The organism is Phenylobacterium sp. (genome assembly GCF_037189685.1).
GTDB lineage: Bacteria > Pseudomonadota > Alphaproteobacteria > Caulobacterales > Caulobacteraceae > Phenylobacterium.
Genome location: NZ_JBBCIT010000011.1, coordinates 1 through 110,130, shown reverse-complemented (window position 1 = coordinate 110,130; position 110,130 = coordinate 1). Strand labels below are relative to the sequence as shown.

The following is a 110,130-nucleotide window of genomic DNA, read 5'->3' as shown; positions in this document are numbered from 1 at the left end:
CCGGCGCTGGCGCCCAGGGCCAGCGCGCCCCAGAAGGTGACGCGCGCCGCCGCCCGCCCGGGCTTCGCGCCGCCCAGATGCGCCCCCAGCGCGCCCAGGCCGGCCAGGAACACGACGGCCGCCGCCGAGACGAAGCTGACCATCGCCTCGTGTGGCGCCGTGGCGGCCACGGCCAGCGGCAGGGCGGCACCGGCGGTGAACGACAGGGCCGAGGCCATGGCGGCCTGGATCGGCCGGGCCACGGTCGAGGCCATGATGCCCAACTCGTCACGGGCATGGGCGGCCAGGGCGTCCCGGGCGGTGAGCTGGGCCGCCACCTGTTTCGCCAGGGCGGGGTCGAGCCCGCGGCGCTCGTAGATGGCGGCCAGCTCCTCCAGCTCGTACGCCGGGTCCGACGCCAGCTCGGCCCGCTCGCGGGCCAGGTCGGCGCGCTCGGCGTCGGCCTGGGAGCTGACCGAGACATATTCGCCGGCGGCCATCGAGAACGCGCCGGCCACCAGGCCCGCGACGCCCGCGATCAGCACGTCGCCGCGCCCCTGAGAGGCTGCGGCCACGCCCGTGATCAGGGCGGCGGTGGAGATCAGGCCGTCGTTGGCGCCCAGGATGGCGGCGCGCAGCCACCCCACCCGCTCGGTCCCGTGCCGCTCCACATGCCCCCTGGCCAAGCGCGCCCTCCCCGTCCCGCTCCCGTCCGGGATCAGGCGTAGCCCCGTCGCGGGCGCGCCTCAAGCGGCGGGGGCGCGCCGCAGGCGCGGGAAGATGACCGCTCGCCACGGCGCAGGCCTCATAGTGTCGCGCGACCCAGGAATTTCGACACGAAGGTCGCCAAGGCCACGAAGACCACGAAGAGGCCCGTGAACCGCTGCGGCCGCGATCCGCCCAGACGCCTTCGTGGTCTTCGTGGCCTTGGCGACCTTCGTGTTTGTATCGGCGCTGACGCGCCAGCATGGCTGGGAAGCACCGCCTGCCGCTATGGATTGTATGTCCCTGCTTTGTCGCTTCGGGCTCGCACGCGCGGACGAGCGCCCGCGTCCGGCCGCGCGGGCCGGGAGTCGGGCGCACGTCGCGACGGGGGCGGACCGGACGAGGTCGAACGGGAGGCGGGCGAACCGGAAGGACAGCGGCCGGCACGGTCGCGCGGCTTCACCCGCGGGATTCCCGCCCGGCCAGAGAAAGCTAGCGGCGCGGGGGGCCGGTGGATCGCCGGGGCGGGCCGACGCCGGGCGGCGAGCCTGAAGAGCGGCCTGGGGAGAGACCCGGAAGGCCCGATCCGTCGGGCGGGCGCGACGGCAGGGTGAGGGCCGAGGTCCCGCCCGAGAGGCGGCCCCTTAGCGCGCTTCCGGGAGTCGCCGGCAAAGGCGTCGCCGGGTTGGCCCCTGAATTCGATCTTGGGTTCGATCTCAGATCCGCCGAGGATGTGGGCGACGGCCCCGCCGGACCCGGCCCGGATCGGGCGCCGACCCGGTCGAGCAGCTCGCGCAGGCCGGGAAGCTCGGCGGCCTGTGGCGTCAGCGTCCCGGCGTCGTCGGCCACACGCGCCAGGGTGCGCAGCAGGATGGGCAGGCTGGCGCGTTCGTCCTCCCGGTCCCGGTCGCGCTCGTCATAGGTGGTCCGCTCGGGGGATTCCGGCGGCTCCGGCCGGTCCGGCGCCTCGGGCCGCTCCGCCTCCAGCCGGGCGGCTGCCGCCAGGGCCGATGGGGACGGCGGGGACAGCCGCGCCTCCCGCCGCGCGCGCATCGCCAGGGCGATGGCCAGGCGGACCGACGCGAAACCGCGGTTGAACGCCTCGTACAACCGGAGCTTCCGCTCCAGATTGCCCTCGACCTCCGCCGCCCGCGCGAACCCCATCCCGAGGCCGAACGCGGCCTCGCGCATGACATCGAGCTGGCGGACCTCTTCGTTCATGAGAACAAAGATAGAACACTTATCCTGGAAGGTCAATGCCCACGCCCGGAGTGCGGGAGCCCCTCCTTCCGCTCGGCGCCATGAGCGGCCCCCGGCTGCCGACGGCAAAGGGAGATGTGCCTCAGCAGCCCGGTTCTGGTCGCGAGGCTGAGACTAGGTCAGGCTGCGCCGTATGAGACCTTTCCTCATTCTATCGGCTGCCGTGGCGCTCATGTGGTCGTCGGCGACCGCCGCCCAACAGGCGGAGCTGCTGCATTCCGATCTGCCTCTCTGGCGGCCCGGCGACGCTGGGGTCTCGCCGCGGGCGTTCACGAATCCCGAGACCTTCGGGTGCGCGCACAGGTTGAAGCTGGGAATCTGGCGCTTCGACGCGCGCGGCGAGGATGAGGGCGATCCGATCTGGTACCGCCTCACCAACTATGGGATGATGCACTGCTGGATGAACGTCGCCGAGGGCTCGGATCACGACACGTTCGGATCGAGCCGCCCCGCCTTTCTCGTGGAACTGGGCTCTGCGGGCGGACGCGAACTCTGGGCCCTGCAGCTCGGCGCCCGGCCCGGCAGCGAGTACCTGCTGTTGGCCCGCAGTCCCGCTGAGGGGCCTATCGGTCAGTTCGACGTACTGCAGCGCGACTGCACCCGTCGCCAACTACGCCAGGGCGAGCCTCTCGACATACTCATCACGCGATACTGCGGCATCAACTCAAAGCACGAGCTCGTCGCCATGGCTCGCCGGATGGCGAAGTTGCCACCGTTGGGACGTATGCGGTTTCACGGCCTGCCGCCTGACAGTGACGATGATGAATAGGCACGTTCAATGTGGATCGACGGAAGGCCTTGTTGCGCCAGAAGGAGGCGTTGGGATCAGGTCGGGAAGCGGACCTTGAAGGTCCTCGCCATCAGCGCTTTGGCCAGCACCTCGGCGAGCCAGCTCTCTGATGCTGAGCCCGAATTCATCGACGAAGCCTAACAATAATTTTGTACGTCCCTAGACGCCATGCGATCAGCCAACGTCCAAAGGTGCTGGTAGCTTGAGTACGTGTTTTGCTGAGATCGACGCCACGGGGGCGAAAGGGTGAGATGATCAAGATCGCGTTGTTTAACCACAAAGGTGGCGTCGGCAAGACGACGCTCACGGTCAACATTGCTGACGCACTCGCAGATCTCGAAAAGTCAGTTTTGATTGTCGACGCGGACCCTCAGTGTAACATCACATCCTTCTACATGGATGAGTCGCGCCTAGAAGAGCTTCTTGGCGAGTCGGGGGAAGATGGATCTGACGCCACAGTTTGGTCTGCACTGAAGCCGGTGGTCGAAGGCCGGGGAGACGTAGGATCAATTACCCCGTGGGAGATGCGAAAGGGCATCCACTTGCTTCCCGGTGATGTACTGATGTCAGACTACGAAGAAGAACTTCCTACGGCCTGGACGGAATGCTTCGCTCGTCGGCAGCGCGGATATTCCGTGACAACAGCGCTCTCGCGCCTTGTGAACAACAATGCTGAGAGCTTGGAAGTTGACGTTGTTCTATATGACGTCGGGCCTAACGTCGGTGCCTTGAACCGCGTAGTTATCCTCGATTGCGACCTGTTCATCACCCCTGTTGCAGCCGATCTTTTTTCGCTCAGAGCGCTTTCCACCGTCGGCCGATCCGTGGCCAAGTGGATCGCTGACTGGCAAACGATCAGGAGCTTGGCATCACCAGCCGACCGGGAGAGTATCTTCGAGGGCCTGCCCACGTACGGCGGCTACATCACCTCCGCCTTCAAAGTTCACACTGGTAGATCCGCGGCCAATCCGCATGCCGATTGGGAAAAGAAAATCGCGCCCCGCGTGAGGGATCGGGTCGTGTCGGTATTGGGCGCTGTGAACCCCGACCTCATCCCCAACTTTGGCGGCAACAAGGTAGGCGGTGTGAAGCACTTCCACAGCCTTGCCCCGGAAGCTCAGAAATATGGCTTCGCGATCGGAAAGCTGCGCGGCTACGTCAATCCCGGTCACTACGCGACGGTGGATGACGCTCGAAGTACCTTCGCCGCGCTGGCCCGCGAGATTGTGCGACGGGCGGGCATTTAGGTCAGCGAGGCAGCATGGCAGACCCCTCTGCGGTCCTCAAAGAGTTGCTTGAAAGGCATCCCTCTGCTCCGTTCCTGTTTGTTGGATCAGGTTTCTCACGGCGTTACCTCGGACTAGAGGACTGGGCGGGTCTCTTGGCGCGCTTCTGCGGACCAATCCGGGAGTTCGGCTACTACAGCTCCAAGGCTGATGGTGACCTGCCTCGAGCCGCCAGTTTCATGGCCGAGGACTATAACGAGTGGTGGTGGGGCGCTGCTGATACTGCATCCAGTCGCGCGGCGCATGGCGCACGAGTGAAGTCCAAATCTGATGCGCTCAAGGTAGATATTGCTAGATATATTAGCACCCTCTCCGTGGAGACCGCGCGAAACTCCGAATTCGGCGATGAGATTGGCAGCTTCTCGAAGATTGCCGTAGATGGGATAATTACGACAAACTGGGACTTCTTAATCGAGGAACTATTTCCAGACTTTCGGGTATTTGTTGGGCAACAAGAGTTGTTGTTCTCCAACCCTCAATCAATTGGTGAGATATACAAAATACATGGATCGGTCTCAGATCCCGAAAGTCTCGTGCTAACTGCTGAGGACTACCAAGAATTTTCCTCGAAGAACCCATATCTTGCGGCCAAGCTAGTTACCATATTCGTCGAGCACCCAATAATATTTCTTGGCTATTCGATTACAGACCCTCATATACGGGCGATTATTAGTTCAATCGCCGCATGCCTACCGCAGGAGAAGGTGGCCGCGTTCCAAGAGAACCTAGTCTTCGTTCAGCGTACCGGGACTGATGAGCAGCCTTCCATCGAGCGAACGACGATTCAGTCAGACGCCTTTAGTGTAACTATGATGGTGGCCAAGGTCGCGCATTTCGGCCAAGTCTATGAGGCACTAACGACGACAAAGCGCAAGATTCCGGCGCGCGTCCTCCGCTTCTTTAAGGAGCAACTGTACGAGTTGGTCCATGTACCCAGCGCGAACGCTAATAAGCTTGCAGTGGTGGATTTTGACGAAATCAATTCAGCCGAGAATGTAGAGTTTGTGGTGGGCATCGGCGTCGCGCAGCGCCTCCAAGAGCATGATGAAAAGGCTGATCAGCACGTTCAAGATGCCCTATCCAAGAAGGGCTATGCGGGCGTCACTTCGAATGAGATATTCAGCGACTGCCTTGCGGAGAACTCGCGCTTCAATGCGTCGGACCTTCTGAGCGCGGCATTTCCTAGCCTTGCCCGATCGAATCGAACCTTCATTCCGGTATACCGATATCTTCGCGCTGCAAGAATTGATTCCGAAGATGCCTTAAAGTCGTCAAGTTTTGAGGGCGCGAAGAAGGTCGTCGCCAGGATGGCAGGCGCGGACTACAGCATCGGTCGTACTTACCTAGGTCGATACCGCAACGCTTTTACCGGCCTTTCGACTGAAGAGATTATAGATAAAGCGACCAGTCCTATTGAAGCCGGACTTATGCTCGGCTTTCAGCCATCAGAGGAAGTCGACGTGGAGCGCTTGCGCGCATTCTTGTTAGAGCAAGCCGGCGCTTTCACGATAGCGCCCTACGATACCGCATATCGCAAGCTCATTTGTCGATACGATCGGTTGAAGTTTGGGTTCTGAGCGGCCCGTTTCCTTACCGAGAGCTGTGCGAAAATCTGGGTAGCGGAACTTCCTAAAGCTTCCAATGAGTCAGACCGGTGCCATTGTTGCGGGGGGCTGACCAGGGTGCCGACCAGCGGACCTTCCGAACTTCCCTGTTGCGCCAGAAGCCGCACCCCACCGCGCCGACCGAGCGGTGGCCACCGCTCGCGCCCTCCCGTGCGAATGGGGTGGGCGCGAATGGGGACGCATACAGCGGGGCGGTGGCTCGGCGCGGGGCGCCGGCGCGCCCCGCCCCCTACCCGTAGCTCTGCAGCGGTCGCACTTCCAGCGGGGCTTCGGCGGTCGCCGCGATGGCGCGGGCGGCCGCCACGGCGGCGGGGGCGGTGGTGAAGTAGGGGATCTTGCCCATGAGGGCGGTGCGGCGGATCTCGAAGCTGTCGAGCAGGGACTGCTTGCCCTCGGTGGTGTTGAAGACGAGCTGGACCTCGCCGTTCTTCATGGCGTCGACGATGTGGGGGCGGCCTTCGAGGACCTTCTTCACCACCTCGACCGTCACGCCCTCGCCCTGGAGGTAGGCGGCGGTGCCGGCGGTGGCCAGGATGCGGAAGCCCTGCGCCTGGATGATGCGGGCCGCCTCCAGGATCCAGAGCTTGTCGGCGTCGCGCACCGAGATGAAGGCGCAGCCCTCGGTGGGCAGGGTGGCGCCGCCGCCGAGCTGGCTCTTGGCGAAGGCGCGGGCGAAGGCGGGGCCCGGCGAGGCCTCGCCGGGGCGAATCCAGTCGAGGCCCATGACCTCGCCCGTCGAGCGCATCTCGGGACCCAGCACGGTGTCGACCTTGGGGAACTTGGCGAAGGGGAAGACCGCCTCCTTCACCGCGATGTGGTCATAGGGCCTGTCGGTGAGGCCGAAGTCGGAAAGCGGCTTGCCGGCCATCAGCTTGGCGGCGATGGCGGCCACGGGCCGGCCGATGGTCTTGGCCACGAAGGGCACCGTGCGGCTGGCGCGCGGATTGACCTCGAGCACATAGATGCGCGGGGCCTCGCCGTGCGGCTCCTCGATGGCGAACTGCACGTTCATCAGGCCGCGGACCTCGAGGGCGCGGGCCATGGCCTCAGTCTGGCGCTTCAGCTCGGCGATGGTCGCCGGCGTCAGCGAGAAGGGCGGGAGCGAGCAGGCGCTGTCGCCCGAATGCACGCCCGCCTCCTCGATATGCTCCATGACCCCGGCCACGAAGACCTGGCCATTCGCGTCGCACAGGGCGTCGACGTCCACCTCGGTGGCGCGGCTGAGGTACTGGTCGATCAGGACCGGGCTGTCGCCCGACACCTGGACGGCGGTGGCGATGTAGCGCTCGAGCTGCTCATCGTCGCGGACGATCTCCATCGCCCGGCCGCCCAGCACGTAGGACGGGCGGATCACGACGGGGTAGCCCACCTGGTGCGCGGCGGCGAAGGCCTCGTCGCGGCTGCGGGCCAGGGCGTTGACGGGCTGGGCGATCTTCAGCTTGTGGAGGAGCTGCTGGAAGCGCTCGCGGTCCTCGGCCAGGTCGATGGCGTCGGGGCTGGTGCCCAGGATCGGGACGCCCGCCTCTTCGAGCGGCCCGGCCAGCTTGAGCGGCGTCTGGCCGCCGAACTGGACGATCACGCCCAGCAGCTCGCCGTTCGCGCGCTCGGTCTCGATGAGTTCGAGGACGTCCTCGGCCGTCAGGGGCTCGAAGTAGAGGCGGTCCGAGGTGTCGTAGTCGGTGGAGACGGTCTCGGGGTTGCAGTTGACCATGATCGACTCGACGCCGATCTCGGCCAGCGCGAAGGCGGCGTGGCAGCAGCAGTAGTCGAACTCGATCCCCTGGCCGATCCGGTTGGGGCCGCCGCCCAGGATGATGGCCTTCCTCGCGCCCGACGGTTCGGACTCGCAGTCGGGGACCTGGCCCAGGGCGCCGGTCTCGTAGGTGGAGTACATGTAGGGCGTCTCGGCTCGGAACTCGCCGGCGCAGGTGTCGATGCGCTTGAAGACGGGGCGGACCCCCAGGGCGCGGCGCTGCTCGCGCACCTCCTTCTCGGTGGTGTGGGTGAGCCGGGCCAGCCGGGCGTCGGAGAAGCCCAGGGCCTTCAGCCGGCGGAAGTCGGCGGCGGTGGTGGGCAGGCCGCCCTCGCGGACGGCGGCCTCGGTGGCCACCAGGGCTTCGAGCTGGCGCAGGAACCAGGGCTCGTAGGAACAGGCGGCGTGGACCTCGTCCACCGTCAGGCCGGCGCGGAACGCCTGGGCGATGACGCGCAGCCGGTCGGGGGTGGGGACGGCCAGGGCGCGCAGGACCGCGGCGCGGCCGGTCTCGGGATCGTCGCCGCCCTCGATGGCGATCTCGTCCAGGCCGGACAGGCCCGTCTCCAGGCCGCGCAGCGCCTTCTGGAGGCTCTCGGCGAAGGTGCGGCCGATGGCCATCACCTCGCCCACCGACTTCATCTGGGTGGTGAGATAGGGCTCGGACCCCGGGAACTTCTCGAAGGCGAAGCGCGGGATCTTGGTGACCACGTAGTCGATGCTGGGCTCGAACGAGGCCGGCGTGGCGCCGGTGATGTCGTTCATCAGCTCGTCGAGGGTGTAGCCCACGGCCAGGCGCGCGGCGACCTTGGCGATCGGGAAGCCGGTGGCCTTGGAGGCGAGGGCCGAGCTGCGGCTGACGCGGGGGTTCATCTCGATCACCACCATGCGGCCGTCCGCCGGGTTGATGGCGAACTGGACGTTCGAGCCGCCGGTCTCGACGCCGATCTCGCGCAGCACGTCGATCGAGGCGCGCCGCATCCGCTGGTATTCCTTGTCGGTCAGCGTCAGCGCGGGCGCGACGGTGATGGAGTCGCCCGTGTGGACGCCCATCGGGTCGATGTTCTCGATGGAGCAGATGATGATGCAGTTGTCCGCCTTGTCGCGGACCACCTCCATCTCGTACTCCTTCCAGCCCAGGACGCTCTCTTCGATCAGCACCTCTGTGGTGGGGGAGAGGTCGAGGCCGCGCTCGACGATCTCGCGGAACTCCTCGACGTTGTAGGCGATGCCGCCGCCGGTGCCGGCCAGGGTGAACGACGGGCGGATGATCGCGGGCAGGCCCACGAACTCCAGGCCCTCCAGGGCCTCGTCCATCGAGTGGGCGGCCTTGGACTTGGGGCTTTCCAGCCCGATCTTGTCCATCGCATCGCGGAACTTCTGGCGGTCCTCGGCCTTGTCGATCACGTCGGCGCGGGCGCCGATCATCTCGACGCCGAACTGCTTGAGCACGCCGTTCGCCTCGAGGGCCAGGGCGGTGTTCAGCGCCGTCTGGCCGCCCATGGTGGGGAGCAGGGCGTCGGGCCGCTCCTTCTCGATGATCTTGGCCACCATCTCGGGCGTGATCGGCTCGATGTAGGTGGCGTCGGCAACGTCGGGATCGGTCATGATCGTCGCCGGGTTCGAGTTGACCAGCACGATCCGGTAGCCCTCGGCGCGCAGGGCCTTGCAGGCCTGGACGCCGGAATAGTCGAACTCGCACGCCTGGCCGATGACGATGGGCCCCGCGCCGATGATCAGGATCGAGGAGATGTCGGTGCGTTTGGGCATGGCTCTCGCGCGCAAGGCCGCGCGGGCTTGCGCACCGCACGCCGATAAGGTCGGAACTTCAGGTCAAGGCGCCCCTTTAGAGACCCGGCCGCCCGTGTGCAAGCGCGCCGGCGGCCCTTTGGACGCCCGGGCGCGGGCAAGTCGCGGGACGCGATTTGGTTCCCCGAAATTTCTGTTTCGAATCATGCAACTGGCGGCGGGCCTGGGGCGCTGTTCCTGCAGGGCGCCGCAAAGCGCCACGCCAGCTCCAGGAGGCCGCCATGAGCCTGATCGACCGCATTCCGACGCTCGCCGACGACGAGGTGGCGAGCTTCCTCGCCAACGCACGCCGGCTGGCCGAGTCGGGCGACGACAAGCAGCGTGCGGCGGCGGCCGAGCTGGTCCCCGCCCTGGAGGCCGAGGCCGAGGCGCGCCACGAAGCGCGGCAGGAACGGGCCAAGGCCAAGCGCGCCGCCACCCGCCGCGCCACCCTGCGCAGCCAGGCGGCCTGATCCCCTCGCGCGATCGTCCGCGTCGCCCGATCGGATCGCCGTACGACCGCAACGCCCTCGCCTCTTCGGCGATGTACGACTCAACCGTGACGACTTGCGCAAAGGCGCGGGTGCGGGCAGCTTGGCCTGTGTCAGTTCGCCGCACGGCGACGAAACCGCAGGTGTTCACTTGGCCGCCGCCGTCACGTCCCCGGACGTCCTCGTCCAGCTCATGTCGCGCATCGCCGCCGGGGAACGCGAGGCCCTGCGACAACTTTACGAGGCCACCTCGGCGAAACTCTTTGGCGTCTGCCTCCGTATCCTCTCCGACCGCGAGGAAAGTGAGGACGTGTTGCAGGACGTTTACGTCACCATCTGGCGACGTGCGGATCGGTTCGATTCCGCCCGGGCGAGCGTGATGACATGGGCATCGACCATCGCCCGGAACCGCGCGATCGACCGCCTGCGCGCCCGAGGCCCGATCGCCTACGCCGAACCGGTCGATGAGCTGGAGATCCCCGACGGGGCCGACAGCGCCGAGACGCTGCTCTCGGCCGCCGACGACCGCGCCCGGCTTCACGGCTGCCTGAGCGAGCTGGACGACCGCACGCAGTCGGTCATCCGCACCGCCTTCTTCGAGGGCGTGACCTACGAAGCCCTGGCGCGCCGGATGGACGCGCCGCTGGGCACGGTGAAGAGTTGGATTCGTCGGGGACTGGCGAAGCTGAAGGGGTGCCTCCAGTCATGAGCGAAGCTCCCGACCTCTCCGAAGCCGAAGCCCTCGCCGCCGAACACGCGCTGGGGGTCCTGGACGCCCGCGAGCGGGCCGAGGCCGAACTGCGCATGGCGCGCGAGCCGGCGTTCGCCGCCGACGTCGCGGCCTGGCAGGCGCGGCTGGCGCCGCTGCTGGACCAGATCCCGTCCGTGCCGGCGCCCGCCGGCCTGTGGCCGCGGATCGAACGCCTGCTGCCCGCGAACGATTCCAGGACCAGCGGGGCGGCCAACGACAACGCCGCGCTGCTGGGCCGGCTGAAGTTCTGGCGGAACACGGCAGTGGGCGGCTTCGCCCTCGCCGCCGCCAGCCTGGCCGCCGTGGTGGTGCAGGTGAGCCAGCCGCCGGTGACGATCACCCGCGACGTGCCGGTGGCGCCGCAGGGCCAGCTCCTGAGCGCCAGCGTCGTAAGCCAGGACAGCCGGGTCCAGCCCCTGTTCACCGCCGCCTACGACCCCGATCGCAAGGCCCTGATCGTCACCTCGCTGCTGCCCGAGGGCTCGGAACGCGACAAGGTGCACGAGCTGTGGCTGATCGCCGGGCAGGACAATCCCAAGTCCCTGGGCCTGGTGGAGTCGGGCAAGGCGAAGGTGATCGCGCTGCCGACCGAGCTGATGGCCAAGATGGCGGAAGGCGCGGCCCTGGCCGTGTCGGTCGAGCCGCCGGGCGGATCGCAGAACCCGGACGGCCCGAGCGGCCCGGTCATCGGCGTCGGCAAGCTGTCGCGGCTCTAGTCCGTGGCCGAGCGCCCCGGCGCGCGCTATGCCGGGGCCTCTCGTGTCTCGGGGGCTTTCATGAAACGTGTCCTGGCGGCGGTTGCCGCGAGCCTGGCGATCGCCGCGTTGGCGCCCGCGAACGCCGCCGAGGCGCGGCCGATCCCGGAGGCGGGCCTCTCCATCGAGGACGTCATCGCCTTCCTCAAGGCCGAGGGCTTCGATCCCAAGGTCGAGAAGGGGGACGACGGGACGCGCTACGTCCAGGCCCAGGCCGCCAGCGGCGTGAAGTTCGAGGTCGACCTCTACGACTGCGCCGAGGGCCGCTGCCGGGCGGTGCAGTTCATCTCGAGCTTCGACCTGGAACAGCCGCTGGGGCTGGAGAAGGCGAACGACTGGAACCGGACGAAGCGCTACGTCCGCGTCTACCTCGACAATGCGGGCGACCCGATCTTCGCCTACGACGCCAACGTGTCCCCCGGCGGCACCTTCGAGGCCCTCCGCGACGACCTGGACGTCTTCCTCCAGTTCCTCCCCGAAATGCTCCAGCACATCGGGTGGTGATACACGATCTTTGTTCTTGATTTGTTCGAGTCGCCCGCCCTATGTTTGCCCGATGAGCGACGCCTCGTATGGCCTACATTTCGAGGATGAGGCCTTCCGAATTCGGGGGGCGGCGTTCGAGGTCAGCAACGTCCTGGGCCACGGCTTTCTCGAAGGCGTCTATCAGGAGTGTCTGGCGCTGGAGTTCTCGCGCCAGGGAATCCCCTTTCGGGCCGCACCGCGGTTGCGGCTGAGTTACAAGGGAATTCAACTCCAACAGAGCTATGTACCGGATTTCATTTGTTTTGATGAGATTATCGTCGAACTGAAGGCGCTCAGCATTCTCACGCCAGGGCATCGCTCCCAAGTTCTGAACTATCTGAAGGCTACGGGCCTGAAACTGGGCCTGCTGATAAATTTCGGCGCAGGTCCAAAGACACAGATCGAGCGCTTTGCGCTGTGAGACTCGTCCACGGATGCACACGGAGACACACGGATGGCCCGTGACCCGTCATTTCGATCAGCGAGTGAACCAGGCTGATCCGTGTGTCTCCGTGTGCATCCGTGGATGAATCTTGTCGCGGCTTCGCCGCCGATGGATCGTCGCGTCTACTTCGCCTTGTCCATGAGGGCGGTGAAGCGTTCGAAGATGTAGAGGCTGTCGGTGGGGCCGGGCGAGGCTTCGGGGTGGTGCTGGACCGAGAAGACGGGGCGGTCCTTGAGCGCGATGCCAGCGTTGGTGCCGTCGAACAGCGAGACGTGGGTCTCGACCACAGGCTCGGGCAGGCTGTCGCGGTCCACGGTGAAGCCGTGGTTCATCGAGACGATCTCGACCTTTCCGGTCGTCAGGTCCTTGACCGGATGGTTCGCGCCATGGTGGCCCTGCTCCATCTTCACCGTCTTCGCGCCCAGCGCCAGCGACAGCATCTGGTGGCCCAGGCAGATGCCGAAGACCGGCTTGCCGCTGTCGACCAGCTTGCGGATCTCGGGCACGGCGTATTCCCCCGTCGCCGCCGGGTCGCCGGGACCGTTCGACAGCAGCACGCCGTCGGGGTTGCGCGCCAGGATCTCGTCGGCCGTCGTGCTGGCCGGCACCACCGTCACCCGCGCGCCCACCGAGGTCAGCGCCCGCAGGATGTTGCGCTTCACGCCGTAGTCGACGACGACCACCTCGTAACGCGGCGACCCCGCCTTGGCGTAGCCTCCGTTCCAGTCCCACAGGCCTTCGTCATAGGTGAACGCCTGCAGGCACGTGGCGTCCTTGGCCAGGTCCAGTCCGACCAGCCCCGACCACGCCTTCGCCTGCTCGACCAGGGCGTCCAGGTCGAACCGGCCCTCGGGGCTGTGGGCGATGACGCCGTGGGGCATGCCGCGCTCGCGGATCACGCGGGTCAGGGCGCGGGTGTCCACGCCGGCCAGGCCGATGACGCCGCGGCGCGCCATCCAGGCCTCGAGGTCGCCGTCGGCGCGCCAGTTGGCCGGGCGGGTCGGAACGTCGCGGAAGATCGCCCCGCGCGCCGCCGTCGCCGCCGAGCCCGACATCTGCTCGATGTCCTCGACGTTGGTCCCCACATTGCCCACGTGCGGGAAGGTGAAGGTCACGATCTGGGCCATGTACGAGGGGTCGGTCAGGATCTCCTGGTAGCCGGTCATGGCGGTGTTGAAGCACACCTCGCCCACGGCCTCGCCGACCGCGCCGACCCCGACGCCCTGCAGGACGGTCCCGTCCGCCAGCGCGAGAACGCCGGTGACGCCAGGCAACAGGTCACGGCTCATCGGCGGCTCTCCTTGTAGGCAAACGGCGGGCTAGGTAGTGAGTCCCGCGGGGACGGTCAATGCGACGGGAGTGTCATGACCCATATCGATCCGGATCGCGAGGCCTGGGAGATCTTCAAGGGCCTGCCGCGGGACCAGCCCATCCAGATGCTGAACCTGGTGCGGCTGAAGCCCGAGGCGACGTATCCCGAGGGGCACCCCGATCACGGAAAGGGCCTGAGCGGCCGGGACGCCTACCGCGCCTATGGCCGCACGACCGCGCACATCCTGAAGCGGCTGGGCGGGCGCCAGGTCTGGGCCGGGCGGCCGCAGGTGATGCTGACGGGGCCGCAGGCCGAGGCCTGGGACATCGCCTTCATCGCCGAGTACCCGAGCGCCGACGCCTTCATCGCCATGGTGCGCGACCCCGAGTACCGGGAACTGGTGCTGCACCGGACGGCCGGCGTGGCGGACTCGCGCCTGCTGCGCCTGGAGCCCGTGCGCGAACCGGGCGAGGGCTTCGGGGAATAAAGTGGCGGGAAATGAGGGAAATCCGTCATTTCAGCTATATCAGCTTCAACCTAGGCTGAGGCATGCTGGCCCTCCGTCCCAACTGCGAATGCTGTGACCGCGATCTCGCGCCCGACAGCGCCGAGGCGCGCATCTGCAGCTTCGAATGCACCTTCTGCGCCGGCTGCGCCGACGCACGCTTCGGCGGCCGTTGCCCCAACTGCGGCGGCGGGCTGGTGGCGCGACCCATCCGGCCCGCCGCCCTCCTGGAAAAATTCCCGCCCTCGGCCGAGCGGGTCACCAAGCCTCACACGGCCTGCGCCACCTGAGGCGACAGCGCCGCGTCCAGCGCAGCAAACAGCGTCTCGACCCGGATGGGCTTGGCGATGTGGCCGTCGGCGCCCGCGGCGGCCGAGGCGGCCCGGTCCTCGGGCGAGGTGTTGGCCGACAGGACGATGGTGGGCGTGCGCGCCCGGCCCAGAGAGGCCTCGTCCTTGCGGATGGTGCGGATGGCCGCCAGGCCATCGGTGACCGGCATGCGCAGGTCCATCAGAACCGCGTCGTACCCGCCCGCCCGCCAGGCCTCCACGGCCTCGTACCCGTTCTCCACGGTCGTGACCTGGACGCCCGCCGCCTCCAGCATCAGCTCGATGACCTTGCGGTTGGTGGGGTTGTCGTCGGCGGCCAGCACGCGGAGCGGCCGGTCCGGACCCGCGACGCCCGCCCGCTCGTCGACGGCCAGGTCGGCGTCGCCATAGTCCAGCAGGCCGTTGACGATGCGATTGAGCTGACGCGCCGCCGCGCGGATGTCCGACACCAGGGCGCGCTGGTCCGGGCAGAGGTCGGTGGCGTCCAGCGCCTGTGCCAGGCCCAGGACGCCGTTCAGCGGGGTGCGCAGCTCGTGGCTCATGTCGGCCAGGAACTCGGCCTTGGCCCGATGCGCCGCCTCGGCGTGGACCAGCGCCTCCTCCAGGGCGGCGGCCTGCTGCTTCATCTCGGTGATGTCGACCCTGAGGCCGATGACGCCCCCGTCCGACGTCCGGCGTTCCTCGATCATGAGCCAGCGGCCGTCCGAGACCTGCTGCTCGTGCCGCTCGCCCGTGGCCTGGGCCAGCTTGGCCTCGCGCTCGGCCAGCCAGGCCGCCTCGCAGCCGATGGCGTCGGGATAGTCGCCGCGCGCCACCCCCTCGCGCAGGGTGTCGATCAGCCGGGCGCCCGGCCGGAACAGGTCGGCCGATCGATGGTAGATCTCGGCGTAGCGCCGGTTCCAGAGGATGTAGCGCCCCTCGGCGTCCAGGAAGACCACCCCCTCGGGGATCGCGTCGATCGCGTCACGCAGCCGCGTCTCGGCTAGGTCGGCCTGCGCCTGTGCGTCCGCGACCGCACGGCCGCCCAGCCGCGCGCCGATCCAGCGCCAGATTCCCCCCGTGGCCATCGGCGGCCTCCGAATCAACTCCAGAAAAGCATTGCCGGGCCGGGTTACCAAAACCTCGCAATCCCTTGTTGCATAAGCCGTTGGCGCTCGCTGCACGCGCTTTGGGCGCCCCCTGCCCGGCGATTGCGCAGGATGGCCGCGCGGCCGTATGGATCGCCGCCATGCGCATCACCACGGTCGGCCTCGATGCCGACGACACGCTCTGGCACAACGAGACGATCTTCCGCCTCACCCAGGATCGCCTGCGCGCGATGCTGTCGGACTACGCCAGCCACGAGCTGACCACGGCCCGGCTGGCCGAGGTGGAGAAGCGCAACCTCCGGCTCTACGGCTATGGCGTGAAAGGCTTCACCCTCTCGATGATCGAGACGGCGATGGAATTGACCGAGGGACAGCCACCCGGGCGCCTGATCGCCGACATCCTGGCCGCGGGCCGCGAGATGCTGTCCGAGCCGGTGGAACCGCTGCCGGGCGTCGACAATGCCCTGGCCGAGCTGGCGGAAGCCGGCCTCCGCCTGATCCTGATCACCAAGGGCGACCTGCTGCACCAGGAGCAGAAACTGGCCGCCTCGGGCCTGGGCGACCTGTTCGCCGCGGTCGAGATCGTCAGCGAGAAGGACGCCTCGACCTATGCCCGCGTCTTCGACCGCTACGGCACGGGCGCGGGCGAGGCGGTGATGGTCGGCAACTCCCTGCGCTCCGATATCCTGCCCGCGATCGAGGCCGGCGCCTGGGGCGCCTATATCCCGTACCCCATCACCTGGGCGCACGAGGTCGCCGACCCGCCGGCCGACCATCCCCGCTTCACGGAGCTGGCGAGCATCTCCGAGCTTCCCGGCTGGCTGGGGAGCCTCAGCTAGGTTGAACCACAGAAAACACTGAAAACACAGAATGATGTCAGAGCGCGTAGCGCTCGATCTCCACGCGGGGTGTGGCGCCGAAGTTGACCAGCAACCCCAGCCGCATATCCGCAGCGCGCAAGTAGTTGATCGTTTGCGCCCGATGCTCGGGCGCGATGGCGCGCAGCGCCTTCAGCTCAAGAATGATCTGCCCGAAGCAGACGAAGTCGGCGACGTAGGTCTGTCTAAGGAGCACGCCGTCATAACTGAGGGCAAGAACCTTGGACGCTTCGAAAGGGATTTCGCGCTTCGCAAGCTCGATCGCGAGGCACTCCTGGTACACCGCTTCGAGGAACCCGGCTCCCATCGTGCGATAAACTTGGAACACAGCTCCCCGGATGCGGAACGCCTCGTCCTTGAAGAGGAACTGAGCAGAGTCGAGATCATCCATGCCTGAAAATGGAACAAAATAAGAACCATCTCCAGCCCATTTTGTGTTTTCTGTGTTTTCTGTGGTTCCCAACCTTTCTGCGACCGCCATGTCACACCTCGCCCCATCTCTCCGTCCTGGATGCAGAACCGACGGAGGGCGGCGATGCGCCATTGGGATCGATACCTGGCCGGGGTGACCGGCCTCGTGCTGGGCGCGAACGGGCTCGTGATGCTGCTTGCGCCGCTGGCCTGGTACGACGCCGTGCCGGGCGTGCCGCAGACAGGGCCGTTCAACCCGCATTTCGTGCGCGACATCGGCGCGATCTACGCGACCTGCGCGCTGGCGCTGGCCTGGTTCGCCTGGCGACCGCGGCAGGGGTGGCCGGCGCTGGCCGCGGCCGCCGCCTGGCTCACCCTGCACGCCGCCATCCACGTCTATGACGCGACCTGCGGGGCGACCCCGCTGGCCGACCTGCGCCGCGACGCCGTGGGCGTGTTCCTGCTGGCGGCAATCCCCCTGGCGCTCGCCCTTCTCCGCAAACCCCGCGAGGTCTGACCCGTGCTCAAGTTCTTCCTCTCCCGCCAGCTCGATCGCTTCGAGGCCGCCTTCGGCTATGACGCCAGCTACATGCGCCACGTGCTGCGCCAGAATCCCTGGAGCCTGCTCAGGTTCAGCCTGGGGACCCAGGCCGCCGACCGCCGCGCCGCCCCGCCCGAGGCGCTGGCCGCCGCCGGCCTCGTGGGGACGTTGCAGGAGGACTGCGGCCCCTGCGTCCAGGTGGGCGTGGACATCGCCGTGGCGAACGGCGTGGACCCGGCGATCCTGCGCGCCGTGGTGGCCGGCGACGAGGCGGGCATGGGCGAGACGGCGGCGCTGGCCTACCGCTTCGCCCGCGCCAGCCTGGCCCGCGACATGGAGGCCTGCGATCCCCTGCGCGACGAGATCGTCCGCCGCTGGGGCGAGCCGGCGCTGGTGGCCATCGGCCTCGCCCTGACCGCCGCGCGCATGTACCCGACGCTCAAGTACGCCCTGGGCTACGGCAAGGCCTGTTCGCGCGTGACCGTGGCGGGCGAGGCCGTGACGCCCGGGATCGCCCGGCTGGAGCTGGCGGCGTAGGGTGGCGGCGATGGACGTGGCGCTCACCGACGCCTTCGAGGCCAACCGCCCGCGGCTGAGGCGGCTGGCCTACCGCATGCTGGGCTCGGTCACCGAGGCCGAGGACGCGGTGCAGGACGCCTGGCTGCGCTGGAGCCGGGGCGGCGACGGGGTGGACGATCCCGCCGCCTGGCTGGTGCGGGTCGTCACGCGGCTCTGCATCGACCGGCTGCGCGCCGCCAAGGCCGAACGGGCGGCGTACCGGGGGCCGTGGCTGCCCGAGCCGCTGATCGAGCCCCTGATCGAACCCATGACGGCCGACGACCCGGTCGAGCGCGCCGAGGAGCTCTCGATCGCCTTCCTGCTGGCCCTGGAACGGCTGTCACCGCTGGAGCGGGCGGTCTTCCTGCTGCACGACGTGTTCGATCAGGACTACGCTCAGGTGGCCGAGACCCTGGAGCGCTCGGAGGCCGCCGTGCGCCAGCTCGCCAGCCGAGCCCGCAGCCACGTGCAGGACGCCCGGCCGCGCTTCACCGTGGATCGGGACAAGGCGATGAAGCTGGCCGCCGCCTTCGCCGCCGCCTCGGCGACCGCGGACACCGGGGCGTTGTCGGAGTTGCTGGCGGAAGACGCGATCATGGTCAGCGACGGCGGCGGCAAGCGCATCGCGGCGCTGCGGGTCCTGGTGGGCCGGGAGGACATCATCGGCCTCTTCCAGGGCATCCTCTGGCGCCACGGCGAGATGGGCGTGCAAGGCCTGGAGATGGTGCGTATCAACGGCGGCCCCGGCCTGTTGCTGCGCCTGCACGACGGGCCGGAGACCCTGGCATTCGAGCCGGGCGAGGACGGCCGGATCGCCGCCATCTACGTCATGCGGAATCCGGACAAGCTGCGGCATCTCTAAACCTCGACCCGCGTCGCCTTCGTCGCCGGATGTACGTCCGTTTCTGTCGTGAGAACTATCCACAGTCGCAACGTGAGTGGGGATGATTCGCGGTTTGGACTGGCGTGACGCCAACCGACCGCCGCAGGTGATTCGGATGGTCGGTCGGTTCGACGAGCGGTTCGTGGAGGAGGTGAAGTCGCGGCTGCGGCCCAGCGACGTCATCGGCCGCACGGTCAAGCTGCGCAAGCAGGGGCAGGAGTACGTCGGCCTCTCGCCCTTCAACAAGGAGAAGACGCCCTCGTTCTACGTGAACGACGCCAAGGGGATGTTCTTCGACTTCTCGTCGGGTAAGACGGGCGACCTCATCACCTTCCTGCAGGAGACCGAGCGGCTGACGTTCGCCGAGGCCGTCGAGCGGCTGGCGGGCGAGGCGGGCGTGCCGCTGCCGGCGGTCGACCCGCGCGGCGCCGAGCAGGAGAAGAAGCGCCAGGGCCTGGCCGACTGGCTGGAACTGGCGGCCCAGTGGTTCGAGGCCGAGCTGCGCCGGCCGGCCGGCCGCGAGGCGCGCGCCTATCTGGAACGGCGCGGCCTGCCCGAAGCGGAATGGGCGCGGTTCCGCATCGGGTTCGCGCCGGCCAAGGACGCCCGGGGCGGCCGCACCGCGCTCAAGGACTACCTCGTCGCCAAGGGCGCCCAGCCGGGAGCCCTGGTCGAGACGGGGCTGCTGGTCGCGCCCGAGGACGGCGGCGCGCCCTTCGACCGCTTCCGCGACCGGATCGTCTTCCCGATCCTGGACGCGCGCGGCCGGGTGGTGTCGTTCGGCGGCCGGGCGATGGACCCCCAGGCCCGCGCGAAGTACCTCAACGGCCCCGAGACGGTCGTCTTCCACAAGGGCCACCACCTCTACGGCCTGTCCGAGGCGCGCAAGATCCTCGCGGCGGCGAAAGGCGACGAGAACCCGTCGCTGGCAGTGGTTGAGGGCTACATGGACGTCATCGCCTGCCAGCGGGCCGGCGTGCCGGCGGTGGCGGCCATGGGCACGGCCCTGGGCGAGGACCAGATGGAGCTGCTGTGGCGCCACCATCCCGAACCCACGCTGTGCTTCGACGGCGACCGGGCGGGCCGCCAGGCCGCGGCGCGCGCCATAGACCGGGCCCTGCCGCTGCTGAAGGCCGGGCGCAGCTTCCGGTTCGCCATCGTGGAGGGCGGCAAGGACCCCGACGACGTGCTGCGCGAACAGGGGCCCGCGGCGCTGAAGGCCCAGCTCGCGAGGACCACCCCCTTCGCCGAAGCCCTGTTCCGCCGCGAGCACGACGAAGCCCAGCCGCTGGACACGCCCGAGCGCAGGACGGCGCTCAAGGTGCGCCTGCGCAAGCTGGCGGCGAGCATCCCGGACGGCGACCTCGCGGCCGCCTACAAGGAGGACCTGCTGGGACGGTTCGACCAGCTCTCGCCCCGGGCGGCCAGCGTCTACGAGCCCGGCGCGGCGGGCCGGGCGCTGTCGAACCACGGATGGGCCAAGCGACGCGCCGCGACGGCCGGGGCGACGCCCGAGGCGCGAAGCGCGGCGCAGGCGCTGCAACAGTCGGCGCGGCCGCTGGCGGCGGCGCTGGCCAAGGCCGCCCTCCTCGATCCGGCGATCATCGACGATTCCATCGAACTGGTGGGCTCGCACGGCTTCGGCGACCAGAAGCTGGACCAGATCGCCCACGAGCTGGTTCAGTTGCGCTACGAGGCCGAGGAGGCCGAATTCGAGGTGGTGATGCGGCGCCTCCAGGCCCGGGGCGTGGACGCGGCGATGATCGCGCGGATGGACCGCGACGCCAGCCGGGCCGGCGTCGCCGCGCCGTTCCTCGACCCGACCGCCGCGCGCGAGCGGGCGCGCCTGCTCTGGCGCCAGGCCTTCGATCTCCTCATGCAGCTGGAGGCCCTGGAGCGGGCCGTCGAGGCGGCGGTGCAGGACGTGGCCCGCGACCCCACGGCGCTGGCGACGCTGGCCCCGCTCAAGGCCGAGCGCGACCACCTGCGCCGCCTTATCAACAGCGACTGGGCCAGCGGCGGCGACGGTCCGACGGTGGTGCTGCCGCACTGAAGGCGGCGCGGTGGGCGGGCGCCGGCGCCCCGGAATGAGCCTCGCGCGCCTTGACACCCGGCGTCCCGCGCGCCATCTGCGGGCTGCGGATTTAGCGTGCTTGCGACAGACATCGCCGGGCCGTCGCGATTTCGGACGCGCCCCCTTCACGGATGATGATGTCTCCCTCGAAGCGCGGAAGTCCCCGCGGCGCCCGCGCCTGCGGACGACGCCGAAGGACGCTGCGAGGGGATGATCCCTTGCGGCGCGTTGTCCTTTTGCGCGTCTGCCTGCGACGAAACGCTGCGGATGACCGTATCCATAGGGAACATTTCATCGTGCGCCTGGGTCGTCGTGTCGCGACCCCTTCGTTCCGGGCGTGCGGACCACCATCTGCCGGCCCGCCTCCGCAGCGCCTTCACGGCCCAGGGGCGACGCCGAGTTTGGAGATTTAGATGAGCGCCAACACCGCCGAAGCCGAAGCCCCGGAAACCACGGCGACCGACGGCCCGCTGCTCGACCTCACCGACGCCGCGGTCAAGAAGTTCATCAAGCAGGCCAAGACCCGCGGCTACGTCACGATGGACGAGCTGAACAAGGTCCTGCCCTCCGAGGAAGTCACCTCGGAACAGATCGAAGACACCCTCGCCATGCTGAGCGAGATGGGCGTCAACGTCGTGGAGTCCGAGGACGACGCCGAGGGCGGCGAGGTGGCGGTCCGCGAGGAGACCGCGGTGGTCGAGACCACCAAGGAGCCGGCCTACGACCGCACCGACGATCCGGTGCGGATGTACCTGCGCGAAATGGGCTCGGTGGAGCTGCTCTCGCGCGAGGGCGAAATCGCCATCGCCAAGCGCATCGAGGCCGGCCGCGACACCATGATCCGCGGCCTGTGCGAAAGCGCGCTCACCTTCGAGGCCATCATGGTGTGGCGCGAGGAACTGGAGGGCGGCCGCATCCTGCTGCGCGAGGTGATCGACCTCGAGCAGACCTACGGCGGCCAGGTGGCGGCCGCGGCCGGCGACATGGCGGCCGAGGAGACCGAAGAGGCCGAGGAGAAGCCGGACGGCGAGGGTGAAGGCGACGGCGACAACGACGACGATTTCGACGACGGCGCCGGCCCGACGATCAGCGCGATGGAGGCCGAGCTGCGCGAAGGCGTGATGGCCACCCTGGACGCCATCGCCGGCGAGTTCGAAGGCTTCCGCCTGCTGCAGGAAAAACTCGTGGCCGCCCGGCTGCAGGGCCAGGACCTGGCGGCGGCCGACCGCACGGCCTACGCCGGCGCCACCAGCACGATCGTGCAGCACCTCAAGACGCTGAAGCTCAACAACAACCGCATCGAGGCCCTGGTCGAGCAGCTCTACGCCATCAACAAGCGCCTGATGGTGCTGGAAGGCCGCCTGCTGCGCCTGGCCGACAGCTACGGCATCAGCCGCGCCGAGTTCCTGAAGGCCTACCTGGGCTCGGAGATGCGCCCGGACTGGGGCGCCCAGGTGAAGCCGCTGGGCGTGCGCTGGACCAAGTTCGCCGAGAACGACGCCGGCCAGATCGGCGACATCCGCAGCGAGATCGCGGCCCTGGCCCAGGAAACGGGCGTCCCGATCGACGACTACCGCCGCATCGTCCAGACCGTGCAGAAGGGCGAGCGCGAGGCGCGTCAGGCCAAGAAGGAGATGGTCGAGGCCAACCTGCGCCTCGTGATCTCGATCGCCAAGAAGTACACGAACCGCGGCCTGCAGTTCCTGGACCTGATCCAGGAGGGCAACATCGGCCTGATGAAGGCGGTCGACAAGTTCGAGTACCGCCGCGGCTACAAGTTCTCGACCTACGCCACCTGGTGGATCCGGCAGGCGATCACCCGCTCGATCGCCGACCAGGCGCGGACCATCCGCATCCCGGTGCACATGATCGAGACGATCAACAAGATCGTCCGCACCAGCCGCCAGATGCTGCACGAGATCGGCCGCGAGCCGACCCCGGAAGAGCTGGCCGAAAAGCTGGCCATGCCGCTGGAGAAGGTGCGCAAAGTCCTCAAGATCGCCAAGGAGCCGATCAGCCTCGAGACGCCGATCGGCGACGAGGAGGACAGCCACCTGGGCGACTTCATCGAGGACAAGAACGCCGTCCTGCCGATCGACGCGGCCATCCAGTCGAACCTGCGCGAGACCACCACCCGCGTGCTGGCCAGCCTGACGCCGCGCGAGGAGCGGGTGCTGCGCATGCGCTTCGGCATCGGTATGAACACCGACCACACCCTGGAAGAGGTGGGCCAGCAGTTCTCGGTCACCCGCGAACGTATCCGCCAGATCGAGGCCAAGGCCCTGCGCAAGCTGAAGCACCCCTCGCGCTCGCGGAAGCTGCGGAGCTTCCTGGACAGTTGATACGAAAAGGGGCGGCCCACGGGCCGCCCCTTCTGCTTTGGGCTCGGCTCTACGGATCAGTCGAGAGGCGCAAAGCCGCCGTGGATCATCCGCTTGCCGTCGAACGGCATCTGCAGCTCATGCATCCGCGAATCCTGCATCACCTTCTCCCACCCGGCGTCGCGCGCCGCTTTGTCCGGCCAGGTGATCCAGGCGAAGGCGATGGTCTCGTCGGCGGTGGCCTGCACCGCCTTGCGGAAGTCCGTGACCTTGCCGTCCGGGACGTCGTCGCCCCAGGCGTCGGTGCAGCCGATGGCGCCGTGCTCCTTGAAGATCGCGGCCGTGGCCTTCGCATGCGCCACGTACGCATCCTTGTTGGCCGTGGGGACAGCGGCGACCATTCCGTCGATATAGGGCATCAGTGGGTCTCCCTTGGGGTGCGTCGGGGCGTGGGACGCCCTTGAGAGGGATGCCCGTTGTAGTTATCTTATGCAAGTCAGGAGTTATTAAAAATAACTAAGAAATCGCCACGCAGCTATGACGACGCCTGCGCTACCGCGCACGCACTGGACCTCATCGGGGACCGATGGGCCCTGCTGGTGATGCGCGAACTCATGCTGGGGCCGCGTCGGTTCGGGGATCTACGGGCGAGCTTGCCGGGGGTGTCGGCCAATGTGCTGACCCAGCGGCTCGAAGGCCTGGAGAGCTCGAAGATCGTGCGCCGGCGCAAGCTGCCGCCGCCGGCGTCGGTGCAGGTCTACGAGCTGACCGAATGGGGGCTGGAGGCGCGGCCGATCGTGCTGGAGCTGGGCAAATGGGCGGTGCGCTCGCCGTTCCACGATCCGACCCTGCCGCTGAGCCCGGTCGCCTTGATGCTGTCGTTCCAGGCGAAGTTCGACCCGACGGTCGCTGGCGATCTGGACGTGTCGCTGGGGTTCCGGTTCGAAGACGAGGCGTTCACGGTAAGCGTGCGCGACGGCGTCCTCGTCACTGAGCGTGGAGACCCGGAACGGGCCGATGCACGGGTGATCGGCGCGCCGTCGGCGGTGGCGGGCGTCATGTACGGGAAGGCGCCGCTGGCCGAACTGCAGGCCGCGGGCGCCCTGTCGGTGACCGGAGACGTTGCCGCCTTCATGCGGTTCGCGGACCTCTATGAGATGCCGCCAAAGGCCACTTGAGGGCCACGACTGGCCGTGGCGGGCCAGCTTGGCTAGAATCGGACAAACCTCGGAGTTCTTTCGCCTTGTCCAAAGTCCTGGCCGGCCTGGTCGCCGCCACGCTGTTCGCTTCGTCCGCCCTCGCGCAGACCGTCCCCGCCACGCCCCTGGAGCCGCAGGACTCGGCCCGGCGCATCAAGGCCCACATGACCTTCCTGGCGTCCGACCTGCTGCAGGGCCGCGAAGCCGGTTCGCCCGGCTACGACGTCGCCGCGGCCTATGTGGCGAGCCAGTTCGCCCAGCTCGGCCTCACGCCCGCGGGCGGCGGGGGCTCGTGGTTCCAGGAAACGCCGCTGCTGGCCGTGCGCCAGGCGGACGACGGGCGCTTCGCCCTCGTGGGCCGGGCCGGCGCCGAGACGGTCCTGGTCCCCGGCGAGGACGTGATCACCGGCCGCCCCCTGGGCGCGGCGGAGCTGAAGCTGAACGCGCCGCTGGTCTTCGCCGGCTACGGCGTCGTGGCGCCCGAACGCGGCCGCGACGACTATCGCGGCCTGGACGTGAAGGGAAAGATCGTCGTGGTCTTCCAGGGCGCGCCATCCGGTTTCCAGACCGAGGAGCGGGCCTACTACGGCAGCGTGCGCACCAAGCGCCTCGCCGCCGAGGCGAACGGCGCCGTGGGCCTGGTGCTCGCCTATCGCCCCAGCGACGAGACGAGGCGTCCGTTCGCCCAGATGCGACGGGCGGCCGAGAGCTGGTCGATGACCTGGACGCGGCCCGACGGCACGGCCTTCGACCCCGCGCCGCGCACGCCGATGCTGGCCACGCTGAGCGTGGCCGGCGCGACCAAGCTGTTCGCCGGCGCGCGCCGGCCCTACGCCGACGCCGTGGCGGCGGCCGAGAAGCCCCGGGGCGAGGCCCCGCGCTTCGCCCTGCCCTACCGCCTGGACGCCGCGATCCGCACCGAGACCAAGACCACCCGCAGCGCCAACGTCGCCGCCCTGCTGCCCGGCTCGGACCCCAAGCTGAAGGACGAGGTCATCGTCCTGTCGGCCCACCTGGACCACATCGGCGTCACCGCGCCGGTCGACGGAGACTCGATCAACAACGGCGCGCTGGACAACGCCGGCGGGATCGCCACCACCCTGGAGGTGGCCCGCGCGTTCCGGGACTCGGGCCGCGCGCCCCGGCGGTCGATCCTGTTCCTGGCCGTCACGGCCGAGGAAAAGGGCCTGCTGGGCGCCGAATACTTCGCCCGAAACCCGACGGTGGCCGGGACGATGGTGGCCAACGTCAACCTCGACATGCCCGTTCTGACCTACGACTTCGTGGACGTCGTGGCGTTCGGGTCCGAGCGGTCGGGCATCGCCCAGGCCGTCCAGCGTGCGGCCGCCCGCACGGGGGTCGCCCTGTCGCCCGATCCGATGCCCGAGGAGGGTCTGTTCACCCGCTCCGACCACTTCCGGTTCGTGGAGATCGGCGTGCCGTCCACCTTCCTGATGACCGGATTCCAGAACGGCGGAGAGGCGAAGTTCCGCGGCTTCCTGGCCCAGTGCTACCACAAGCCCTGCGACGACCTGGCCCAGCCGATCGACTACGCCGCCGGCGCCAAGTTCGCCCGGATCAACTACGAGATCACCCGCGAACTGGCCGACGCCGACGCCCGCCCGCTCTGGAACAGGGGCGACTTCTTCGGCTTGAAATTCGGCCCCAGGGGATCGGTGGCGGACTGACCCCCAGGCCCGCCCAGCCCAGCCCAGGCCCGCCCAGCCCCGCCGTCGGCGCCTCTGCGGATGACCGAGGGCGAGACGGGCCCGCCTATCGCCAGCCGTAGTTGAAGCTCACGCTCACCCGCGGCGTCCGGGCGCGGTTGGGGGGCACCTCGTGGCGCAGCCAGCTTTCCCACATGTAGATCGTGCCGGGCTGCGGTTGCAGGTAGACGAAGGCGCGGGCCGCCTCGGGCGCATCGGCGCGGCGCGGCGGCGCCGCCATCATAAGCGGCAGGCGCGGGTCCTCGATCCTGAGCGCGCTCGCGCCCGGCGGCGTGGCCACATAGACCGTGCCGGAGAGGGTGCTGTGGGGATGGATGTGTCCCGAATGCCCCGCCCCCGGCTTCAGGACGTTCACCCACAGGCTGTCGAGCGCCAGCCGGCGGCCGCCCAGGTCGAGGTGAAGCGCCTCGGCGAACGCGCGGGCGTGCCGGTCCAGCCGGCGCTTCAGCTCGGCGAACACGCTCATCCGCTGCGGCAGGTCGTCGAGCGAGGCGTAGGAGGTGTAGCCGCCGTAGCCGTGCGCCCGGCTCCAGGCGCGCCCCGCCGCGTCTTCCGCGGCCAGGGCTTCGCAGGCCTCCAAAATCTCGCCGTTGAAATTTTCGAAGCTGCGGTCTGTTGTAAGGGTCGCCTCGTAGATCGGCGTGGCGAAGAGCGGGCGCAGCGTCATGCGCGCGGCATACCTCAGCCCGGCGGTTTTCGGAACGCCTGCTGCGTCTGGCCGGGCGCGGGCGGGTCGTCTAGGCTCGGCCGGATATCAAGGAAACCCGTCGGCCAAGACGGGAACAGGCAAGACGGGAAGACGGGGGAAGCGGATGATGATCAGGATGCTGGCGGCGCTGGTGGCGGCGAGCCTCCTGGCCGCGCCGGTCGCCGCCGAGGCCCAGCCGAAGGCTCGCGGGGCCGCGACGTACAAGGCGCCACGCCTTCCAGGCACCAGGCAGCCCGACCTGAACGGCGTCTGGCAGGTGATGAACACCGCCGGCTGGGATATCGAGCCCCACGGCGCGCGCGCGGCGCTGCAGCTTCGGCCCGGTCCCTATGTGCCGCTGCCGGCCAAGGACGTGCTGGCGTTGGGGGCGGTGGGCGCCGTGCCGGCGGGCGCGGGGATCGTGGAGGGCGGCGAGATCCCCTACACGGACGAAGCCCGGAAGCTCCGCGACGAGAACCGCGCCCACTATCTGGAACGCGACCCCGAGGTGAAGTGCTACCTGCCCGGCGTGCCGCGGGCGAACTACATGCACCTGCCGTTCCAGATCTTCCAGGCCGGCGACTCGATGATCATCGCCTACGAGTATGCGGGCGCGCTGCGGAACATCCTGTTCAAGGACCCCGGTCCGCCCCCCGTGGACAGCTGGATGGGCCAGTCGGTGGCCCGATGGGAGGGCGACACCCTGGTGGTGAAGGTGTCCGGCATGAACGACCGCACCTGGTTCGACCGGGCGGGCAATCACCATTCGGACCAGATGACGGTCGAGGAGCGCTGGACCCTCACCGGCCCGACCACCCTGCGCTACGAGGCGACGATCACCGACCCCGCCACCTTCACGCGACCCTGGAAGATGAGCTTCAACCTCTACAAGCGCCAGGGCGAGGATGCGCGGCTGGGCCAGTTCAAGTGCGTCGAGTTCGTGGAGGAGCTGATGTACGGCGACCTGCGGAAAGTGCCGCTGAAGTAGGCCCGCCGCCGGCGACCGAATGTGTTTGGCCTTTGGAGGCTAGAGGATGACCAAGAAGACCGTGATCGTCGCCACCGCCGTCGCCGCCGCGCTGGGCGCCGTCGCCGCGGGCGGGGCCGCCTGGGCCCACCACGCCTTCGCCGCCGAGTTCGACGGCAAGGCGCCCGTGCTGTTGCGGGGCAAGGTGACCCGTGTGGAATGGATCAACCCCCACGCCTGGGTCCACATCGCGGCCAACAACCCGGACGGCACCACCACCGCCTGGATGGTCGAGGGCGGCACGCCCAACACCCTCCTGCGCGCCGGGATCGACCGCAACTCGCTGCGGCCGGGCACCGAGATCATCGTCCGCGGCTATCAGTCCAAGGACAAGCTCTGCCGGCCGGCGTGCAAGGCCAACGGGCGCGACGTGACCCTGCCGGACGGCAAGAAGCTGTTCATGGGCTCGTCCGGCACCGGCGCGCCCAAGGACGGCTCGGACCCCACCGATCGCTGACACCGCCGCCCGGCCGCTACCCCTCCTCGTCCGGCTCGGCCTCGTCGGCCTGGTCCAGCACCTTGTAGGCGTCGTGGAAACGCTTCAGCGCGGCGACCGACGCCTGGACGCGCTGTGTGGCCGCCGACGGATCGCCCTGGGCGGCGTTGATGACGGCCAGATTGGTGCTGGCCACGGCGTCGGCCAGCGCCCTGAGGCAATCCTTGAGCGCGACGAAGTCGGCGGCGACGTCGCCCGCCGCGTCGCCGTCGTCGATGTAGTCGTCGAGATCGACCATGAACCTGCTCCCGCGAAATCCCCGCGGGTTTGCCGCCGCGCGACGCGTATGTCCATGACCGGCGGACTCATAGACCCGGGCTATCGGGGTGCCGCCTCCCCCATCGGGCGAAAGCTGGCTAGCCTGCCGGGAAATACGGGAGCGGGAACGTGCCGAAAGCCACCCTGGGCGTGCTCAGCGCCCTGATTGCGGCGACCCTGATCGCGGCGGGACTCATGACGGCGGAACCGGCTCGCGCCCAGTCGCGGATCGAGACGATCGAGCTGACGTCGAAGCAGGTCCCTTCGCCGGTCAAGGTGTCGGTGCTGCTGCCGGCCGGACACACGCCGGCGCAGAGGCTTCCGCTCCTGCTGATGCTGCACGGCGGCGGGGGCGACAACGGCTTCCTGACCCAGATGCGCCCGACGATCGAGGCCGCCTGGGCCGCCGGCGATTTCCCGCCCGCCGCCGTGGCCACGCCCGATGTCGGCCGTTCGCTCTACATGGACTTCAAGGACGGCTCCCAGAGGTGGGAGACCTTCATCGTCACCGAACTGGTCCCCGAGCTTCGCCGCCGCTACGGCCTGGATGCGCGGCGCGAGGCCACCGTGGTGTCCGGTATCTCGATGGGCGGACTGGGCGCCCTGCGCCTGGGCCTGAACCATCCGCAGGTGTTCGGTGGGCTGGCGGCGCTGGAGGCGGGGATCGAGCCCGCGCTCGACTTCGACGCGGTGAAGATGCGCAACCGGTTCCAGCGCGACGACGCGTTCTTCAGGAAGGTCTTCGGAGACCCCGTGGACCCGGCGCTCTGGAAGCGCTCCAACCCCGCAAACATGGTGATCGCCAACCGCCGGGAGATCGTGGATTCGGGCCTGCAGATCTATGTGGAGGCCGGCGACCTGGACATGTTCAACCTGCACGAGGGCGTGGAATTCCTCCATCGCGTGATGTGGGACCACGACGTGCCCCACGAGTACCGGCTGGTGCGCGGCGCCGATCACCTGGGCCGCACGATCCCGCACCGCGTGCGGGACGCCCTGCGCTTCCTGGACCGTCAGGTGCTGCGCCCGCCGCCGCCCGACGACAGTTTCGCCCGACAGGCGGCCGTGATCACGCGGATGCGCCGCGCGGCGGGCGTTCCGGACGACGAGCCGCGGCCCCCGCTCCCCCCGACCTCGCCGCCGAAGGAGGCGCGCTGATGCGCCGGCGCGACCTGATCGCCGCAGCTCCGGCCCTGGCCTTCGCCGGCGCGGCTCACGCCGACGACCTGAGGGTGCGCGGCAGCAAGGCCTATTCCGAATCCGCGATGGTGATGTCGGTGGCGCGCGACGGGTCGTCGGCGCTGACGCTGCGGTTCTGCCGGTTCCCCGTGGAAGGCTTCACCTGGCTCTGGTGCCATCTGCTGCACGAGGGTCGGCTGTACGCCTTCACCCGCCACGACCTGCCCGCAGGCGCCGAACGGCTGGCGGCCGAGCCCCTGGCTCGCTGGCGCGCCCCTGGCGCCGACGCCGAACTGTTGCGCACGCGGCGGCAGGGCGCCCTGCCGGCCGTGCGGCTGGCGGCCAAGCTCGGCTTCCACGACAGCCGCAGCGCCCCCCACGGCGAGGGGCCGGTCCAGGGCCGGATCGACGGAAGGTTCCAGGCGGTCAGCCCGCTTTCGGCGCAGGTGCTGGAGGGGCGCGAGGAGGTCTATGGCCTGTGCCGGGCGCGGGTGGAGATCGGCGGCCGCACCTTCGAGCACGAAGGCCTGGCCAAATTCCATGAGCAGCGCCAGGCGGCGCCGCGCTTCGACGCCCCCTTCAACTACGCCTTCCTGGCGGGCGACGGGCTCAACGCCACCACCCTGCTGCTGGCCCAGGGCGCGACCGGCGGCTGGCAGGTCGACGGCGCCGAAGCGCCCCTGGCCGACATGACCCTGGATCCGCCGGACGCCTCGCGAGCGGTCGCCTGGCGCTTCCGCGACGGCCTCCAGACGCCCGGCCGCCTGGAAGCCCTGGTCCGCTACGAGATCCCCATCTACGGCCGCGCCTGGCAGGGCAGCTTCGTGCGGGGGGATTTCGGCGGCCGTCCGATCGTGGGCGCCGTGAACGACTGGCTGACGCCCACGGACATCTACGCCCTGGCCGCGACCCGCGCGCAGAAATTGCAGCCCGGCGAAGATGGGGCGCCTCCGATTGCACGTTGACCGCCGTTCGGCGAAGGCGCAGACTCGCCGCATCGCCTGACTGAGACAGGCGGCAAGGGCGCGCCCCGGCGGCCCGCATGAGGGGTTCGACAGAGCCCTGCGAACTTCCGGGGGACGCCTCTGGCGTCTGCCGCAGCCTGGCGTGGAGACCAAGAAACTCCACAACGGATTGCGAGGAAGACGTCATGCAAACCGAGTCGCATACGACCCACGCCAAGCCTCACAAGGCCCGGCGCCCCTTCGAGAGGTTCGAAGGCATGATCGGGATGGTCATGGTCGGCGCCATCGTGCTGCTCGCCATCGGCCTGATCTTCGGTATCGTCACCACGGGCGACACCACTCCGAAGTGGATGCAGTAGCCGGGGGATGACCCCGCCGACCTGACGCCTGGGCCATCGGCGACACGAGACCGCCGCCGCGCGCCGCGCGGCGAGACGGGGTGTGCTGCGCCCGAACCCTCCCTCTCCCGACACCAGGTCCGGGCCCTGAGTCCGGGTCTTGACGAGACGGCTAGGCCCCGCGCCGAGGCTGCGCTAGGACGTCAACTGAACAACGATAAGGGAGAGGCGTCATGGCAGGGCGAGTGGCGGGCAAGGTGGCTCTGGTCACCGGGGGCGCAAGCGGAATCGGGCGCGGCTGCGCCGAGAAGCTGGCCGCCGAGGGAGCGACCGTCGTCCTAACCGACATCCAGGACGACCTGGGCCGCGACGTGGCCTCGGGGATCGAGGCGGCCGGAGGCCGCGCCGAATACGCGCGCCAGGACGTCACCGACGAGGACGCGTGGGCCTCGGTGGTCGCGGGGATCAAGGCGCGCCACGGCCGGCTGGACATCCTGGTCAACAACGCCGGCATCGGGATCGGCGGATCGATCCTGGACATGAGCCTCGCCGACTGGCGACGCCAGACGGCCATCAACCTGGACGGCGTGTTCCTGGGCGTGAAGCATTCCATCCCGCTGATGCGAGAGAGCGGCGACGGCGGCAGCATCGTGAACATGTCGTCGGTGGCGGGCCTGAAGGGCTCGCCCAACCTGGCCGGCTACTGCGCCACCAAGGGCGGCGTGCGCCTCTTCACCAAGTCGGTGGCGCTGGAGTGCGCCAACGCGCGCGACGGCATCCGCGTGAACTCGGTTCACCCCGGCCTGATCGAAACGCCCATCTGGATCACGGTGCAGGCGGCGATCACGCCGGGCGCCAACGCCATGCCCGACCTGGACGCCATGTCGGCGATGGCGGTGCCGATGGGAATCAAGGGCGTGCCCGAGGACATCGCCAACGGCGTGCTGTGGCTGTGCTCGGACGAGGCCCGCTACATCACCGGGATGGAGATGGTGATCGACGGCGGGCTCACCCTGCGCTAGCTCGGCGGGCCATGAGCGCCACGTTGCATGTCGTCTTCGGTCCTTCGGGCGCCGGCAAGACCACCTACGCCCACACCTTCGCCCGGCGCGAAGGCGCGGTGGCGTTCATCCTGGACGAGTGGATGGCGCGCCTCTTCGCCCCCGACATGCCCGACCCCATCGAATACGCCTGGATGGTGGAGCGGGTGCAGCGCTGCGAAGCCCAGATCTGGTCGGCCGCCGCCGGCGTGCTGGCGGCCGGAACCTCGGTGATCCTGGACATCGGCCTGATGAGCCGCGCCGACCGGGCCCGGGTGCGCGAGATCGCCGACGGCGCCGAATTGCCGATCCAGTGGCATTTCGTGACCGCCTCGGCCGACGTGCGTCGCGGACGGGTGGCCGAGCGCAATGTGGTGCGCGGGGAGAACTTCGCCATCGAGGTGACGCCCGAGCTCTTCGACTTCATCGAAGGCGTCTACGAACCGCCGCTCCCCGAGGAGCTGGACGGCGCGATCATCAGCGAAAGCGCATGACGAAGACGCCCGCGAACCGACCCATCCAAGGGTCGGACTTGATTTTTGCGCCGCACAATCCTAGCTTTTCTGCCCCCGGGGGCGCATGCGCCATGCCCCCGTGGGCTGGGGATTGAGCAAGGCGAATCTCGAGTCACGATGGAAAAAGTTCCGATGACCGCCGAGGGCTACAAGGCCCTCGACGAAGATCTGAAGCGTCTGAAGACGGTGGAGCGGCCCGCGGTGATCACCGCCATCGCCGAAGCGCGTGCGCACGGCGACCTCTCGGAGAACGCGGAGTACCACGCCGCCAAGGAGCGCCAGGGCTGGATCGAAGGCCAGATCGCCGAGATCGAGGACAAGATGGCCCGCGCCCAGGTCATCGACGTCTCCAAGCTGAGCGGCTCGCAGGTGAAGTTCGGCGCCACGGTCTCGGTCGTCGACGAGGACACCGAGGAAGAGGCCCGCTACCAGATCGTGGGCGAACACGAAGCCGACGTGAAGCGCGGCCGCGTGTCGGTCACCTCGCCGATCGCGCGCGCGATCATCGGCAAGGAGACCGGCGACGTGGTCGAGGTGAACACGCCGGGCGGCGTCAAGGCCTACGAGATCGTCAAGGTGGAGTGGGTCTGACCCACCCCGCCCTGCGCGCGACGCGCCGATGAGCGGCGCGCCCCGTCCCCTGCGCATCTGGGCCGTCTCGGACGGCCGGGCCGGCATCGAGGCCCAGGCCCTGGGCCTGGCCGAAGCGATCGCCCGCCGGCGACCGGCTCTGGTCACGCCGAAACGGATCGCCTGGCGATGGGGCCTGGGACGCCTGCCCTGGCGTCTGATCCCGCCCGCCGCCCGCGCCGGCGACCCGATCGCCCAGCCCTGGCCCGACATCTGGATCGGCGCCGGCCGCGCCACCCTTCCCCTATCGACCCGCATCCTGGCCTGGAGCGGCGGCAAGACGTTCGTGGTCCAGGCCCAGGATCCCAAGGCGCCGCTGGCGCGCTTCGACGTGGTCGTCCCGCCGACGCATGACGGGCTGGACGGCCCGAACGTGGTTCCGATCCTGGGCGCGCCCAACCGGGTCACCGCCGAGACGCTGGCCCTGGCGCAGGCGCGGTTCGCCGAGCGGCTCGACGCCCTGCCCGCGCCACGCATCGCGCTGATCGTCGGCGGCCGGTCCAGGGCCCACGACCTGCCGACCGACCTGGCCCGGCGTATGGCGCGGGACGTGAGGGCCGCGGTGGAGGCCGCCGGCGGCGCCCTGATGGTCTCCTTCACGCGGCGCACGCCGACGGCCGCGCGCGACGCCATGACCGCCGCGTTCGCCGGCCTGCCGGGCTGGGTGTGGGACGGCGCGGGCGACAACCCCTACTTCGCCTTCCTGGCCGCCGCGGACGCGATCCTCGTCACCGAGGACTCCACGAACCTCGCCACCGACGCGGCGGCCACGGGCAAGCCCGTCTTCGTCCTGCCCATGAAGGGGCACAGCGCCAAGCTGGCCCGGTTCCACGCCGACCTCGCCGCCCGCGGAATCGCGGCGCCGTTCGACGGCGCCTTCGCGGCGTCCGCCTATGCGCCGCTGGCCGAAACGGACCGGGCGGCGCAGGAAATCCTGCTCCGCTACGACGGCGAGCCCTGAGCCGGAGCCGCCACGCGACGCATTGTTGTTGCGTTCGCCCCGCGCAGTAACTTTAGCTAAGGAATTGCCGATAGCCTCCCGCACAGGGACGCAAACCGATTCGCATTTGGGGGCCGCACAGTGGCGACGTTCTTCTTCGATGAAATCACGCCGGCGCAGGCGCTCGCCTTCAGCGCCGCGAACGACGTGCTGGTGTTCACCAAGCCGACGCTGACCGCCGCCCAGGTCTCGGTGAGCTTCATACCGTTCACGGTGAACTCGCCCGACCTCATCATCCTGAACGGCGACGGCCGTTCGGTCACCTTCAGCGATCCCGGCGGCTTCCGGGCCACCTCGACGACGGGCGGCTCGGCCGCGATCTTCCCGGACAGCTCGCTGCTGTACGCGGGCACCACCGGCAACGACAACGTCACCGGCACCGCCGGCGCGGACGGCCTCTACGGCGGGCTGGGCAACGACACCCTCAACGGCGGCGCCGGCAACGACGTGCTCCAGGGCAACCAGGGCGACGACGTCCTGAACGGCGGCGACGGCGACGACGTCATCTATGGCGGCCGCGACAACGACGTCATCAACGTGGGACCCGGCAGCAACCCCGGCGTCCTTCAGTTCGCACAGGGCAACCTGGGCGACGACAGCATCACCGGCGGCTCCGGCGGCGACCTGCTGCTGGGCGGCCAGGGCAACGACACCATCGCCGGGTCCGGCGGCAACGACTACATGCTGGGCAACCTGGGCGACGACACCATCGTCGGGGCCGCCGGGAACGACACCATCGGCGGGCAGGAGGGCAACGACAACCTGACGGGCGGCGGCGGCTCGGATTCGCTCGACGGCGGCGCGGGCGCCGACACCATCGTGGCGGGCGCAGGCGCCGACATCATCGATGCGGGCGACGGCAACGACACCGTCAACGCCGGTGACGGCGCCAACACCGTCAACCTCGGCGCGGGCAACGACTCCCTGGTCGCGGGCTCAGGCGCCGACCTCATCGACACGGGCTCCGGCACGAACGTCGTCGACGCGGGCGGCGGGGCCAACACGGTCACGGGCGGCGTCGACAACGACAGCATCACGGCCGGCGCCGGTTCGGACAGCATCTCGGGCGGCGGCGGTGACGACACCATCGCCGCGGGCGCCGGCGACAACACGATCTCGGGCGGCGCGGGAGCCGACACCATCTCGACCGGCGCGGGCTCGGACAGCATCTCGGGCGGCGACGGCGACGACACCATCAGCAGCGGGTCCGGCGCCGACACGATCGACGGGGGCGCGGGCGCCAACCGCATCACGCTCACCGGCAGCGGCAGCGTGACGACCGGAGCCGGCGCCGACAGCATCGATGGCTCGGCCGCGGGCGGGAACCTGACCATCTCGGCCGGCAGCGGCTCCGACACGGTCGCCAGCGGCGCGGGCAACGACAGCATCAACCTGGGCGACGGCGACGACACCCTGGTCGACACGGGCGGCTCGAACACCGTCTCGGGCGGCGCGGGCGCCGACAACATCACCACGGGGGCGGGCGCCGACTCCATCGACGGCGGCGAAGGCGCGAACACCATCAACGCCGGCGCCGGCAACAATACGGTCGTGACCGGGAGCGGAACCGACAGCATCATCACCGGCGCGGGCAACGACTCGGTGTCGGCCGGCGGCGGGAACGACACCATCTCCACGGGCGGTACGACCGGGGGCGGCGTCGACATCATCAACGGCGGCGCCGGCGACGACGTCATCAGCTTCACCGGACGGGCCGCCGCCAGCGGCGGCGACGGCGCCGACAGCATCGACGGCAGCGGCAGCGGCGACGACAACATCATCGACGGCGGCTCCGGCAACGACACCCTGGTGGGCGGAAGCGGCGGCGACAGCATCACGGGCGGCGCCGGCGACGACATCATCGAAGGCGGGGCCGGGCGTGACGAGATGACCGGCGGGGCGGGCGCGGACGTGTTCGTCATCGGCGCCGGCGACAGCGGGGTGGCCAGCCTGGCGACCATCGACACGATCACCGACTGGACGACCGCCGACCGGATCGAGTTCGGCGACGTGGCGGGGGCCGGCGGGAACTATGCCGAGGCGACGGCCGCCGACTTCGCCGCCGCCGTCGCGGCGGCCCAGGGCCTCATGACCGGCGGCGTGATCTATGTGGCGGTGGCCGTGGGCTCGAACGTGGTCGTCTTCTACGACCAGGGCGGCAACGGCACGGCCGACGAGTCGGTGCTGCTGGTCGGCAAGACACTGGCCGACATCAGCGAGACCAACATCCTCTGACGCGCCCGACCCGCGCGTCGTGGGGCCGCCCTTCGGGGCGGCCCTTTGCTTTTTGGGGCCGCATCGGATGAAGTCGCCGGCATGACTTGCCCCGATCTCGCCCATTTCGGAGGCCATCGGCGGTTATGACCGGCCCGCGGATCCTGTTCGTCGTCGACGCCGGCCCCACCGTGGGCGGCGGCCACGTGATGCGCAGCCTCACCCTGGCCCGTGCGATGGCGGCCCAGGGCGCGGCCTTCGCCTTCGTAGGACCGCCCGCCCTGGCCGGCGTGCTGGACGCCTTCGCCCCGGATGCGGAACGGATCGCGGCCGAGGACCTGGCGGCGGCGGCCGTGCGCGAGGCCTTCGACGCCGTCGCGTTCGACCACTATGGCCTTTCGGAACCCGACCACCGGGCGATGGCCCAGGGCCGGCCGGTCCTGGTCGTCGACGACCTGGCCGACCGGCCGCTCGGGGCCGATGTGGTGGCGGACGCCGGTCCCGCCCGACGGGCCGAGGACTACCTCGGCCTGGTTCCCGAGACGACCCGCCTGCTGCTGGGACCCGAGTTCGCCGCCGTCCGACCGGAGTTCGCGGCGCTGCGCGAACCCGCCCTGGCCTGGCGCGGCGAGCCGGTGCAGCGGATCCTGGTGTCGATGGGCCTGACCGACGTCGACGGCGTCACCGCCCGCATCGTCGAGGCGGTGCGGCCGCGGCTGCAGGACGCGGGCCTCGACATCGTCCTGGGCGCAGGAGCCCCCAGCCTTGCCGGCCTGGCGAAGATCGCACGGCGCGACACCCGGCTGCTGCTCCACGTGGACACCCCGCACATGGCGCGCCTGACCGCCGAGGCCGACATCGGGATCGGCGCCGCCGGCTCCGGCGCCTGGGAGCGTTGCGTCCTGGGTCTGCCGTCGATCCTGGTGGTTCTGGCCGACAACCAGCGGCCCAACGCGCGCGCCCTGGCCGAGCGCGAGGCGGCCATCGTGCTGGACCTGGCCGATCGCGACTTCGACGCGGCGATGGACCGGGCGCTGTGGCGGCTGCTCCGCGACGCCGACCTGCGGCGCGACCTCGCCCGGCGCAGCGCCGAGACCTGTGACGGGCTGGGCGCCGGCCGGATGGCCGAGACGTTCCTGCGGCTGATCGCCGGCCGCTGAGCGTCAGCCGTAGCCTCAGGCGGCGCGCGAAGCGCCGGCGTCGGCCCCCTCGTAGACGAAGGCCGCGTCGTCCAGGTCGATCTGCGGCAGTTCATCCTTCTCGGCCCAATAGTCCTGGCTGTGCTGCCACTCCGGCTTGTCCCCGCGCTTGGGCAGCAGGTGCATCGAGCGCATCAGGTAGCCGGGATTGAAGTTCTCGGGGTCGATCCACGAGAGCCGCGGCATGTCGCGATCCTCGGGCCGCAGGGCCACCGAGACCTTCCTGGCGCCCTTGGCCTTCATCTGATCGAGAAGGCGGAGGACGAAGTCGGCGACCAGGTCGGCCCGCAGGGTCCAGCTGGCCCGGAAGTAGCCGAACACCCAGACCAAGTTGGGGACGCCCGTGAACATCATGCCCCGGTAGGTGACGGTGTCGCCGAAGTTCAGCGGCTGGCCGTCGATGGCGAAGTCGATGTCGCCCAGGACGCTGAGGTCGAAACCAGTGGCGGTGATGACGACGTCGGCGTCCAGCGTCTCGCCCGACTTCAGGCGGATGCCGGTCTCGGTGAAGCGTTCGATATGGTCGGTGACGACCGAGGCCTTGCCGCTCTTCACGGCGCGGAACAGGTCGCCGTCCGGCACGAAGGCGATGCGCTGGCGCCAGGGCCGGTAGCTGGGCGTGAAGTGCTTCTCGGTGATCTCGGGCCCCACGAAGGCGCTGACACCGGCCAGCAGTTCCTGCTTCACCGTCTCGGGCTCCTCGACGGCGCGGCGGGTGAAGAGATCGCCGTTGTAGAGCTGCTGGCGCCGGACGATCTCGTGGATCCAGCTCTCGTCCACCTTCAGCAGGCGGAGCTGGTCGGCGATGTCGATCGCGTTGCGCCCGGGGATGAAATAGGTGGGCGAGCGCTGCAGCAGGGTGACGTGCTCGCAGTCGTCGGCGATGTTGGGCAGCAGCGTCGCGGCCGTGGCCCCCGAACCGATGATGACGACCTTCTTGCCCGAAAGGTCCAGGTCCTCCGGCCAGGTCTGCGGGTGGACGATCCGGCCCTTGAAGTCGGCCATCCCCTCCCATTCGGGCGTATAGCCCTCGGCGTGGCGGTAATAGCCCTGGCACATCCAAAGGAAACCGGCCGTGAAGGTGAGCCGCTCGCCGGTGTCGAGCTTCACCGCCTCGATCGTCCAGAGGTTCTCGGCGCTGGACCAGGCCGCGCGAAGGATGCGGTGGCCATAGCGGATGTGGCCGCCGAGGTCGTTCTCGTCGATGACCTCGCCCATGTAGTTGAGGATCTCCTGGGCGGTGGCGATCGGCGGCCCGACCCAGGGCTTGAACCGGTAGCCAAAGGTGTAGAGGTCGCTGTCCGAGCGGATGCCGGGATACTTGTGGGTGAGCCAGGTGCCGCCGAAGCTCTCCAGCGTCTCGAGGACGACGAAGCTCCGGTCGGGCGACCGGGTCTTCAGGTGGTAGGCCGCACCGATCCCGGAAATCCCCGCGCCCACGATCAGGACGTCGAAATGGCCGGCCCTGCTCGGCGCCTCTGTCGCGATGGTCATCGCACCCTCCCGCTTCTGGTTCTTCGCCACGATCATGCCGCAACCCGGCGCACGGGCCTTGATCGCGGTCAATAAGTTATCGCCGATAATATAAAGCGCGAAGCTAGGCGCGTGTCGAGCGCGGAGTCTTCCGGCCCGTGGTCAGCTTGCGCCCCACCTCGCGACGCACGCGGGGCCGGAAACGGGAACCGTGCTCGGCCATGAAGGCGTCCACGACCGCCCCGTCCTTCTGAGCGAGCCAGCGCAGCGACCAGGAAACCGCCTTCTCGACCATGTCGTCCCGGTCGTCGGCCAGGCGCAGGCAGATCGGAAAGGTCCGGGCCGGATCGGGCGCGACGGCGTTCAGCCCCACCGTCGCGACCAGGGCCGATCTGCGCCGCCAACGGCTGTCCGACCGGGACCAGGCGTCGAACATCGAGTCCGGCAGCCGTCCCGCGGCCCAGAGGCGTCCCGACAGCACCGTCCCCAAGGCGTCCGTCGCGTACCAGGAGGCGACGCGGTCGACGTAGTCCTCGACGGCGGCCTCGTCGATCTCGGAGAAGGCCCCGGGATGGAAGCGGATGAGCTCGTAGGCGAGCCATTTCTGTTCCTGCGGCAGCTCGCCTTCCAGTTGGCGAACCGACCGAAGCACTTCGGACGCGGGCTCCCGCCGGAGCACGCGTGAGATCTGCTGGCGCCGCGCCCTGAGGACAGGCGTGGTCGGCCGGGGCGGCGGCTCGGGGCCGGGCTCGCCGGAAGGGCGCAGAAAGAGCCCGGCTTCGATGGAGACGATCTTAAGGTCGTCGGGGTCCATGCCCCTAGGCCAGCATGTCCCAGCCCAGGGGCTCACCCCGGACCAGGTCGCGCGTGGCCGTGCGGCCCAGCACCTCCTCGAGGTGCGCCGGCGCCAGGCCGTTGCCCGGCCGGATGGAGCGGACATTGGCGCGGGTCAGCGACTGGCCCGCCTTCACGTCGGCGGCGACGTAGAGCGAGCGGCGGAACATCACGTTGCCCCGCTCCGAGCCCAGGAGGTCGTAGTGGGCGCGGCCCAGGGCGGTCCAGGCGGCCTTGGTGTCGTCCACCAGCGCCTTGAACTCGGCCGGCTCCAGGCTGAAGGCGGCGTCGGGGCCGCCGTCGGCGCGGGCCAGCGTGAAGTGCTTCTCGATCACCGAGGCGCCCAGGGCGACCGCGGCCACCGAGGCGGCCGTGCCCATGGTGTGGTCGGAAAGGCCGACGGGGCATCCGAACCGCCGGGCCATGTCGGCGACGGTGCGGACGTTGGCGTCCTCCAGCACGGCCGGATAGCTGGAGACGCAGTGCAGCAGCACGACGCCCGGCGCCCCGGCGTCCAGGGCGGCGGCCCTGGCGGCCTCGATCTCGGACAGGCTGGCCATGCCGGTGGAGATGATCAGCGGCTTGCCCCGGGCCGCGGCGTAACGGATCAGCGGCAGGTCCACGGCCTCGAACGAGGCGATCTTGTACGTCGGCGCGTCCAGATCGGCGAGCAGGTCCACCGCCGTCTCGTCGAAGGGGCTGGAGAAGACGATGACGCCCCGCTTCCGCGCGCGCTCGAAGATGGCGGCGTGCCATTCGAAGGGCGTCTGGGCCTCCTGGTACAGCTCGTAGAGGCTTCGCCCGTCCCACAAACCGCCGTGGATGCGGAACTCGGGCCGGTCGACGTCCATGGTGATGGTGTCGGCGGTGTAGGTCTGGATCTTGATGGCGTCGCAGCCCGTGTCGGCGGCGGCGTCGACCATCCGCAGCGCGCGCTCCAGGCTGCCGTTGTGATTGCCCGACAGCTCGCAGATCACGAAGGGCGCGTGCGCGGTGCCGATCTTCCGTCCGGCGATCTCGATCTCGGGAGGCTGGGACATGGGGTCTTATACCCCGCCGCCGCTGAAGGCGGCGTTAACCAAGCTGCGGATGATCGTCCGGCGGCGGGAGCTTCCGGCGCGAGCGCAGGCCCAGCGCACCGCCGGCCGCGAGGCCGATGACCAGGCCCGCGCCCGCGATCCAGGCCAGCGCCTTCAAGCCCAGCCAGAGCGCCCAGGCCGCGCCGAGGGCGAGGGCGACGAGGAAGACGACCCCGGCGATCTTCAGCTTCTTGTCCATCGCCGACGATAAAGCTTGGCCACAGAAATCGTTCCGCTCAGTCGCCCTTCCGGCGGCCGAAGGCGGCGCCCAGGGCGACACCGATGGCGATGCCTAGGCCGATGCCCACGCCGACGTTGTCCATCACCGCCCCGAGGGCGGCGCCCAGGCCCACGCCGATGGCGATCCAAAGGCCGAGGTTCATGGCTTGATCCCATCGCAAGCGGCTAGAATCCCGCCTACATAAGCGGCATGTCCGAACCTCGTTCCGTCCGCTGCCTGATCGTGGGCTCCGGCCCCGCCGGCTACACCGCCGCCGTCTACGCCGCGCGCGCCCTGCTGAAGCCCGTGCTGATCCAGGGCATCCAGCCCGGCGGCCAGCTCACCATCACCACCGACGTGGAGAACTATCCCGGCTTCGCCGACGTCATCCAGGGACCCTGGCTGATGGAGCAGAGGCAGGCCCAGGCCGCCCACGTCGGGACCGAGATCGTCAGCGACATCGTCACCAGGGCCGACCTGTCGCAGCGCCCGTTCCGCCTGGAGACCGACAGCGGCCAGGTGTGGCTGGCCGAGACCCTGATCATCGCCACGGGCGCCCAGGCCAAGTGGCTGGGCCTGCCCACCGAGCAGCAGTTTCAGGGCTTCGGCGTCTCGGCCTGCGCCACCTGCGACGGCTTCTTCTATCGCGGCAAGGAGGTCATCGTCGTGGGCGGCGGCAACACGGCCGTCGAGGAAGCGCTGTTCCTCACGAACTTCGCGTCCAAGGTGACGCTGGTCCACCGGCGCGACGAGCTGCGGGCCGAGCGCATCCTCCAGGAGCGCCTGTTCAACCACCCGAAGATCGAGGTGGTCTGGAACCATGCGATCGACGAGGTGCTGGGCGAAACCGACCCGATGGGCGTGACCGGCGTCCGGCTGAAGGACGTGAACACGGGCGAGACCCGGACGATCGCGGCGGACGGTGTGTTCATCGCCATCGGCCACGCCCCGGCCAGCCAGCTCTTCCAGGGCCAGCTCGAGATGGACGCCTCGGGCTATCTGAAGGTGAAGCCCGGTACGGCCTCGACCGCCATCCCCGGCGTCTATGCGGCCGGCGACGTCACCGATGACGTCTACCGCCAGGCGGTGACCGCGGCGGGCATGGGCTGCATGGCCGCGCTGGAGGCGGTGCGGTTCCTGGCGGAAGAGGACCACAAGAAGGCTCAGCACCCCATCAGCCACCAGGAAGTCCAGAAGATCGGAGCCTGGTGAGGCGGTGGCGGTCCGCTACGCCCGCGCGGAGGATCGCCCGGCCATCGCCGAGGTCAACGAACTCGCGTTCGGCCAGCCGGACGAGGCGCGCCTGATCGAACGCCTGCGGGCGGGCGGCGACGTGCTGTTCGAACTGGTGGCGGCCGAGGACGGCCGGGTGGACGGCCACATCCTGTTCAGCCGCCTGTTCGCCGACCGCGCCGACCTGTTCGCGGCCCTGGCCCCGCTGGCCGTCCGGCCCGCGCTGCAACGCGCCGGGATCGGGGCGGCCCTCGTCCGAGCGGGGCTGGAGAGCGCCCGCGAATTCGGCGCGCACGGCGTGCTGGTGCTGGGCCACCCCGGCTACTATCCGCGCTTCGGCTTCGCCCCGGAGACCGCGGCGCAGGTGACATCGGCCTATGCCGGCAGCCCGGCGTTCATGGCGATCGCGCTCCAGGCCGGCGCCTTCGACGCGCCGCTCAGCGTGGCCTATCCCGACGCCTTCTCGGCCTGAGCACCCTCAGTCGGCGGGAGCGGCGGGCGGGGCGACGGCCGCGGGCGCCGCCGGGGCCTGGTGCGCGCCAGCCGGAGGCGTCATGGACGGCGCCGAGGCGGGCCGGACATCCAGCGAGCGCTCCACCTCTTCCAGGCTCCGGTTGATGCGCTGGATCTCCTCGGCGGTCGGCTGGCGGCGGGTGGACATCAGGACGCCGCGCACGCGGGTCCGCTCGCCGCCCGGCATGGTGGGATCGACCACGTCGTAGGTCCGGACCTCGCCGGCCACCGCCAGGGTGATCCTTCGTTCGGCCGGAACCCCCTGGAGCTCGGGCGCCAGGAGACCGCCCTGCGTCCGGGCGTCGACGCCGCCCAGGACGGCGGGCGAGAGATAGGCCTCGCCGCCCGCATAGCGGCCCGTGAAGGCTGGCGGCTCGCCCCAGGGCCCGGTCCAGCGGTAGAAGATGTGCTGGCCCACCTGGGTCATCTTCACCAGCGTGGGGGCCCAGTAGGGGGCGACGTACTGGGCATGATAGTGGGTGGCCGAGCCCACCGTCCGGTCCACATGGCCGGCCAGCGCGCGGCGGGCCACGTCCTGGGCGCGGCGCCACAGGTCGCCCTGGGGCGCCCAGCGCAGCGAGCCGTCGCAGGTGAAGGTGAACTGGCAGCCGGTGACCCGGGCCGAGCCCTGGTAGACCACGCCGCAGACCGACTTCGGATAGGCGGGGTGGCGCATGCGGTTCAGCACCACCTGGGCCACCGCCTCCTGGCCCAGGCGCGGCTCGCGCGCCGCCTCGTAGTAGACGGCCTGGCTCAGGCACTGGAACGCCCGGGCGTAGTCCGGGCCGCCATCCTTCAGCACGAAGGGCCGCATCGGACGGATCGGCAGCTTCGAGAAGGGCCGGAGCGCGTTCAATTCCTCGGCGGTGGTGGGATCGGTCTCGCCCAGGCCGAGCGTGGGCACATTCTCCAGATCCAGGCGGGTCCAGCCTTCAGGCCGCGCCCACAGGTCGGCGCGGCGGACGCCAGGGTCGTGCCGGACGGCCAATGCGCGCATGGCGGGGTCCATCCGCGACGCCAGGTGGAACAGGCCCGAATCCGACATGTCGCGGGACACGAAGCGCGCCGTCTCGGCGACGGGACGGCCTGACTCGGGCGCACAGCCCGCCAGCACCGCGCCGACGACGACGCCGGCCCCGATCTTCACGCCCAGCGTCCTGGGGATCGCGGACTTCGCGGCCGTGGCGCGAGGCCTCGCATCTTGCTTCGCAGGCCCCGTATCTTGCTTCGCAGTCAGGGGCTCTCCCCTCCCTTTCGGCGTCACCCGCGACAGGCGGCCTTGCAGCTTCGGGCGTCGCATATAGGCGCATACCGGCGTCATTTGGACCCGACGCCGGCAATTTTCGTGCAACTGCGACACGTTGGACATCCCGTCCGACGGGATCACCCTTGCGGTTGCGCCGCTTCGGACTGCACCCCATGCTGGCGCAGCCCACAGGGCGCAGAGGTTCACCGCACCGACATGACGCCGATCGCCTGGCCGATAAGGCTCATTCCCCGGCGTCCGCCCCACGTCGCCGCGGCCTTCGCCGTCTGTGCGGCGACCCTTGGCGCGGCGGTGCTGGCGCGGATGGCCACCCTGGGGCCCGGCAGCATCACGACCGTCTCGGCGACCACCTTCCCCGCCCTCATGGTGGCCACGCTCTACGCCGGCCCGCGCTGGGGCTGGGCGACCCTGGCGGCCGCCCTGGTCCTGGGCCGCGTCGACCCCCTGACGATCGGCCCCGGCGCGGACAGCCTGCCGGTGATGGTGATGTTCGCCCTCTCGGCCGCCCTGACCGTGGTGGTGTCCGCAGGCCTGCGCAACGCTCTCCTGAAGCTCGACGCCGCGCGGGACGCCCAGGCCGTAGCCCAGAAGACGCTGGAAGCGACCGAGGCCCGATTCCGCAGCCTGGCGGATTCGGCTCCGGTGCTCATGTGGGTGACCCGGACGGACGGCCTGCGGGAATTCGCCAACGAGGCCTACATCGACTTCCTGGGCGTGAGCTACGAGGAGGCCGTCAACTTCGACTGGCGCAAGGTCCTGCATCCCGACGACCTGGACCGTGTGCTGAAGGAGCAGGTCGCCCGGGAGTCGGCGCACGAGCCTGTGATCCTCGAGGCCCGCTATCGCCGCCGGGACGGCCTCTTCCGCTGGGTCCGATCGCTGTCGCAGCCCAGGTGGCGCGCGGACGGGACCTTCGAGGGCTACGTGGGCGTCGGCTACGACGTCACCGACGCCAAACAGGCCGAGGCCGACCTCAAGCGGATCAACGAACTGCTGGCCGAGCGGGTGCAGGCGGCCCTGGCCGAACGCGACGAAGCCGAAGCGGCCTTGCAGCGCGCCCAGAAACTGGAGGCCGTGGGCCAGCTCACAGGGGGCGTGGCGCACGATTTCAACAACCTGCTGACCGTGGTGATCGGGGCGTTGGACATGGTGCAGCGTCGCCCCGACGACGCCGCCCGCCGCGAGCGGATGATCGAGGCGGCGCTGGGCGCCGCCCGCCGCGGGGAACGGCTCACCCAGCAACTCCTGGCCTTCGCGCGGCGGCAGACGCTGAAGCCGGCCCCCATGCGCATCGACGGCGCGCTGGCCGAGAGCGAGCCCCTGCTGCGCCGGGCCGTGGGCGAGGCGGTCCAACTTGTCCTGGCGCCGGCGGCGCCGGGCGGCGTCGCGAACCTGGACCCCAGCCAGTTCGAGGCGGCGATCATGAATCTGGTGGTCAACGCCCGGGACGCCACGCCGTCGGGCGGGATGATCCGCATCGAGACCCTGCCCGTGCGCCTGGCCGACCGGCAGGTGGAGGGGCTTGAGGCCGGCGACTACATCTGCCTGGCCGTCCACGACACCGGGACCGGGATGGACGCAGAGACCATCGCGCGCGCCTTCGAGCCGTTCTTCACCACCAAGCCGCCGGGACGAGGCACCGGCCTGGGCCTCAGCCAGGTCTACGGATTCACCCGCCAGAGCGGCGGCGCGGTGACCGTCGACAGCGCACCGGGCAAGGGCTCCTGCGTGCGCCTGTACCTGCCGCGCATGGACGGGGAGGCGGCGGCCGTCGCCCTCGCGCCGCCGCCTCCCCCCATCACCAGCCCCGCCCTCGACATCCTGCTGGCGGAAGACGACCTGCAGGTGGGCGAGATGGTCGAGGAGATGCTGACCGACCTGGGCCATCGTGTGCGTCGGGTGGGCGACGCCGAAGCCGCCCTGACCGTCGTGCGCAGCGGGGCCGCGATCGACCTTCTGCTCACCGACCTCATCATGCCGGGCGACAAGACCGGCGTGGATCTGGCCTATGAGGCCACGGCGCTGCGCCCCGGCCTGCCCGTCATCCTGTCGTCGGGCTACACGGGCGACGTGCTCTCGACCGCCCGCGCCGCGCCCTGGCCGCTGCTGCACAAGCCCTACGGCCGCGACACCCTCGCCCGGCAGATCGCCGAGGCGGTCCGCTAGGCGCCCCGTTCGAATCCCCTTGCGCACCCCTACGTCAGGCCCATATAGTAGTTATGCTCGAAGTGAGCATAAGCGTCCGATTCACAGCGTGACGCCTTTTTATAGGCCTGAGAAATGCTCACTTTGAGCATAAGGAGGGTTCCATGGCCGCCGACGGGTTCCAGTTCGCTTTCACGCCGGAAGTCGAAGCCGTGACCGCTCCCGCGTGGGAGAAGGTCAAACGACATGTCACGCCCATGGAATGGCGCCTCCAGGCTCCTCTGATCGCCGAGATCAACCGGCTGAAGCGGGAGAAGGACGCCGTCATCCTGGCCCACAACTACATGACGCCCGAGATCTTCCACGGCGTCGGCGACTATGTGGGCGACAGCCTGGGCCTGGCCAAGGAAGCCGCGCGGTCGGACGCGAAGGTGATCGTGCAGGCCGGCGTGCATTTCATGGCCGAGACGTCCAAGATCCTGTCGCCGGAGAAGCGCGTGCTGATCCCCGACCTGCGCGCCGGCTGCTCGCTGGCCTCGTCGATCACGGGCGCGGACGTGCGCCTGATCAAGCAGCGCTATCCGGGCCTGCCGGTGGTGACCTACGTGAACACCACCGCCGACGTGAAGGCCGAGACCGACATCTGCTGCACCAGCGCCAACGCCGTGCAGGTGGTGGAGGAAACCGCGCGCCAATGGGGCGTCGACCGGGTCATCCTGATCCCCGACGAGTTCCTGGCCCGCAACGTGGCCCGCCAGACCCATATCGGCATCATCGCCTGGAAGGGCCGCTGCGAGGTGCATGAGCGCTTCACCGCCGCCGACATCCTGGAGATCAAGGCCGCCTACCCCGGCGCCGAGGTGCTGGCCCACCCCGAGTGCCCGGCCGAGGTGCTGGAGGTGTCGGACTTCGCCGGCTCGACGGCGGCGATGAACGACTATGTCATCCAGCGGAAGCCCAAGCGCGTGGTGCTGATCACCGAGTGCTCGATGGCCGACAACGTCGCCGCCGACGCCCTCGAGACCGAGTTCGTGCGCCCCTGCAACCTGTGCCCGCACATGAAGCGGATCACGCTGGAGAACATCTACGAGGCCCTGGTCCACGACCGCTACGAGGTGACCGTCGATCCGGCGATCGCCGAACGCGCCCGGCTGGCCGTCCAGCGGATGGTCGACCTGCCGCCGCCGGCGAAGCCCGCCCGTTACGACCTCGTGAAGGCCCGCCACCACGTCGACGTGGAGCTGATCTGACGATGGCGCCCGAGACGGCCTATCACCCGGTCGTCGCGACCGTGGCGGCCAAGCCGATCGCGGCCGTCGCCGCCCGCGTCCGTCCCGAGCAGATGGGCGACGTCGTCTTCAGGGCCCTGGACTCGGTTCACGCCGCGCTCCGCACGGGGGCCTGGGGCCCCTATTGGGGCGACGTGGTGCTCTGCGAGGGCGAGGACGACGGCGTCATGGACCTGCGCATCGGCGTAGGCGTGGCCCACGACTTTCCGGGCCTGGGCGCGGTCACGCCCTGGCGCACGCCCGCGGGCGCGGCCGTGCGGGTGACCCACCTGGGTCCCTGGTCCGAGCGGGGCCTGGCCCATGCCGCGGCCAGGGACGGCGCGGCGCGCCTGGGGCGCCGGCTGACCGGCGTCCACTGGGAGGTGCACGGCCCCTTCATGCCCGAGGCCCGGGCCCGGCGGACCGACGTGTTCTACGAGGCGGCCGATGCCTGAGCGCCTGCATCATGACGGCGTCATCGTGGTGGGCGCAGGCCTCGCGGGCCTGACCGCCGCCCTGGCCGCAGCGCCCGCCAGGGTGCTGGTCCTGACCGACGCGCCATTGAACAGCGGCTGTTCCTCGGCCTGGGCGCAGGGCGGCGTGGCCGCGGCGCTCGGCGACGACGACGCGCCCGCCCTGCACGCCGCCGACACGGTCGCGGCCGGCGCGGGCCTGGTGGTTCCCGAGATGGCTCGCCTGCTGGCCGAGGAAGGCCCGGCGGCCGTGCGCCGGCTGGCCGGCCTGGGCGCGCCGTTCGACCGGACCGAGGGTGGCGGGTTTTCCCAGAGCCTGGAGGCGGCCCACAGCCGCGCCCGCGTGGCCCGCGTGAAGGGCGACCAGGCCGGCAAGGCCATCATGCAGGCGGTGGTGGTCGCCGCGCTGGCCGCGCCGCACGTCCAGGTGCGCACGGGCGCGCGGCTCGTGGGCCTGTTGCAGGAGACGAGCGGCCGCGTGCGCGGCGTGCAGGCCCGCATCGGCCGCGACGTCGTCGAGATCACCGGGCGCGCCGTCGTCCTGGCCACCGGCGGCGTCGGCGGGCTGTACGCGGTGACCACCACCCCGCCCGAGCTGCGCGGCGAGGGCCTGGGGCTGGCGGCCCTGGCCGGCGCGACGATCGCCGATCCCGAGTTCGTCCAGTTCCACCCCACCGCCATCGACATCGGCCGCGATCCCGCGCCGCTGGCCACCGAAGCCCTGCGTGGCGAGGGCGCCACCCTGATCGACGGCGTGGGCCAGGCTTTCATGACGCGCTACCATCCCGACGCCGAGCTGGCGCCGCGCGACGTGGTGGCCCGCGCCATCCATGCCGAGCGTGCGGCCGGGCGCGGCGTTTTCCTCGACGCCCGCCAGGCGGTCGGCGCCCATTTCCCGGACGCGTTCCCCGCCGTCTTCGCCGCCTGCATGGGCGGCGGGATCGACCCGCGCATCCAGCCGATCCCGGTCGCGCCGGCCTGCCACTATCATATGGGCGGCATCGCCACGGACAGGGACGGGCGCACGAGCCTGGCCGGCCTCTATGCCGCCGGCGAATGCGCGTCGACCGGCGTGCACGGCGCCAATCGCCTGGCGTCGAACTCGCTGCTGGAAGCCGCCGTCTTCGGCGAGCGCGCCGGCCGCGCCGCGCGCGCGGACCCGGGCTCGGAGCTTCCACTGCTGCGCGCGACGCCCGCGCCGGACCTGCCCGACGAGGCCCTCCAGACGCTACGCGCCGCCATGAGCCGCGATGCCGGCGTGATCCGGGACGCCGCCGGGCTCACCCGCCTGCTTCACGAGATCGACCTTCTGCAGACCCGGCACGGCGAAGCCGCGGCCCTGGTCGCCGCGCGACTGATCGCCCGGGCGGCCCTGGAGCGGCGCGAGAGCCGCGGCGGACACTTCCGCTCGGATTTCCCGGGCGCTCTCGAGGCCGAGCGGACCTTCGTCACCCTGGCCGACCGCGCGCCATGCCAAGCGGCCTGAGTTCAGGCGGTCTGAGTTCAGAGGGCCTGAGTTCAGGGGGCCTGAGTTCAGGGGGTCGCTCGGGCCGCCCGCCCGCCGAGCCTGTCCTTCAGCGTCGCCGCCGCGCGCAACAGCAACGCCAGCGCGATGAGGCCCACCGCGGGGATCGCCAGCCAGGGCTTTTCGCCCAGCCGGCCCACATAGCTGTTGGTGAAGATCAGCAGCACCATCCAGCCGCCCACGGCGTGAAGGATCTTCCAGCGCGTGCGGCCCATCCAGCGCACCGCCGCGTCGCTGGACGTCGCGGCCATCGCCGCGATCATCACATAGGTGATCCCGCCCCCCACGACCGACACCGGGCTGAGGGGCATGGCGAAGACCCCGGCCGCCAGGATGATGAAGCCCAGATGGACGAAGTGATTGGCCGCGAACGCCAGGCCGATCGCCCGCCGGCGCCGCAGCAGCGCGCTGCGCCAGCCGCCCGGCCACAGCCGGGCCACGGACGAGGCGCTCCAGGCCAGGATGAACCACGGAAAGGCCCAACGGGCCGTGATCCGTACGCCCTCCAGTGCGCCGTCCATCGTCCAGCCGCCGCCCCAGGCCATGAACCCGGCGCCCAGGGCCAATGCGGCGACGGCCGCCGCCAGCACGATCGTCCAGGTGGGCGTCCACATGGTCGCATCCCTTGTCATACCGACGGTATGATCGCCATACCGACAGTATGATGTCAACGGCGCCGCTGACCAATCGCGATCGCCTGGTCTTCCAGGCCCGCCGGCTGTTCGCCGAGAACGGATACGCGGCGGTGTCCGTCGACGAAGTCGCCGCCGCCGCCGGCCTGACCAAAGGCGCCGTCTACTATCAGTTCAAGGACAAGACCGACCTGTTCCGGGCCGCCTGCGACGCGGTGATGATGGACGTGGCCCGATACGTCGACCTCTCCACCATGGCCGAGAGCCCGCATCCGTTGCAGGAGATCGTCGTGGGCGGGGGCAAGATGTTCGACGCCTACGAGGCCGCCGACGCCCGGCGGCTGCTGCTGATCGACGGGCCGGCGGTGCTGGGGTTCGAGCAGTGGATCGCCCTGCAGGAGCCGGTCTGCATCGGCCTCATCGCGCACGCGATGGGTCACCTGGCCGAGGCGGGGCTGCTGGACGACGCCATCGTGCCGACCCTGTCGCACCTCGTCTTCGGCGCGTTCGTCCAGGGCGCGCTGCGCATCGCCATCGCGGCCGATCCCCAGGCGGCGAGCCTGGAGGTCCGCGCGGCCACCCTCACCCTGATCCGCGGGTTCCTCGCGGGCGTCACCCAGGAAGCGCAGGACAGACAGCCATGACCCTCGACCCTCTTCCCGACCTGCTCATCCAGCCCGTCATCCGCAACGCCCTCGCCGAGGACCTGGGCCGCGCGGGCGATATCACCGGCCAGGCCTGCGTGCCGGCCGACGCACGGCTGACGGCCGACTTCGTGGCCCGGCGGGGCGGCGTGGTGGCGGGGCTGTCCTGCATCCGGCTGACCCTGGCCGAGATCGACCCGACGGCCCGCGTCGAACCCCTGGTCGGCGACGGCCAGGTGGCGACGGCCGGCAGCGCCCTGGCGCGGGTCAGCGGCAATGCGCGGGCGATCCTGACCGCCGAACGCACGGCGCTGAACCTGCTGGGCCGCCTGTGCGGAATCGCCACCCTGACCCAGGACTACGTCGACGCCGTCTCGGGCACGAAGACGCGCATCACCGACACGCGGAAGACGACGCCGGGCCTGCGCGCCCTGGAGAAGTACGCCGTGCGCTGCGGCGGCGGGGTGAACCACCGTTTCGGCCTGGATGACGCCATCCTGATCAAGGACAACCACGTGGCCGCCTGCGGCTCGGTGGGCGAGGCCGTGCGGCGCGCCAAGGCCTTTGCGGGCCATCTGGTGAAGGTGGAGGTCGAGGTCGACAGCCTGAACCAGCTCCAGGAAGCGCTGGCGGGCGACCCCGACGTGATCATGCTGGACAACTTCGGCCTGGACGACATGCGCGAGGCCGTCCGGATGGTCGACGGCCGCATCACCCTGGAGGCGTCGGGCGGCGTGACCCTCGAGACCGTACGCGAGATCGCCGAGACCGGCGTGGACGTGATCAGCGTGGGCGCCCTCACCCATTCGGTGCGGGTCCTCGACATCGGCCTGGACGCCGTCGAGGGGTGATCCTTCAGCTCAGCCGGAAGCGGCCCTCGGCCAGCCCCGCCAGCACGGCGTCGAGGGTCTGGCCCACGTCCAGCAGGGTGCTGTCGATCCGATGCCGCTCGACCAGCGGCTGGTTCCCGAACGCACGCCAGACGCGCCGCGCCACCTCGGGATCGGTCATGTCGCCCCGCCCCTGGCGGCCGGCGGCGCGGGTGGCGGTCTCGTCCTCGCCGGGCATCAGGACGACATAGTCGAGTCCAAGCCCGCGCGCGGCCGCTTCGCGCCGCCAGGGATCGAGGAACCAGGGGCCGACGACCCCGTCCACGAAGACCTCGTAGCCCGCCGCCGCGCAGGTGGCCGCCTGTACGGCGGTGGCCGACATCAGGGTGAGGTTCTGGCCGTGGGCCTCAGGCATCCAGGGCGGAACGAACCCCTTCATGACGTAGGTGAAGATGTCGTCGGCGCGCAGGTGCATGGCGTGCGGCGCGGCGATCCGCTGGGCCAGCCGGCGGGCCACGGTGGACTTCCCTGCGCCGGGCGGCCCGGAGACGATCACGATGCGGCTCATGGCGACAGCATAGGCAGGCGGGCCGGCGTTCGCGAGCCGTCACACCCGAGGTCCGCCGCGCACGGCCGGTCGCGCGGGGGTCGACTGCTCGGGGTCGACTGCTCGGGGCCGGCCCGGCCTCGAGGACGACGCGTCCGACGCAATAGGTGTCGCCCGAAACCAGGAATCCGCGCAGAGAGCTTTCCTGCTGCGCGAGCCGGAAGGCGGTTTCCACCGCCGCCGTCTTGGCCTGCCGCATCCGTTCCGCGGGTAGAAGGCTGCACCGGAATGAACATGACCTCACGGACGGCGCTACTTGCCGCCCTTCTGGCGGGAGCCTCCACCCCCGCCCTCGCCCAGACCACCGAGGAGCGGATCGCCGCCCTGGAAGCCAGGATCGCGGCCCTGAGCGGCGAACTCGCCGAGCTGAAGGCCGAGACCGCCAGGGCCACCACCCAGATCGCCAAGACCACCCAGGACGCCAAAGCCAACCAGGCCGCCAGCCCCCCCGAACCCGCCTCCGACACGGTGGCCAAGGTCACCCTGGCGAACGGCAGGCCCGCCCTGAGCGCCCCCGACGGCTCGCGGTTCGCGATCCGCTCGACGATCCAGTTCGACGCCGCGGCCTATGACGAGAGGGCCGGGACGAACGACCTCAACTCGGGGACGAACTTCCGCCGCGCGCGGATCGGGCTGGAGGGCACGTTCGAAAAGCACTGGAACTACAGCCTGATCGCGGAGTTCGGCGGCAGCGGAACGGAATCACCGATCCTGAACCAGGCATTCCTCGAGTACGCCGGCTGGCGGCCCGCGGGCCTGAAGAACCCCATCCGCCTGCGCATCGGCGGCTGGGCGCCGTCGGCAGGGCTGGAGGACGCGACCAGCAACGCCGAGGCCCTCTTCATCGAACGCCCCGCCGTCGCCGAGATGGTGCGGAACATGGCCGGCGGCGACGCGCGGTCCGGCGTCGGGGTTCTGGCCAACGGCGACCGCTGGTTCGGCTCGCTCGTGCTGACAGGCGGCACAGTCGGGGCGTCGACTCCGGAGTTCGACGAACAGGGGGGCTATATCGCCCGCGCGGCCTTCACCCCCCTCGCCGGCGAGGACTGGGCGCTGCACGCGGGCGCCAGCGTGCAAGGCGTCTTCAAGGTCGCCGACACCGGCCCGGGGACGACCACGGTCACCGAGTTGCGCTTCCGGGAGCGGCCCGAGCTTCGGGTCGACGGCGCGCGCCTCGTCGATACGGCCGCCATCCGCGCCAAGGGCATGACGGTCTACGGGGGCGAACTGGGGATCTTCTACCGGAACCTGCACATGTCGGCCGAGGTGTTCCGGATCGACGTCGATCGCATCGGCGGCTTCAATCCACGTTTTGGCGGATGGTATGTCCAGGGCGCCTGGACCCTCACCGGCGAACGTCACGAGTGGTCCGGCCAGACCGGCAGCTTCCGGGGCGTGAAGCCCAAGGCCGCCTTCAGTCCTGCGGACGGCCACTGGGGCGCCCTCGAGATCGCCGCCCGCTACAGCGTTCTCGACCTCAACGCCGGCGAGGGGGCTCCAGGAACCGCGACGCCCGTCTTCGGCATCCGGGGCGGCGAACAGGAGATCGCGACGGTCGCGCTCAACTGGTATCCGAACGCCCTGTTTCGCTTCCAGCTTCAGTATCTGCGCATCGACGTGGATCGGCTGAGCCCCACGGGCGTCCAGGTGGGTGACGAGGCCAACGTCGTCGCCCTTCGCAGCCAGGTGTCGTTCTAAGGCTGCGCAAGCCTACGCCAGTTTCGACGCCGCCGCGGCCGTGGCGGCGGCTCGCGCAGCGCCGGCGGCCGCCATGCGGGCCTGGACCACGGCCAGCACCTCCGGCCGGGCCAGCTCGGGACGACCCGCCTCGAACGGCGGCGCGGGCGCATACTCCAACCCGAGCTGGATCGCCTCGGCGTAGTCGCGGCCGGCCAGTTCCTCCAGCAGGACCAGGGCGAAGTCGATGCCCGCCGTCACCCCGCCACCCGTGATGACGTTGCCGTCCCGCACCACGCGCTCGTCCCCCACCGTGGCGCCGAAGGCCGGCAGTTCGCCGCGCCAGGCCCAGTGGGTGGCGGCCCGCCGCCCCTTGAGGAACCCGGCCGCGCCCAGGATCAACGAGCCCGTGCAGACGCTCGTCAGGTATGTCGCGCCGGCCCCCAGCCGCCGGATCTGGGCCATGAAGGCCTCGTCCTGCATCGCCGCCGTCGTGCCGAAGCCGCCCGGGATGCACAGCACGTCGCACCGATCGATCGCCGCCAGATCCGCGAGGTTCGAGAACGTGAGTCCCTCGGCCTCGATATCGATTCCCCCCAGGGATGCGGCGACCACCTCGGAGTCGGGCGTCCGGACCAGCACCTGGTGCGGGCCGGTGAAATCCAGGTGCGTCACGCCCGGGTAGAGCGCGAACACGATGCGGGTCTTGGCCATGGGGCGCCTCCGTCCTGCGGGCCGACCGTCCTGGGATGGGCGGCCTTCCAGTTGACGCCGTGACCCTAGGCGGCGCAGGGTCTGTCTGAAATGACAATGTTCCCACGATTTCTGCCATGAACCGGAACGTCGGCCTCGTCCTGTTTCCCGGCTTCCAGATCCTGGACGCCGCGGGTCCCGTCGCCGCCTTCGAGATCGCCGAGCGCTTCCGGCCCGGAAGCTACGCCTTCACCCTGCTCGCGCCCGGCGGCGGCGAGATCGAGAGTTCGTCCGGCGTGCGGATGGGCGCCCGGACGCTGGACGACACGCGGTTCGACACCGTCATCGTCGCCGGCGGCGACGGGACGCGCTCGCTGAGCGACCTCGTCGCCGTCGTGGCCTGGCTGAAGACCGTGGAGGCGCGCCGCCACGCCAGCGTGTGTTCCGGCGCCTACCTCCTGGCCGAGGCGGGGCTGCTGGACGGCCGGCGCGCCACCACGCACTGGAGCCGCACGGATGACTTCGCGCGGCGCTATCCGAAGGTCCGCCTGGACGCCGACCGCATCTTCATCCGCGACGGCGAGGTCTGGACCTCGGGCGGCATCACCGCGGGGATCGATCTGTCGCTGGCCCTCATCGAGGACGACCTGGGGGCCGAGGTCGCCCGCCGCACGGCCCAGCAGCTCGTCGTCCATCAGCGGCGGCCGGGCGGGCAGTCGCAGTTCTCGGCCCTGGTCGAGCTGGGCGGGCGCACGGGCCGGTTCGGCGACCTGATGGACTGGATGCGCGGACGCCTGCACGAACCCCTGCCCGTCGAACGGCTGGCGGCCCAGGCGGCCATGAGCCCGCGCAACTTCGCCCGCGCCTTCACGGCCGAGACCGGAACCACCCCCGCCAAGGCGGTCGAACGCCTGCGCCTCGAGGCGGCGCGGACGGCGGTGGAGGCCGGCGTCGACCCCATAGACCGGGTGGCCGACGCCACCGGCTTCGGCGACCCCGAACGGATGCGCCGCGCCTTCCTGCGCGCCTTCGGCCAGCCACCCCAGGCCCTGCGCCGCGCGGCGCGACGATGAACGGATTGGCGTCGAGACGACGCCCAAGGGCGATCAGCGCGTGACGATCGGGAAGCCCGGTCGCGGCGGCGTCAACCAGGAGAGGAGCCGGCCCAGGGCCGCCGGATCGCCCGATGTCGCGGTCTTCGAGAGATCCGCGCCCGCCAGGGCGCCCGTCAGGAATTGCGCGCGCGGCAGGGTGTAGGCCGCATCGGCCACGCCGCCCGCCGGATCGGCCTCGTAGGTCAGCACGGAATGCTTCACGCGCACCCGGAAGCGCTCCTTGCGATCCGGGAAGGTCAGGTCGACCGCCACCGCGCCCTCCCCCGCCTTGTCGGGATCGAGCCGGACGGCGAGCAGGTCCAGCAACATGGGCGTGGGCGTGTTGCGGATGAAATCCAGCGAGCCGCCCTGGGCCGGGCCGGCGCGGACGCCGCCGCGCAGCTCCTGGGCGCCGGACAGGTACATGTTGCGCCAGATCGCGCTCTCGGCGGCCGCGCCCTGGCGATCGTAGACGCCGGCCAGCAGCGCCCTGGCCGCCATGTCGTTCCCATCGGCCATCACCAGCCGGTTGGCCAGTTCGCCCGCCCAGCGGTCGTCGCCGCCGTCATGGGCCTTCCGCGCCGCCGCCAGCACGGCCTCGCGCCCGCCCATCATCGCCACGTAGCGGGCGCCGGCGTCGGCGGGATCGAGCGGCGCCAGGTTCACCGGGTTGGCGTCGTACCAGCCCATGTAGCGCTGATAGACCGCCCGGGAATTGAAGCTCATCGTCCCGTAGTAGCCGCGGTTGTACCATTCCCGGTCCAGCACCTCGGGCAGGCGGATGCGGTTGGCGATCTCGGCGCCGGTCAGGCCGTCGTTCATCAGCCGGACGGTCTGGTCGTGGAGGTACTTGTACGCGTCACGGTGCTTCTCGATGTAGTCGGCGATCACCTCGCGGCCGAAGCGGGGCCAGGCGTGGCTGGTGAACAGCACCTCGGCCTGGTCGCCGTACATCCGCAGGGATTCGCCCAGATAGGCCGCCCACTGGCTGGCGTCGCGCACCAGCGCGCCGCGCGGGGTCAGCACGTTGTGCATCGTGGCGTTGGCGTTTTCGGCCAGGCACAGGGCCTTCAGGTCGGGCAGCCAGATGTTCATCTCGGCCGGGGCCTCGGTCCCGGGTGTGAGCTGGAACTCCAGCCGCACGCCGTCGACGGTCAGGGTCTGGCCGGTGCGGGTGATGTCCACGGTCGGCGGGATCAGCGTCTGCGTGCCGGCGCTCAGGCCCGGCCCGATGCCGGCGTTCACCAGGCCCTCCGGCCCCTTGGGCAGGAAACTTCCGAACTGATAGGTCGCCCGCCGGCCCATGGCCGGGCCGGCGATGACGTTCTCGCTGACGGCGTGTTCGAGAAAGCCCTCGGGGGCGATCACCTGCACCTTGCCGCTGTCCACGTCGGCCTGTTCGACCATGCCGCGCGCGCCGCCGAAGTGGTCGGTGTGGCTGTGGGTGTAGATGAGCGCCACGACAGGCCGGGCGCCGAGTTTGGCGTTGGCCAGGTCCAGGGCCGCGCGCGCGGCCTCGGCGCTGGTCAGCGGGTCGATGACGATCCAGCCGGTCTTGCCGGCGATGAAGGTGGCGTTGGCCAGGTCGAAGCCGCGCACCTGCCAGACGCCGGGCGTCACCTCGAAGAGGCCGTGACGGGCCAGGAGCTGCGACTGTCGCCACAGGCTGGGGTTCACGCTGGCCGGCGCCGGACCCTTCAGGAAATCGAAGGCCGACAGGTCCCAGACCACGCGCCCGTCGGCTGCGGTGATCTTCGGCTCGGCGCGGGCGCCCAGGAATCCCCGCCCGGCGAAGTCGAAGTCACGGCGGTCGGCGAAGTCCGGCCCCGCAGCGGAGGCCGGCGCGGCGACCAGGAAGCCGGCCAGGAGGGCGGCCGGCACGGCGCCCAAGAGCAGTCTCATGGTTCCCTCCCGAAGTTCGGGCGAACCTGCGCCGCCCCGCCAGCGACAACTGTACCGCAGGTTACATTCGGGACTTCAAGCGGGCCTGACGATATGCCCCTCGTCGGGCCGGACACGGCCCGCCACGACCTCGGCGTAGAGGGCCCTCAGCGCGTCCGGTCCGGTATGGTGGCGCAGTTTCAGCCAAGCGTTCTCTCGGATGAAGTCGCCCAGCCCCGCCTGGAAGCGGGCGTCCAGGCTCGCCATGCCCCAGTCCTTGGCGCGCTGGCGGATGCGGTCGGGCGCGAAGAAGAAGACGGGCGTCACGCCCGGGATGTCTGGCCGCGGCGCGGCCCTCGCGTCCCAATGGGTCAGGCCGACGCCCAGGCTGAAGGTCAGGGCGTCGCCAAGCACCGCGTGGACGTCGCGGGTGACCGCGGCGCGGCCGGCGAAATCCACATAGGCGGCCGGTCCCTCCGCCTTCAGGGCCGGGATATCGGCATAGGCGACCACATCGTCGTAGAGGCCTGTCCCCTCCAGCAGGGCGACGTGGTCGGGCGAGGTCAGGCCGACGACCCGAACGCCTCGTCGGCGCGCGAGCCAAGCCAGGCCCAGCGCCGTCTTCGACGACGCGCTGGACAGCACCAGCGTCTTGAGCGGCGTATCCGAGAGCTGATCGTCCAGCAGGAACGAGGTCATGAACAGCGGCCGGAGCAGCGCGCGCCAGTCGTCGTCCGAAGCCGGCGGCGCGGCCTGGTAGGCGTTGTAGGTGGGCGGCAGCTCCGCCCGGTGCGCGGACGTCTCTACATAGCCGTCGCCCCGCCGCTCCAGGCGCGCGACCGTGTGGCTCGACATGGGCCAGTAGCCGAACAGTCGGAGCCCTTCCGGCGCGTCGGGGGCTTTGGAGCGGACCACGCGAGCAAAACCCCAGACCGGGATGCGTCCCTGCCCCTCGGGCGCCGGGAAGAACCGCCAGTAACCGATCTGCTCCCCGACCGCGCCGTAGGTCACGTTGTTGGCCGTGAGCGCGAAGCTCTCGACCTCCAGCAGCGCCTCGCCCGGCGCCAGCGCGGCGTCGGGGTCGGTCTCCGCCAGGGCGGTCTTCGTCAGGTCGCCCCGGTCGACCAGCAGGTCCCAGCCACGCATCGAAGTCACTCCGTTCAGTCGATCGCCGCCCAGTTGCCGTGGAAGCCGAACGGCACGCGGCGCGGAAGCTCCGCGGTGGCGATGGGCCCCTTCTCCACATCCTGCGCCTCGAAGACGAGCAGATCCGAGCGGTTCTCAGCCGCCCGCCAGACCACGGCCGTCAGCCAGCCGTCCCCCTCGGGCGCGTCGGCGGCGCGCGGCACGAACACGGGCTCGGACGTGGCGTCGCCGCCGGTGAGTTCATACACCTGCCGCCGCCCGGTCTGGAGATCGAGGTGGGCGATGGCGTTCATCCGGACGGTGCCCGAGCCCGTGGTCTCGCCCGCGTACCAGCCGTGGCGGTGCCGGCGGGTCTCCACGCGCGGATCGACCCGCGGAAACTCGCCGTCGAGGTCGTCCAGCGGCGTCTCCTGGATCGCGTCGGACGTCCCGTTCAGGTCGAAGGTCCAGCGCACCATGCGCGCCGCCGCCTTCTGGCCCGGCGATCCGTCGGCGTTGGGGAACAACGGCGCCACGTCGTAGCGCATCACGTCGCAGACGATCCTGCCGTCCTCCTCCCACGAATTCAGCGGGTGGAAGACATAGCAGGCCTCGGTGTTGAACCAGCGGATGTCGGCGACGTCGCCGTCGCGGCGCATGACGCCCACATAGGACCCCTTCTCCGGCTCCCAGGCGAACGCCGGCCTGCCGCTCATGGCCCGCTCCAGACTGGCGGTCAGGGGCAGGATCGGGAACAGCACGTGGTCCGCCGTGACCATGAAGTCGTGGACCATGCAGCCGTAGGGGGCCTGGAAGTCGCTGCGCCGCACGACGTTTCCGGCGCCATCCGTGATCCCGTAGCTCATGCCCGCCGAGAGCGGCATCGGGCCCACGCCATAGGCGAACCAGATCATCTCGCCGGTCACCGGGTCGATCTTGGGATGCGCCGTGACCCGCCCGGCGTAGGGGCGCACATAGCCTTTCGACTCCAGCGTCTTCGGGTCCATCTCGAACGGCTGGTGCCCTTCTTCCAGGGCCATCAGCCGGCCCGCATGCCAGACGATGTTGGTGTTGGCGACGCCGCCCTCGTTGCCCATGGCCAGGGGATCGGTCGTCATCGGATTGCCGAAGCTCCCGAACAGCGAGCGGCCGTGCTCATGCTCCAGCTCCCACTTGGGGGTCCGCGCATAGCGGTTGCGATAGGCGACCTTGCCGTCGGCCACGTAGAAGCCGTGGACCATGCCGTCACCGCCGAACCAGTGGTGGTTCGGGTCGCGCGGTTCGAACTGCGGGTTGGGCCCGATACGGAACAGGGCGCCGCGAAGGCCCGCCGGGATCTCGCCCTTCACGACGAGGTCGAAATCGTCCTCCGAACGGACCGGGGCGAAATTCCCCGCCAGGTAAGGATTGATGCGCGCGTCACCGTCCATGGTCGTCCCTCCCACAGGACCCGTTGTAACTTACGTTGTAAATTCATTATGCAGGCCGTACCCCTTGGCAAGCGATTTCTGTGCGAGCGAGTCGAATGCCGCGTGTCCTGACCGAAAGCGATGTCGCCGACTTCCGCGAGCGCATGTGCGCCGCGGCCGAGCGGCTGTTCGCCGAGAAGGGGCCCGACGCGGTGACCATGCGCCAGCTCGCCGCCGAGCTGGGCGTCTCGCCGATGACGCCGTACCGCTACTTCCAGGACAAGGACGACATCCTGGCCGCCGTGCGGACCAACGGTTTCACCCGCTTCGCCAAGGCCCTCGAGGCGGCTCGGGACTCCGCCACGGGCGCCCGCGCCAAGGGCGCGGCGGTGGGCGACGCCTATGTCCGGTTCGCCTTCGAGAACCCTCATACCTACAAGCTGATGTTCGATCTGAACCAGCCGATCGACGACACGCACGGCGACCTCGCGGAGGCCGGGCGAAGGGCTCGCGAGACGATGACCGCCTGGGTGAAGGATCAGATCGAGAGCGGTGACATGACGGGCGACCCCAGCGAGATCGGCGCCATGTTCTGGGCCGCGACGCATGGCGTGGTGGTGCTGGAGATGGCCGGCAAGGTCCCCCCGGGGACGGCCTTCACCATGCATCATCGCATGTCCCAGACCCTCGCCAAGGGGCTGGCGCGCAAGGAATGACACGCCGCGCCGCTTGACGGCCCCCACGGCGCCGCGCGAACCCTGCCGCAAACAGCGGGAGGACGCGCGATGACCCAGCCCAAGCCCTTCGAGGTCGCCTGGACCGAGGCTCAGGTCGAGGCGGTGCTGGCCCGCGTGCGCGACTATCCCTGGCCGCCTGCGCCCGCCGTCCCCGACGGGTGGGCCTACGGCTGCGACGGCGGGTGGCTTCGCGAGGTGTGCGACCATTGGACGGGCGGCTACGACTGGCGCGCGGCCGTGGCCGACCTCAACCGCTTCCCCCAGTTCACCGCCAGGGTCGAGGACTACGACCTTCACTTCCTGCATGTGGTGGGCGAAGCCGGCGGCCGGCGGCCGCTGCTGATCACCCACGGATGGCCAGGCTCGCACTACGAATTCTGGGGCGCGATCGAGAAGCTGGCGTTCCCGTCGCGGTTCGGCGGCCAGGCGTCGGACGCCTTCGACCTCGTCATCCCGTCCCTGCCCGGCTTCGGCTTCTCGTCGAAGCCCGCGCGCCCCATCGGCCAGCGCACGACGGCGCGCCTGTTCGACACGCTGATGACGCAGGTCCTGGGCTATTCCACCTATCTGGCGCAGGGCGGCGACTGGGGTGCGATGGTCACCTCCTGGCTGGGGCGCGAGCACGGGAAGACCGCCCGCGCGATCCACCTCAACATGCTGGGCTTCCGGCCCGCCGACGGCCCCAGGAGCGACGCCGAGATCGCCTGGGCCCAGCGCCAGGCCGGCGCCATGGACATGATGGGCGCCTACTTCCGGCTCCAGGCGTCGAAGCCGCAGTCCATCGCCTGGATGGCGGCCGGCAATCCGGTGGGCCAGGCCGCCTGGATCCTGGAGCGCTTCCACGACTGGTCCGACCTGTCGGCGAAGACGCTGGACGAGGCCTATGGCAAGGACCGCCTGCTCACCAACATCATGATCTATGTGATGACCGACAGCTTCACGACCGGGGCCTGGTACTATCGAGGCCTGGTCGAGGAGGGCCGGCTGGCCTTCGCCCCAGGTGAGCGGGTGGAGACGCCCACCGCCTTCGCCAACTTCCCCGGCGAACCACTTTATGCGGCCCCCCCGCGCAGCTTCGCCGAGCGGGCCTACAACATCGTCCGCTGGACCGAGATGCCCCGCGGCGGCCACTTCGCCGCGATGGAGGAGCCGGACCTGTACGTGGACGAGGTCCGCGCCTGGGGCCGCGAGGCCGGTTGAGGATGAACCCCGAAAGGGCGCGCGCACTGAGAGGCCGCGAAGCGGCGACTCTCGAATTCTGAGGAACCGCGGAAAACGCGGAGGAGCGCGAAAGGTGAAGCTGCGATTTCCGCGCCCTTCCGCGTTTTCCGCGGTTCCACGACAGAGCCTCCGCTCGCGCGGAGGCTCGATAGCCGGATGCGGCGTTTGTTCGTGTTTTTCGGGGTCCAGGACGACGCGACCGCCCGTCCCGCTTCGCGACCTGCCCTGCCCGTGCTAGGTGCGGCGCCGTTTTCGAAGGAACCTGACCTCCCCATGGCCCTGAAAGTCGCCATCGTCGGCTTGCCGAACGTCGGCCAGTCGACCCTCTTCAACGCGCTGACCCAGACGGCCTCGGCCCAGGCCGCGAACTATCCGTTCTGCACCATCGAGCCGAACACCGGCGACGTGGCCGTGCCCGAGCCGCGGCTGGAGAAGCTTGCGGCCGTCATCCCGTCGAAGGAGATCATCCCGGCGCGGATGAACTTCGTGGACATCGCCGGCCTGGTGCGGGGCGCGTCCAAGGGCGAGGGCCTGGGCAACCAGTTCCTGGCCAACATCCGCGACTGCGACGCCGTGGCCTTCGTCGCCCGCTGCTTCGTCGACGACGACATCACCCACGTCGAGGGCAAGGTCGACCCGCTGGCCGACCTGGAGACGATCGAGACCGAGCTGATGCTGGCCGACCTGGAGAGCCTGGAGAAGCGGATCGTCAACCTGGAGAAGCGCGCCAAGACCGGCGACAAGGAAAGCGCCCAGACCCTTCGCCTGGTCCAGCTCGCCCTCAAGGAGCTGAACGCCGGCCGCCCCGCCCGCAAGGCCGAGGTCGCCGCCGAGGACGACAAGGGCTGGCGGATGCTCCAGCTCCTGACCTCCAAGCCCGCGCTCTACGTCTCGAACGTCGACGAGGCGTCGGCCGCCACGGGCAACGACCTGTCGAGCGCCGTGGCCGAACGGGCGAAGCGCGACGGCGCCGACCATGTGGTGATCTCAGCCCAGATCGAGAGCGAGATCGCCATGCTGGATCCCGAGGAACGCGCCGAGTTCCTGGAGACGCTGGGGCTGGCCGAGCCGGGCCTGAACCGGCTGATCCGCGAGGCCTACCACCTGCTGGGCCTCCAGACCTACTTCACGGTCGGCCCCAAGGAGGCGCGCGCCTGGACCATCCACAAGGGCGACACCGCCCCCCAGGCGGCCGGCGTGATCCACACCGACTTCGAGAAGGGCTTCATCCGGGCCGAGACCATCGCCTACGACGACTACGTCCGCCTGAACGGCGAAGCCGGCGCGCGCGAGGCCGGAAAGCTGCGCCAGGAAGGCAAGGAGTATGTCGTCCAGGACGGCGATGTGATGAACTTCCGCTTCAACGTCTGAGGCGCAGGGCCGAAACCCCAGGAGGAGGTGAGGATGGGCGACACGATCAAGCTGGCGGGAGCCGACGGCTTCGAGTTCGCCGCCTATCACGAGGCCGCGTTCACGCCCCGCAAGGGCGGCGTCATCGTGATCCAGGAGATCTTCGGCATCGACCGCCACGTGCGCGCCGACGTCGAGCGCTGGGCCAAGATGGGCTACGAGGCGATCGCGCCGGCCATGTTCGACCGGCTGCAGCGCGACTTCCATGCCGAGCACGACGACGCCGGGATCAAGGCGGGGATCGAGAAGGCCCGCGCCACCCCGATGGAGCAGGCGCTGTCGGACATCGCGGCGTGCCGGGACTTCCTCGCGCAGCACGGCGGCAAGGTGTGTGTGGTGGGCTACTGCTACGGCGGCTCGCTGACCTGGTTGTCGGCGGCGAAGGTGGAGGGACTGGCGGCGGCGTCCAGCTACTACGGCTCGATGGTCCAGGCGAACGCGGCCCTGACGCCGCTCTGCCCCACGATCATCCACCTGGGCCGAACGGACGCCGGCATCCCGGCCGACGACGTGGCCGCCACGATCGCCCAGCACCACGGCGACAAGGTCCCCGTCTACATCTACGAAGGGGCTGGCCACGGCTTCAACAACCAGAGCCCCGAGCGGTACAGCGCCGAGGCGGCGGACCTCGCCCGCCACAGGACCCTCGAACTGTTCGACAATGCTTAGGTCCCGGGCCTGATGGGCGAGACCGTCCAGGTCCGCAGCGCCGCCGACGGCTTCGCCTTCGACACCTACCGGGCCGCCCCGGGCGATGCGCGGCGGGGCGGGCTGGTGGTGTGCCATGCGATCTGGGGCGTGACCCCCCATCTCCGCGGCCTGGCGGACGGCTTCGCCGAGGATGGCTACGAGACTCTGGTCCCCAGCCTGTTCGACCGCTTCCAGCGAGGCTTCGCCGCGGCGGACACCGACCCGGCGATGTATGCCCGGCAGGACGGCTTCGCCCGCGCCACGCACTGGGGCGCGGGCGTGCTCGACGCCGTCCAGGCGGCGATCGACGCCCTGGCCCCGCCCGTCTTCCTGCTGGGCTTCTGTTTCGGCGGCACGGCCGCCTGGCTGGCCTCGGCGCGCTGTACGGGCCTCTCGGCCGTCGCCTCGTACTATGGCGGCCAGATCGTCGACTATCTGTCCGAAGCGCCGCGGGTCCCGACGATCCTGCACCTGGGGAAGGCCGACGAACTGATTCCGCCGTCCGACGTCGAGGCGATCCGCGCGGCGCACCCCGAACTGCCGGTCTACATGTATGAGGCCGGGCACGCCTTCGTAGCCCCCAACGGCTTCCATGCCGACAGCGCGCGGCTGTCGCGCCTGCGCACGCTCCAGCTCTTCGCCCGCAACGGCGGCGGACGGGGCGAGTCGTAGCTATTCCTCGATCTGACGCCTCACCTCGGGGTGGCGTTCCAGCACGCGCACCAGGATCGCCTGGGCGGCCAGGATGCCGATGCCGGCGGCGTAGCCCGAGAAGACGCCGGCGGGGTAGCGTCCGCCCGCCGCCGCCGCGCCGATCTGCCAGTAGATCAGCCCTGCGGCGCCGCCCAGGAGGGCCACACCCCACAGGATCGAGCTGACGTTCTGCCCGAAGCCGGCTTGGAAACTCATCCAGACGTAGCGGGCGAGGCTGCGACGGAACACCCCCACCACGAGGGGCAGGGCCAGGGAAAGCGACAGGAACACCGCCGGCCAGACGAGGGTGCGCTGGGCGATCAGCAGCGGCTCGCCGGGCAGGCGGCCGAACGCATTGGCCACGGCGCCGGCATAGATGAGGGAAGCGGTGGCGACCGTCAGGTCCTGGGTGCGCTTGAAGTTCCGCCAGGCGGGCTTGTAGGCCATTCCGCCAGTGTGACGGCAAGGCGGGGCCACGATAAGGCGGAAAGTGGCGCTATGGTCCATGCGTGGCTCGATTCCGCCTCCCCGCCCGTCCCTCCGCGGCCCTCTGCTGGGCCGGGCTGTTCGCCGCATCCGCAAGCCCGGCAGGCGCGGGGGAAGTCGCCTGCCGGTTCGAGGCCGGGGTCATCACCGTACCCGCCGTGGTGGGCGGCGTCGCCGCGGACTACATCCTCGACACCGGCTCGCCGACCACCCAGCTCCACGAGACCAAGGCCCGGATGGAAGGGATCGCCGAAACCCGCCTGACGGGGGATGTCCGGCTGGCCGGGATGACGGTGCGCGACGCGCCGCTCGAGGTCGCCGACCTGGACGTCAGGAACTGGAACCTGCCCACGCCCAGCGGCGGCGTGATCGGCGCCGACGTGCTGAGGGCCTTCGTGGTGGACGTCACATACGCGCCCTGCCGGGTGCGCCTGTCACGACCGGGGACGGCGCCCAGGTTCGAGGGGTCGGCCCTGTCCCTGTCCTGGGACGCAGGCCGGCCGGTCGCCGAGGCCGAAGTCTCGGACGACGTCCGCGCCATCCGCGGCCGCTTCGTCATCGCCACGGGCGCCAATGCGCCGGTTCGCCTCGCCGACGACCTGGCCCGGACGCCGGGCGCGTCGCGGCCCGACGAACTCTATCCGCAGGGCGTCTGGCTGGCCCGCCTGCCTCAGGTGCGGTTCGCGGGCGCCGTGGGCCGTGACGTGGCCGCCGGGCTGATGAAGCCGGAGGGCGACGTGGCGGGGATCCTGGGCGGCGCCGTCCTGGCCCACTTCCGGCTGCGGTTCGACTTTCCGGGCGGCCGCCTGGTCGCGCGGCCTGCGCCCTGAGACCAGCGCGGCCCCAATGGCCAACGAAAAAGCCCCCGCCGGGATCCGACGGGGGCTGAAGCTCGACTTGCGGCCGACCTCAGTGGGCGACGTTGCGCCACACCCGGCGATAGCTGAAGTACAGCAGCACCGTGAAGATCAGCAGGTAGATCATGGCCCCCAGGCCGAACGACTTGCGCTCGATCTGCTTGGGCTCGGCGGCCCAGGCGAGGAAGGCGGTGACGTCCTTGGCCTGCTGCTCGATCGTCGACTTGGTGCCGTCGTCGAACGTCACCTTGTCGGGCGCGAGCTGCGGCGGCATCGCCAGGAAGCCGCCCTTGGGCACGTGATGGGCGTCGCCCTTCCAGTACGCGCCGAGGTCTCCCGGGAAGTACAGGTTGTAGTTCTGACCAGGGCCGACCGTCAGCCCGGCTGGGGGCGTCTTGTAGCCGACCATCAGCGAGTAAATGTAGTTCGGTCCGCCGGTGCGGGCCTTGGTGATCACCGACAGGTCCGGCGGAACGGCGCCGCCGTTCGAGGCCGCAGCCGCCGCGTCGTTCGGGAACGGCGAGGGGAACCGATCGGCCGGGATGGCGGGACGCTGGATGACGTCGCCGGTCTCGGAGTCGATGTCGTTGACCTGGATGTCGGCGGCCAGCGCCTTCACGTAGGGGTTGTCGTTCGGGTTCTTGTACTTCGGGTCGTAGAACGGCCCCCCCGGCTGACCCAGGTTGCGGAAGTACACCAGGTTCATCGAGTGACAGGCCGCGCAGACCTCCCGATAGACCTTGTAGCCCCGCTGGAGCTGGGCCGTGTCGAACTTGCCGAACGGGCCGTCGAACGACCAGGCGACCGACTGGGGCTTTTCGCCGCCGCCGGCGGCCAGCGCCGGGCCGCCTATGAGAGCCAGCCCCAGCGCCGCGAGCGCGATACCTTTGCGCAGCATCTTCAGGCTCAGCCCCTCTTCTCAGGCGACGCGACGGCGCCGGCCGGCGTCGTGGCGGGATGCGACAGGACAGGTTCGGAGATCGATTCCGGAACCGGCAGCGGTTTCTCGGTCAGGCCGAGCACGGGCAGGATCACCAGGAAGTAGGCGAAGTAGTAGACCGTCGCCACGCGACTCAGCCAGACGAAGCTGTTGATGTCGGCGTCCAGAAGCTTCAGCCCGCTGGGCGAGCCCAGCACCGGGTCGTCCGGAAGCTGGCCGCCGCAGTAGCCCAGCACCAGGCAGAAGAAGGCGAAGATGAAGAAGTACAGGCGCGCCGTGGGGCGGTAGCGCATGGACCGCACCTTCGAGGTGTCGAGCCAGGGCAGGACGAACATCACGCCGATGGCCCCGAACATGAGCAGCACGCCGCCCAGCTTGTCGGGAACCGCCCGCAGGATCGCGTAGAACGGCAGGAAATACCATTCGGGCACGATGTGCGCCGGCGTCACCAGCGGGTTGGCCGGGATGTAGTTGTCGGCATGGCCCAGGACGTTCGGGTTGTAGAACACGAAGGCGCCGTACAGCAGCAGGAACACCGCGATCGCGAAGCCGTCCTTCACCGTATAGTACGGGTGGAACGGCACCGTGTCGGCTTTGGACTTCACGTTCACGCCGGTCGGGTTGTTGTTGCCCGGCACGTGCAGCGCCCAGATGTGCAGGATCACCACGCCGGCGATCACGAACGGCAGCAGGTAGTGCAGCGAGAAGAAGCGGTTCAGGGTGGGGTTGTCCACCGCCGGGCCGCCCCACAGGAGCGTGGTGATCGGCTCGCCGATGATCGGCAGCGCGCCGATGAGATTGGTGATCACGACCGCGCCGTGGAAGCTCATCTGGCCCCAGGGCAGCACATAGCCGATGAAGGCCGTGGCCATCATCGCGAGGTAGATCACGCAGCCCAGGATCCACAGCACCTCGCGCGGCGCCTTGTAGGAGCCGTAGTAGAGCCCCCGGAACATGTGCAGGTAGACCGCCAGGAAGAACATCGAGGCGCCGTTGGCGTGCATGTAGCGGATCAGCCAGCCGTAGTTGACGTCGCGCATGATGCGCTCGACCGAGGCGAAGGCGTGGTCCACGTGCGGCACGTAGTGCATGGCCAGCACGATGCCGGTGACGAGCTGGATGCCCAGCATCAGCGCCAGGATGCCGCCGAAGGTCCACCAGTAGTTCAGGTTCTTGGGCGTCGGGAAATCCAGCGCCGTGTCGTACATGAAGCGTACGATCGGCAGGCGGGTGTCGAGCCAGCGCTCGACGCCCGTCTTGGGTTCATAGGTGGAATGTCCGCTCATCGGGTTCAGCCCACCTTGATCTTGGTGTCGGAGAGGAAGGCGTAGGTCGGCACTTCGAGGTTCCGCGGCGCCGGCCCCTTACGGATGCGGCCGGAGAGGTCGTAGTGCGAGCCGTGGCAGGGGCAGAACCAGCCGCCGTAGTCGCCGCCCCCCACCGTGGGGACGCAGCCCAGGTGCGTGCAGGTGCCGATCAGGACCAGCCATTCGGCCTTGCCGGGCTTGTGCCGGTCCGAGTCCTTCTGCGGGTCGGGCATCGACGCGTTGTCGTCCTTCACCGCCGCGGCGATCTGCGTGGGCTCGCGGTTGCGGACGAACAGCGGCTTGCCGCGCCACTTCACGACCACCTGCTGGCCCGGCGCCACCTTGGCGAGATCGAACTCGATCGACGCCAGCGCCAGCGTATCGCCCGAGGGGTTGAGCTGGTCGATCAGCGGCCAGACGAGGCCGCCCACGGCGCCCACGGCCGCCGCGCCGGCGGCGATATGGATGAAGTCGCGACGGCTCGGGTCGTCGCCTGAGCCTGAGGCGTGTTGGTCGGAAGTTCCGCCCACGACGGTGTCGGCCACCTTGAAGCTACCCTTCGATGGGAGCCGCGTTGCGTTCGCCCCGCGGCCCAAATGCTAGCGGCCCACGACGGGTGACCGCCGCAGGACCGTTCCCGGAAGTGGTCGGAGGCCCTGGTCCACGCCACGAAACCACTTGCGGACATCCTGTCCGCCGGCCCGTGATTCGTACCCCTGCGCCCCGGCTGCTCCCGATGGCGAGAGGCCTTAGAATGCGTTCGGCCCTTTTTCAACCGGACAATCCCGAAAACCGCCGCGACAGTCGGCCCCTGCGTCGGGGATCGGGCGGATCGGGATAAAACCGCCACATCCCGCCCGATGCGAGGCGACCGTGCGCCGCCAAACGGATTTCCCTTTGCCGGGATGCGCGCTAGCAGACAGCCATGTCGTCGCTCCCGCCCGAGATCCTGGACCGCCGCGACCGCGCCAAGGCGTGGTTCGAGAGCCTGCAGCAGCGCATCTGCACGGAACTGGAACGCCTGGAGGACGAGGCTGCGCCCGACCTCTACGGCACGCCTGCGGGCCGTTTCGACTTCCGCCCCTGGACCCGCGAGACGGGCGTGGGCGGCGGGACGGGCGGCCACCTGCGCGGCCGGCTGTTCGAGAAGGCCGGCGTGCACACCTCGGCCGCCACGGCCCGCTTCTCCCCCGAGATGGCCGCCCAGATGCCGGGCGCCGACAGGGACCCCGCCTACGTGTCGGCCAGCATCAGCCTGATCGTGCACCCTCTCAGCCCGCGCGTGCCGACCGTGCACATGAACACCCGCTTCCTGTCGACCGCCGAGAGCTGGTTCGGCGGAGGCGCCGACCTGACGCCCATGCTGGACGCCCACCGCCGTCAGGAGACGGACGACGCCAGGGTGTTCCATGCGGCGATGAAGGCCGCCTGCGACGCCTTCGATCCCGAATGGCATGGCCGCTACAAGGCCTGGTGCGACGAGTATTTCTTCCTGCCCCACCGCAACGAACCGCGCGGGATCGGCGGCATCTTCTACGATCGGCACAACACCGGGGACTTCGAGAAGGACTTCGCCTTCACCCGCGCCGTGGGCGAGGCGTTCCTGGAGGTCTATCCGAAGATCGTCCGGAGCCGGATGAACGAACCCTGGACAGAGGCCGAGCGGGCCGAGCAGCTCGTACGCCGCGGCCGCTATGTGGAGTTCAACCTGCTCTACGACCGTGGGACGATGTTCGGCCTGAAGGCAGGCGGCAACATCGAGACGATCCTCTCGTCCATGCCACCGACGGTCGCCTGGACGTAGGGGCGAGGAAGGGCGCTCTATACCCGTATGCCCGCGAGGATCACGCCCCCTCCGTCCCCCCGGATGAGGTCCGGGGGGCCACCTCCCCCGCACGCGGGGGAGGAACTGGGTCATCGCTCCTCCCTCGCGACACGGGGGAGGTGGATCGGCCTGCAAGGCCGAGACGGAGGGGGCGTGATGCTCGGACTTGATCCGGGGCTGGGGCTGGGGAGATGGGACGATGGTGAGCCTCGCCGAACGCCTGGGCCATGCGCCTGACGCGAAGCTGCTGATCGTCAACTGCGACGACCTGGGCTCCAGCGCGTCGGCCAACCGGGCGATCCACGACGTCATGGACCGCGGCGTGGCCACCAGCGCCACGCTCATGGTCCCCTGTCCCTGGGCGCTGGACGCCGTGCGCCGGCCGACCGCCGGCGGGATCGGCGCGCACCTGACGCTCACCTGCGAGTATCCCGGCTACCGATGGCGCGCGCTCACCGGCGCGGCCTCCCTCCATGACGCCGAGGGCTTCATGCCGCGCACGGCCGCCGAGGTCTGGGCCCGCGCCGACCTCGCCGACGTCGAGGCCGAGTGTCGCGCCCAGATCGATCAGGCGCTGGCCTGGGGCGTCGATCTCACGCACCTGGACGCGCACATGGGGACGATGCAGCTCGATCCCCGCTACCACGCGCTGTTCGTGCGCCTCGGGCGCGACTACCGCCTTCCGGTCCGCATGTTCGGCGCCCGGGCCGAGGCGGTCCTGGGCGTCCCGGCCCGCGCGCAGGCGTCCGAGGCGGGCCTGGTCCATCCCGACCGCATGATCGACCTGTGGGGCCGACCGCGCGGCGCCCTGGCCGACCGGCTGGGCGCGCTGCGGCCCGGCGTGACCGAGCTGTTCCTCCATCCCGTCGAGGATGGCGCCGAACTCCGGGCCTACGACCCGGCCGAGGCCGACATCCGGGCGGGGGACTACGCCGAGATGACCCATCCCGACTTTGCGGCCCGGATCGCGGCGGCAGGGGCGACGCTCATCAGTTTCGCCCCCCTCCGGGACCTCATGAGGCGGGCCTGATGTTCGAGATCCGTCCCTACCGCCCCGACGACCTGCCAGCCCTCCACGACATCTGCCTGAAGACCGGCGACGGCGGCCAGGACGCCACGCACCTGTACCGCGACCCGAAGATCATCGGCGAGATCTACGCCGCGCCCTACGCCGCTTTTCACTCGGACTGCGCCTTCGTGGCCGAGGACGCGGCGGGAGTCGCCGCCTACATCCTGGGCGCGCCCGACACCCGCGCCTTCGAGGCCCGCTGCGAGGCCGAATGGTGGCCGGCGCTCCGGACCCGCTATCCCGACACCGCGGACGTCCCTTCCTGGAAGCGGACCCGGGACGAGTGGGACGCCTTCCATATCCATCGCCCGCCGGCCACCCCCCAGGCGGTAGTCGATCTCGCGGCCGCCCACCTGCACATCGACCTCCTGCCCCGGCTCCAGGGCCGCGGGATCGGCAAGGCCCTCATGGACCGGTGGCTCGCACACGTCGGCGGCCGCGCTCACCTGGGCTGCCAGGCCGGCAACACCCGGGCGCAGCGGTTCTACGAACTCTACGGTTTCCGCCGGATCGAGGGCGTGGGACCAAGGAGCGTGGTCTGGATGGCGATCGGCGCATAGACCGCGGAAGCCGTTGTCGGGCGCCTATCCTGCGAGGAACGCCCCGATCCACCGCCCCACCCGCGCGCGGTCGTCCGGGCCGCCGAGGCTGGCGACGGCGCGGTCCGCCTCGTCCGGCGCATACACCTTGCCGCGCCGGGCCTGGATGAGGGCCCTGGCGTAGTCCGGCAGGAACTCAGGATGCGGCTGCATCGAAATGGCCGGCTGGTCGCGATACGCCAGGGCCGCGAAAGGGGTGAAGTCCGAGGCCGCCCAGACCTCGGCGCCCGGCGGCTTTTCGACCACCTGGTCCTGGTGCGAGGCCGGCAGGCGGATGGACGGCCCTTCGTCCATCCAGGGCTCACGCGAAACCACCGAATAGTCATGGGCGCCGACGCCCCAGCCCTTGGGCGACTTGACGACCCGGCCGCCGAACGCCTGGGCCATGGCCTGATGGCCGAAGCAGACTCCGACCAGCTTCGCCCGCCCCTTCGCCGCGCGGAGGAAGTCCAGGAGTTGGCCGATCCAGGGATCGTCCTCGTAGACCCCCGCCGCCGACCCGGTGACGATGTAGCCGTCGCAGTCCTCTGGCGCGGCCGGGTACTCGCCCTCGTCGGCCGCATAGACCCGCCAGTCGTAGGCGTCGCGGCCCAGCAGGTCCATGAACATGTCGGGATAGGTCCCGAACTGCGGAATCGCCGGCTTCGGCGGCCGGCCGGTCCGGAGGACGCCGAGCTTCAGCAAGGAAGCCTCAATAGACCATCCCCTGGGCCACGGCCTTGAGCTTCTCGATCACCGACAGCCTGTCGTCGATGAAGTCGTTGTCGACCCACCAATCCTCGACCTCGCGCATGACCTCGCCCACCAGGGGCCCCTTCGGCACGCCGGCGTTCATGACGTCCTGCCCGGTCAACGGCATGGCGGGCGCCGTCCAGCCTTCGGCCAGGGCGATCATCCCGCGCCACTGCATCGTCGTCGCGGTGCGGGGCGAGGCGGCCCAGGCCAACCGGGCGCGATCGCGAAACACGGCCTGGCCGGTGCGATAGACCTCCCGACGGATCTCACGCGGGCTCATCCAGCTCTTCAGGATGGGCGTGGGCGAAAGCGCCGCCACGACCCTGTCCCGGTCGGCGTTCGACAGCCGCAGGCGTTCGGCCAGCCGGCCGGCCGCGAGCTGGTCGTCGGACGACAGCGCCGCGAGCCGCAGGACGGGGTCGGCCTCGAACAGAAGCTCGGTCTCGATCTCGACGAGCGCCTCGAAACGCCCCAGCCGCGGCTCGAAGCCGAGCACGGCTTCCGCCACGCCGGTCTCGGCCATCAGACGGACGGCCGCGCGCGGATCGTCGGCCGCCAGCAGCTTCAGCATCTCTTTCGACAAGCGCTCGGCGGCGAGCGTCGTCACGCCGTCCCTCAGCTCGGCGCACGCCGCCACGGCGGCGGGGTCGGGCGGCGCCTTTCCGAACCATGCGTAGAACCGGAAGAAGCGCAGGTTGCGCAGATAGTCCTCGCGCAGCCGCGCCTCGGGGTCGCCGACGAACACGATGCGGCCGGCGCGGGCGTCTTCCACCCCACGCCCCGTGGGATCCAGGATCGCGCCGTCGCGGCGGGCGTAGAGGGCGTTGAGCGTGAAGTCGCGCCGCTGGGCGTCCAGGGTCCAGTCGTCGGTGAAGGCCACGGTGGCGCGCCGCCCGTCGGTGCTGACGTCGCGGCGCAGGGTGGTGATCTCGTGCGGCGTGCGATCGGAGATCGCGGTGATCGTGCCGTGCTCCAGGCCGGTGGGGACGCTGCGCAGGCCTGCCGCCTTCAGCGCCGCCTGCACCCGGTCGGGCGTCAGGGTGGTGGCGATATCGAGGTCGTCCACGGGGCGGCCCACCAGGGCGTTGCGCACGCAGCCGCCGACGAAGCGGGCGCAATCCGCCCCGCCCTCGGCTTCCAGGGCGTCGAACACCGCCGCCGTCTTGGGCGCGGTCATCCAGTGGGGTTGGCCCAGGCTGTCGGTCATGAACTGGACTTGGCCCGAACGCCGCCGTCAGGCAAGCGCCGCGCCGTAGAGCCGGTCGCGGAGCGCCCGCAGGATGCCCGCGGTGGCGCCCCAGATGTACTGCTGCTGGTGGGTCGCGGCGTAGAAGCGCCGACGCTCGCCGTTGGGCAGTTCGCGTTCATGCTCCTCATAGTTCGCCGGGTCCATCAGGAAGCCGAACGGCGTCTCGAAGATGTCGGCCACCTCGGCGGGGTTGGCCGTGAGGCTGAAGCCGTGGCGGATGAACCCCACCACCGGCGTGACCAGATAGCCCGTGCCGGTCTGGTAGGGCGTCGACAGCCCGACCAGGTTCACGAAGCGAGGCTCCAGCCCGACTTCCTCCTGCGCCTCGCGCAGGGCCGTCTCCCAGGGCCGCTCGCCGCTGTCCTGCCGCCCGCCCGGCAAAGCGACCTGGCCGGTATGGCTGCGCAGCGTGTCCGCACGGCGCGTGAGCAGGACGTTCACGCCGCTGTCGCGCTCCACCAGCCCGATCAGGACGGCCGCGGGCCGCGGCGGTTCGGCGGAGACGCCCGTCCAGCCGCCCGGCGTCAGGTCGAAGTCGGACCTGGGCGGGCGGCCGTCCACGGCGTGGTCGCTCAGTGGATCGAGATGGCTCGCGATCCAGTCCTCGAGGTCGGGCGCGCCTGCGCGGGGGGTCATGCGACCGCCGCCTCGGCCGGGCCGATAGGAAACCAGGCGCCGTTGGACTCCAGGCCCAGTTCGGCGTCCCGCGTTTCGGCCATCTCCGCCAACTCGTAGAAGACGGGCCGCGAGATCAGGGCCTCCAGCCCCCGGCGGACGTGCAGATAGGGCCTGGGCTCGCCGTCGGGCGCGGTCTCGACCCGGATGGCGTTCGCCGGACCGGCCTCGATCACGTCGCCGACGTTGGTCTCGAAGCGCAGCGCCTCGCCCACGCGGTCGACCCGCACGGCGACGAACGGCGCATCCTCGACCGTCACCCTGAGCTTTTCGACCGGGGTGACCAGCCAGTAGCCGTCGGGGTCCTTGCGCAGGATCGTGGAGAAGAGGCGCACCAGGGCCTCGCGGCCGATGACCGAGCCCTCGTGGACCCAGCGTCCGTCGGGTCTGATGACGATGTCGATCTCGCCGCTGCGCTCCGGGTTCCACAGGTGCACCGGGGGAAGGCCGCGCCCCGGCGCCTGCCTCGCCCCTGCGGCCAGGGCGTCGAGCCCGCTGCCAGTGGTCGGTTTGGACATGGAGGGAAGGTAGGGTGCGGGAAGAGTCGTCTCAACCTGCCGCGACGGCAGCGCTCACCGCGCCCGTATCATGCCCGCCGGCGCCGCTCCGCGGTACAGGACCCGTTTCGGATCGACCGGTCCCGGCAGGCTGACCTCCGACGCCACGGCGAAGCCGACGCGCTGGAAGTACGGCAGGTCGCCCACGAGGACGACCGCCGGCTCGCCCGCGGCCTCGGACGCCGAACAGGCCTGCTCGACCAGACGCGCGCCCAGGCCGTGCCGGCGCTCGCTTTCCTCGACCGCCAGGGGCCCCAGGAACACCGCCGGACGCTCGCCGGCCGCGACACGCCACATGCGGCATACGCCCACGACGCGGCCGTCCTCGACGGCGCAGAAGCTGAGGTCGGGGGCGAAGTCGGCGAATTCGCGCACGCGCTCGGACACCTTGGCGAAGCGGCCCGGCCCGAAGGCGCGGTTCAGCAGCGCCTCGATCTCGGCGGCGTGGGCGGGGTCTTCATGGACGAAGGCGAGTTCCGGCGGGGGCCGGCAGGGTTGCAGCGACATGGGGACCGATCTCTGGGTCTCTGGGGTTCAGGCGGGCGACGGCGGGCGGCGGACCAGGGTGCGGGGTCCGGGCCAGTACGGGTGCGTTCGGCTTACGCCAGCGGACGTCGTCGCATCTGAAGGGCCCTCCGGGCCGTGGATCGGGAGCGCGCAATTAGGGCCTCGCGCCACGCCCGTCAACGCCATTGCGGCGATATGCGGCTCAGGGCAGGTTCCCTCCGCCCAGATGACCGACGCGCACCTCCCCGACGAGCCCGTCCCCTCCGCCCGCGCCCTGCTGAAGGAGCGGGACTACCTGTTCTTCTGGGGCACCCGATGGACCGGCAGTTTCGCGGCCCAGATCCAGAGCGTGGCCATGGGCTGGCAGATGTACGCCCTGGCCCGCGAGACCCGGACGGTGGCCGAGAGCGCCTTCCTCGTGGGCATGATCGGCCTGGCCACCTTCATCCCCGTGTTCCTGCTGACGCTTCCGGCCGGAGAGGCGGCCGACCGCTACGACCGGCGCAAGCTCCTGATGCTGTGCCTCACGGGCGAGATCATCAGCGTGCTCACGCTCGGCGTGGCGACCGTCCTGGGACATGCCTCTCCCGCCCTGTTGCTGGGCGTCGCCGTGGTCTTCGGCTCCAGCCGCGCCTTCTTCGCGCCGGCGAACACGGCGCTGGGACCGATGCTGGTTCCCCGCCGGCTCCTGCCGCGCGCCATCGCCTGGAACTCCCTGGCCTGGCAGACCGCCTCCATCGCCGGCCCGACCGCGGCGGGATTCCTGGTCGCCCGGTCGGCCGAGACGGCCTACTTCACCACCTTCGGTCTGTATCTGACGTCCATGCTGCTGGTGTTCTGCATCCGCCAGAACACCAAGCCCGAGGTCAGCCCCGGTTCGCGGTGGCAGCTCATCAAGGAAGGCCTCGCCTACGTCTGGCGCCAGAAGATCGTCTTCGGCGCCATATCGCTCGACCTGTTCGCGGTGCTGCTGGGCGGCGCCACGGCGCTGCTGCCGGTCTTCGCCCGCGACGTGCTGCACGTCGGCGCCGAAGGGTTCGGGATCCTGCGCGCGGGGCCGGCGATCGGCGCCACGATCGTCGCCTTCTGGCTGGCCGCCAATCCCATCCGGCGCAAGGCCGGCCTCTACATGTTCGCGGGCGTCGCCGTCTTCGGCGTCGCCACCATCGTCTTCGGACTGTCGAAATCGCTGTGGGTGTCGGTGGGCGCCCTCGCCGTCCTGGGCGGCGCCGACATGCTGAGCGTGTATGTCCGCCAGACCCTGGTCCAGCTCGTCACCCCCGACCACATGCGCGGCCGCGTGGCGGCGGTCTCCTCGGTGTTCGTCGGCGCCTCCAACGAACTGGGCGAGTTCGAGAGCGGCGTGGTGGCCCGGATCCTCGGCCCCGTGGGCGCGGCGGTGTTCGGCGGCGTGGGCGCCGTTGCGGTAACTGCGATCTGGGCCAGGCTCTTCCCTGACTTGCGCCGCGCGGACCGCCTCGAATAGAGGTCAGGGCATTGAAGACCGACGGATTATGGCGATCGCCGAACTAGGGAGATTTTCGAACATGGGCGCTTTGGAAAGAAAGGTCGTCCTCGTCACGGGCGGCGGCAACGGCATCGGGCGCGATTGCGCGCTCATCGCGGCGCAGGAAGGCGCCAAGGTGGTCGTGAACGACCTCGGCGGCGGGCTGAAGGGCGAGGACGAAGGTTCCGCGGGGCCGGCCGAAGCGGTCGCGGCCGAGATCCGCGCCGCCGGCGGTCAGGCGGTCTCCAACTCCGACAGCGTCACCGACCTCGACGCCGTCTACGGCATGGTCGAGCAGGCCAAGAAGGAATTCGGCGGCCTGCACGCCGTGATCAACCCGGCCGGCATCCTGCGCGACGTGATGTTCCACAAGATGACCGAGGCCGAATGGGATGCCGTCATCGCGGTCCACATGCGCGGCTCGTTCAACGTGGCCCGCGCCACCATCGAACTGTTCCGTGAACAGAACGACGGCGCCTACATGTTCTTCACGTCCACCTCGGGCCTGTTCGGCAACATCGGCCAGGCCAACTACGGCGCGGCCAAGATGGGCATCGCCGGGCTCTCGCGGATCATCGCCATGGAAGGCGCCCGCAACAACGTGCGCTCCAACTGCCTGGCGCCCGTGGCCTGGACCCGCATGACCCAATCGGTGCCGATCAAGGACGAGGCCGCCGCCGCGCGCCGCGCGGTCATGGCCGAGAAGATCCGCGCCGACCAGCCCGCCCGCTTCTCGGTGGCCATGGTCACCCCGGCCGCGGCCCACGTCTCGGGCCAGATCTTCGGCTCGTCCGGCGAGAACATCATCCTCTACAGCCAGCCGCGGCCCGTCGAGACCGTGACCAAGGAAGAGGGCTGGACGGTGCAGTCGATCCTCGAGGAGGCGGTGCCGAAGATGGCGCCCAAGTTCTTCGATCTGAACCGCGGGCCGCTGCCAGGCTCACAGAACAACCCGCAGAAGCAGCCAGCCTGAGTTCCGGCCGCCCCGCCGGCCGTGGCGCCGGCGGGGCGGCGTTCCTCTCCGCGATTCCCGCGCCCGATTTGATCTTGCGAGTCATTCGCAATAGGTTCGGGTGAAGAAGGCAGCGCCGGGAGTGAGGACATGGCCGAAACGCGGACGTCGCCGGGCGCCGATCCCTTCCTCACGCTGCTGGCGCTCACCGACCTGGTCACACCCTACGCTATCCGCGCCGCCGTCAGCCTCGACATCCCGGCCGGGATCGCCGCGGGCGCCCGCACGGCCGAGGCCCTGGCCGAGCGCAACGGCCTCGACCGCCGCGCCACCGCCAACCTGACCGCGTTTCTCGCCCGCAAGGGTGTCTTCGCCGAGACCGCCGACGGCCTCGCCCTCACCCCGGTGGGACAGCTCCTCACCACGCCCCAGGCCCGGCTCATGCTTTCGGAGGGCGGCGCCGCCGAACATCTCAACCGCGCGTGGATCTCGCTGGCGCATGCGGTGCGCACGGGCGAGGCGGGCTATCCGACCCTCTTCGGGCGCGACTTCTGGGACACCCTGGCGAACGACCCGCCCCTCTCCGAGTCGTTCGACCGCTACATGGACAACTGGGGAACGCAGTGGATCCCCGCGGCCGTGGCGGCGCGCGACTGGGCCGCCGACGGCCACGTGGTCGACGTCGGCGGCGGGGCCGGCAAGCTCCTGTGCGCACTCCTGGCGGGCCATCCCGCGCTTCGGGGCAGCGTGGTGGACCTGCAGGCCGCCGCAGGGCGGGCGCGCGCGACGCTGGCCGCCGCGGGCCTGACCGACCGGGGCGAGGCGCTCGACGGCAGCTTCTTCGACCCGTTGCCGACCCACGGCGACACCTATGTGCTGGCCCAGGTGCTTCACGACTGGCCCGACGCGCAGGCGCTCGCCATCCTGCGCCGCTGCGCGCAGGCGGCGGGGCCGGACGGGCGGGTGCTGGTGATCGAGCGCGTGATGGCCGAGCCGGCGTCCGAGGCGCACCTGGTCTCGGATCTCTTCATGCTGGTGCTGTTCGGCGCCCGCGAGCGCACTCTGGCCGAGTTCGGCGAGCTCGCGGCGAACGCCCGCCTCGAGGCGGCCGGCGTCCAGGACATCGGCTTCGGCCTGTCGATCGTCGAACTGCGGCCAGCCGGAAGCCCGAGCCGGCCGTGAGCGGCGCCCCGCCCATCGCCACGGTCGCCTGCGCCCTCGCCGACCTGTCGTCGGCCGAATGGTTCGAGCGGCTGGGCTTCACCCTCTCCAGCCCATCGAGCTATCAGTTCCTCGGCAGCCTGCCGTCCGGCCGCCCGTCGCTGGACGGACCTACGGACTCGCTGGGCCTGCGGGGCCGCTACGCCACCTTCGCGGACGCGAGCTACCTGGAGTTCGTGGCGCCCGCCGGCGATGGCCGGCCCAGCCTGACCTACGGCGATTTCGTCGCCGCGCACGGCGAGGGCTGGATGAAGGTGAGCCTGGGCGTCGACTCGCTCACGCCGCACTTCCTGCGGCTCTGCGCCGCGGGCCGGCTAAACGACGGCGCGCCGTGGACCTTCTGGCGTCGCCACTTCGCCGACACCCGGGGCGTTCCGGCCAGCCACACCACCAGCCTGATCAGCCTGAGCGCCGAACGCGAACTGCTCGTCGCCCTGACCGAACAGCTCGACCGCGTAGCAGACCCCGCCTTGAGCGCACACGCGAACGGCGCCGTGGGAATCCGGGGCGTGACGGTGCTGGCGACCGGGCCCGCGGCGCTGGCCGGACTCTTCGACGGCGCGGCGGCCGTGGAGGTGCTGGACCGCCCGGACGGATGGCCGATCGCGCCCCCCATCCATCGCCCCTGCGTCGCCGCGCCCACGGTGGCGGTCGCCGACCTGGACGCCCTCGCGCGGCGGCTGCGCGAGGGCGCGGTCGATCACACCACGGTCGCCGGCGGCCTGCTCGCCTGGCGTCCGGACGGCTCACTGCCCATCCGGTTCGCCGAATAGGAACGGGCGGGCGAGGACGAACCCCGACCGCCCGCCGCGTTCAGTGAACCTGCGCGCGGCCGATCTCCAGGCCGCCATCGCCCGCGTGGACGTCGATGACCGCGCCGTCCTCGAGGTCGCCCGCCAGCAGCTTGCGGGCGATGGGGTCGATCAGGTCCTTCTGGATCACCCGCTTCAGCGGCCGCGCCCCGTAGACGGGATCGTAGCCGCGGTCGCCGAGCCAGTGCAGGGCGCCGTCGTCCAGCGCCAGCGTCATGCGCCGGTCGGCCAGCAGCTTCTCGACCCGCTGGAGCTGGATACGGACGATGCCATCCATCTCGGCGCGGCCCAGCCGCTTGAAGAGGATGATCTCGTCGATGCGGTTCAGGAACTCGGGCCGGAAGTGGTGGCGCACCACCTCCATGACCGCTGGCCGCGCCGCCTCCACGTCCTCGCCGTCGCCCAGCTCCGCCAGGAACTGGCTGCCCAGGTTCGAGGTCATGATGATCAGCGTGTTGCGGAAGTCGACCGTGCGGCCCTGGCCATCGGTCAGGCGGCCGTCGTCCAGCACCTGGAGCAGCACGTTGAAGACGTCGGGGTGGGCCTTCTCCACCTCGTCGAACAGCACGACCTGATACGGCCGGCGACGCACCGCCTCGGTCAGGGCGCCACCCTCGTCGTAGCCGACATAGCCGGGGGGCGCGCCGATCATGCGGCTCACCGAGTGCTTCTCCATGTACTCGCTCATGTCGAGGCGGGTGATCGCCTGCTCGTCCGAGAACATGAACTCGGCCAGCGCCTTGGTCAGCTCGGTCTTGCCCACGCCCGTCGGCCCCAGGAACAGGAACGAGCCGATGGGCCGGTTCGGGTCCTGCAACCCGGCGCGGGCGCGGCGCACGGCGTCGGAGACGGCGACCAGCGCCTCTTCCTGCCCCACCACGCGACCGCGCAGGCCATCCTCCATGCGCAGCAGCTTCTCGCGCTCGCCTTCGAGCATCTTCTCGACCGGCACGCCGGTCCAGCGGCTGACGACGGCGGCGATCTGCTCGGCGTCGACCACCTCGGGGGTCATCGCGTCGCCCTGGCCTTCGGCGGCCTCGGCCTCGGCCAGGCGCTTCTCGAGCCCGGGGATCTCGCCGTAGGCGATCTCGGACGCGCGTTGCAGGTCTCCGGCCCGCTGGGCGACGGAAAGTTCGGCGCGCAGCCGGTCCAGGGCCTCGCGGACCTGGGCGGCCGAGCTGACCTTCTCCTTCTCGGCCTTCCAGCGCGCCGTCATCTCGGCCGACTGGCCTTCCAGGTCGTCCAGTTCCTCTTCCAGCTTCTCCAGCCGCGCCTTCGAGGCCGCGTCGGTCTCCTTCGACAGGGCCTCGCGCTCGATCTTGAGCTGCACGACGCGCCGGTCGATCTCGTCCAGCTCCTCGGGCTTGCTGTCCACGGCCATGCGCACGCGGCTCGCGGCCTCGTCGACCAGGTCGATGGCCTTGTCGGGCAGGAAGCGGTCGGTGATGTAGCGGTTCGAGAGCGTGGCGGCGGCCACGATGGCGCTGTCCGAGATGCGCACGCCGTGGTGCACCTCGTACTTCTCCTTCAGCCCGCGCAGGATCGAGACGGTGTCCTCCATCGAGGGCTCGTCCACGAACACGGGCTGGAAACGCCGCGCCAGGGCGGCATCCTTCTCGACGTGCTTGCGGTACTCGTCCAGCGTGGTGGCGCCGACGCAGTGCAGTTCGCCACGGGCCAGCGCGGGCTTCAGGAGGTTGGAGGCGTCCATCGCCCCGTCCGACTTCCCGGCCCCGACCAGGGTGTGCATCTCGTCGATGAACAGGATGATCGAGCCCTCGGCCGCGGTGACCTCGTTCAGCACCGCCTTCAGCCGCTCCTCGAACTCGCCGCGGTACTTCGCACCCGCAATCAGCGCGCCCATGTCGAGCGACAGCAGCTTGCGGTCCTTGAGGCTCTCGGGCACGTCGCCGTTGACGATCCGCTGGGCCAGGCCCTCGACCACGGCGGTCTTGCCGACGCCGGGCTCGCCGATCAGCACGGGGTTGTTCTTGGTCCGGCGGCTCAGCACCTGGATCGTACGGCGGATCTCCTCGTCGCGGCCGATCACGGGGTCCAGCTTGCCGTCCTTCGCGGCCTGGGTCAGGTCGCGGGCGTAGCGCTTCAGCGCGTCATAGCCTTCCTCGGCCGAGGCGCTGTCGGCGGTGCGGCCCTTGCGCACGGCGACCGCCGCCTCTTCCAGCGCCTTGGGCGTCACGCCCGCGCCGGCCAGCGCCTTGGCCGCCTCGCCGCCTTCCTTGGCGATGGCGATCAGCAGCCGCTCGGTGGTGACGAAGGCGTCGCCGGCCGACTTCGCGCCCTGTTCGGCCTCGGCGAAGACGCGGGCCGTCTCGGGCTTCATGTAGAGCTGGCCCGAGCCGCCCTCGACCTTGGGCATGCGAAGGAGCTGCCCCTCGACGGCCTTGTCCACCTCGTCGGGGCGGCCGCCGGCGCTCTGGATCAGGGCGCGCGACAGGCCGTCGCGCTCCTCCAGAAGCACCTTCAGAAGATGTTCAGGCGCCAGGTGCTGGTGGCGCCGGGCGAGCGCGAGGCTCTGGGCCGACTGGATCGCCTGCTTGGCGCGGTCGGAATAGATGTCGATGTTCATCGGGTCCCCTCAAAGGCGGAACTCGGACGCCGCCTTCCTGGAAGCACGGCGCCCGGCTCACCCGATGTAGTGTGGCAGATGAGCCACACAAGGGACCTTGAGGCCGATCAATCAGTGGGGCGGATTGTGCTTCTCGACGAACGCCATCGTCGCGGTGAGGGTTTCCAGCCGCGTCTCCCCGCGCGAGAGCCAGTGGTCGGCGCCCTTCTGGAGGATCAGCTCGTGGGGCTTGCCGGCCTTGCGCAACGCCTCCGCCATACGCTGGCTCTGATCGGCCGGAACCACCGTGTCGTCCTTGCCGTGGATCAGCAGGATCGGTGAATCCGCAGCCGAGGCGAAATGAAGCGGCGAGTACTGCGCGATGACCGGATCGTCCCTGCGTTCCGCCCCGATGAACCGCGTCCAGTAGCGCGTGGCAGCCGGGCCGCTTCGCCCGGCGCTAAACCCGATCAGTCCGGACAGATCCGACACGCCCCCCACCGAGACAGCGCATCGATAGACGCCTTGGTCGAGCGTCGCGCCGGCCAGCGCGGCGTAGCCGCCGTAGCTCGCCCCCACGATGCAGACGCGCGCGGGATCGATGACGCCCAGCGCGGCCAGCCGCCGAACGCCGTCGGATAGATCGGTCTGCATCTTGCGACCCCACTCGCCGTAGCCCGCCTCGAGGTGTCTCGAGCCGAGGCCGTCCGACCCTCGGTAGTTCACCTGAAGAACGGCATAGCCCCGCGAAGCCATGCCCTGGGCCCACCAATCGAAGTCGGGAGTGTCGCGCACCGCAGGACCGCCGTGAGGGAACACAATGAGCGGCAGCCCCTTCGGTTCGCGGCCGCGCGGCAGGGTGAGGTAGCCTGGAATGTCCAGGCCATCCGCAGCCTTGAACCGGAACGGCTTTCGTTCGGAGATGTCATGCGCTTTCAAGCTGGCGAACTGCTCGCCCAGCCATCGGGCGCTTCGCGTCTCCAGATCGACCAGGGCGAACGCGGGCGCCTCGCTCGGCGACTCCACAAGGACGACGATCTTCCGGCGATCCGCCGTCCAGTCCTGGAGGATCACCCGTTGGCCGGGATAGGCGGCTGTCACCGCTCGCCACACCCTCTGATCCTCCGGGTCGAAGAAGGTGTAGACGTCCTCGTCGCCGACCAGATTGTAGTATCCGAGCAGCAGGCCGTCCCGTGCGCGGATCGACGACTGCGCCGGCCCGACCGGTATCGGCGCCCCCGGGTCATTGCCGTCACGGCGAACCTCACGCCACTCGAAGCGGCCATCGTCCGCGCGGATCCCATAGATCACGCTGTCCTTGTCGCGCCCCATGCCGAGCATGCGGGGCGGATCGAGCGGCGCCGATACGCGAACCGCATCGGTCCACAGGCCGCCGCGGCGAAGCTGTAGCACCCAGAGTCCGGTCCCGCTGTTGTATTGCTCGCGGGCCAGCACTTCGCCGTCGGTATCCACCAGCCAGTTTCGGGTGTCCGGCGCCCCCTCGGACACGAGCCGGTTCGTACCGTTGTCCAAGTCGATCCCGAACAGCGAGATACGCCCCCGGTCGCCGCTGACCATGATGGCCTCGGGAAACACCACTGTCTTCCCCGCCCGAGTTCGGGCGGCAGGCATCCCGAAGATCATCTGGAAGTCGGATTTCGAGTTCCGCATCATCGGCGTCATCTTCTTCGCCGGGACATCGACCAGGCTGCCGAAGAACCATTCGCGGTTGCCATTCCGGATTTCGAAACTCGTGGACGTCCTCGAACTCATGAGGATCAGCCGCCGATCGTCCGCCCACTGCACGCCCCGGACTTTCTCGTCCCCGGTATAGCCGTTCAGCAGCGAGGCCTTCGTAGCGAGATCCTGCACCACGATGATCCGCTGCTCGCCGTTGGTCGCCACCATGGCCACGGCATGGCCGCTGGGCGAAATCACCACCGACTCGATGCTGGGCAGCCGGCCGTAGGCCTCCAGCGGCGCCGCGGCGGCCGGCGGCGCGCCCAGAAGTCCGGCCGCGACGCACGCCGCGAGGGCAAGGATCGAACGCAAGGAGGCCCTCATCGCGGCGGATTGTGCGTTTCGAGGAACGCGACCACGGCGTTCAGCGTCTGGATGCGCGTGTCGCCGCGCGACAGCCAGTGATCCTCGCCCTTCTGGACGACGAGCTCGTGGGGCTTGCCCGCCTTCTTCAGCGCATCGGCCAGAAGCTGGCTCTGCTCAAGCGGCACGACCGTGTCGTCGCGGCCGTGAACGAGCAGGATCGGGATCGAGATCTTCTCGACATGGCTCGCCGGCGAAATCTCGGCGAGGACACGGTCGCGGCTTTCCTCGGCGCCCATGAAGCGCGTCCAGTACCGGAACGCGCTGAGGCCGTTGCGGTCCCTGGACCAGTTCACGAAGCGACGCAGGTCGCTCAGACCGGCCACCGAGGCCGCGCAGCGGTAGACGCCGGCGTCCAGGGTCGCGCCCGCCAGGGCCGCGTAGCCCCCGTAGCTGGCGCCCACGATGCACACGCGCCGTGGATCGATCACGCCCTCAGCGGCGAGGTGGCGCACCCCGTCCGAAAGGTCGGTCTGCATCTTGCGGCCCCACTCGCCGAACCCGGCCGCGAGGTGGTTCCAGCCGAAGCCGTCCGACCCGCGGAAGTTCACCTGCAGCACGGCGTAGCCGCGCGAGGCCATCGCCTGGGCCCACCAGTCGAACCCCGGCGTGTCCCGGGAGGCCGGCCCGCCGTGGGGGAAGACCACGAGCGGCAGGTTCTTCGCCTCGCGCCCATAGGGGGTGTGCAGGTAGCCGGTGAGGTTCATGCCGTCCGCCGCCTTGAAACGGACAGGCTTCACAGGCGCGATGTCCTCGGGGGCCAGCCGCTGATAGCGGCCGCCCAGCCATGTGGCCTGCCGGGTGCCCACGTCCACCAGCGCATAGGCGGGCCCCTCGGTGACCGAATCCACCAGAACGACGATCTTGCGACGGTCGTGCGACCAGGACGCCCGTCGCACCCGGTCGCCCTTGAACGCCGCCCGGACCGCGTTCCAGGCGGCCTGGTCCGCGGGGTCGAAGAAGGTGTAGCGGCTCTCGTCGCCGACCAGCGCGTAGTGCCCGATGAGCTGTCGGGTCGCGGGATCGCGGATCATGTTGTCGGCGTCGGCGATCTCGAGGGGCGCGCCCCAGCCCTCGTGCGTGACCTCGAAGAAGCGCGTACCGGCCTCGCCGGGTTCGGCGACGATCACCGAGTCACCGCTGCGGCCCAGCCCCAGAGTGTAGGGCCGGTCGTTCCGGGCTTCCACCGAGCGGCTCACGATCCAGGCCGCGCCCTTGCGCAGCCGAAGGGTCCACCGGCCGGTCTTGTCGTCGTACTCCGAACGCGCGAACGCCTTGCCGTCCGGCCCGAGCACGATCGCGCGCGTGTCCACCGTCCCCGCTTCGACCAGTTGCGGCCGGTTGGTCTTCATATCCATCTCGAAGATGGTCAGCACGCCGTAGCGGTCGGGAAAGGTGATCCCGCGGAGGAACAGCGTCGGCTTGCCGTTCAGCATGCGGACCTCGGGCGAGCCCGCCAGCGTGTTCAGCGAGGCGCCCATGTTGGTGTTGGCGTCCCGCATGCGGCTGCCCGTGGTGGAGCGGCTGAGCGAACCCGACAGCAGGGGCTTCACGTCGCGGGTGGCGAGGTTGAGCCGGTAGGCCATGTGATGCTCGTCGCGCGGGGCGATCACACCGGGGATGTTGGCCGTGCGCGACGTGGTGATGATCAGGTCGCCCGAACCGACCCAGTCGAGATCACGGATCTTGACGTCGCCGACGCCGAAGGCCTGCATCGGTCCGTCGGGGAGGCTCTTGATCCCGATGACGCGGGTCTCGCCTTCCGACATGACGACCGCCAGCTTGGTCCCGTCGGGCGAAATCTCGATCTGCTGGATCGACGGCAGGCCGCCGTATGCGTCCAGCGGCGCGCCGGTCGCCGGCGCCCAGATCGTCATGGCCAGGATCAGGCCGATGAAACGTCGCAGGAATCGCATGCCGAGCAGGCCCCCCAACCTGATGCAATTCCAGATTGGCGGGAAGCTTGGCCGCTCGCAACCCGCTCAGTGCACGTCGGCCTTCTTCGGCGGCTCGGGGGGAAGGGGGGCGACCGACACGCCGTCCTCCAGCAGCTCGCGGACCTCCTGGGGCGAGGCCTGGCCGTAGATGCCGCGGTCCTCGGCCTTGCCTTCATGGATGGCGCGGGCCTCCCGGGCGAAGGCGTCGCCCACGTCGTCGAAGTTCTCCTCGACGTGCCGGCGGATGCGGCCGGCGGCCTCCATCATCATCGCCTGCATCTTCGCGGCGGGCAGGTCGTCCCCGCTCGTCTTCGGGGTCTTCTTCGTGCCGCGGACGGCTGGGGCCATGACCTGCTTGCGCACCGCCTTCGAGCCGCAGGCGGGGCAGTCCAGCAGTCCGCGGGCCTGCTGGTCGTCGTAGTCGGCGGACGAACCGAACCAGCCTTCGAACGCGTGGTCGTGGTCGCAGGTGAGCGCGTACTTGATCATCGGAACGTATCTAGGGGCCCGTGAACGGCCGCGCATTGGCCAGGGCGGGGATCGCGGCGCGCGCCTTGCGGGGCGCGGCCAGGTCGAGGTCGGCCAGGAGCACGCCCGGCTCGTCATGGTCAAGGCCGGCGACCACCTCGCCCCAGGGGCCGACCACCAGCGAGCGGCCCCAGGTGCCGCGGCGGTCCTCGTGGAACCCGCCCTGCGCCGCCGCCAGGACATAGCTGCCCGTCTCGATGGCGCGGGCGCGCATCAGCACCTCCCAGTGCGCCTCGCCCGTGGGCCGGGTGAAGGCGGCGGGGATCGTCATCACCTCGGCCCCCGCCAGCGCCATCGCCCGATAGAGGGCCGGGAAGCGCAGGTCGTAGCAGATGGAGAGGCCGAACCGGACGCCGTCCACGTCGGCCGTCACCGCCCGGTCGCCCGGCGCGTAGGTGGCCGACTCGCGCGCCGTCTCGCCGTTCGGCAGGTCCACGTCGAACATGTGCAGCTTGTCGTAGGTGGCCGAGATCCCGCCCTCGGGATCGATCACCACCTGGCGGTTGGCGGCCGCCCCGTCCTCGCGCAGCACCAGGGCCGAGCCGATGTCGATCCAGACGCCCCTCGCCCGCGCCGTGCCCCGCAGCGCCGCCACCACCGGATCGTCCTCCAGCCGCGTGAGCTGCGGCAGCAGGGTCTCGCGATCCTTCTGCAGGATGTTGGTCCCCTCGGGCGTCAGGACGAAGCGCGCGCCCCGCGCGATCGCGTCCTCCACCAAGGGAAGGGTGTGGGCGACGGCCGCGGCGTGGCTGGCCGGCGTGCGGGTCTGGATCAGCGCGACCTTCAAGACGTCACGCCGCCAGCAGGGGGTCCAGCTTGCCCGCGCGTTCGAGGGCGAACATGTCGTCGCAGCCGCCGATGTGGTGGTCGCCGACGAAGATCTGGGGGAAGGTTGTGCGGCCTGAGCGCTGCATCATCTCCTGGCGCTTCGCGGGATCGAAGGCGGCCTCGACCTCGGTGTAGGCGACGCCCTTGCGGTCCAGAAGGTCCAAAGCCCGGATGCAATACGGACAGTACGGCTTGGTGTAGATGGTGACCTGGGTCATGCGGGCTCGATCCTAGCGCGATGTCGTTCCGCCGTCATATGGCGAGTCCGGGCGGCGCCTGCACCCTCGCCACCACGGCCAGATCGACGCGGGCCGCCCCGGCCGCCTTCAGCGCCCGCGCGCAGCCCTCGGCGGTGGCGCCCGTGGTGAGCACGTCGTCGATGAGCAGGATGCGCAGGCCCGCCACCCGGCGCCGGCGCCGCGCCGGCACGTCGAAGGCGCCCGCCACGTTGCGGCGGCGGCCCGATCCCGACTTGCCGCCCTGGCTGGCGGTGGCGCGCCGGCGGACCAGGGCGTCGGGCAGGTACGGCGTCCCGGCCATGGCCGCCAGCGGCCGGGCGATCTCGGCCGCCTGGTTGTAGCGCCGGCCCAGAAGGCGCAGCGGGTGCAGCGGCACCGGGGCGATGGCGTCGGCCTCCTCGATCAGCTCGGCGGCGGCGCGGCTGATCCAGCGGGCCAGCATGGGCGCCAGGTCCACCCGGTCGGCGTGCTTCAGCTTCAGGATCGGATCGCGCGACGTCTCGTCGTAGAGGCAGGCCGCCCGCGCCGCGTCGAACGCCCGCGGCTTCGCCAGGCAGGCGGCGCAGCGCGCGCCGGGGTCGTACTCGAAGGGAACGCCGCAGCCGTCGCAGACCGGCCCGTCCAGGAAGCGGATGCGCGTCCACGCCGCCGCCGAATAGCCGCCCGCCATCGGCCGGGGCCCGCCGTCCAGCGCCTGGGGCGGGAACAGCAAGTCGAGGCCCGTGCGGAAGGCCGCCTGCGCTTTCGGCTTCCAACGCGCGACGAAATCCGGTTCTTCGCCGTCCAATGCCCGCCCCCTCCGAATCCGGCCCCAACGCTCCCGCGCCGCCCCGGCTGTTCGACCGCGCCCTGCACCGGCTGCGGCTGGACCGTGCGGCGGCGGGTTTCGCCGACGCCGACTTCCTGCACCGGCGGGCCGCCGAAGACGTCGCCGGGCGGCTGGCGCCCATCATGCGCAGCTTCAGCGTGGCCGTCGACCTCTCGGCGCGGGCCGGCGCCTTCGCCGAGGCGCTGGCGGTCGAGGCGCCCGGCAAGGTGGGGACGCTGATCGAGGCCGACCTGTCGCCGCGGATGCTGGCCGGCCGGCCCGGCCCGCGCGTCGTGGCCGACGAGGAGCGCCTGCCCTTCGCCCCCGCCAGCCTGGACCTGATCGTCTCGGTGCTGGGCCTGCACTGGACCAACGACGTGGTGGGGGCGCTGATCCAGGCGCGCCGCGCGCTCCGGCCCGACGGCCTGTTCATCGGCGCCTTCCTGGGCGGGGTGACCCTGACCGAGCTGCGCCAGTCGCTGGTCGCCGCCGAGAGCGAGATCCTGGGGGGCGCCGGCAGCCGCGTCTCGCCCTTCGCCGACGTCCGCGACGCCGCGGGGCTGCTCCAGCGCGCGGGCTTCGTCCAGCCCGTGGCCGACGTGGACACCGTGACCGTCACCTACGACCACCCGCTGAAGCTGCTGCTCGACCTGCGCCGGATGGGCGAGACCAGCGTGCTGGCCGACCGGCACCCCCGGAACCTCACCCGCGCCCTGCTGGAACGGACCTTCCAGCTCTACGCCGAGCGCTTCGCCGGCGCCGACGGCCGCGTGCCGGCGACGTTCGAGATCGTCACCCTGACCGGCTGGGCGCCGGCCGCCTGACGCGATCCGCGCACGCGCAAGCTGCGCCGTAAGCCTTTGATAACCTTACGGGCGCGACAGTCCGCCGCGGGATGTGGGGGCCGACGTCTTCGAGGGGGAGCGACATGCGCCCAAGGATTGTCCGCGGCCTGATCGCCGCCGCCATCGCCGTCACGCTCGCCGGCTGCGCCGCCAGCACGCCCCCAGCGTCCCCACCCCGAGGCGGCGGGAGCCCCCAGGCCTTCGTGGACGTGGGCCTGGCCGGGCAGGCAAGTCCGTTCGAGGCCTACACGCGCCGCACGGCGGCCATCGAACCCGGCTTCGCCAACCCGACGCAGCTCGGCGAACGCCTGCGCACGGCGGCGGGCTACGAACCGAAACAGCTCGAGTCGGCGATGATCGCCTACGCCGCGCTCGCCGCCCTGCAGGAGCCGCGCTTCGTCCAGGCCGTGCGCGCCCAGGTCGGAAAAGGCGGGCGCGACCTCGCTCACCGGCTGGCCCAGGACCCCGACTCGGCGCTGAGCCTGCCCGGCGGATCGGCGGCGGCCGCCCGCGCCAACGCCGCCCTCGCCCGCCGCGGCGAAGCCCTGGCCAGCGCCGGCGCCCAGATGAAGAAGGCGTCCTATTCGATCCAGCGCCAGTCCTGGTCGCGCGCCAAGATCTCGAACGGCCCCCAGCGCCTCGCGGCCGTGAAACAGGCCGCGGGCTATCGCGCCGATCCCGCCGACCGGGCGCAACTCACCCAGGCGCTGGCCGAGGGCGGCCGGCGCACCGGCGCCTCGCCGGTCGTCTCCCGCGGCGTGGCCGTGGCGGCGCTCACCGTCCTGGGCCGCGACACCGAGGCGAAGCGGCTGATGACCGACCGCGGCGCGGGCCAGTGCCTGCGGATGGCCAAGCTCAACTACCACCAGTGCCTCGCGGCCGCCGGAACCCACTACGAGGACGTCTACTGCCTGGGTGTCCACGCCATGTCCGACCCCGGCCAATGCGTCGTCGCCGCCACAAAGGCCCCCCGCAGCGTCCAGCGGGCGGGGCTTTAGAAGCGCCTCCCCCCGTCGCGAAGACGACGGGGAGGTGGATCGTCGCGGCACGCGACGAGACGGAGGGGGCGCAAGGCCACAAGCTCGGCGGACGGGTCTTTGCGCCCCCTCCACCGCGTTCCGCGGTCCCCTCCCCCCGAACTCTTCGGTTCGGGGGAGGAGCGATGGTGTCAGATCAAATCCCGCAGCCACGCCACCAGCGGCGCGTCGGCGGGCGGCATGGGATAGCGGTCCATCTCGCGCGGGCGCGCCCAGGCCATCGCCTTATGCTCCTTCGCCGTCACCACGCCCTCCCAGCGCCGGACGAGATACAGCGGCATCAGCAGGTGGAAGCGCTCGTACTCGTGGCTCGCGAACACGAAGGGCGCGAGGCAGGCCTTCGTCACCCGGATGCCCAGTTCCTCGTCAAGTTCGCGGATCAGGCAGGCCTCGGGCGTCTCGCCGGGCTCGACCTTGCCGCCCGGAAACTCCCAGAGGCCGGCAAGCTGCTTGCCCTCGGGCCGCTGGCAGATCAGCACCCGCCCGTCCACGTCGACCAGGGCCGCCGCGGCGACGAGCACGATGGGTTTCATGGATGCGGAGTTCGTCATCGGAGCGCCTTCCCACGACCTGCGGCCAAATGGCAACGGTGAGCGCAAATCCAGGCGCCGCGGTTGACTTCCCGGCCACGAAGGCCGATGTGCCGCCTGCGCCCCTCCTGGGCGCTAGCGACGCTCCAGCCGCGTGGGGCCTCTTCGTCGAGGCTCAGCCTGTCGAGCGCAGTGAGAACCTTCTCATAGATCGCCCATCACGCGGGGCGCTCCCCAAAGACCCGCGACATCGCGCCCTCGGAGCGTTCCGAGCCGGCGCGCCCGTCGCATACGCGAAAGACTGTTTGTTTTGACTCAGTTCACCGACCTTGGCCTGGCCAAGCCGCTCCTCAAGGCGCTGGCCGACGAGGGCTACACCCAGCCGACGCCCATCCAGGCCCAGGCCATCCCCGGCGTCATGGCGGGCAAGGACCTGCTGGGCATCGCCCAGACGGGCACCGGCAAGACCGCCGCCTTCGCGCTGCCGATCCTGCATCGCCTCGCCGAAAATCGCCAACCCGCGCCGCGCCGCAGCGCCCGCGTGCTCGTCCTGGCGCCCACCCGCGAGCTCGCCACCCAGATCGGCGAGAGCTTCAAGGCCTATGGCAAGCACATGGGCGTCTCGGTCGCCGTCATCTTCGGCGGCGTGAAGCACGGGCCGCAGATGCGCGCCCTGGCCGGCGGCGTCGACGTGCTGGTCGCCACGCCCGGCCGCCTGCTGGACCACCTGTCCGAGAAGTCGATGACCCTGGAAGGCGTCGAGATCTTCGTCCTCGACGAAGCCGACCAGATGCTGGACATGGGCTTCATCGTCCCGATCCGCCGGATCGTGCGCTACGTGCCCAAGGCGCGCCAGAACCTGTTCTTCTCGGCCACCATGCCGAAGGAGATCGAGACGCTGGCCGGCGAGATCCTCAACCCGAACCCGCTGAAGGTGTCGGTGACCCCGCAGGCCACCACGGTCGAGCGGATCAACCAGCGCGTCCTCTTCGTCGAGCAGCAGCGCAAGCGCGCCCTGCTGGCCGAGCTGTTCGACGACGCCAGCTTCAAGCGCGTCATCGTCTTCACCCGCACCAAGCGCGGCGCCGACCGCGTGGCGCGCGGGCTGGAGCAGGTGGGCGTCGACGCCGCCGCCATCCACGGCGACAAGAGCCAGGGCCAGCGCGAGCGGGCGCTGGCGGCCTTCAAGGCCGGCGAGGTCCGCGCCCTGGTGGCCACCGACATCGCCGCCCGCGGCATCGACATCGACGCCGTGAGCCACGTGGTCCAGTTCGAGCTGCCCAACGTGCCCGAGGCCTATGTCCACCGGATCGGCCGCACGGCCCGCGCCGGCGCCGATGGCTCGGCCGTGGCGTTCTGTGCGGACGACGAGCGCGGCCTGCTGAAGGACATCGAGAAGGTGACCCGCCAGCGCATCCCCAGCTTCGACCGCCGCAACGACCGCCAGCTGGGCGCCGCGACGGCCGCCCTGCCGGAGCCCGCCGGCAAGGCCGAACGGCCGGAGCGCGCCCAAAGTCGTCCCCAGGGCCGTCCTCAGGGCCGCCCGCAAGGCAAGGCCCAGCCGCACCGCGGGGGCCACGCCCCCAAGCGCAACCGCAACCACGGGGACGGAGGCCCGCGGCCCGAAGGCGCCACGGCCCGGCCGGCCGGCGGGAAGCCCGGGTCCAAGGGCGGCGGGCGCAACCGGAACCGCAGCGGCGGCCCAGCGGGCGTCTGGTCAAACCGCTAGGAAGACCGGCGGGGGCGAGGCGACTTTCGCCCCCCTCCGGCACGGGCGGGCCGCTTCGCAGGCCACTTCCCCCTGAACGTGAAGCCAAGTAACGGTCGGCCCAGCCGATGCCGTTGTCCCTCCGCGCCACCACCGTCGCCGCCCTCCGGATCGTTCGCCGATGGCCGCCCGTGCATGCGGTGGTGCATCAGCTCGCCCTCCAGCTCATCAAGACGCGCTGGGGCGAACGCTTCGTGCGCGGCGCCGTGGGACCAGAGGCGCAGACCGACCGGGAGTACCGCGCCTGGGTCGAGACCTACGACACCCTGGACGACGCCAACCGCGACGCCATCCGCGCCCATATCAGTCGCCTGGCGCGCCGCCCGCTGATCTCGGTGGTGATGACCGCCTACCGCTCCGATCCCCGCCTGCTGCGGGAGGCTGTGGCCTCGGTCCAGGGCCAGCTCTATCCCCACTGGGAGCTCTGCATCGCCGAAGACGGCTCGCCGGGCGACGACACCTGGGGCACAGTCGACGCCCTGGCCTCTCAGGACCCGCGCATCAAGGCGGTCCGGCGCGAGGCCAACGGCGGCATCGCCGCGGCCACCAACTCGGCCATCGCCCTCGCCGCCGGCGAGTACGTCGCCTTCCTCGACCATGATGACCTGCTGGCCGAGCGCGCGCTCTATGAGGTGGCCGCCGAGTTGGACGTCCATCCCGACGCCGACCTGGTGTTCTCGGACGAGGACAAGCTCGACGAGCGGGGGCTGCGCTCTCAGCCGCACCACAAGACCGACTGGAACGCCGAGCTGATGCTGAGCGTCAACGCAGTGAACCACCTGACGGTCGTGCGCCGCAGCCTGCTGATCGACCTGGGCGGCCTGCGGGAAGGGTTCGACGGCGCCCAGGACCACGACCTGGTGCTGCGCGTGGCCGAGCGGACGACGCCACGGCGCATCCGCCACATTCCGTGGGTGCTCTACCACTGGCGCTGGCAGGGCAGGCAGGGGTCCTACTCCCGCACTCGCCTGGCCGAGTGCGCCGCCGCCGCGCAGCGCGCCGTGCAGGAACACCTCGCCCGCACGGGCCAAGCCGCGACCGCCGTGGTCACGCCCGGCAGACCGTGGCTACGCGTGCGCCGCGTCCTGCCGGTCCCTGCGCCTCTGGCCAGCATCATCGTGCCCACCCGTGACCGCGCCGAACTCCTGGCCCAGTGCGCCGAGGGGGTGCTGAAGAAGACGGCTTACGCGCCCCTGGAGCTGCTGATCGTCGACAACGGCAGCGAAGAGCCCGCCACACTCGCGCTCTTCGAGCGCCTGCGAGCCGATCCGCGCGTGCGCATCCTGCCCGCCCCCGGGCCCTTCAACTTCGCCGCCCTGATGAATCGGGCGGTCGAGGCCGCGCGCGGGGAGATCATCGTCTTGCTCAACAACGATATCAGCATGACCGGCGACGGCTGGCTGGCCGAGATGATCGCCCAGGCCGTGCGCCCGAACGTCGGCGCCGTGGGCGCGCGCCTGCTCTATCCCCACGACGACATCCAGCACGCCGGCGTGGTGCTGGGCGTGGGCGGCGGCGACGGGCGGGTGGCCGGCCACCTCTACGCCGGGGCGCCGGCGGGCCACGCCGGCTACCAGGGTCATCTCGCCCTGGCGCGCAACGTGTCGGCCGTCACCGCCGCCTGCCTCGCTATGCGCAAGGCGGTCTACCGGGAGGTCGGCGGCATGGACGCCGCGGGGCTCGCGGTGGCGTTCAACGACGTTGACCTGTGTCTCAAGGTCCGCGCCGCGGGCTACGACGTCGTCTGGACGCCCCACGCCGAGCTTTACCACCACGAGAGCGCCAGCCGCGGCTCGGACCTGGCGCCCGAGACCGCCGAACGCTTCCGGAGCGAGGTGGCGGTGATGCGCGACCGGTGGGGACCGGTGCTGGACGCCGATCCGTTCTACGGCCCGGTGTTCGACAAGCGGCACACCAACTATCGCCTGGGCTGCCCCCCGGACCGGCGCCCGCCCTGGACGCTCGGCTGACGGCAGGCCAGACCTCCGGTGGCGCGCGGCGGACGATTGCCACCCTCCGGGCGGCCCGGTACGAGCGGGCATGGACCGCCGCCTGATCCTCGATCTGATCGACCCGGCCCGTCAGCGCGGGCTCGAGATCGGCGCGCTGGATCGCCCCGTCGTGAGCCGCACCATGGGGGACATCGGCTATGTGGACCGCGCGTCCCGCGCCGAACTGCTGGAGTGGTACGCCGACCCCGCCCACCCCATCGACCGCGCCGTCCTGGTCGAGATCGATCACGTCTGGGGAACCGAAACCCTGCTGGAGGCGGTCGGCGGCCAGCGGGCCTACGACTACGTCATCGCGAGCCATGTGATCGAGCATGTGCCGGACATGTTCGGCTGGCTGACGGAGATCGCGGCGGTGCTGCGCGACGGCGGCCTGGGCCTGTTCATCGTGCCCGACAAGCGCTTCACCTTCGACTGGCCGCGGCCCGTCAGCACGCGCGGCGAGTTCGTGGACGCCCACCTGCGCGGCCTGCGCCGGCCGGACATCCGGCAGATCTTCAACCATACCTACGAGACGCGGCCCGAGGGCGCGCCGGAGCGGGACGACGGCGCCTTGACCGAGTACGCCCGCGGCTGCGTGGCGCTCTGCCGTCAAGCCGACGCCGAGAAGACCTACATCGACGCCCATTGCTGGGTGTTCACGCCGCGCTCCATGCTGGAGGCGCTGGACCTGCTCAGCCGCCTGGACCTTGCGCCCTTCGAGGTGGCGAACCTGACAGCCACGCCGCCGGGCGACGCCGAGTTCCTGCTGGCGCTTCGCCGCCTGCCCGACGAGATGGACGCCGCCACGCGCCGCGCGCGTTTCAAGGCCAGCGCCGCAACACTGGATCTCCCTGAGGAAGAGCCCGTCGCAGGCGCGCCAGAAGCGGTCGCCGCAGCCCGGATCGCCCTCGCCCGCGCCGCGGCGATCGAGAACTCCACCATATGGCGCGCCACCGCGCCTCTGCGGCGGCTGATCGGGATGCTGCGCGGCCGCTAGAGGCTGTCGTGAACTTGGGAAGGGGATCGGCCCGCCAGGCTGATCCCCTTCCCAAGTTCACGACAGCCTCTGGCGGCCTGCGGGGAACGGCCCTATCGTCGCGAGGCGTGTCAGTCAGGAGGCGTCGTGGTCAGATCGATCATCGGCGGCGCGATGGTTGTTGCGCTCGTTTCGGGCACGGCCTTCGCGGCGCCTTCACCGTCCCGCCCACTCCCCCTGGGCCCCGTCCCGCTGGCATGGATCGTCACGCCCGGAGAGGCAGGCTGCCAGGTGGAGTTCGAGCTGTCCGGCCGCTCGGGCGGCGTCACGCCGGTCCGCCTCACGTCGGATGGTCAGTTCGTCAGCCTGAGGTTCGCCAAGCCCGACCTGCCGTCGCGGGCCTTCCTGCCGATCCGCATCGACAATGCGCGGTTCTCCAACCTGATGCTGCGGGACGCGGACGGATCTGGAGAGCTCGTGCTGTCCGAGGAGACCCAGGCGGCCCTGCGGCGCGGCGCGACGCTCGGCGTGGCCTGGCTCGGCGAGGAGCCGCTGACCGGCTCGCTGGCCGGTTCCGACCGGGGGCTAGTGGATCTGCGGGGCTGCGGAGCCCAGGCGGCGAGCCGTCACCGCGAGCGCATGGCCGTCGAGGCCGTTGAACGGGAGCGCGCCGAGACCGAGGCCCGCTCGCGCGCTCTGAACGAGGCGCAACTCGCCGCGATCCAGGCCCAGACCGCCGCCGCCGAGGCCCAGCGCCGTCAAGCCGAAGAGGCGGCCGAACGCCAGCGTCGCGCCGAAGCCGCCGCCACCGAGCGCGCCTACATGGAAGCGCGCCAGCGAGCCTATGAGGACGAGCGACGCCGCGCCTACGAGAACGAACGCCGGCGCGCCTATGCGCGAGACCTGGAGGAGGACGGGCGCTGGACCCGGCCGCGGTATCCCTACGACCGGTACTGACAGGACGACCCGGCGCCGTCCGACCCCGACCGCATCGGATCGGGCTCGAAGCTGCGCCGGGCGCCGGTCAGGCCAGGCTCGTCAGGCCACCGTGGCGCTGAAGCGCCGCCGGCGGATCACATAGCCCGCCGCGCCGAAGCCCAGGATCATCATGGCCCAGGTGGACGGTTCGGGGATCGCGCCGACCGGGCCATTGCCGCCGCTGGGTCCGGTGTCGCCGGGGCCGCCGGGCGCATTGCCGCCCCCGCCCGGAGGCGTGAACGGATCGTCGCCGCCGTCGGTGTCGGGCGCAAACGGGTTTCCGCCGCCGCTCGAGCCGCCACCGGTCGGGCCGCCACCGGGGCCGCCGCCCGGCAGGGTCGGGATATCCGGCTTGTCCGTCGGCGGATCGGTCGGGAACGGCGGATCGCCGCCGCCCGGAGGCGTGAAGGGATTTTCGCCGCCCGGCTGGGTCGGATCGGTCGAGCCGTCGCCCCCGTCCGAACCGCCGCCGCCGGAACCACCGCCGCCGCCGCCGCCGCCCGCGCCGCCACCAGAACCACCGCCGCCACCGAAGCCCAGGCCGGGATCGGGCGCGAGGTCGCCGTTCGGATCATTGAAGGACGGAGGACCGCCCGTCGAAGAGTCGCCGGGTGTCGTGCCCGGAACGCCGCCGGTATCGCCGCCACCGGAGCCGCCGTCGCCCTCGCCGCCGCCGAAGTCGCCACCGGGCCCGGGCGTGGAACCGCCGCCGCCGCCGGAGCCGCCATTTCCGCCGGAACCGCCCGCGCCGCCCTCACCCCCCGAACCGGCGTCGGTGTCGCCGCCGGGAGCGGTGTCGCCGGGTTGTTCGGTCGTGAAGGGCTGGGACACCTCGGTCCCGCCGCCGCGGAAGAGGTTGATGCGGCCGCCATCCAGCGCCGCGTTGCCGTCCATCAGGGTCGGCGCGGCGATCGCGGTGGCGCCGAACATCATGGCCAGGGCCCCGCCGTGACGCGTGACCTTACGGTGCCACGGGTCGGTCGGGCAGAACGCCGGCTGGGCCGCCGGATGCCAGGGGGCGATCGGGCAGATCTCGCCGTCGGGACCCATGACGCGGCCCGGCCAGATCCAGCTCCACAGCCAGCTCATGCGCCACCAGCGCGCCAGGCCGCGGTCGGCGCCCTGGGGCCACAGCCAGCCGAACAGGGCGGCCATCAGGCCGTGCCGCTGGCCGAACCGTTCGTCCTGAAGTCGCGACGGCCACAGCCAGCCCGCAAGGGCGCCCATGAACGTCGTGCCGGCGACACTGCGCCGTTCGGTCTGCAGCGGCTGCGGCCACACCCAGGCCACGGCCGAAGCCAGCAGGCCCTGGCGGCGGCCCCGCGAGGGCCCGTGAGAGATCGCCTGGACGCTCATCCGCGCACCGCCCCGCCGATCTCCCGACCGGCCGGATCATTCCCTGCGCAGGCAACCTGCGTCACTGCTTCATGAACCATCTTGGCGCCCCACGCGCTTACGGCGCGTCCTTCGTTCGAGGTGACGCAAATCCGGCGCGCTGTCGTCAACGACCTGCGACGCGCGACGCTTTGCCCCACGGATCGCGCCAGGGGACCGGACGCGGAAAGAGGCCACGAAGAGGCGAGGCCGGGAAATCCCGTCCCCGGAGCTTCAACGGCCTTGGCGAGACGTTTCATCGTCGCCAGCATCCCAAATCCCTCCAGCGCAACATTCGTCCAATCCGGCCGGGGGAACCGGGATAAACGAAGCTAGACCATGCAGCATCGGGGGTAACGCTGCCACCTGAGACAATCGACAGGGGAATTTCCCCTTTTGGGAGAACCTGTCCGCCTCGCGCATTCTCCAGCAAGTACGGCGCCAGCTTGGCCTTGGATGCAGGCTCGCGGATGGACGGACGACCCCGGTCACGAAAAAGGGCCCCGCGATGGGGGCCCTCCGTCGGCTTCGGCCGCGTGAGGCGGGGAGGCCTCAGGCGCCCAGCGACACCGTGCCCAGGGCCGCAGTGAGGCCGAGGAACAGGAGCAGCGCCGGGGTGAGACGGTCGAAAAGCCGTTCGAAGTTCACGAGAGACATGACACACACCTTTCAGTTGGTCCCCCTTTTCATTGGTCCCCGGGGGAGCGGGGCTTTTCTCATTTGAACGTTGCTCAGATGGGAGGGGATAGTGGAGCCGTCAATGGCATCTGGACGGTGCTCAGATATGAAATTATGGTAATGCGATGAGCGAAGCCAAAAGCGCCGAACCGCGCCCCTATCACCACGGTGACCTTCGGCGTGCGCTCATAGACGCCGCCCGCCGCCTCCTGGAGGCCGAGGGGCCCAGTGCGCTCTCCCTGCGGGCGGTCGCGCGGGAGGCCGGCGTCAGTCCGGCCGCCCCCTACCATCACTTCAAGGACAAGTCCGAGCTGCTCGACGCCGTCGCCCACGAAGGCTGGGAGACCCTCGGAGCCCAGATGGCCGAGGCCAAGTCCGGGGCCGAAGGCCGGGCCCAGCTCACGGCCCTCGGCATCGCCTACGTCTGCTTCGCGCGCGACAACCCGGCCCTCTACCGCGTCATGTACGACGCAGTGCGCGACAAGGAGGCTCTCCCCGAGGACATCCACGACAAGGACGACAGCGCCTACTGCATGGTGCGCGACACCCTGATCGAGCAGGGCGCCGACCCGGCGGCGGAAGCCCATCTGGAACTGGCGACCATCGCCGCCTGGTGCGCCGGCCACGGCCTGGCCGAGATGGCGGGCTTCACCCAGTTCGCACCGCTCAAGGAAGCCCTCGGCGGCGAACGCCGGTTCCTGGAGGCGGTCTTCGAGCACATGGGCCTGTTCCAGCACCCGCCCGGCGCCTGCTAGACGCCTCCGGGTGTTCGCCACCCGCTTCGCGCCCTCGCCCACCGGCCATCTGCACCGCGGCCACGCGTTCTCGGCGCTGACGGCTCATGCGGCCGCCGCCGCCGCGGGCGGCCGCTTCGTGCTGCGCATCGAGGATATCGACACCACCCGCAGCCGGCCCGCCTTCGAAGCCGCCATCTACGAGGACCTGGCCTGGCTGGGACTGGCCTGGGAAACGCCGGTCCGGCGACAGTCCGAGCACCTCGCCGACTACCATGCCGCCCTCGCCCGCCTGGAGGCGCGCGGCCTCGTCTATCGTTGCTTCCGCACCCGGCGCGAGGTGGCCGAGGCGATGGCGTCCGCGCCCCATGGACCGATGGAGGCGTTCCGCGGAGGTCCCCTGCCGCCGGATGAGGAAGCCGCCCGCCTGGCCGCCGGCGAGCCCTTCGCCTGGCGCCTCTCGCTCGACGCGGCCGCCGCGGCCCTGGGGGGTTTCGACAGTCTGACCTTCGTGGAGGAGGGCCAGGGCGTGATCCCCGCCCGTCCCGAACTGGGGGGCGACGTGGTCCTCGCGCGGCGGGACGTGGGCGTCGCCTATCATCTGGCCGTGGTTGTGGACGACGCGCTCCAGGGAATCACCCACGTCATCCGAGGTCGCGACCTGTTCGAGGCCACCCACGTCCAGCGTCTGCTCCAGGCCCTGCTGGACCTGCCCGAGCCGGCCTACAGGCACCATGATCTGCTGCTCGGTCCAGACGGCCGGCGCTTCGCCAAGCGCGACCGGTCCGAGACGCTGCGGTCGTTGCGCGAGCGCGGCATGAACCCGGCGGATCTGCGGAGAGGCCTGGGCTTTGCCTGACGCGGCGGCGTCCGCCCCCCGGGGCTTGGCTGGGCTGGCTCCTGTTCGCCGAACCCATCGCACCGCTCCGGCCCCCGACGCCGCCGCGGCGCTGGATAGCGTGACCGTGCTCCTCTCCCTTTTGGGCGCGGCAGGCCTATCCCAGTTCCCACGCCACGCGCGCGGTTTCGATCCGTGCGAGCTTCTCGTGGAAAGCGCTCCAGTCGTCCGATGCGGCGATGGGCGCCCACAGCGCTTCGATCTGGTCGTAGAGCAGTTCCTCCGGCTCCGGGCCGGCGAAGTACGGATGCGTCAGGCGTTCGGGGCGCTCCGCCTCGTAGCCGGCCAAGCCGCTGCGGAACGCGGCGAAGGCGTCCTCGCCGTAGATCGCGGCCCGGGGCCCCCACATCGCCCGCGCCTCGTCCCCACAGAACCAGTCGAAGAACAACGGCTCCCAGCGCACCTGGGGTCCGCCCTCCGCCAGCGCACGGAACGTGGATTGCACGAAGGCCACGTCCGCCTCCCCGCCCTTGGGTTTCAGGCCCAGCCGGGCCAGCATCGCCCCGGCCAGGGCGGCGCGATAGGCGGGGGCGAAGCGGTTCAGCGCCTCGACCAGCGGATCGCTCTCGGCCACCAGGCTCAGGCACCCGGCGAGCTGCTGAAGGTTCCAGAACACCGCCTCCGGCTGGCGGCCGAAGCTGTAGAGTCCCGACTGGTCGAAATAGGCCGCGACGAAGTTCGGGTCCGAGTGCGGCAGGAAGCGGTAGGGGCCGTAGTCGAAGCTCTCGCCGGTGATGTTCATGTTGTCGGTGTTGAGGACCCCGTGGACGAAGCCGGCCGCCATCCACCGCGCCGCGAGCACGGCCGCGCGGTCGGCCACCGCCTCCATCAGGGCCACGGGCCGGTCGTTCGCCCCGGCCAGGTCCGGGTAGTACGTCTCCACCACGTGGTCGGTGAGCGCCAGCAGGCGATCCTTCGCCTCGAAGAACGCGTGCCGCTGGAAGCTGCCGAAACGCACGTGACTGTGCGACAGCCGCACCAGCACCGACGAGCGTGTCGGGCTGGGCTCGTCGCCCCGGACCAGGGCCTCGCCGGTCTCCACCAGCGAGAGCGACTTCGAGGTCGGGACGCCCAGCGCCTCCAGCATCGCAGTCGCCAGCACCTCGCGCACGCCGCCCTTCAGCGTCAGTCGCCCGTCGCCGCCGCGCGACCAGGGCGTCTGGCCCGAACCCTTGGTCCCCAGGTCCAGCAGGCGGCCGGTTCCCGCCTCCCGCAACTGCGCGAACAGGAAGCCACGGCCGTCGCCGAGGTCGGGGTTGTAGACGCGGAACTGGTGGCCGTGATAGCGCAGCGCCAGGGGCGGATCGATGTTCCCGGGCAAGGGCTCGAACCGTCCGAAGTGGGCGATCCACTCGTCGTCGGTCAGCGCCTCCAGTCCCACCGACGCCGCGGCGCGATCATTGCGGTAGCGCAGGACGGTCCGTGGAAAATCCGCCGCGCGGACGGGATCTCCGAACTCGATCCCCAGCGCGGGCAGCCGGGGATCCGGGCGGTAGGCGGGCGAGACGGGCATCCCGTCAGCTAGCCCCGCCCATCCGCGAGGGCAACTAGGCGATGCCCAGGAAGCCCAGGACGGCCAGGACGATCACGACCAGGCCCACGAGATAGATGATGCCGTTCATGCCGGCGCTCCTCGGTTTCAGTCCGGCGTCTAACGCGGCCGTTCGCCGAGGCGTTCCGTCCGGCGGCTCCGACGCCGGCGGGAGGGTCAGCCGATGCGCGCGCCCATGCCGCCGTCCACCGGCAGGATCGCGCCGGTCACGAACTTCGCCTCGTCCGAAGCCAGGAACAGGGCGGCGTAGGCGGTGTCCCACGCCGTGCCCATCCGCCCGCCCAGGGGGACGCGGGCGTCGCGCTCGGCGCGCACCTCGGCCTGGGTGCGGCCGCTGGCGCCGGCGATCCCGGCCACCGCCATCGGCGTGTCCATCAGGCCGGGCTGGACAGCGTTGCAGCGGATTCCGTGGCGCGCCTGCGACATCGCCACATGCGCCGTCAGCCGGTTCACGCCGGCCTTCGAGACCTCGTAGGCGATCTGGATGCCCCCCGCCCGCGCGGCCAGCGACGAGATGTTGACGATGGCGCCGGCCTTCTGCGCACGCATCACGGGCAACACGGCCTTGGTGACCAGCCACATGCCTTTCAGGTTCACCGACAGGATGCGGTCGAAGGCGGCCTCCTCCACCACGTGGGCCGGGCCGTCGCCGCCGCCGATCCCCACGTTGTTGACCAGGACGTCGATCCGCCCCAGCCGCTCTTGCGCCGCCTGCACGATGGACGCCGCGTCCGCCGCCCGCGTCACGTCGGCCTGAAGCGCCGTGGCCTCGCCGCCCTCGGCGCGGACCTCGGCGGCGGTCTCCTCGGCCCGTTCGCCGATCCGGTCGACGCACAGCACCCGCGCGCCCTCGCGCGCGAACAGCAGCGACATGGCGCGGCCGTTGCCGACCGTCTCGCCCGGCGTCTGGCCCGCGCCGACGACGACCGCGGCCTTGCCCGCCAGCCGGCCGCGCCCGTCCGCCGCCACCTCAGTAGCCCTTCAGCTCGGGGTCCAGCGTCTGGCCCTCGTCGAGCTGCACGCCGAAGCTGTTCAGGATCATCGAGACCTGGGTGTACTGGCCCACGGTGAACACCACGTCCATGCGCTGCTTGTCGCTGTAGTGGCGGCCCAGTTCGGCCCAGGTGGCGTCGGTGATGAAGTGGTCGCCCACCAGTTCGTCGGCCGCCTTCACCAGCACCGCGTCCGCCGGGCTCCAGCCGGCGTCGGCGCCGCGCTTGATCTGCTCGATCTCGGCGTCGGTCAGGCCCGACTGCAACCCGATGCGGGTGTGCTGCGTGAACTCGTAGCCGGACTTGCACAGGTAGCCGACGCGCAGGATCAGGATCTCCCGCTCGCGGGCCGGCAGGTCGTTGCGGCGCGACAGGATGTAGCCGCCCCAGTCGTTGAACCGCGTCAGCGCCTTGGGCGCATGGGCCAGCGTCCGGAAGATGTTCAGCACGCCCATGGTCCCGTTGCGCACGGGTTGCAGCGCTTCGGCCTGGTCGGGCGTCAGGTCGGCGTCCTTCAGTGGCGGCACGCGGGGCGCGGACAGTCTCATGGCGTTTCCTCGAAGCTTCGGTTTGTCGCCCCGCACCTTAAGGCGCGTCCCGGCGATTTCGCTAGAGCGGGCGCGGGCGGCTTGTTACCCAGGCCGCGATGTCCACGCGCTCGACGCTCGCATACCTGCGGACCGAGACCGGCTCGGGCCTGCTGCCGCCCATCGCGGCGCTGGCGGCGATCGTCTGGGCCAACACGCCGTGGGCCGCCGCCTATTTCGGGCTCGTCGCCGCGCCCGTCCCCGTCCAGGTCGGCCCCTTCGCCCAGACGATGGGCCTGGGCGCGTGGATCACCACGGCGCTCATGCCCGTGCTGTTCTTCGTCCTGGGGCTGGAGCTCAAGCACGAGGTCCTGCGCGGCGAGCTCTCGAACCCCCGCCGCCTCGCCCTGCCGGTGCTGGCCGCCGCCGGCGGGATCGCCCTGCCCGCCGCGATCTACGTCGCCGCGAATCTCGGTCCGGGCGGCGCGCCCCACGCCTGGCTGGCCGCCGCCCCCACCGACATCGCCTTCGCGCTCGCGATCCTGGCCCTGGCGGGACCTCGCCTGCCGCCCACGCTGCGGATGTTCCTGCTCACCATCGCGCTCATCGACGGCGCCGCCACGGGCGTGGGCGTGGCGCTGTTCTACGCCGAGGGCCTGCGTTTCCCGATGCTGGCGGCGGCCGCCGCGACCCTCGCGGTGCTGGCGGCCATGTCGCGCTGGCGCGCGGCTCCCTACGCCTTCTGGGCCTTCGGCGGGGTGTTGCTCTGGGCCTTCACGCTGAAGTCCGGGCTCAGCCCGGCGCTGGCGGGCCTGGCGCTGGCCGCCGTCTTCCCGCTGGAGCCCAAGCGGCCGGGCGGCGTGGGCGTGCTGCAGGAGACGATGGACGCCCTGCATCCCTACGTCGCCTTCGTGGTGCTGCCGCTGTTCGTCTTCCTGGCGGCGGGCTTCCCGCTGAGCGGAGGCGAAGACCGCGACCTGATCGCGCCCGTAAGCGTTGGGCTGGCGGCCGCCCTGGCCCTGGGCAAGCCCCTGGGGATCTTCGGGGTCGCCGCCCTGGTTATCGGGCTGAAGTGGGCGCGGCGGCCCACCGGGGCGCGCTGGATCGAGCTGCTGGGCGTCTCGGCCCTCTGCGGCGTGGGCTTCGCGCTCAGCCTCTTCGCCGGCGCCGTGGCCTTTCCGCCCGGCGACATGCGCGAGGACCAGATGCGCGCCGGCGTGGTCGTCGGCTCGGCGCTCGCCGGGGCCCTGGGCCTGGGGCTGCTCGGCTTCAGCGCGGCCCGTCGCGCCCGCGAGGCGCAAGGCTGAGCCGGTCAAGGCGCGAGGGCGGCGCCGCCAAGCAAAAAGAGCCGCCCTTGCGGGCGGCCCTTCCGTCTTCGCCGATGGCGTCGGCGCTATTCCGCCGCCTGCTTGGGCGCATAGCCCAGCATGGCCTTGGTCTCCAGGAACTCGTGGAAGGCGTAGTCGCCCCACTCGCGCCCGTTGCCGCTCATCTTGTAGCCGCCGAACGGCGCCATCATGTCGCCGCCGCCGCCGTTGATCGACACTTGGCCGGCGCGCAGCTTGGCCGCGACCTTGCGGGCCTTCTCCAGGTCGCCCGACTGGACATAGGCGGCCAGGCCGTACTCGGTGTCGTTGCCGATATCGATGGCCTGCTCGACCGTCTCGTAGCCCAGGATCGACAGCACGGGGCCGAAGATCTCTTCCTTGGCGATCGTCATCTCGTTGGTCACGTTGGCGAACACCGTGGGCTTCACATAGTAGCCCTTGTCCAGCCCGTCCGGCCGGCCCACGCCGCCGATCACCAGGGTCGCGCCCTCGTCGATGCCGGCCTGGATCAGCTTCTGGATCTTGTCGAACTGGGTCTTGTTGACCACCGGGCCGAGTTGGCTGTTGCCGTTCGGGTCGCCGACGGTGACGCCGGCCGCCGTCTCGCGCGCCACCGCGATCGCCTCGTCCATCCGCTTGGAGGGGACCAGCATCCGGGTCGGCGCGTTACAGGACTGGCCCGAGTTGGTCATCATGGTGGCGACGCCGCGGCCGACGCCCTTGGCGAAGGCGTCGTCGTCCAGGACGATGTTCGGGCTCTTGCCGCCCAGTTCCTGGGCCACGCGCTTGACCGTCGGGGCGGCCGCCTTGGCCACCTCGATGCCGGCGCGGGTCGAGCCGGTGAACGACACCATGTCCACTTCGGGGTGGCTGGAGATCGCCGCGCCCACGGTCGGGCCGTCGCCGTGCACCAGGTTGAACACGCCCGCCGGCACGCCCGCCGCATGCATGATCTCGGCGAAGATGTGCCCGCTGAAGGGCGCCACTTCCGACGGCTTCAGCACCATGGTGCAGCCCGTGGCGATGGCCGGCGCCACCTTGCAGACGATCTGGTTCAGCGGCCAGTTCCAGGGGGTGATGAAGCCGCAGACGCCGATCGGCTCCTTGACGATCATCGTCGGGCCGCGGTCCTCCTCGAACTTGAAGGTCTTCAGCACCTCGATGGCCGTGCCCAGGTGGCCCAGGCCGATCGGAACCTGCGCGCGCTGCGCCAGGTTGGCCGGGGCGCCCATCTCTTCCGTCACCGCCGTGGCCAGGTCGCCGAAGCGCTTCTGGTATTCGGCCAGGATGCGGCCCAGCACCTCCAGGCGCTCCTCGCGGCTGGTCTGGCTCCACGAGTCGAAGGCCTTGCGCGCGGCCTTGCAGGCGCGGTCCACGTCGGCCGCCGAGCCCAGGGCGATCTTGCCGGCGACCGCCTCGGTGGCCGGGTTCTCGACGTCCAGCGTCTTCAGCCCCTCGGCCGGGTCCACCCACGCTCCGTCGATGTAGAACTTGAGGTACTCGCGCATAGACGTCCTCCTGGCATGTTGTCGGGGCGATCCTGTCGTCGCGGACTTAAGGCGTCCGCCCCCCGTCTTTCAAACGCTCATATTAGTGATCGGCGTTAAGCTGGGAAGCCCCGACCTGTGGAAAACCCCGCTCTCAGCCGACGCTGCTCCAGGCCGGCGCGCCAAACCTTGCGGGAACACCGCCGCCTCGTTAAAGCCCACGCCATCTGACTCCGGAGGCCCCATGAGCGGCATCTACATGATCCTCGTGTTCGTCGGCGTCCTCGCGGCGCTGAACTGGTTCGAGTTCGGCCGCCTCGACTGAGGCGCCCGCGAGCCCGGCAGAACGACCCGTGGGCCGCCGCGGCGCAGCCCTGATCACCGGCGCGGCCCGGCGCATCGGCCGCGTGCTGGCCGCCACGGCGGCCCGGGCCGGCTATGACGTCGCCCTCCACGTCCGCAGCGTCGACGACGACGCCGAGGCCGCCGCCGGCGAGGTCCGCGGTCACGGCCGCAAGGCCGCCCTCCTGACCTGCGACCTGCGCAAGGAGAGCGCGACCGTCGCGCTGGTGGGCGAGGCCGAGGCCGAGTTGGGGCCCGTCACCCTCCTGGCCAATTCCGCGTCCGTCTTCGAGAACGACGCCTTCGCCGACATGAACCGCGCCTCGTGGGACCTCCACCTGGAGACCAACCTGCGCGCGCCCCTGGTGCTGGCCCAGGCCTTCGCGCGGCGCCTGCCGGCCGGCCACGAGGGGCTGATCGTCAACATCCTGGACCAGCGGGTCTGGCGCCCCGGCCCCGACTTCTTCACCTACACCCTGTCCAAGTCCGCCCTATGGGCCGCGACGCAGATGCTGGCCCGGGACCTCGCCCCGCGCATCCGGGTGAACGGCATCGGCCCCGGCCCCGTCCTGGCCTCGATCCACCAGGACGCCGCGGCCTTCGCCGCCGAGGCCGCGTCCACGCCGCTCGGCCGCCCCGTCCCGCCCGAGGACATCGGCGCGGCGCTGGCCTATCTCATCGACGCCGGGGCGGTGACCGGCCAGATGATCGCCGTGGACTCGGGACAGCACCTGTCATGAACGCCCCCGCCCACAGCCCCGTGCGCCTCGCCGTCTCCAGGGTCTTCGTCACCGGCGTGAAGGTGCAGGCCGAGATCGGCGTCTACCGCCACGAGATCGGCCGCGTTCAGCCCCTCATCGTCGACGTCGAACTGGATGCGCCCACCAACGCCTCCGACCGTCTGGCCGAGACGGTGAACTACGAGACGATCCTCCAGGCCGCCCAGGCCCTGGCCGCCGAGGGCCACGTCGACCTGGTCGAGACCTTCGCCCACCGCCTGGCCGAACGCTGCCTCGCCGACCCGCGCGTCACCCGCGCCCGCGTCCGCATCGAGAAGCCCCTCGCGCTCGCCCCCCATGCCACCGGGGCCGGCGTCGAGATCGTGCTCGAACGGGCCTGAACGGCCTTTGGCCAGGCGGGGACCCTCGCCGCCGGGCCGAGGCTCCGGACCACCTGTCGCATTTGTAACGCGGAGCCGTCTTTGCGTGACCGCGTTCCAGGTCCATCTATTTCCGTGAGGCGCCCTTCCGGCGCCCGCCCTGGAGGGACCTGACCGACGATGACCCACAACGCGAGCTTCAGCGCGGCCGAGGACAAGACCATGCCCGCGGTCTGCTACGCGCTCTACCTCCTGGCCTATGCGACGGGGATCACCGCCATCATCGGCCTGGTGATCGCCTACAGCCAGCGCAGCACGGCCGGGCCCGTCAACGCCAGCCACTACACCTTCATGATCCGCACCTTCTGGATCGGCCTCCTGCTGATGGTCGCCACCGGCGTCCTCTTCGGCGTGGGCGCGATCCTCAGCATCATCCTGATCGGCTTCCCCATCATGGGCGTCGCCTGGCTGCTGGGGGCCGCCGCCTGCATCTGGTACGGCGTCCGCTGCATCGTGGGCCTGGTCTACCTCAGCCGCGGCGAGGCCTATCCCCGCCCATACGCCGTCCTGGCGTAGGGAGGGGACCCTCCTTTCCCACGAAGTGGGAGAGGGGGACCGCCCGTCGAGGAGCGGGTGGTGGAGAGGGCAAGCCCCATCCGCAAAATCCCGATCCGACCTGCTGCGTCCACAGGGCGGATCGGTCCGCCCTGCCCGCCGCTTCCCCTTCCCGCCACGCCCTCTTCGGGGGCGCGATCCCCCTTCCCGTTGCATGGGAAGGGAAGGGACGTTGCGCCCGGCGCGGCGGCGCGCCAAGGTCGCGCCCTCGAATCCAGGGAGGGATACGCATGTTCTCGCACATCATGGTCGGCGCCAACGACCTGCCCCGCGCCAAGGCGTTCTACGACGCGCTCCTCGGCACGCTGGGCGTCGGCCCGGCGATGCAGGATGGCCACCGCATCTTCTACATGACGCCCACGGGCGTCTTCGCCGTCTCCGAGCCCATCGACGGCCAGCCGGCCACCCACGCCAACGGCGCCACCATCGGCTTCGCCTGCAAGGATTCCGCCCAGGTCGACGCCTGGCACGCGGCGGGCGTCGCGGCGGGCGGCACGTCGATCGAGGATCCGCCCGGCCTGCGCGAAGGCGGCCTGGGCAAGCTCTACCTCGCCTACCTGCGCGATCCCGACGGCAACAAGCTCTGCGCGCTGCACCGGATGTAGGCTCTGCCGGAACGCTGCGACACTGAGCAGGGCAGGCCGGCCACGGCCGCTCATCCCGCCCGCCTGCCCCGCCGCTACGTCAGAATCGGACGCACCCTTGCCTTCCCCGCGAAGGGGCGGGAACTGGTCGCCGAGGCTGGCGCAGGCAGCACTTGGCCCCACCATATGTTCTTGATATGTTCGGGAACATCATGCGCCGGACCCTCATCACAAATCGCGCTCGCACCCTGCGCAAAACGATGAGCGGCGCCGAGGTGATCCTCTGGACCCGCCTGCGCGGGCGCGGCCCGGACCGGCCCACCTTCCGCCGCCAGCACCCCTTCGGCCGGATCATCCTCGACTTCTACTGCCCATCCGCCCGGCTTGCGATCGAGGTCGACGGCCGCACTCATTGGGACGACGAGGCCCAGGCTCGTGACGCCGCCCGCGACTGCTGGCTACGGACCCAGGGCGTCGACGTCCTGCGCGTCCCCGCCTCCAGCCTCTACAACGACCTCGGCGACACCGTGGACGCGATCCTCAGACACGCCGACGAACGCCGCCGCCTTCTTACCTCCCCCGCGAAG

110 protein-coding genes (1 of these 110 only partly in view) are annotated in these 110,130 nt (G+C 70.5%); 67 read left to right on the top strand and 43 right to left on the bottom strand.

The genetic code is table 11. The features are described 5' to 3' along the window. Both WG212_RS07990 and WG212_RS07985 read right to left on the bottom strand, forming a co-directional pair. Window positions 1-665: the 5' portion of a VIT family protein gene (locus tag WG212_RS07990; RefSeq protein WP_337186551.1), read on the bottom strand. 31 nt of this gene lie to the left of the window's left edge; only the first 665 of its 696 coding nucleotides appear in the window; its start codon is at window positions 663-665; its stop codon lies off the left edge, out of view. 511 nt (window positions 666-1,176) lie between these two features. Further along, the gene (locus tag WG212_RS07985; protein WP_337186550.1) at window positions 1,177-1,905 is read right to left on the bottom strand and encodes a hypothetical protein; all 729 of its coding nucleotides are present in this window, start codon (window positions 1,903-1,905) and stop codon (window positions 1,177-1,179) included. Window positions 1,906-2,077: 172 nt separating this feature from the next. Between WG212_RS07985 and WG212_RS07980 the strand changes: the two genes are divergently transcribed. From WG212_RS07980 to WG212_RS07970, 3 genes are all read left to right on the top strand, one after another. Beyond that, a complete protein-coding gene (locus WG212_RS07980) occupies window positions 2,078-2,713 on the top strand; it encodes a hypothetical protein (protein ID WP_337186549.1) in 636 nt (211 codons plus the stop codon). 272 nt (window positions 2,714-2,985) lie between these two features. Next, the gene (locus tag WG212_RS07975) at window positions 2,986-3,981 is read left to right on the top strand and encodes a ParA family protein (RefSeq protein ID WP_337186548.1); all 996 of its coding nucleotides are present in this window, start codon (window positions 2,986-2,988) and stop codon (window positions 3,979-3,981) included. Between the two features lie 14 nt (window positions 3,982-3,995). Next, complete coding sequence (locus WG212_RS07970; protein WP_337186547.1) at window positions 3,996-5,597, top strand: SIR2 family protein; 1,602 nt, start codon at window positions 3,996-3,998, stop codon at window positions 5,595-5,597. A 277-nt stretch (window positions 5,598-5,874) separates the two neighbouring features. On the opposite strand, the gene carB is transcribed toward WG212_RS07970, so the two are convergent. Further along, window positions 5,875-9,168, bottom strand: coding sequence for a carbamoyl-phosphate synthase large subunit (carB, locus tag WG212_RS07965; RefSeq protein WP_337186546.1), 3,294 nt, complete (start codon window positions 9,166-9,168; stop codon window positions 5,875-5,877). Between the two features lie 260 nt (window positions 9,169-9,428). Here carB and WG212_RS07960 point away from each other — a divergent pair, with 260 nt between their 5' ends. From WG212_RS07960 to WG212_RS07940, 5 genes are all read left to right on the top strand, one after another. Beyond that, window positions 9,429-9,659, top strand: coding sequence for a hypothetical protein (locus WG212_RS07960; protein ID WP_337186545.1), 231 nt, complete (start codon window positions 9,429-9,431; stop codon window positions 9,657-9,659). A gap of 169 nt (window positions 9,660-9,828) precedes the next feature. Beyond that, entirely contained in the window at window positions 9,829-10,386 is a 558-nt protein-coding gene (locus tag WG212_RS07955) for a sigma-70 family RNA polymerase sigma factor (RefSeq protein WP_337186544.1), read from the top strand. Then, on the top strand, window positions 10,383-11,144 hold the full coding sequence (locus WG212_RS07950) for an anti-sigma factor (RefSeq protein ID WP_337186543.1): 762 nt from the start codon (window positions 10,383-10,385) through the stop codon (window positions 11,142-11,144). The genes WG212_RS07955 and WG212_RS07950 overlap by 4 nt, the downstream gene beginning before the upstream one ends. Before the next feature lie 60 nt (window positions 11,145-11,204). Beyond that, entirely contained in the window at window positions 11,205-11,687 is a 483-nt protein-coding gene (locus WG212_RS07945; RefSeq protein ID WP_337186542.1) for a YbjN domain-containing protein, read from the top strand. Between the two features lie 52 nt (window positions 11,688-11,739). Continuing rightward, window positions 11,740-12,129, top strand: a complete 390-nt coding sequence (locus tag WG212_RS07940) for a GxxExxY protein (protein ID WP_337186541.1) — start codon at window positions 11,740-11,742, stop codon at window positions 12,127-12,129. 146 nt (window positions 12,130-12,275) lie between these two features. On the opposite strand, the gene carA is transcribed toward WG212_RS07940, so the two are convergent. Then, a complete protein-coding gene (gene carA, locus WG212_RS07935) occupies window positions 12,276-13,442 on the bottom strand; it encodes a glutamine-hydrolyzing carbamoyl-phosphate synthase small subunit (protein ID WP_337186540.1) in 1,167 nt (388 codons plus the stop codon). A 75-nt stretch (window positions 13,443-13,517) separates the two neighbouring features. Here carA and WG212_RS07930 point away from each other — a divergent pair, with 75 nt between their 5' ends. Continuing rightward, a complete protein-coding gene (locus WG212_RS07930; RefSeq protein ID WP_337186539.1) occupies window positions 13,518-13,952 on the top strand; it encodes a DUF1330 domain-containing protein in 435 nt (144 codons plus the stop codon). A 62-nt stretch (window positions 13,953-14,014) separates the two neighbouring features. Next, complete coding sequence (locus tag WG212_RS07925) at window positions 14,015-14,260, top strand: DUF1272 domain-containing protein (protein ID WP_337186538.1); 246 nt, start codon at window positions 14,015-14,017, stop codon at window positions 14,258-14,260. Here the strand turns inward: WG212_RS07925 and WG212_RS07920 are convergent. Then, window positions 14,239-15,366, bottom strand: coding sequence for a response regulator (locus WG212_RS07920; protein WP_337186537.1), 1,128 nt, complete (start codon window positions 15,364-15,366; stop codon window positions 14,239-14,241). The two genes, WG212_RS07925 and WG212_RS07920, sit on opposite strands and share 22 nt — an antisense overlap. Before the next feature lie 161 nt (window positions 15,367-15,527). Here WG212_RS07920 and WG212_RS07915 point away from each other — a divergent pair, with 161 nt between their 5' ends. Continuing rightward, entirely contained in the window at window positions 15,528-16,226 is a 699-nt protein-coding gene (locus WG212_RS07915; protein WP_337186536.1) for an HAD family hydrolase, read from the top strand. Between the two features lie 37 nt (window positions 16,227-16,263). Here WG212_RS07915 and WG212_RS07910 read toward each other — a convergent pair whose 3' ends face one another. Beyond that, the gene (locus WG212_RS07910) at window positions 16,264-16,746 is read right to left on the bottom strand and encodes a GxxExxY protein (RefSeq protein WP_337186535.1); all 483 of its coding nucleotides are present in this window, start codon (window positions 16,744-16,746) and stop codon (window positions 16,264-16,266) included. Between the two features lie 54 nt (window positions 16,747-16,800). Here WG212_RS07910 and WG212_RS07905 point away from each other — a divergent pair, with 54 nt between their 5' ends. From WG212_RS07905 to rpoD, 5 genes are all read left to right on the top strand, one after another. After that, window positions 16,801-17,193, top strand: a complete 393-nt coding sequence (locus WG212_RS07905; protein ID WP_337186534.1) for a hypothetical protein — start codon at window positions 16,801-16,803, stop codon at window positions 17,191-17,193. 3 nt (window positions 17,194-17,196) lie between these two features. Beyond that, window positions 17,197-17,754 (top strand): hypothetical protein, encoded by a 558-nt coding sequence (locus tag WG212_RS07900; protein ID WP_337186533.1) that lies wholly within the window; start codon window positions 17,197-17,199, stop codon window positions 17,752-17,754. 10 nt (window positions 17,755-17,764) lie between these two features. Further along, a complete protein-coding gene (gene sigJ, locus WG212_RS07895) occupies window positions 17,765-18,637 on the top strand; it encodes an RNA polymerase sigma factor SigJ (protein WP_337186618.1) in 873 nt (290 codons plus the stop codon). A gap of 136 nt (window positions 18,638-18,773) precedes the next feature. Beyond that, a complete protein-coding gene (gene dnaG / locus WG212_RS07890; protein WP_337186617.1) occupies window positions 18,774-20,711 on the top strand; it encodes a DNA primase in 1,938 nt (645 codons plus the stop codon). A gap of 434 nt (window positions 20,712-21,145) precedes the next feature. Then, the gene (rpoD, locus tag WG212_RS07885; protein WP_337186532.1) at window positions 21,146-23,074 is read left to right on the top strand and encodes an RNA polymerase sigma factor RpoD; all 1,929 of its coding nucleotides are present in this window, start codon (window positions 21,146-21,148) and stop codon (window positions 23,072-23,074) included. A gap of 56 nt (window positions 23,075-23,130) precedes the next feature. Here the strand turns inward: rpoD and WG212_RS07880 are convergent, their stop codons facing one another. Then, complete coding sequence (locus tag WG212_RS07880; protein ID WP_337186531.1) at window positions 23,131-23,472, bottom strand: DUF1428 domain-containing protein; 342 nt, start codon at window positions 23,470-23,472, stop codon at window positions 23,131-23,133. A gap of 93 nt (window positions 23,473-23,565) precedes the next feature. On the opposite strand from WG212_RS07880, the gene WG212_RS07875 reads away from it, so the two are divergent. Continuing rightward, on the top strand, window positions 23,566-24,231 hold the full coding sequence (locus tag WG212_RS07875) for a winged helix-turn-helix transcriptional regulator (protein ID WP_337186616.1): 666 nt from the start codon (window positions 23,566-23,568) through the stop codon (window positions 24,229-24,231). Window positions 24,232-24,296: 65 nt separating this feature from the next. Beyond that, a complete protein-coding gene (locus tag WG212_RS07870; RefSeq protein WP_337186530.1) occupies window positions 24,297-25,940 on the top strand; it encodes a M20/M25/M40 family metallo-hydrolase in 1,644 nt (547 codons plus the stop codon). 85 nt (window positions 25,941-26,025) lie between these two features. Here WG212_RS07870 and WG212_RS07865 read toward each other — a convergent pair whose 3' ends face one another. Next, on the bottom strand, window positions 26,026-26,646 hold the full coding sequence (locus WG212_RS07865) for a TIGR02466 family protein (protein ID WP_337186529.1): 621 nt from the start codon (window positions 26,644-26,646) through the stop codon (window positions 26,026-26,028). A gap of 145 nt (window positions 26,647-26,791) precedes the next feature. Between WG212_RS07865 and WG212_RS07860 the strand changes: the two genes are divergently transcribed. Both WG212_RS07860 and WG212_RS07855 read left to right on the top strand, forming a co-directional pair. Further along, window positions 26,792-27,655 (top strand): hypothetical protein, encoded by an 864-nt coding sequence (locus tag WG212_RS07860; protein ID WP_337186528.1) that lies wholly within the window; start codon window positions 26,792-26,794, stop codon window positions 27,653-27,655. Between the two features lie 46 nt (window positions 27,656-27,701). Beyond that, window positions 27,702-28,151 (top strand): DUF6152 family protein, encoded by a 450-nt coding sequence (locus WG212_RS07855; RefSeq protein WP_337186527.1) that lies wholly within the window; start codon window positions 27,702-27,704, stop codon window positions 28,149-28,151. A 16-nt stretch (window positions 28,152-28,167) separates the two neighbouring features. Here the strand turns inward: WG212_RS07855 and WG212_RS07850 are convergent, their stop codons facing one another. Next, window positions 28,168-28,428, bottom strand: coding sequence for a hypothetical protein (locus WG212_RS07850; protein WP_337186526.1), 261 nt, complete (start codon window positions 28,426-28,428; stop codon window positions 28,168-28,170). 149 nt (window positions 28,429-28,577) lie between these two features. Between WG212_RS07850 and WG212_RS07845 the strand changes: the two genes are divergently transcribed. The 9 genes from WG212_RS07845 (at window position 28,578) to pseG (ending at window position 37,489) form a co-directional block, all read left to right on the top strand. Then, complete coding sequence (locus WG212_RS07845; RefSeq protein WP_337186525.1) at window positions 28,578-29,606, top strand: alpha/beta hydrolase-fold protein; 1,029 nt, start codon at window positions 28,578-28,580, stop codon at window positions 29,604-29,606. After that, window positions 29,606-30,592: a hypothetical protein gene (locus tag WG212_RS07840; RefSeq protein ID WP_337186524.1), complete on the top strand. Its 987-nt coding sequence runs from the start codon at window positions 29,606-29,608 to the stop codon at window positions 30,590-30,592. The genes WG212_RS07845 and WG212_RS07840 overlap by 1 nt, the downstream gene beginning before the upstream one ends. A gap of 185 nt (window positions 30,593-30,777) precedes the next feature. Beyond that, the gene (locus WG212_RS07835; RefSeq protein WP_337186523.1) at window positions 30,778-30,951 is read left to right on the top strand and encodes a hypothetical protein; all 174 of its coding nucleotides are present in this window, start codon (window positions 30,778-30,780) and stop codon (window positions 30,949-30,951) included. A 212-nt stretch (window positions 30,952-31,163) separates the two neighbouring features. Further along, window positions 31,164-31,952: a glucose 1-dehydrogenase gene (locus tag WG212_RS07830; protein ID WP_337186522.1), complete on the top strand. Its 789-nt coding sequence runs from the start codon at window positions 31,164-31,166 to the stop codon at window positions 31,950-31,952. 11 nt (window positions 31,953-31,963) lie between these two features. Beyond that, window positions 31,964-32,464 (top strand): ATP-binding protein, encoded by a 501-nt coding sequence (locus WG212_RS07825; RefSeq protein WP_337186521.1) that lies wholly within the window; start codon window positions 31,964-31,966, stop codon window positions 32,462-32,464. Window positions 32,465-32,602: 138 nt separating this feature from the next. After that, window positions 32,603-33,076 (top strand): transcription elongation factor GreA, encoded by a 474-nt coding sequence (gene greA, locus WG212_RS07820; RefSeq protein ID WP_293376272.1) that lies wholly within the window; start codon window positions 32,603-32,605, stop codon window positions 33,074-33,076. A gap of 28 nt (window positions 33,077-33,104) precedes the next feature. Further along, window positions 33,105-34,076, top strand: a complete 972-nt coding sequence (locus tag WG212_RS07815; RefSeq protein WP_337186520.1) for a mitochondrial fission ELM1 family protein — start codon at window positions 33,105-33,107, stop codon at window positions 34,074-34,076. 120 nt (window positions 34,077-34,196) lie between these two features. Further along, window positions 34,197-36,350 carry a calcium-binding protein gene (locus WG212_RS07810; RefSeq protein WP_337186519.1) on the top strand — a complete coding sequence of 718 codons (2,154 nt, stop codon included), beginning with the start codon at window positions 34,197-34,199 and terminating at the stop codon, window positions 36,348-36,350. A 125-nt stretch (window positions 36,351-36,475) separates the two neighbouring features. Continuing rightward, complete coding sequence (pseG, locus tag WG212_RS07805) at window positions 36,476-37,489, top strand: UDP-2,4-diacetamido-2,4,6-trideoxy-beta-L-altropyranose hydrolase (RefSeq protein WP_337186518.1); 1,014 nt, start codon at window positions 36,476-36,478, stop codon at window positions 37,487-37,489. Between the two features lie 15 nt (window positions 37,490-37,504). On the opposite strand, the gene WG212_RS07800 is transcribed toward pseG, so the two are convergent. The 5 genes from WG212_RS07800 to WG212_RS07780 form a co-directional block, all read right to left on the bottom strand. Continuing rightward, window positions 37,505-39,022, bottom strand: a complete 1,518-nt coding sequence (locus WG212_RS07800; protein WP_337186615.1) for an NAD(P)/FAD-dependent oxidoreductase — start codon at window positions 39,020-39,022, stop codon at window positions 37,505-37,507. A 103-nt stretch (window positions 39,023-39,125) separates the two neighbouring features. Further along, window positions 39,126-39,815 (bottom strand): DNA alkylation repair protein, encoded by a 690-nt coding sequence (locus WG212_RS07795; RefSeq protein ID WP_337186517.1) that lies wholly within the window; start codon window positions 39,813-39,815, stop codon window positions 39,126-39,128. Between the two features lie 4 nt (window positions 39,816-39,819). Then, entirely contained in the window at window positions 39,820-40,875 is a 1,056-nt protein-coding gene (pseI, locus tag WG212_RS07790; protein ID WP_337186516.1) for a pseudaminic acid synthase, read from the bottom strand. Window positions 40,876-40,909: 34 nt separating this feature from the next. Then, window positions 40,910-41,113 carry a hypothetical protein gene (locus WG212_RS07785; RefSeq protein ID WP_337186515.1) on the bottom strand — a complete coding sequence of 68 codons (204 nt, stop codon included), beginning with the start codon at window positions 41,111-41,113 and terminating at the stop codon, window positions 40,910-40,912. Window positions 41,114-41,150: 37 nt separating this feature from the next. After that, window positions 41,151-41,297 carry a hypothetical protein gene (locus WG212_RS07780; protein WP_337186514.1) on the bottom strand — a complete coding sequence of 49 codons (147 nt, stop codon included), beginning with the start codon at window positions 41,295-41,297 and terminating at the stop codon, window positions 41,151-41,153. 38 nt (window positions 41,298-41,335) lie between these two features. Between WG212_RS07780 and trxB the strand changes: the two genes are divergently transcribed. Next, window positions 41,336-42,346, top strand: coding sequence for a thioredoxin-disulfide reductase (gene trxB, locus WG212_RS07775; protein WP_337186614.1), 1,011 nt, complete (start codon window positions 41,336-41,338; stop codon window positions 42,344-42,346). A gap of 4 nt (window positions 42,347-42,350) precedes the next feature. After that, entirely contained in the window at window positions 42,351-42,839 is a 489-nt protein-coding gene (locus WG212_RS07770; protein WP_337186513.1) for an N-acetyltransferase, read from the top strand. Window positions 42,840-42,845: 6 nt separating this feature from the next. Here the strand turns inward: WG212_RS07770 and WG212_RS07765 are convergent, their stop codons facing one another. Then, complete coding sequence (locus tag WG212_RS07765; protein WP_337186512.1) at window positions 42,846-44,027, bottom strand: cell wall hydrolase; 1,182 nt, start codon at window positions 44,025-44,027, stop codon at window positions 42,846-42,848. A gap of 315 nt (window positions 44,028-44,342) precedes the next feature. On the opposite strand from WG212_RS07765, the gene WG212_RS07760 reads away from it, so the two are divergent. From WG212_RS07760 to WG212_RS07745, 4 genes are all read left to right on the top strand, one after another. Next, complete coding sequence (locus tag WG212_RS07760) at window positions 44,343-46,313, top strand: ATP-binding protein (protein WP_337186511.1); 1,971 nt, start codon at window positions 44,343-44,345, stop codon at window positions 46,311-46,313. Between the two features lie 143 nt (window positions 46,314-46,456). After that, window positions 46,457-47,542, top strand: coding sequence for a quinolinate synthase NadA (gene nadA / locus WG212_RS07755; RefSeq protein WP_337186510.1), 1,086 nt, complete (start codon window positions 46,457-46,459; stop codon window positions 47,540-47,542). A 2-nt stretch (window positions 47,543-47,544) separates the two neighbouring features. Then, window positions 47,545-48,015 carry a hypothetical protein gene (locus WG212_RS07750; RefSeq protein ID WP_337186509.1) on the top strand — a complete coding sequence of 157 codons (471 nt, stop codon included), beginning with the start codon at window positions 47,545-47,547 and terminating at the stop codon, window positions 48,013-48,015. Then, the gene (locus WG212_RS07745; protein WP_337186508.1) at window positions 48,008-49,519 is read left to right on the top strand and encodes an L-aspartate oxidase; all 1,512 of its coding nucleotides are present in this window, start codon (window positions 48,008-48,010) and stop codon (window positions 49,517-49,519) included. The genes WG212_RS07750 and WG212_RS07745 overlap by 8 nt, the downstream gene beginning before the upstream one ends. Window positions 49,520-49,566: 47 nt before the next feature. Here WG212_RS07745 and WG212_RS07740 read toward each other — a convergent pair whose 3' ends face one another. Next, window positions 49,567-50,172, bottom strand: coding sequence for a hypothetical protein (locus WG212_RS07740; protein WP_337186507.1), 606 nt, complete (start codon window positions 50,170-50,172; stop codon window positions 49,567-49,569). Between the two features lie 47 nt (window positions 50,173-50,219). Between WG212_RS07740 and WG212_RS07735 the strand changes: the two genes are divergently transcribed. Continuing rightward, on the top strand, window positions 50,220-50,834 hold the full coding sequence (locus WG212_RS07735) for a TetR/AcrR family transcriptional regulator (RefSeq protein WP_337186506.1): 615 nt from the start codon (window positions 50,220-50,222) through the stop codon (window positions 50,832-50,834). Next, on the top strand, window positions 50,831-51,685 hold the full coding sequence (gene nadC, locus WG212_RS07730) for a carboxylating nicotinate-nucleotide diphosphorylase (RefSeq protein ID WP_337186505.1): 855 nt from the start codon (window positions 50,831-50,833) through the stop codon (window positions 51,683-51,685). Before WG212_RS07735 ends, nadC begins: the two co-directional genes overlap by 4 nt. Before the next feature lie 4 nt (window positions 51,686-51,689). On the opposite strand, the gene WG212_RS07725 is transcribed toward nadC, so the two are convergent. Beyond that, window positions 51,690-52,232, bottom strand: coding sequence for an AAA family ATPase (locus WG212_RS07725; protein ID WP_337186504.1), 543 nt, complete (start codon window positions 52,230-52,232; stop codon window positions 51,690-51,692). Between the two features lie 267 nt (window positions 52,233-52,499). Between WG212_RS07725 and WG212_RS07720 the strand changes: the two genes are divergently transcribed. After that, on the top strand, window positions 52,500-53,969 hold the full coding sequence (locus tag WG212_RS07720) for a porin (protein WP_337186503.1): 1,470 nt from the start codon (window positions 52,500-52,502) through the stop codon (window positions 53,967-53,969). Window positions 53,970-53,981: 12 nt separating this feature from the next. Here WG212_RS07720 and WG212_RS07715 read toward each other — a convergent pair whose 3' ends face one another. After that, window positions 53,982-54,662, bottom strand: coding sequence for a DJ-1/PfpI family protein (locus WG212_RS07715; protein WP_337186502.1), 681 nt, complete (start codon window positions 54,660-54,662; stop codon window positions 53,982-53,984). Window positions 54,663-54,778: 116 nt separating this feature from the next. Here WG212_RS07715 and WG212_RS07710 point away from each other — a divergent pair, with 116 nt between their 5' ends. Beyond that, complete coding sequence (locus WG212_RS07710; protein ID WP_337186501.1) at window positions 54,779-55,714, top strand: GlxA family transcriptional regulator; 936 nt, start codon at window positions 54,779-54,781, stop codon at window positions 55,712-55,714. 33 nt (window positions 55,715-55,747) lie between these two features. Here the strand turns inward: WG212_RS07710 and WG212_RS07705 are convergent, their stop codons facing one another. From WG212_RS07705 to WG212_RS07695, 3 genes are all read right to left on the bottom strand, one after another. Beyond that, window positions 55,748-57,637, bottom strand: a complete 1,890-nt coding sequence (locus WG212_RS07705) for an alkyl sulfatase dimerization domain-containing protein (protein ID WP_337186500.1) — start codon at window positions 57,635-57,637, stop codon at window positions 55,748-55,750. Between the two features lie 75 nt (window positions 57,638-57,712). Next, complete coding sequence (locus WG212_RS07700; protein ID WP_337186499.1) at window positions 57,713-58,762, bottom strand: DUF2855 family protein; 1,050 nt, start codon at window positions 58,760-58,762, stop codon at window positions 57,713-57,715. A gap of 14 nt (window positions 58,763-58,776) precedes the next feature. After that, a complete protein-coding gene (locus tag WG212_RS07695; protein ID WP_337186498.1) occupies window positions 58,777-60,171 on the bottom strand; it encodes a carotenoid oxygenase family protein in 1,395 nt (464 codons plus the stop codon). 95 nt (window positions 60,172-60,266) lie between these two features. On the opposite strand from WG212_RS07695, the gene WG212_RS07690 reads away from it, so the two are divergent. The 5 genes from WG212_RS07690 to WG212_RS07670 all read left to right on the top strand — a co-directional run bounded on the left by WG212_RS07690 (window position 60,267) and on the right by WG212_RS07670 (window position 64,880). Beyond that, complete coding sequence (locus WG212_RS07690; protein WP_337186497.1) at window positions 60,267-60,866, top strand: TetR/AcrR family transcriptional regulator; 600 nt, start codon at window positions 60,267-60,269, stop codon at window positions 60,864-60,866. Between the two features lie 69 nt (window positions 60,867-60,935). Continuing rightward, window positions 60,936-62,087 carry an epoxide hydrolase family protein gene (locus WG212_RS07685; protein ID WP_337186496.1) on the top strand — a complete coding sequence of 384 codons (1,152 nt, stop codon included), beginning with the start codon at window positions 60,936-60,938 and terminating at the stop codon, window positions 62,085-62,087. Window positions 62,088-62,381: 294 nt separating this feature from the next. Next, window positions 62,382-63,479 (top strand): redox-regulated ATPase YchF, encoded by a 1,098-nt coding sequence (ychF, locus tag WG212_RS07680; protein ID WP_337186495.1) that lies wholly within the window; start codon window positions 62,382-62,384, stop codon window positions 63,477-63,479. 33 nt (window positions 63,480-63,512) lie between these two features. Then, the gene (locus WG212_RS07675) at window positions 63,513-64,187 is read left to right on the top strand and encodes a dienelactone hydrolase family protein (protein WP_337186494.1); all 675 of its coding nucleotides are present in this window, start codon (window positions 63,513-63,515) and stop codon (window positions 64,185-64,187) included. A 12-nt stretch (window positions 64,188-64,199) separates the two neighbouring features. Continuing rightward, a complete protein-coding gene (locus WG212_RS07670; RefSeq protein WP_337186493.1) occupies window positions 64,200-64,880 on the top strand; it encodes a dienelactone hydrolase family protein in 681 nt (226 codons plus the stop codon). On the opposite strand, the gene WG212_RS07665 is transcribed toward WG212_RS07670, so the two are convergent. Next, complete coding sequence (locus WG212_RS07665) at window positions 64,881-65,348, bottom strand: hypothetical protein (protein ID WP_337186492.1); 468 nt, start codon at window positions 65,346-65,348, stop codon at window positions 64,881-64,883. It abuts the gene before it with no gap. Window positions 65,349-65,410: 62 nt separating this feature from the next. On the opposite strand from WG212_RS07665, the gene WG212_RS07660 reads away from it, so the two are divergent. Then, window positions 65,411-66,217, top strand: coding sequence for a hypothetical protein (locus tag WG212_RS07660; protein WP_337186491.1), 807 nt, complete (start codon window positions 65,411-65,413; stop codon window positions 66,215-66,217). 79 nt (window positions 66,218-66,296) lie between these two features. On the opposite strand, the gene WG212_RS07655 is transcribed toward WG212_RS07660, so the two are convergent. Genes WG212_RS07655 through petA form a run of 3 tightly spaced genes read right to left on the bottom strand, consistent with a single transcriptional unit; the run spans window position 66,297 to window position 69,036 of the window. Further along, window positions 66,297-67,142 (bottom strand): cytochrome c1, encoded by an 846-nt coding sequence (locus WG212_RS07655; RefSeq protein ID WP_337186490.1) that lies wholly within the window; start codon window positions 67,140-67,142, stop codon window positions 66,297-66,299. An 8-nt stretch (window positions 67,143-67,150) separates the two neighbouring features. Then, on the bottom strand, window positions 67,151-68,470 hold the full coding sequence (locus tag WG212_RS07650; protein WP_337186489.1) for a cytochrome b N-terminal domain-containing protein: 1,320 nt from the start codon (window positions 68,468-68,470) through the stop codon (window positions 67,151-67,153). A gap of 5 nt (window positions 68,471-68,475) precedes the next feature. Then, a complete protein-coding gene (gene petA / locus WG212_RS07645) occupies window positions 68,476-69,036 on the bottom strand; it encodes a ubiquinol-cytochrome c reductase iron-sulfur subunit (protein ID WP_337186488.1) in 561 nt (186 codons plus the stop codon). Window positions 69,037-69,416: 380 nt separating this feature from the next. On the opposite strand from petA, the gene hemF reads away from it, so the two are divergent. The 3 genes from hemF to WG212_RS07630 all read left to right on the top strand — a co-directional run bounded on the left by hemF (window position 69,417) and on the right by WG212_RS07630 (window position 71,945). After that, on the top strand, window positions 69,417-70,295 hold the full coding sequence (gene hemF, locus WG212_RS07640) for an oxygen-dependent coproporphyrinogen oxidase (protein ID WP_337186487.1): 879 nt from the start codon (window positions 69,417-69,419) through the stop codon (window positions 70,293-70,295). A 220-nt stretch (window positions 70,296-70,515) separates the two neighbouring features. Beyond that, window positions 70,516-71,346, top strand: a complete 831-nt coding sequence (locus tag WG212_RS07635) for a ChbG/HpnK family deacetylase (RefSeq protein ID WP_337186486.1) — start codon at window positions 70,516-70,518, stop codon at window positions 71,344-71,346. After that, the gene (locus WG212_RS07630) at window positions 71,346-71,945 is read left to right on the top strand and encodes a GNAT family N-acetyltransferase (RefSeq protein WP_337186485.1); all 600 of its coding nucleotides are present in this window, start codon (window positions 71,346-71,348) and stop codon (window positions 71,943-71,945) included. The genes WG212_RS07635 and WG212_RS07630 overlap by 1 nt, the downstream gene beginning before the upstream one ends. 24 nt (window positions 71,946-71,969) lie before the next feature. Here WG212_RS07630 and WG212_RS07625 read toward each other — a convergent pair whose 3' ends face one another. From WG212_RS07625 to WG212_RS07605, 5 genes are read right to left on the bottom strand one after another with little or no spacing between them, the layout of a single operon-like run. Next, on the bottom strand, window positions 71,970-72,665 hold the full coding sequence (locus WG212_RS07625) for a type 1 glutamine amidotransferase (RefSeq protein ID WP_337186613.1): 696 nt from the start codon (window positions 72,663-72,665) through the stop codon (window positions 71,970-71,972). 10 nt (window positions 72,666-72,675) lie between these two features. Continuing rightward, entirely contained in the window at window positions 72,676-73,926 is a 1,251-nt protein-coding gene (locus WG212_RS07620; protein WP_337186484.1) for a CCA tRNA nucleotidyltransferase, read from the bottom strand. A gap of 27 nt (window positions 73,927-73,953) precedes the next feature. After that, on the bottom strand, window positions 73,954-74,604 hold the full coding sequence (locus WG212_RS07615; RefSeq protein WP_337186483.1) for a CoA pyrophosphatase: 651 nt from the start codon (window positions 74,602-74,604) through the stop codon (window positions 73,954-73,956). Next, window positions 74,601-75,161, bottom strand: a complete 561-nt coding sequence (locus tag WG212_RS07610) for a DUF1285 domain-containing protein (protein WP_337186482.1) — start codon at window positions 75,159-75,161, stop codon at window positions 74,601-74,603. Before WG212_RS07610 ends, WG212_RS07615 begins: the two co-directional genes overlap by 4 nt. 54 nt (window positions 75,162-75,215) lie before the next feature. After that, window positions 75,216-75,707 carry an N-acetyltransferase gene (locus WG212_RS07605; protein ID WP_337186481.1) on the bottom strand — a complete coding sequence of 164 codons (492 nt, stop codon included), beginning with the start codon at window positions 75,705-75,707 and terminating at the stop codon, window positions 75,216-75,218. 226 nt (window positions 75,708-75,933) lie between these two features. On the opposite strand from WG212_RS07605, the gene WG212_RS07600 reads away from it, so the two are divergent. The 4 genes from WG212_RS07600 (at window position 75,934) to WG212_RS07585 (ending at window position 80,160) form a co-directional block, all read left to right on the top strand. Then, window positions 75,934-77,193, top strand: a complete 1,260-nt coding sequence (locus WG212_RS07600) for an MFS transporter (RefSeq protein ID WP_337186480.1) — start codon at window positions 75,934-75,936, stop codon at window positions 77,191-77,193. 61 nt (window positions 77,194-77,254) lie between these two features. Further along, window positions 77,255-78,187, top strand: coding sequence for an SDR family NAD(P)-dependent oxidoreductase (locus tag WG212_RS07595; RefSeq protein WP_337186479.1), 933 nt, complete (start codon window positions 77,255-77,257; stop codon window positions 78,185-78,187). Window positions 78,188-78,316: 129 nt separating this feature from the next. Next, window positions 78,317-79,348 (top strand): methyltransferase, encoded by a 1,032-nt coding sequence (locus tag WG212_RS07590; protein ID WP_337186478.1) that lies wholly within the window; start codon window positions 78,317-78,319, stop codon window positions 79,346-79,348. Further along, window positions 79,345-80,160 carry a VOC family protein gene (locus WG212_RS07585; protein WP_337186477.1) on the top strand — a complete coding sequence of 272 codons (816 nt, stop codon included), beginning with the start codon at window positions 79,345-79,347 and terminating at the stop codon, window positions 80,158-80,160. Before WG212_RS07590 ends, WG212_RS07585 begins: the two co-directional genes overlap by 4 nt. Before the next feature lie 40 nt (window positions 80,161-80,200). Here WG212_RS07585 and clpB read toward each other — a convergent pair whose 3' ends face one another. From clpB to WG212_RS07550, 7 genes are all read right to left on the bottom strand, one after another. Next, window positions 80,201-82,786, bottom strand: coding sequence for an ATP-dependent chaperone ClpB (gene clpB, locus WG212_RS07580; protein ID WP_337186476.1), 2,586 nt, complete (start codon window positions 82,784-82,786; stop codon window positions 80,201-80,203). 111 nt (window positions 82,787-82,897) lie between these two features. Continuing rightward, entirely contained in the window at window positions 82,898-84,817 is a 1,920-nt protein-coding gene (locus WG212_RS07575) for a S9 family peptidase (protein ID WP_337186475.1), read from the bottom strand. Window positions 84,818-84,825: 8 nt separating this feature from the next. Further along, window positions 84,826-86,784, bottom strand: coding sequence for a S9 family peptidase (locus tag WG212_RS07570; protein WP_337186474.1), 1,959 nt, complete (start codon window positions 86,782-86,784; stop codon window positions 84,826-84,828). Between the two features lie 66 nt (window positions 86,785-86,850). Next, the gene (locus WG212_RS07565) at window positions 86,851-87,294 is read right to left on the bottom strand and encodes a DUF1178 family protein (protein WP_337186473.1); all 444 of its coding nucleotides are present in this window, start codon (window positions 87,292-87,294) and stop codon (window positions 86,851-86,853) included. Between the two features lie 10 nt (window positions 87,295-87,304). After that, window positions 87,305-88,120, bottom strand: a complete 816-nt coding sequence (locus WG212_RS07560) for a carbon-nitrogen hydrolase family protein (protein ID WP_337186472.1) — start codon at window positions 88,118-88,120, stop codon at window positions 87,305-87,307. Window positions 88,121-88,124: 4 nt separating this feature from the next. Next, window positions 88,125-88,379 carry a glutaredoxin 3 gene (gene grxC, locus WG212_RS07555; RefSeq protein WP_337186471.1) on the bottom strand — a complete coding sequence of 85 codons (255 nt, stop codon included), beginning with the start codon at window positions 88,377-88,379 and terminating at the stop codon, window positions 88,125-88,127. A 34-nt stretch (window positions 88,380-88,413) separates the two neighbouring features. After that, window positions 88,414-89,070 carry a ComF family protein gene (locus WG212_RS07550; RefSeq protein ID WP_337186612.1) on the bottom strand — a complete coding sequence of 219 codons (657 nt, stop codon included), beginning with the start codon at window positions 89,068-89,070 and terminating at the stop codon, window positions 88,414-88,416. A gap of 116 nt (window positions 89,071-89,186) precedes the next feature. Here WG212_RS07550 and WG212_RS07545 point away from each other — a divergent pair, with 116 nt between their 5' ends. Both WG212_RS07545 and WG212_RS07540 read left to right on the top strand, forming a co-directional pair. Further along, window positions 89,187-90,032, top strand: coding sequence for a methyltransferase domain-containing protein (locus WG212_RS07545; protein WP_337186470.1), 846 nt, complete (start codon window positions 89,187-89,189; stop codon window positions 90,030-90,032). Window positions 90,033-90,136: 104 nt separating this feature from the next. Further along, complete coding sequence (locus WG212_RS07540; RefSeq protein ID WP_337186469.1) at window positions 90,137-91,051, top strand: hypothetical protein; 915 nt, start codon at window positions 90,137-90,139, stop codon at window positions 91,049-91,051. Window positions 91,052-91,221: 170 nt separating this feature from the next. Here WG212_RS07540 and mutT read toward each other — a convergent pair whose 3' ends face one another. Beyond that, window positions 91,222-91,623, bottom strand: a complete 402-nt coding sequence (gene mutT, locus WG212_RS07535) for an 8-oxo-dGTP diphosphatase MutT (protein WP_337186611.1) — start codon at window positions 91,621-91,623, stop codon at window positions 91,222-91,224. Window positions 91,624-91,930: 307 nt separating this feature from the next. Here mutT and WG212_RS07530 point away from each other — a divergent pair, with 307 nt between their 5' ends. From WG212_RS07530 to WG212_RS07515, 4 genes are all read left to right on the top strand, one after another. Continuing rightward, entirely contained in the window at window positions 91,931-93,349 is a 1,419-nt protein-coding gene (locus WG212_RS07530; protein ID WP_337186468.1) for a DEAD/DEAH box helicase, read from the top strand. Window positions 93,350-93,456: 107 nt separating this feature from the next. Beyond that, window positions 93,457-95,358: a glycosyltransferase family 2 protein gene (locus tag WG212_RS07525; protein ID WP_337186467.1), complete on the top strand. Its 1,902-nt coding sequence runs from the start codon at window positions 93,457-93,459 to the stop codon at window positions 95,356-95,358. Between the two features lie 70 nt (window positions 95,359-95,428). Next, window positions 95,429-96,376 carry a methyltransferase domain-containing protein gene (locus tag WG212_RS07520; protein ID WP_337186466.1) on the top strand — a complete coding sequence of 316 codons (948 nt, stop codon included), beginning with the start codon at window positions 95,429-95,431 and terminating at the stop codon, window positions 96,374-96,376. Window positions 96,377-96,502: 126 nt separating this feature from the next. Beyond that, a complete protein-coding gene (locus WG212_RS07515) occupies window positions 96,503-97,312 on the top strand; it encodes a hypothetical protein (RefSeq protein WP_337186465.1) in 810 nt (269 codons plus the stop codon). Window positions 97,313-97,393: 81 nt separating this feature from the next. On the opposite strand, the gene WG212_RS07510 is transcribed toward WG212_RS07515, so the two are convergent. Continuing rightward, the gene (locus tag WG212_RS07510; protein WP_337186464.1) at window positions 97,394-98,689 is read right to left on the bottom strand and encodes a PEPxxWA-CTERM sorting domain-containing protein; all 1,296 of its coding nucleotides are present in this window, start codon (window positions 98,687-98,689) and stop codon (window positions 97,394-97,396) included. 821 nt (window positions 98,690-99,510) lie between these two features. Here WG212_RS07510 and WG212_RS07505 point away from each other — a divergent pair. Then, window positions 99,511-100,140: a TetR/AcrR family transcriptional regulator gene (locus WG212_RS07505; RefSeq protein ID WP_337186463.1), complete on the top strand. Its 630-nt coding sequence runs from the start codon at window positions 99,511-99,513 to the stop codon at window positions 100,138-100,140. 10 nt (window positions 100,141-100,150) lie between these two features. Further along, on the top strand, window positions 100,151-100,978 hold the full coding sequence (gene gluQRS, locus WG212_RS07500) for a tRNA glutamyl-Q(34) synthetase GluQRS (RefSeq protein WP_337186462.1): 828 nt from the start codon (window positions 100,151-100,153) through the stop codon (window positions 100,976-100,978). 136 nt (window positions 100,979-101,114) lie between these two features. Here the strand turns inward: gluQRS and WG212_RS07495 are convergent, their stop codons facing one another. The 3 genes from WG212_RS07495 to WG212_RS07485 all read right to left on the bottom strand — a co-directional run bounded on the left by WG212_RS07495 (window position 101,115) and on the right by WG212_RS07485 (window position 104,109). Then, complete coding sequence (locus WG212_RS07495) at window positions 101,115-102,530, bottom strand: YdiU family protein (protein ID WP_337186461.1); 1,416 nt, start codon at window positions 102,528-102,530, stop codon at window positions 101,115-101,117. 195 nt (window positions 102,531-102,725) lie between these two features. Further along, complete coding sequence (locus WG212_RS07490) at window positions 102,726-103,538, bottom strand: SDR family NAD(P)-dependent oxidoreductase (RefSeq protein WP_337186460.1); 813 nt, start codon at window positions 103,536-103,538, stop codon at window positions 102,726-102,728. A 1-nt stretch (window position 103,539) separates the two neighbouring features. Further along, window positions 103,540-104,109 carry a carboxymuconolactone decarboxylase family protein gene (locus WG212_RS07485; protein WP_337186459.1) on the bottom strand — a complete coding sequence of 190 codons (570 nt, stop codon included), beginning with the start codon at window positions 104,107-104,109 and terminating at the stop codon, window positions 103,540-103,542. Window positions 104,110-104,207: 98 nt separating this feature from the next. On the opposite strand from WG212_RS07485, the gene nhaA reads away from it, so the two are divergent. Then, window positions 104,208-105,395 (top strand): Na+/H+ antiporter NhaA, encoded by a 1,188-nt coding sequence (gene nhaA, locus WG212_RS07480; protein WP_337186458.1) that lies wholly within the window; start codon window positions 104,208-104,210, stop codon window positions 105,393-105,395. 86 nt (window positions 105,396-105,481) lie between these two features. Here nhaA and WG212_RS07475 read toward each other — a convergent pair whose 3' ends face one another. Next, on the bottom strand, window positions 105,482-106,924 hold the full coding sequence (locus tag WG212_RS07475) for an aldehyde dehydrogenase family protein (protein ID WP_337186457.1): 1,443 nt from the start codon (window positions 106,922-106,924) through the stop codon (window positions 105,482-105,484). 85 nt (window positions 106,925-107,009) lie between these two features. Here WG212_RS07475 and WG212_RS07470 point away from each other — a divergent pair, with 85 nt between their 5' ends. The 6 genes from WG212_RS07470 to WG212_RS07445 all read left to right on the top strand — a co-directional run. After that, window positions 107,010-107,228: a hypothetical protein gene (locus tag WG212_RS07470; RefSeq protein ID WP_337186456.1), complete on the top strand. Its 219-nt coding sequence runs from the start codon at window positions 107,010-107,012 to the stop codon at window positions 107,226-107,228. A gap of 28 nt (window positions 107,229-107,256) precedes the next feature. Next, complete coding sequence (locus WG212_RS07465) at window positions 107,257-107,985, top strand: SDR family oxidoreductase (protein ID WP_337186455.1); 729 nt, start codon at window positions 107,257-107,259, stop codon at window positions 107,983-107,985. After that, window positions 107,982-108,365, top strand: coding sequence for a dihydroneopterin aldolase (gene folB / locus WG212_RS07460; RefSeq protein ID WP_337186454.1), 384 nt, complete (start codon window positions 107,982-107,984; stop codon window positions 108,363-108,365). Before WG212_RS07465 ends, folB begins: the two co-directional genes overlap by 4 nt. A gap of 159 nt (window positions 108,366-108,524) precedes the next feature. After that, window positions 108,525-108,920: a hypothetical protein gene (locus tag WG212_RS07455; RefSeq protein WP_337186453.1), complete on the top strand. Its 396-nt coding sequence runs from the start codon at window positions 108,525-108,527 to the stop codon at window positions 108,918-108,920. 269 nt (window positions 108,921-109,189) lie between these two features. Further along, window positions 109,190-109,564, top strand: a complete 375-nt coding sequence (locus WG212_RS07450; protein ID WP_337186452.1) for a VOC family protein — start codon at window positions 109,190-109,192, stop codon at window positions 109,562-109,564. A gap of 191 nt (window positions 109,565-109,755) precedes the next feature. Further along, a partial coding sequence (locus WG212_RS07445) for an endonuclease domain-containing protein (protein ID WP_337186451.1) occupies window positions 109,756-110,130 on the top strand: 375 nt, incomplete at its 3' end.

What these genes read in the sequence shown, in the direction of transcription:
- WG212_RS07700 (WP_337186499.1), bottom strand. Translation starts at nt 58,762, where the DNA reads ATGCGTGGCTGGGACCTGCTGGTCGACCGGGGCGACCTGACGAAGACC.
- WG212_RS07495 (WP_337186461.1), bottom strand. Translation starts at nt 102,530, where the DNA reads ATGCCCGTCTCGCCCGCCTACCGCCCGGATCCCCGGCTGCCCGCGCTG.
- WG212_RS07825 (WP_337186521.1), top strand. Translation starts at nt 31,964, where the DNA reads ATGAGCGCCACGTTGCATGTCGTCTTCGGTCCTTCGGGCGCCGGCAAG.
- WG212_RS07980 (WP_337186549.1), top strand. Translation starts at nt 2,078, where the DNA reads ATGAGACCTTTCCTCATTCTATCGGCTGCCGTGGCGCTCATGTGGTCG.
- dnaG (WP_337186617.1), top strand. Translation starts at nt 18,774, where the DNA reads ATGGTCGGTCGGTTCGACGAGCGGTTCGTGGAGGAGGTGAAGTCGCGG.
- sigJ (WP_337186618.1), top strand. Translation starts at nt 17,765, where the DNA reads ATGGACGTGGCGCTCACCGACGCCTTCGAGGCCAACCGCCCGCGGCTG.
- WG212_RS07650 (WP_337186489.1), bottom strand. Translation starts at nt 68,470, where the DNA reads ATGAGCGGACATTCCACCTATGAACCCAAGACGGGCGTCGAGCGCTGG.
- WG212_RS07565 (WP_337186473.1), bottom strand. Translation starts at nt 87,294, where the DNA reads ATGATCAAGTACGCGCTCACCTGCGACCACGACCACGCGTTCGAAGGC.
- grxC (WP_337186471.1), bottom strand. Translation starts at nt 88,379, where the DNA reads ATGACCCAGGTCACCATCTACACCAAGCCGTACTGTCCGTATTGCATC.
- WG212_RS07915 (WP_337186536.1), top strand. Translation starts at nt 15,528, where the DNA reads ATGCGCATCACCACGGTCGGCCTCGATGCCGACGACACGCTCTGGCAC.
- hemF (WP_337186487.1), top strand. Translation starts at nt 69,417, where the DNA reads ATGTCGTCGCTCCCGCCCGAGATCCTGGACCGCCGCGACCGCGCCAAG.
- WG212_RS07760 (WP_337186511.1), top strand. Translation starts at nt 44,343, where the DNA reads ATGACGCCGATCGCCTGGCCGATAAGGCTCATTCCCCGGCGTCCGCCC.
- nhaA (WP_337186458.1), top strand. Translation starts at nt 104,208, where the DNA reads ATGTCCACGCGCTCGACGCTCGCATACCTGCGGACCGAGACCGGCTCG.
- pseG (WP_337186518.1), top strand. Translation starts at nt 36,476, where the DNA reads ATGACCGGCCCGCGGATCCTGTTCGTCGTCGACGCCGGCCCCACCGTG.
- WG212_RS07615 (WP_337186483.1), bottom strand. Translation starts at nt 74,604, where the DNA reads ATGACCCCCCGCGCAGGCGCGCCCGACCTCGAGGACTGGATCGCGAGC.
- WG212_RS07590 (WP_337186478.1), top strand. Translation starts at nt 78,317, where the DNA reads ATGGCCGAAACGCGGACGTCGCCGGGCGCCGATCCCTTCCTCACGCTG.
- WG212_RS07985 (WP_337186550.1), bottom strand. Translation starts at nt 1,905, where the DNA reads ATGAACGAAGAGGTCCGCCAGCTCGATGTCATGCGCGAGGCCGCGTTC.
- WG212_RS07455 (WP_337186453.1), top strand. Translation starts at nt 108,525, where the DNA reads ATGACCCACAACGCGAGCTTCAGCGCGGCCGAGGACAAGACCATGCCC.
- WG212_RS07735 (WP_337186506.1), top strand. Translation starts at nt 50,220, where the DNA reads ATGATGTCAACGGCGCCGCTGACCAATCGCGATCGCCTGGTCTTCCAG.
- WG212_RS07830 (WP_337186522.1), top strand. Translation starts at nt 31,164, where the DNA reads ATGGCAGGGCGAGTGGCGGGCAAGGTGGCTCTGGTCACCGGGGGCGCA.
- rpoD (WP_337186532.1), top strand. Translation starts at nt 21,146, where the DNA reads ATGAGCGCCAACACCGCCGAAGCCGAAGCCCCGGAAACCACGGCGACC.
- WG212_RS07550 (WP_337186612.1), bottom strand. Translation starts at nt 89,070, where the DNA reads ATGGCGGGCGGCTATTCGGCGGCGGCGTGGACGCGCATCCGCTTCCTG.
- WG212_RS07520 (WP_337186466.1), top strand. Translation starts at nt 95,429, where the DNA reads ATGGACCGCCGCCTGATCCTCGATCTGATCGACCCGGCCCGTCAGCGC.
- WG212_RS07925 (WP_337186538.1), top strand. Translation starts at nt 14,015, where the DNA reads ATGCTGGCCCTCCGTCCCAACTGCGAATGCTGTGACCGCGATCTCGCG.
- WG212_RS07860 (WP_337186528.1), top strand. Translation starts at nt 26,792, where the DNA reads ATGATGATCAGGATGCTGGCGGCGCTGGTGGCGGCGAGCCTCCTGGCC.
- WG212_RS07695 (WP_337186498.1), bottom strand. Translation starts at nt 60,171, where the DNA reads ATGGACGGTGACGCGCGCATCAATCCTTACCTGGCGGGGAATTTCGCC.
- WG212_RS07975 (WP_337186548.1), top strand. Translation starts at nt 2,986, where the DNA reads ATGATCAAGATCGCGTTGTTTAACCACAAAGGTGGCGTCGGCAAGACG.
- WG212_RS07795 (WP_337186517.1), bottom strand. Translation starts at nt 39,815, where the DNA reads ATGGACCCCGACGACCTTAAGATCGTCTCCATCGAAGCCGGGCTCTTT.
- pseI (WP_337186516.1), bottom strand. Translation starts at nt 40,875, where the DNA reads ATGTCCCAGCCTCCCGAGATCGAGATCGCCGGACGGAAGATCGGCACC.
- WG212_RS07620 (WP_337186484.1), bottom strand. Translation starts at nt 73,926, where the DNA reads ATGACCGACAGCCTGGGCCAACCCCACTGGATGACCGCGCCCAAGACG.
- WG212_RS07670 (WP_337186493.1), top strand. Translation starts at nt 64,200, where the DNA reads ATGGGCGAGACCGTCCAGGTCCGCAGCGCCGCCGACGGCTTCGCCTTC.
- WG212_RS07800 (WP_337186615.1), bottom strand. Translation starts at nt 39,022, where the DNA reads ATGACCATCGCGACAGAGGCGCCGAGCAGGGCCGGCCATTTCGACGTC.
- ychF (WP_337186495.1), top strand. Translation starts at nt 62,382, where the DNA reads ATGGCCCTGAAAGTCGCCATCGTCGGCTTGCCGAACGTCGGCCAGTCG.
- WG212_RS07780 (WP_337186514.1), bottom strand. Translation starts at nt 41,297, where the DNA reads ATGAACCTCGGCCTTTGGATCGCCATCGGCGTGGGCCTGGGCGCCGCC.
- greA (WP_293376272.1), top strand. Translation starts at nt 32,603, where the DNA reads ATGGAAAAAGTTCCGATGACCGCCGAGGGCTACAAGGCCCTCGACGAA.
- WG212_RS07635 (WP_337186486.1), top strand. Translation starts at nt 70,516, where the DNA reads ATGGTGAGCCTCGCCGAACGCCTGGGCCATGCGCCTGACGCGAAGCTG.
- WG212_RS07525 (WP_337186467.1), top strand. Translation starts at nt 93,457, where the DNA reads ATGCCGTTGTCCCTCCGCGCCACCACCGTCGCCGCCCTCCGGATCGTT.
- WG212_RS07840 (WP_337186524.1), top strand. Translation starts at nt 29,606, where the DNA reads ATGCGCCGGCGCGACCTGATCGCCGCAGCTCCGGCCCTGGCCTTCGCC.
- WG212_RS07850 (WP_337186526.1), bottom strand. Translation starts at nt 28,428, where the DNA reads ATGGTCGATCTCGACGACTACATCGACGACGGCGACGCGGCGGGCGAC.
- WG212_RS07740 (WP_337186507.1), bottom strand. Translation starts at nt 50,172, where the DNA reads ATGTGGACGCCCACCTGGACGATCGTGCTGGCGGCGGCCGTCGCCGCA.
- WG212_RS07945 (WP_337186542.1), top strand. Translation starts at nt 11,205, where the DNA reads ATGAAACGTGTCCTGGCGGCGGTTGCCGCGAGCCTGGCGATCGCCGCG.
- nadA (WP_337186510.1), top strand. Translation starts at nt 46,457, where the DNA reads ATGGCCGCCGACGGGTTCCAGTTCGCTTTCACGCCGGAAGTCGAAGCC.
- clpB (WP_337186476.1), bottom strand. Translation starts at nt 82,786, where the DNA reads ATGAACATCGACATCTATTCCGACCGCGCCAAGCAGGCGATCCAGTCG.
- WG212_RS07605 (WP_337186481.1), bottom strand. Translation starts at nt 75,707, where the DNA reads ATGTCGCTGCAACCCTGCCGGCCCCCGCCGGAACTCGCCTTCGTCCAT.
- WG212_RS07655 (WP_337186490.1), bottom strand. Translation starts at nt 67,142, where the DNA reads ATGCTGCGCAAAGGTATCGCGCTCGCGGCGCTGGGGCTGGCTCTCATA.
- folB (WP_337186454.1), top strand. Translation starts at nt 107,982, where the DNA reads ATGAACGCCCCCGCCCACAGCCCCGTGCGCCTCGCCGTCTCCAGGGTC.
- WG212_RS07710 (WP_337186501.1), top strand. Translation starts at nt 54,779, where the DNA reads ATGAACCGGAACGTCGGCCTCGTCCTGTTTCCCGGCTTCCAGATCCTG.
- WG212_RS07715 (WP_337186502.1), bottom strand. Translation starts at nt 54,662, where the DNA reads ATGGCCAAGACCCGCATCGTGTTCGCGCTCTACCCGGGCGTGACGCAC.
- WG212_RS07475 (WP_337186457.1), bottom strand. Translation starts at nt 106,924, where the DNA reads ATGCGCGAGTACCTCAAGTTCTACATCGACGGAGCGTGGGTGGACCCG.
- WG212_RS07665 (WP_337186492.1), bottom strand. Translation starts at nt 65,348, where the DNA reads ATGGCCTACAAGCCCGCCTGGCGGAACTTCAAGCGCACCCAGGACCTG.
- WG212_RS07725 (WP_337186504.1), bottom strand. Translation starts at nt 52,232, where the DNA reads ATGAGCCGCATCGTGATCGTCTCCGGGCCGCCCGGCGCAGGGAAGTCC.
- WG212_RS07960 (WP_337186545.1), top strand. Translation starts at nt 9,429, where the DNA reads ATGAGCCTGATCGACCGCATTCCGACGCTCGCCGACGACGAGGTGGCG.
- WG212_RS07920 (WP_337186537.1), bottom strand. Translation starts at nt 15,366, where the DNA reads ATGGCCACGGGGGGAATCTGGCGCTGGATCGGCGCGCGGCTGGGCGGC.
- WG212_RS07545 (WP_337186470.1), top strand. Translation starts at nt 89,187, where the DNA reads ATGCCCGCCCCCTCCGAATCCGGCCCCAACGCTCCCGCGCCGCCCCGG.
- WG212_RS07880 (WP_337186531.1), bottom strand. Translation starts at nt 23,472, where the DNA reads ATGCCCTATATCGACGGAATGGTCGCCGCTGTCCCCACGGCCAACAAG.
- WG212_RS07485 (WP_337186459.1), bottom strand. Translation starts at nt 104,109, where the DNA reads ATGAGACTGTCCGCGCCCCGCGTGCCGCCACTGAAGGACGCCGACCTG.
- WG212_RS07505 (WP_337186463.1), top strand. Translation starts at nt 99,511, where the DNA reads ATGAGCGAAGCCAAAAGCGCCGAACCGCGCCCCTATCACCACGGTGAC.
- WG212_RS07610 (WP_337186482.1), bottom strand. Translation starts at nt 75,161, where the DNA reads ATGTCCAAACCGACCACTGGCAGCGGGCTCGACGCCCTGGCCGCAGGG.
- WG212_RS07970 (WP_337186547.1), top strand. Translation starts at nt 3,996, where the DNA reads ATGGCAGACCCCTCTGCGGTCCTCAAAGAGTTGCTTGAAAGGCATCCC.
- carA (WP_337186540.1), bottom strand. Translation starts at nt 13,442, where the DNA reads ATGAGCCGTGACCTGTTGCCTGGCGTCACCGGCGTTCTCGCGCTGGCG.
- WG212_RS07540 (WP_337186469.1), top strand. Translation starts at nt 90,137, where the DNA reads ATGCGCCCAAGGATTGTCCGCGGCCTGATCGCCGCCGCCATCGCCGTC.
- WG212_RS07600 (WP_337186480.1), top strand. Translation starts at nt 75,934, where the DNA reads ATGACCGACGCGCACCTCCCCGACGAGCCCGTCCCCTCCGCCCGCGCC.
- WG212_RS07910 (WP_337186535.1), bottom strand. Translation starts at nt 16,746, where the DNA reads ATGGCGGTCGCAGAAAGGTTGGGAACCACAGAAAACACAGAAAACACA.
- WG212_RS07675 (WP_337186494.1), top strand. Translation starts at nt 63,513, where the DNA reads ATGGGCGACACGATCAAGCTGGCGGGAGCCGACGGCTTCGAGTTCGCC.
- WG212_RS07510 (WP_337186464.1), bottom strand. Translation starts at nt 98,689, where the DNA reads ATGAGCGTCCAGGCGATCTCTCACGGGCCCTCGCGGGGCCGCCGCCAG.
- WG212_RS07690 (WP_337186497.1), top strand. Translation starts at nt 60,267, where the DNA reads ATGCCGCGTGTCCTGACCGAAAGCGATGTCGCCGACTTCCGCGAGCGC.
- WG212_RS07450 (WP_337186452.1), top strand. Translation starts at nt 109,190, where the DNA reads ATGTTCTCGCACATCATGGTCGGCGCCAACGACCTGCCCCGCGCCAAG.
- WG212_RS07750 (WP_337186509.1), top strand. Translation starts at nt 47,545, where the DNA reads ATGGCGCCCGAGACGGCCTATCACCCGGTCGTCGCGACCGTGGCGGCC.
- WG212_RS07745 (WP_337186508.1), top strand. Translation starts at nt 48,008, where the DNA reads ATGCCTGAGCGCCTGCATCATGACGGCGTCATCGTGGTGGGCGCAGGC.
- WG212_RS07595 (WP_337186479.1), top strand. Translation starts at nt 77,255, where the DNA reads ATGGGCGCTTTGGAAAGAAAGGTCGTCCTCGTCACGGGCGGCGGCAAC.
- WG212_RS07930 (WP_337186539.1), top strand. Translation starts at nt 13,518, where the DNA reads ATGACCCATATCGATCCGGATCGCGAGGCCTGGGAGATCTTCAAGGGC.
- WG212_RS07855 (WP_337186527.1), top strand. Translation starts at nt 27,702, where the DNA reads ATGACCAAGAAGACCGTGATCGTCGCCACCGCCGTCGCCGCCGCGCTG.
- WG212_RS07720 (WP_337186503.1), top strand. Translation starts at nt 52,500, where the DNA reads ATGAACATGACCTCACGGACGGCGCTACTTGCCGCCCTTCTGGCGGGA.
- WG212_RS07815 (WP_337186520.1), top strand. Translation starts at nt 33,105, where the DNA reads ATGAGCGGCGCGCCCCGTCCCCTGCGCATCTGGGCCGTCTCGGACGGC.
- WG212_RS07905 (WP_337186534.1), top strand. Translation starts at nt 16,801, where the DNA reads ATGCGCCATTGGGATCGATACCTGGCCGGGGTGACCGGCCTCGTGCTG.
- nadC (WP_337186505.1), top strand. Translation starts at nt 50,831, where the DNA reads ATGACCCTCGACCCTCTTCCCGACCTGCTCATCCAGCCCGTCATCCGC.
- WG212_RS07570 (WP_337186474.1), bottom strand. Translation starts at nt 86,784, where the DNA reads ATGCGATTCCTGCGACGTTTCATCGGCCTGATCCTGGCCATGACGATC.
- mutT (WP_337186611.1), bottom strand. Translation starts at nt 91,623, where the DNA reads ATGAAACCCATCGTGCTCGTCGCCGCGGCGGCCCTGGTCGACGTGGAC.
- WG212_RS07685 (WP_337186496.1), top strand. Translation starts at nt 60,936, where the DNA reads ATGACCCAGCCCAAGCCCTTCGAGGTCGCCTGGACCGAGGCTCAGGTC.
- WG212_RS07950 (WP_337186543.1), top strand. Translation starts at nt 10,383, where the DNA reads ATGAGCGAAGCTCCCGACCTCTCCGAAGCCGAAGCCCTCGCCGCCGAA.
- WG212_RS07630 (WP_337186485.1), top strand. Translation starts at nt 71,346, where the DNA reads ATGTTCGAGATCCGTCCCTACCGCCCCGACGACCTGCCAGCCCTCCAC.
- WG212_RS07940 (WP_337186541.1), top strand. Translation starts at nt 11,740, where the DNA reads ATGAGCGACGCCTCGTATGGCCTACATTTCGAGGATGAGGCCTTCCGA.
- carB (WP_337186546.1), bottom strand. Translation starts at nt 9,168, where the DNA reads ATGCCCAAACGCACCGACATCTCCTCGATCCTGATCATCGGCGCGGGG.
- WG212_RS07865 (WP_337186529.1), bottom strand. Translation starts at nt 26,646, where the DNA reads ATGACGCTGCGCCCGCTCTTCGCCACGCCGATCTACGAGGCGACCCTT.
- WG212_RS07785 (WP_337186515.1), bottom strand. Translation starts at nt 41,113, where the DNA reads ATGGACAAGAAGCTGAAGATCGCCGGGGTCGTCTTCCTCGTCGCCCTC.
- WG212_RS07835 (WP_337186523.1), top strand. Translation starts at nt 30,778, where the DNA reads ATGCAAACCGAGTCGCATACGACCCACGCCAAGCCTCACAAGGCCCGG.
- WG212_RS07705 (WP_337186500.1), bottom strand. Translation starts at nt 57,637, where the DNA reads ATGAGACTGCTCTTGGGCGCCGTGCCGGCCGCCCTCCTGGCCGGCTTC.